105 protein-coding genes, 3 tRNA genes and 2 pseudogenes (1 of these 110 cut by a window edge) are annotated in these 115,343 nt (G+C 61.8%); 39 read left to right on the top strand and 71 right to left on the bottom strand.

Translation table 11 applies throughout. The features are described 5' to 3' along the window. Both sufB and HMPREF2635_RS07950 read right to left on the bottom strand, forming a co-directional pair. Positions 1-308, bottom strand: partial view of a Fe-S cluster assembly protein SufB gene (sufB, locus tag HMPREF2635_RS07955; protein WP_175972985.1) — the beginning only. Its footprint begins 1,099 nt before the window's first position; only the first 308 of its 1,407 coding nucleotides appear in the window; the start codon lies at positions 306-308; the stop codon falls past the left edge of the window. A gap of 61 nt (positions 309-369) precedes the next feature. Further along, positions 370-1,020, bottom strand: coding sequence for a helix-turn-helix transcriptional regulator (locus HMPREF2635_RS07950; protein ID WP_158395618.1), 651 nt, complete (start codon positions 1,018-1,020; stop codon positions 370-372). A 198-nt stretch (positions 1,021-1,218) separates the two neighbouring features. Between HMPREF2635_RS07950 and mptB the strand changes: the two genes are divergently transcribed. The 5 genes from mptB to HMPREF2635_RS07925 all read left to right on the top strand — a co-directional run bounded on the left by mptB (position 1,219) and on the right by HMPREF2635_RS07925 (position 6,890). Beyond that, positions 1,219-2,955 carry a polyprenol phosphomannose-dependent alpha 1,6 mannosyltransferase MptB gene (gene mptB, locus HMPREF2635_RS07945; RefSeq protein WP_049157439.1) on the top strand — a complete coding sequence of 579 codons (1,737 nt, stop codon included), beginning with the start codon at positions 1,219-1,221 and terminating at the stop codon, positions 2,953-2,955. 6 nt (positions 2,956-2,961) lie between these two features. Beyond that, positions 2,962-3,876, top strand: coding sequence for an ABC transporter ATP-binding protein (locus HMPREF2635_RS07940; protein WP_046649113.1), 915 nt, complete (start codon positions 2,962-2,964; stop codon positions 3,874-3,876). Between the two features lie 61 nt (positions 3,877-3,937). Beyond that, a complete protein-coding gene (locus HMPREF2635_RS07935) occupies positions 3,938-4,699 on the top strand; it encodes an ABC transporter permease (protein WP_070547338.1) in 762 nt (253 codons plus the stop codon). An 82-nt stretch (positions 4,700-4,781) separates the two neighbouring features. Continuing rightward, positions 4,782-5,795: a COX15/CtaA family protein gene (locus HMPREF2635_RS07930; RefSeq protein ID WP_070821538.1), complete on the top strand. Its 1,014-nt coding sequence runs from the start codon at positions 4,782-4,784 to the stop codon at positions 5,793-5,795. A 126-nt stretch (positions 5,796-5,921) separates the two neighbouring features. Next, positions 5,922-6,890 carry a quinone oxidoreductase family protein gene (locus tag HMPREF2635_RS07925; RefSeq protein ID WP_070821537.1) on the top strand — a complete coding sequence of 323 codons (969 nt, stop codon included), beginning with the start codon at positions 5,922-5,924 and terminating at the stop codon, positions 6,888-6,890. A gap of 4 nt (positions 6,891-6,894) precedes the next feature. On the opposite strand, the gene HMPREF2635_RS07920 is transcribed toward HMPREF2635_RS07925, so the two are convergent. After that, complete coding sequence (locus HMPREF2635_RS07920; protein ID WP_070681234.1) at positions 6,895-7,839, bottom strand: heme o synthase; 945 nt, start codon at positions 7,837-7,839, stop codon at positions 6,895-6,897. A gap of 315 nt (positions 7,840-8,154) precedes the next feature. Between HMPREF2635_RS07920 and tkt the strand changes: the two genes are divergently transcribed. The 5 genes from tkt to pgl all read left to right on the top strand — a co-directional run bounded on the left by tkt (position 8,155) and on the right by pgl (position 14,792). After that, positions 8,155-10,230 carry a transketolase gene (tkt, locus tag HMPREF2635_RS07915; protein WP_210401597.1) on the top strand — a complete coding sequence of 692 codons (2,076 nt, stop codon included), beginning with the start codon at positions 8,155-8,157 and terminating at the stop codon, positions 10,228-10,230. Positions 10,231-10,271: 41 nt separating this feature from the next. Further along, the gene (gene tal, locus HMPREF2635_RS07910) at positions 10,272-11,360 is read left to right on the top strand and encodes a transaldolase (protein ID WP_046649109.1); all 1,089 of its coding nucleotides are present in this window, start codon (positions 10,272-10,274) and stop codon (positions 11,358-11,360) included. Between the two features lie 209 nt (positions 11,361-11,569). Beyond that, entirely contained in the window at positions 11,570-13,021 is a 1,452-nt protein-coding gene (zwf, locus tag HMPREF2635_RS07905) for a glucose-6-phosphate dehydrogenase (RefSeq protein ID WP_369799708.1), read from the top strand. Between the two features lie 21 nt (positions 13,022-13,042). Beyond that, positions 13,043-13,975: a glucose-6-phosphate dehydrogenase assembly protein OpcA gene (locus tag HMPREF2635_RS07900; protein ID WP_070681225.1), complete on the top strand. Its 933-nt coding sequence runs from the start codon at positions 13,043-13,045 to the stop codon at positions 13,973-13,975. 55 nt (positions 13,976-14,030) lie between these two features. Further along, positions 14,031-14,792 carry a 6-phosphogluconolactonase gene (gene pgl, locus HMPREF2635_RS07895; RefSeq protein WP_070681222.1) on the top strand — a complete coding sequence of 254 codons (762 nt, stop codon included), beginning with the start codon at positions 14,031-14,033 and terminating at the stop codon, positions 14,790-14,792. A 113-nt stretch (positions 14,793-14,905) separates the two neighbouring features. Here pgl and secG read toward each other — a convergent pair whose 3' ends face one another. The 29 genes from secG to pyrR all read right to left on the bottom strand — a co-directional run bounded on the left by secG (position 14,906) and on the right by pyrR (position 47,253). Continuing rightward, positions 14,906-15,139, bottom strand: a complete 234-nt coding sequence (gene secG, locus HMPREF2635_RS07890) for a preprotein translocase subunit SecG (protein ID WP_046649106.1) — start codon at positions 15,137-15,139, stop codon at positions 14,906-14,908. 181 nt (positions 15,140-15,320) lie between these two features. Continuing rightward, complete coding sequence (gene tpiA / locus HMPREF2635_RS07885; protein WP_070547343.1) at positions 15,321-16,100, bottom strand: triose-phosphate isomerase; 780 nt, start codon at positions 16,098-16,100, stop codon at positions 15,321-15,323. A 44-nt stretch (positions 16,101-16,144) separates the two neighbouring features. Continuing rightward, positions 16,145-17,362: a phosphoglycerate kinase gene (gene pgk, locus HMPREF2635_RS07880; protein WP_070681220.1), complete on the bottom strand. Its 1,218-nt coding sequence runs from the start codon at positions 17,360-17,362 to the stop codon at positions 16,145-16,147. 207 nt (positions 17,363-17,569) lie between these two features. Continuing rightward, entirely contained in the window at positions 17,570-18,577 is a 1,008-nt protein-coding gene (gene gap / locus HMPREF2635_RS07875; RefSeq protein WP_070511751.1) for a type I glyceraldehyde-3-phosphate dehydrogenase, read from the bottom strand. 443 nt (positions 18,578-19,020) lie between these two features. Beyond that, the gene (gene whiA, locus HMPREF2635_RS07870) at positions 19,021-20,010 is read right to left on the bottom strand and encodes a DNA-binding protein WhiA (protein WP_046649102.1); all 990 of its coding nucleotides are present in this window, start codon (positions 20,008-20,010) and stop codon (positions 19,021-19,023) included. A gap of 101 nt (positions 20,011-20,111) precedes the next feature. Further along, a complete protein-coding gene (yvcK, locus tag HMPREF2635_RS07865; protein WP_070821535.1) occupies positions 20,112-21,110 on the bottom strand; it encodes a gluconeogenesis factor YvcK family protein in 999 nt (332 codons plus the stop codon). Positions 21,111-21,197: 87 nt separating this feature from the next. Beyond that, positions 21,198-22,079 (bottom strand): RNase adapter RapZ, encoded by an 882-nt coding sequence (rapZ, locus tag HMPREF2635_RS07860; protein ID WP_083321289.1) that lies wholly within the window; start codon positions 22,077-22,079, stop codon positions 21,198-21,200. Positions 22,080-22,141: 62 nt separating this feature from the next. Further along, positions 22,142-24,196: an excinuclease ABC subunit UvrC gene (gene uvrC / locus HMPREF2635_RS07855; RefSeq protein ID WP_070821533.1), complete on the bottom strand. Its 2,055-nt coding sequence runs from the start codon at positions 24,194-24,196 to the stop codon at positions 22,142-22,144. Continuing rightward, positions 24,196-24,822: a PH domain-containing protein gene (locus HMPREF2635_RS07850; RefSeq protein WP_046649098.1), complete on the bottom strand. Its 627-nt coding sequence runs from the start codon at positions 24,820-24,822 to the stop codon at positions 24,196-24,198. Before HMPREF2635_RS07850 ends, uvrC begins: the two co-directional genes overlap by 1 nt. Before the next feature lie 85 nt (positions 24,823-24,907). Further along, on the bottom strand, positions 24,908-25,390 hold the full coding sequence (gene ribH / locus HMPREF2635_RS07845) for a 6,7-dimethyl-8-ribityllumazine synthase (RefSeq protein ID WP_046649097.1): 483 nt from the start codon (positions 25,388-25,390) through the stop codon (positions 24,908-24,910). Positions 25,391-25,464: 74 nt separating this feature from the next. Continuing rightward, positions 25,465-26,727 carry a bifunctional 3,4-dihydroxy-2-butanone-4-phosphate synthase/GTP cyclohydrolase II gene (locus HMPREF2635_RS07840; protein ID WP_046649096.1) on the bottom strand — a complete coding sequence of 421 codons (1,263 nt, stop codon included), beginning with the start codon at positions 26,725-26,727 and terminating at the stop codon, positions 25,465-25,467. Between the two features lie 11 nt (positions 26,728-26,738). Continuing rightward, positions 26,739-27,377, bottom strand: a complete 639-nt coding sequence (locus HMPREF2635_RS07835; protein WP_070681212.1) for a riboflavin synthase — start codon at positions 27,375-27,377, stop codon at positions 26,739-26,741. A 25-nt stretch (positions 27,378-27,402) separates the two neighbouring features. Next, positions 27,403-28,428, bottom strand: coding sequence for a bifunctional diaminohydroxyphosphoribosylaminopyrimidine deaminase/5-amino-6-(5-phosphoribosylamino)uracil reductase RibD (ribD, locus tag HMPREF2635_RS07830; protein ID WP_083306514.1), 1,026 nt, complete (start codon positions 28,426-28,428; stop codon positions 27,403-27,405). Beyond that, complete coding sequence (rpe, locus tag HMPREF2635_RS07825; protein WP_070681209.1) at positions 28,425-29,102, bottom strand: ribulose-phosphate 3-epimerase; 678 nt, start codon at positions 29,100-29,102, stop codon at positions 28,425-28,427. Before rpe ends, ribD begins: the two co-directional genes overlap by 4 nt. Before the next feature lie 28 nt (positions 29,103-29,130). Next, positions 29,131-30,765 carry an RsmB/NOP family class I SAM-dependent RNA methyltransferase gene (locus HMPREF2635_RS07820; protein WP_070821532.1) on the bottom strand — a complete coding sequence of 545 codons (1,635 nt, stop codon included), beginning with the start codon at positions 30,763-30,765 and terminating at the stop codon, positions 29,131-29,133. Continuing rightward, on the bottom strand, positions 30,762-31,763 hold the full coding sequence (gene fmt, locus HMPREF2635_RS07815) for a methionyl-tRNA formyltransferase (RefSeq protein ID WP_049157471.1): 1,002 nt from the start codon (positions 31,761-31,763) through the stop codon (positions 30,762-30,764). Before fmt ends, HMPREF2635_RS07820 begins: the two co-directional genes overlap by 4 nt. Positions 31,764-31,816: 53 nt before the next feature. Further along, positions 31,817-32,326 carry a peptide deformylase gene (def, locus tag HMPREF2635_RS07810; protein ID WP_049157473.1) on the bottom strand — a complete coding sequence of 170 codons (510 nt, stop codon included), beginning with the start codon at positions 32,324-32,326 and terminating at the stop codon, positions 31,817-31,819. Between the two features lie 127 nt (positions 32,327-32,453). After that, entirely contained in the window at positions 32,454-34,496 is a 2,043-nt protein-coding gene (locus HMPREF2635_RS07805) for a primosomal protein N' (RefSeq protein ID WP_049157475.1), read from the bottom strand. Positions 34,497-34,507: 11 nt separating this feature from the next. Next, on the bottom strand, positions 34,508-35,731 hold the full coding sequence (gene metK / locus HMPREF2635_RS07800; protein WP_070516585.1) for a methionine adenosyltransferase: 1,224 nt from the start codon (positions 35,729-35,731) through the stop codon (positions 34,508-34,510). 115 nt (positions 35,732-35,846) lie between these two features. Next, complete coding sequence (gene coaBC, locus HMPREF2635_RS07795) at positions 35,847-37,115, bottom strand: bifunctional phosphopantothenoylcysteine decarboxylase/phosphopantothenate--cysteine ligase CoaBC (RefSeq protein WP_070516583.1); 1,269 nt, start codon at positions 37,113-37,115, stop codon at positions 35,847-35,849. Between the two features lie 151 nt (positions 37,116-37,266). Continuing rightward, complete coding sequence (gene rpoZ / locus HMPREF2635_RS07790) at positions 37,267-37,569, bottom strand: DNA-directed RNA polymerase subunit omega (protein WP_046649090.1); 303 nt, start codon at positions 37,567-37,569, stop codon at positions 37,267-37,269. A gap of 38 nt (positions 37,570-37,607) precedes the next feature. Continuing rightward, positions 37,608-38,177, bottom strand: a complete 570-nt coding sequence (gene gmk, locus HMPREF2635_RS07785; protein WP_046649089.1) for a guanylate kinase — start codon at positions 38,175-38,177, stop codon at positions 37,608-37,610. An 8-nt stretch (positions 38,178-38,185) separates the two neighbouring features. Further along, on the bottom strand, positions 38,186-38,506 hold the full coding sequence (mihF, locus tag HMPREF2635_RS07780) for an integration host factor, actinobacterial type (RefSeq protein ID WP_010186801.1): 321 nt from the start codon (positions 38,504-38,506) through the stop codon (positions 38,186-38,188). 270 nt (positions 38,507-38,776) lie between these two features. Beyond that, positions 38,777-39,625, bottom strand: coding sequence for an orotidine-5'-phosphate decarboxylase (gene pyrF, locus HMPREF2635_RS07775; protein WP_046649088.1), 849 nt, complete (start codon positions 39,623-39,625; stop codon positions 38,777-38,779). Further along, positions 39,609-42,950 (bottom strand): carbamoyl-phosphate synthase large subunit, encoded by a 3,342-nt coding sequence (gene carB / locus HMPREF2635_RS07770; RefSeq protein ID WP_070547355.1) that lies wholly within the window; start codon positions 42,948-42,950, stop codon positions 39,609-39,611. The genes pyrF and carB overlap by 17 nt, the downstream gene beginning before the upstream one ends. A gap of 30 nt (positions 42,951-42,980) precedes the next feature. Continuing rightward, the gene (gene carA, locus HMPREF2635_RS07765) at positions 42,981-44,144 is read right to left on the bottom strand and encodes a glutamine-hydrolyzing carbamoyl-phosphate synthase small subunit (RefSeq protein WP_070821531.1); all 1,164 of its coding nucleotides are present in this window, start codon (positions 44,142-44,144) and stop codon (positions 42,981-42,983) included. A gap of 115 nt (positions 44,145-44,259) precedes the next feature. Beyond that, a complete protein-coding gene (locus HMPREF2635_RS07760) occupies positions 44,260-45,648 on the bottom strand; it encodes a dihydroorotase (RefSeq protein WP_070821530.1) in 1,389 nt (462 codons plus the stop codon). A 42-nt stretch (positions 45,649-45,690) separates the two neighbouring features. Next, positions 45,691-46,662 carry an aspartate carbamoyltransferase catalytic subunit gene (locus HMPREF2635_RS07755; protein WP_070821529.1) on the bottom strand — a complete coding sequence of 324 codons (972 nt, stop codon included), beginning with the start codon at positions 46,660-46,662 and terminating at the stop codon, positions 45,691-45,693. Then, complete coding sequence (gene pyrR, locus HMPREF2635_RS07750; RefSeq protein WP_070821528.1) at positions 46,663-47,253, bottom strand: bifunctional pyr operon transcriptional regulator/uracil phosphoribosyltransferase PyrR; 591 nt, start codon at positions 47,251-47,253, stop codon at positions 46,663-46,665. A gap of 161 nt (positions 47,254-47,414) precedes the next feature. Between pyrR and HMPREF2635_RS07745 the strand changes: the two genes are divergently transcribed. The 5 genes from HMPREF2635_RS07745 to HMPREF2635_RS07725 are packed head-to-tail and all read left to right on the top strand — an operon-like array spanning position 47,415 to position 50,897. Continuing rightward, complete coding sequence (locus tag HMPREF2635_RS07745) at positions 47,415-48,812, top strand: TIGR01777 family oxidoreductase (protein WP_070821527.1); 1,398 nt, start codon at positions 47,415-47,417, stop codon at positions 48,810-48,812. A 28-nt stretch (positions 48,813-48,840) separates the two neighbouring features. Then, the gene (locus HMPREF2635_RS07740) at positions 48,841-49,356 is read left to right on the top strand and encodes a YbjN domain-containing protein (protein WP_046649083.1); all 516 of its coding nucleotides are present in this window, start codon (positions 48,841-48,843) and stop codon (positions 49,354-49,356) included. Continuing rightward, positions 49,349-49,870 carry a YbjN domain-containing protein gene (locus HMPREF2635_RS07735; protein ID WP_070516569.1) on the top strand — a complete coding sequence of 174 codons (522 nt, stop codon included), beginning with the start codon at positions 49,349-49,351 and terminating at the stop codon, positions 49,868-49,870. The genes HMPREF2635_RS07740 and HMPREF2635_RS07735 overlap by 8 nt, the downstream gene beginning before the upstream one ends. Continuing rightward, entirely contained in the window at positions 49,867-50,388 is a 522-nt protein-coding gene (locus HMPREF2635_RS07730; RefSeq protein WP_070821526.1) for a hypothetical protein, read from the top strand. Before HMPREF2635_RS07735 ends, HMPREF2635_RS07730 begins: the two co-directional genes overlap by 4 nt. Next, on the top strand, positions 50,385-50,897 hold the full coding sequence (locus tag HMPREF2635_RS07725) for a hypothetical protein (RefSeq protein WP_070516565.1): 513 nt from the start codon (positions 50,385-50,387) through the stop codon (positions 50,895-50,897). The genes HMPREF2635_RS07730 and HMPREF2635_RS07725 overlap by 4 nt, the downstream gene beginning before the upstream one ends. A gap of 3 nt (positions 50,898-50,900) precedes the next feature. Here the strand turns inward: HMPREF2635_RS07725 and HMPREF2635_RS07720 are convergent, their stop codons facing one another. Genes HMPREF2635_RS07720 through HMPREF2635_RS07685 form a run of 8 tightly spaced genes read right to left on the bottom strand, consistent with a single transcriptional unit; the run spans position 50,901 to position 58,895 of the window. Beyond that, positions 50,901-51,755, bottom strand: coding sequence for a PPK2 family polyphosphate kinase (locus HMPREF2635_RS07720; protein ID WP_070681178.1), 855 nt, complete (start codon positions 51,753-51,755; stop codon positions 50,901-50,903). A 25-nt stretch (positions 51,756-51,780) separates the two neighbouring features. Beyond that, positions 51,781-52,536: a sulfite exporter TauE/SafE family protein gene (locus HMPREF2635_RS07715; RefSeq protein WP_070681175.1), complete on the bottom strand. Its 756-nt coding sequence runs from the start codon at positions 52,534-52,536 to the stop codon at positions 51,781-51,783. A gap of 6 nt (positions 52,537-52,542) precedes the next feature. Beyond that, positions 52,543-53,019 (bottom strand): pantetheine-phosphate adenylyltransferase, encoded by a 477-nt coding sequence (coaD, locus tag HMPREF2635_RS07710; RefSeq protein WP_046649077.1) that lies wholly within the window; start codon positions 53,017-53,019, stop codon positions 52,543-52,545. A gap of 2 nt (positions 53,020-53,021) precedes the next feature. After that, on the bottom strand, positions 53,022-53,648 hold the full coding sequence (gene rsmD / locus HMPREF2635_RS07705) for a 16S rRNA (guanine(966)-N(2))-methyltransferase RsmD (RefSeq protein ID WP_046649076.1): 627 nt from the start codon (positions 53,646-53,648) through the stop codon (positions 53,022-53,024). A 42-nt stretch (positions 53,649-53,690) separates the two neighbouring features. Continuing rightward, a complete protein-coding gene (locus HMPREF2635_RS07700; protein ID WP_070821525.1) occupies positions 53,691-55,787 on the bottom strand; it encodes an ATP-dependent DNA helicase RecG in 2,097 nt (698 codons plus the stop codon). 3 nt (positions 55,788-55,790) lie between these two features. Continuing rightward, positions 55,791-57,230: a DAK2 domain-containing protein gene (locus HMPREF2635_RS07695; protein WP_070821524.1), complete on the bottom strand. Its 1,440-nt coding sequence runs from the start codon at positions 57,228-57,230 to the stop codon at positions 55,791-55,793. 10 nt (positions 57,231-57,240) lie between these two features. Continuing rightward, positions 57,241-57,849, bottom strand: a complete 609-nt coding sequence (locus HMPREF2635_RS07690) for a uracil-DNA glycosylase (RefSeq protein ID WP_210401596.1) — start codon at positions 57,847-57,849, stop codon at positions 57,241-57,243. A gap of 35 nt (positions 57,850-57,884) precedes the next feature. Beyond that, complete coding sequence (locus HMPREF2635_RS07685; protein WP_369816146.1) at positions 57,885-58,895, bottom strand: thiamine-phosphate kinase; 1,011 nt, start codon at positions 58,893-58,895, stop codon at positions 57,885-57,887. 47 nt (positions 58,896-58,942) lie between these two features. On the opposite strand from HMPREF2635_RS07685, the gene HMPREF2635_RS07680 reads away from it, so the two are divergent. Further along, a complete protein-coding gene (locus tag HMPREF2635_RS07680; protein ID WP_070821522.1) occupies positions 58,943-59,857 on the top strand; it encodes a DUF3515 domain-containing protein in 915 nt (304 codons plus the stop codon). A 66-nt stretch (positions 59,858-59,923) separates the two neighbouring features. Here the strand turns inward: HMPREF2635_RS07680 and HMPREF2635_RS07675 are convergent, their stop codons facing one another. Continuing rightward, positions 59,924-60,994, bottom strand: coding sequence for a D-alanine--D-alanine ligase family protein (locus HMPREF2635_RS07675; protein WP_046649071.1), 1,071 nt, complete (start codon positions 60,992-60,994; stop codon positions 59,924-59,926). Between the two features lie 21 nt (positions 60,995-61,015). Next, positions 61,016-62,014, bottom strand: a complete 999-nt coding sequence (locus tag HMPREF2635_RS07670) for an NAD(P)H-dependent glycerol-3-phosphate dehydrogenase (protein WP_070681350.1) — start codon at positions 62,012-62,014, stop codon at positions 61,016-61,018. A gap of 149 nt (positions 62,015-62,163) precedes the next feature. Here HMPREF2635_RS07670 and HMPREF2635_RS07665 point away from each other — a divergent pair, with 149 nt between their 5' ends. After that, positions 62,164-63,162: an NUDIX hydrolase gene (locus HMPREF2635_RS07665; protein WP_070821521.1), complete on the top strand. Its 999-nt coding sequence runs from the start codon at positions 62,164-62,166 to the stop codon at positions 63,160-63,162. A 49-nt stretch (positions 63,163-63,211) separates the two neighbouring features. On the opposite strand, the gene HMPREF2635_RS07660 is transcribed toward HMPREF2635_RS07665, so the two are convergent. The 3 genes from HMPREF2635_RS07660 to leuC form a co-directional block, all read right to left on the bottom strand. Continuing rightward, complete coding sequence (locus HMPREF2635_RS07660; protein ID WP_246824863.1) at positions 63,212-63,880, bottom strand: hypothetical protein; 669 nt, start codon at positions 63,878-63,880, stop codon at positions 63,212-63,214. Between the two features lie 290 nt (positions 63,881-64,170). Continuing rightward, positions 64,171-64,761: a 3-isopropylmalate dehydratase small subunit gene (gene leuD, locus HMPREF2635_RS07655; RefSeq protein WP_046649069.1), complete on the bottom strand. Its 591-nt coding sequence runs from the start codon at positions 64,759-64,761 to the stop codon at positions 64,171-64,173. 16 nt (positions 64,762-64,777) lie between these two features. Continuing rightward, on the bottom strand, positions 64,778-66,220 hold the full coding sequence (gene leuC, locus HMPREF2635_RS07650) for a 3-isopropylmalate dehydratase large subunit (RefSeq protein ID WP_049154909.1): 1,443 nt from the start codon (positions 66,218-66,220) through the stop codon (positions 64,778-64,780). 48 nt (positions 66,221-66,268) lie between these two features. Here leuC and HMPREF2635_RS07645 point away from each other — a divergent pair, with 48 nt between their 5' ends. Next, positions 66,269-66,982 (top strand): IclR family transcriptional regulator, encoded by a 714-nt coding sequence (locus HMPREF2635_RS07645; protein WP_046649067.1) that lies wholly within the window; start codon positions 66,269-66,271, stop codon positions 66,980-66,982. A gap of 40 nt (positions 66,983-67,022) precedes the next feature. Here the strand turns inward: HMPREF2635_RS07645 and HMPREF2635_RS07640 are convergent, their stop codons facing one another. Beyond that, positions 67,023-67,826 carry a chymotrypsin family serine protease gene (locus HMPREF2635_RS07640; RefSeq protein ID WP_070821520.1) on the bottom strand — a complete coding sequence of 268 codons (804 nt, stop codon included), beginning with the start codon at positions 67,824-67,826 and terminating at the stop codon, positions 67,023-67,025. 172 nt (positions 67,827-67,998) lie between these two features. Here HMPREF2635_RS07640 and HMPREF2635_RS13000 point away from each other — a divergent pair, with 172 nt between their 5' ends. Both HMPREF2635_RS13000 and HMPREF2635_RS07630 read left to right on the top strand, forming a co-directional pair. Further along, positions 67,999-68,289: a hypothetical protein gene (locus HMPREF2635_RS13000; protein WP_070681158.1), complete on the top strand. Its 291-nt coding sequence runs from the start codon at positions 67,999-68,001 to the stop codon at positions 68,287-68,289. A 132-nt stretch (positions 68,290-68,421) separates the two neighbouring features. Further along, on the top strand, positions 68,422-69,177 hold the full coding sequence (locus HMPREF2635_RS07630) for a hypothetical protein (protein WP_070516552.1): 756 nt from the start codon (positions 68,422-68,424) through the stop codon (positions 69,175-69,177). A gap of 58 nt (positions 69,178-69,235) precedes the next feature. Here HMPREF2635_RS07630 and HMPREF2635_RS07625 read toward each other — a convergent pair. After that, positions 69,236-69,308, bottom strand: a tRNA-Glu gene (locus tag HMPREF2635_RS07625). Between the two features lie 635 nt (positions 69,309-69,943). Between HMPREF2635_RS07625 and HMPREF2635_RS07620 the strand changes: the two genes are divergently transcribed. Together HMPREF2635_RS07620 and HMPREF2635_RS07615 are read left to right on the top strand one after the other, a co-directional pair. Next, positions 69,944-70,348, top strand: coding sequence for a hypothetical protein (locus tag HMPREF2635_RS07620; RefSeq protein WP_070821519.1), 405 nt, complete (start codon positions 69,944-69,946; stop codon positions 70,346-70,348). Then, complete coding sequence (locus HMPREF2635_RS07615) at positions 70,341-70,670, top strand: transcriptional regulator (RefSeq protein ID WP_070511675.1); 330 nt, start codon at positions 70,341-70,343, stop codon at positions 70,668-70,670. Before HMPREF2635_RS07620 ends, HMPREF2635_RS07615 begins: the two co-directional genes overlap by 8 nt. Here HMPREF2635_RS07615 and HMPREF2635_RS07610 read toward each other — a convergent pair. From HMPREF2635_RS07610 to gltX, 4 genes are all read right to left on the bottom strand, one after another. Continuing rightward, positions 70,665-71,228 (bottom strand): RBBP9/YdeN family alpha/beta hydrolase, encoded by a 564-nt coding sequence (locus HMPREF2635_RS07610; protein ID WP_070821518.1) that lies wholly within the window; start codon positions 71,226-71,228, stop codon positions 70,665-70,667. The two genes, HMPREF2635_RS07615 and HMPREF2635_RS07610, sit on opposite strands and share 6 nt — an antisense overlap. A 56-nt stretch (positions 71,229-71,284) precedes the next feature. Continuing rightward, positions 71,285-71,360 (bottom strand) — tRNA-Glu (locus HMPREF2635_RS07605). Positions 71,361-71,416: 56 nt separating this feature from the next. Then, a tRNA-Gln gene (locus HMPREF2635_RS07600) sits at positions 71,417-71,488 on the bottom strand. A gap of 174 nt (positions 71,489-71,662) precedes the next feature. Beyond that, positions 71,663-73,162 (bottom strand): glutamate--tRNA ligase, encoded by a 1,500-nt coding sequence (gltX, locus tag HMPREF2635_RS07595; protein WP_083306703.1) that lies wholly within the window; start codon positions 73,160-73,162, stop codon positions 71,663-71,665. A 163-nt stretch (positions 73,163-73,325) separates the two neighbouring features. On the opposite strand from gltX, the gene HMPREF2635_RS07590 reads away from it, so the two are divergent. From HMPREF2635_RS07590 to HMPREF2635_RS07555, 8 genes are read left to right on the top strand one after another with little or no spacing between them, the layout of a single operon-like run. Next, positions 73,326-75,680: a choice-of-anchor M domain-containing protein gene (locus HMPREF2635_RS07590; RefSeq protein ID WP_070511672.1), complete on the top strand. Its 2,355-nt coding sequence runs from the start codon at positions 73,326-73,328 to the stop codon at positions 75,678-75,680. 12 nt (positions 75,681-75,692) lie between these two features. Then, complete coding sequence (locus HMPREF2635_RS07585; protein ID WP_070517500.1) at positions 75,693-76,772, top strand: choice-of-anchor M domain-containing protein; 1,080 nt, start codon at positions 75,693-75,695, stop codon at positions 76,770-76,772. Then, positions 76,772-78,271 carry an anchored repeat ABC transporter, substrate-binding protein gene (locus tag HMPREF2635_RS07580; protein WP_070821517.1) on the top strand — a complete coding sequence of 500 codons (1,500 nt, stop codon included), beginning with the start codon at positions 76,772-76,774 and terminating at the stop codon, positions 78,269-78,271. Before HMPREF2635_RS07585 ends, HMPREF2635_RS07580 begins: the two co-directional genes overlap by 1 nt. Then, a complete protein-coding gene (locus HMPREF2635_RS07575) occupies positions 78,264-79,157 on the top strand; it encodes a choice-of-anchor M domain-containing protein (protein WP_046648115.1) in 894 nt (297 codons plus the stop codon). Before HMPREF2635_RS07580 ends, HMPREF2635_RS07575 begins: the two co-directional genes overlap by 8 nt. Then, the gene (locus HMPREF2635_RS07570) at positions 79,150-79,878 is read left to right on the top strand and encodes an anchored repeat-type ABC transporter ATP-binding subunit (RefSeq protein ID WP_046648114.1); all 729 of its coding nucleotides are present in this window, start codon (positions 79,150-79,152) and stop codon (positions 79,876-79,878) included. The genes HMPREF2635_RS07575 and HMPREF2635_RS07570 overlap by 8 nt, the downstream gene beginning before the upstream one ends. Beyond that, positions 79,875-80,771, top strand: a complete 897-nt coding sequence (locus tag HMPREF2635_RS07565; protein WP_049156511.1) for an anchored repeat-type ABC transporter permease subunit — start codon at positions 79,875-79,877, stop codon at positions 80,769-80,771. The genes HMPREF2635_RS07570 and HMPREF2635_RS07565 overlap by 4 nt, the downstream gene beginning before the upstream one ends. Beyond that, positions 80,768-82,099, top strand: a complete 1,332-nt coding sequence (locus HMPREF2635_RS07560) for a choice-of-anchor M domain-containing protein (protein WP_049156508.1) — start codon at positions 80,768-80,770, stop codon at positions 82,097-82,099. The genes HMPREF2635_RS07565 and HMPREF2635_RS07560 overlap by 4 nt, the downstream gene beginning before the upstream one ends. A 52-nt stretch (positions 82,100-82,151) precedes the next feature. Further along, entirely contained in the window at positions 82,152-83,255 is a 1,104-nt protein-coding gene (locus HMPREF2635_RS07555; RefSeq protein ID WP_049156504.1) for an isochorismate synthase, read from the top strand. A gap of 8 nt (positions 83,256-83,263) precedes the next feature. Here HMPREF2635_RS07555 and HMPREF2635_RS07550 read toward each other — a convergent pair whose 3' ends face one another. The 10 genes from HMPREF2635_RS07550 to HMPREF2635_RS07505 form a co-directional block, all read right to left on the bottom strand. Then, a complete protein-coding gene (locus HMPREF2635_RS07550) occupies positions 83,264-84,073 on the bottom strand; it encodes a fumarylacetoacetate hydrolase family protein (protein WP_010186887.1) in 810 nt (269 codons plus the stop codon). A gap of 80 nt (positions 84,074-84,153) precedes the next feature. Further along, a complete protein-coding gene (locus HMPREF2635_RS07545; protein WP_046648110.1) occupies positions 84,154-84,771 on the bottom strand; it encodes an exonuclease domain-containing protein in 618 nt (205 codons plus the stop codon). Next, entirely contained in the window at positions 84,772-86,640 is a 1,869-nt protein-coding gene (locus HMPREF2635_RS07540) for a DUF294 nucleotidyltransferase-like domain-containing protein (protein WP_070821516.1), read from the bottom strand. It lies immediately after the preceding gene. A 17-nt stretch (positions 86,641-86,657) separates the two neighbouring features. After that, a complete protein-coding gene (locus HMPREF2635_RS07535) occupies positions 86,658-87,677 on the bottom strand; it encodes a 3-isopropylmalate dehydrogenase (RefSeq protein ID WP_046648108.1) in 1,020 nt (339 codons plus the stop codon). Between the two features lie 136 nt (positions 87,678-87,813). Continuing rightward, on the bottom strand, positions 87,814-89,400 hold the full coding sequence (gene serA / locus HMPREF2635_RS07530; protein WP_070681140.1) for a phosphoglycerate dehydrogenase: 1,587 nt from the start codon (positions 89,398-89,400) through the stop codon (positions 87,814-87,816). A 44-nt stretch (positions 89,401-89,444) separates the two neighbouring features. Further along, the gene (locus HMPREF2635_RS07525; RefSeq protein WP_070821515.1) at positions 89,445-90,329 is read right to left on the bottom strand and encodes a hypothetical protein; all 885 of its coding nucleotides are present in this window, start codon (positions 90,327-90,329) and stop codon (positions 89,445-89,447) included. A 28-nt stretch (positions 90,330-90,357) separates the two neighbouring features. Further along, positions 90,358-92,151 carry a GmrSD restriction endonuclease domain-containing protein gene (locus tag HMPREF2635_RS07520; RefSeq protein ID WP_070511653.1) on the bottom strand — a complete coding sequence of 598 codons (1,794 nt, stop codon included), beginning with the start codon at positions 92,149-92,151 and terminating at the stop codon, positions 90,358-90,360. A 132-nt stretch (positions 92,152-92,283) separates the two neighbouring features. Further along, entirely contained in the window at positions 92,284-93,297 is a 1,014-nt protein-coding gene (ilvC, locus tag HMPREF2635_RS07515) for a ketol-acid reductoisomerase (RefSeq protein WP_049156493.1), read from the bottom strand. Between the two features lie 109 nt (positions 93,298-93,406). Further along, positions 93,407-93,922 carry an acetolactate synthase small subunit gene (gene ilvN, locus HMPREF2635_RS07510; protein ID WP_070821514.1) on the bottom strand — a complete coding sequence of 172 codons (516 nt, stop codon included), beginning with the start codon at positions 93,920-93,922 and terminating at the stop codon, positions 93,407-93,409. A gap of 5 nt (positions 93,923-93,927) precedes the next feature. After that, the gene (locus HMPREF2635_RS07505) at positions 93,928-95,748 is read right to left on the bottom strand and encodes an acetolactate synthase large subunit (RefSeq protein WP_070754709.1); all 1,821 of its coding nucleotides are present in this window, start codon (positions 95,746-95,748) and stop codon (positions 93,928-93,930) included. A gap of 314 nt (positions 95,749-96,062) precedes the next feature. On the opposite strand from HMPREF2635_RS07505, the gene HMPREF2635_RS07500 reads away from it, so the two are divergent. The 3 genes from HMPREF2635_RS07500 to HMPREF2635_RS07490 are packed head-to-tail and all read left to right on the top strand — an operon-like array spanning position 96,063 to position 99,732. Beyond that, on the top strand, positions 96,063-96,596 hold the full coding sequence (locus tag HMPREF2635_RS07500; protein WP_046648103.1) for a PH domain-containing protein: 534 nt from the start codon (positions 96,063-96,065) through the stop codon (positions 96,594-96,596). A gap of 2 nt (positions 96,597-96,598) precedes the next feature. Then, positions 96,599-98,452, top strand: coding sequence for a dihydroxy-acid dehydratase (gene ilvD / locus HMPREF2635_RS07495; protein ID WP_070754708.1), 1,854 nt, complete (start codon positions 96,599-96,601; stop codon positions 98,450-98,452). Between the two features lie 11 nt (positions 98,453-98,463). Next, positions 98,464-99,732 carry a glycosyltransferase 87 family protein gene (locus HMPREF2635_RS07490; RefSeq protein WP_049154359.1) on the top strand — a complete coding sequence of 423 codons (1,269 nt, stop codon included), beginning with the start codon at positions 98,464-98,466 and terminating at the stop codon, positions 99,730-99,732. Between the two features lie 175 nt (positions 99,733-99,907). On the opposite strand, the gene HMPREF2635_RS13685 is transcribed toward HMPREF2635_RS07490, so the two are convergent. Next, a complete protein-coding gene (locus HMPREF2635_RS13685) occupies positions 99,908-100,408 on the bottom strand; it encodes a hypothetical protein (RefSeq protein WP_070516394.1) in 501 nt (166 codons plus the stop codon). On the opposite strand from HMPREF2635_RS13685, the gene HMPREF2635_RS13825 reads away from it, so the two are divergent. The 3 genes and pseudogenes from HMPREF2635_RS13825 to HMPREF2635_RS13300 form a co-directional block, all read left to right on the top strand. Further along, on the top strand, positions 100,355-100,684 hold the full coding sequence (locus HMPREF2635_RS13825) for a transposase (protein ID WP_371326316.1): 330 nt from the start codon (positions 100,355-100,357) through the stop codon (positions 100,682-100,684). The two genes, HMPREF2635_RS13685 and HMPREF2635_RS13825, sit on opposite strands and share 54 nt — an antisense overlap. Positions 100,685-100,872: 188 nt before the next feature. After that, entirely contained in the window at positions 100,873-101,631 is a 759-nt protein-coding gene (locus HMPREF2635_RS13680) for a DUF6973 domain-containing protein (RefSeq protein ID WP_232745259.1), read from the top strand. Positions 101,632-102,225: 594 nt separating this feature from the next. Then, a pseudogene (locus HMPREF2635_RS13300) lies at positions 102,226-102,506 on the top strand (IS30 family transposase); the annotation flags it as partial. Between the two features lie 86 nt (positions 102,507-102,592). Here the strand turns inward: HMPREF2635_RS13300 and HMPREF2635_RS07475 are convergent. From HMPREF2635_RS07475 to HMPREF2635_RS07460, 3 genes are all read right to left on the bottom strand, one after another. Then, positions 102,593-102,907, bottom strand: a complete 315-nt coding sequence (locus HMPREF2635_RS07475; protein WP_049157204.1) for a transcriptional regulator — start codon at positions 102,905-102,907, stop codon at positions 102,593-102,595. A 567-nt stretch (positions 102,908-103,474) separates the two neighbouring features. Then, the gene (locus HMPREF2635_RS07465) at positions 103,475-104,461 is read right to left on the bottom strand and encodes a DoxX family protein (RefSeq protein WP_046648099.1); all 987 of its coding nucleotides are present in this window, start codon (positions 104,459-104,461) and stop codon (positions 103,475-103,477) included. Positions 104,462-104,489: 28 nt separating this feature from the next. Further along, on the bottom strand, positions 104,490-105,374 hold the full coding sequence (locus HMPREF2635_RS07460) for a LysR family transcriptional regulator ArgP (RefSeq protein ID WP_049157210.1): 885 nt from the start codon (positions 105,372-105,374) through the stop codon (positions 104,490-104,492). A 70-nt stretch (positions 105,375-105,444) separates the two neighbouring features. On the opposite strand from HMPREF2635_RS07460, the gene HMPREF2635_RS07455 reads away from it, so the two are divergent. Continuing rightward, entirely contained in the window at positions 105,445-106,134 is a 690-nt protein-coding gene (locus tag HMPREF2635_RS07455; RefSeq protein WP_049157212.1) for a LysE/ArgO family amino acid transporter, read from the top strand. Here HMPREF2635_RS07455 and HMPREF2635_RS07450 read toward each other — a convergent pair. From HMPREF2635_RS07450 to HMPREF2635_RS07425, 6 genes are all read right to left on the bottom strand, one after another. Next, complete coding sequence (locus HMPREF2635_RS07450; RefSeq protein WP_070821511.1) at positions 106,131-107,555, bottom strand: YkvI family membrane protein; 1,425 nt, start codon at positions 107,553-107,555, stop codon at positions 106,131-106,133. The genes HMPREF2635_RS07455 and HMPREF2635_RS07450 overlap by 4 nt on opposite strands. A gap of 185 nt (positions 107,556-107,740) precedes the next feature. Then, positions 107,741-108,796: an NAD(P)-dependent alcohol dehydrogenase gene (locus tag HMPREF2635_RS07445; protein ID WP_070821510.1), complete on the bottom strand. Its 1,056-nt coding sequence runs from the start codon at positions 108,794-108,796 to the stop codon at positions 107,741-107,743. Positions 108,797-108,850: 54 nt separating this feature from the next. Further along, entirely contained in the window at positions 108,851-110,356 is a 1,506-nt protein-coding gene (gatB, locus tag HMPREF2635_RS07440) for an Asp-tRNA(Asn)/Glu-tRNA(Gln) amidotransferase subunit GatB (protein WP_010186967.1), read from the bottom strand. 43 nt (positions 110,357-110,399) lie between these two features. Next, positions 110,400-111,998, bottom strand: a complete 1,599-nt coding sequence (locus HMPREF2635_RS07435) for an aspartate:alanine exchanger family transporter (RefSeq protein WP_049157216.1) — start codon at positions 111,996-111,998, stop codon at positions 110,400-110,402. Between the two features lie 39 nt (positions 111,999-112,037). Further along, the gene (locus HMPREF2635_RS07430) at positions 112,038-113,069 is read right to left on the bottom strand and encodes a 6-phosphofructokinase (RefSeq protein WP_070511628.1); all 1,032 of its coding nucleotides are present in this window, start codon (positions 113,067-113,069) and stop codon (positions 112,038-112,040) included. A 22-nt stretch (positions 113,070-113,091) separates the two neighbouring features. Further along, positions 113,092-114,468 carry an MFS transporter gene (locus HMPREF2635_RS07425; RefSeq protein WP_046648094.1) on the bottom strand — a complete coding sequence of 459 codons (1,377 nt, stop codon included), beginning with the start codon at positions 114,466-114,468 and terminating at the stop codon, positions 113,092-113,094. A gap of 48 nt (positions 114,469-114,516) precedes the next feature. Between HMPREF2635_RS07425 and HMPREF2635_RS07420 the strand changes: the two genes are divergently transcribed. Both HMPREF2635_RS07420 and HMPREF2635_RS12995 read left to right on the top strand, forming a co-directional pair. After that, complete coding sequence (locus HMPREF2635_RS07420; protein WP_049157219.1) at positions 114,517-114,840, top strand: hypothetical protein; 324 nt, start codon at positions 114,517-114,519, stop codon at positions 114,838-114,840. Between the two features lie 242 nt (positions 114,841-115,082). Next, positions 115,083-115,343, top strand: a pseudogene (locus HMPREF2635_RS12995) (HNH endonuclease); the annotation flags it as partial.

Below are 115,343 nucleotides of genomic sequence, written 5' to 3'. Positions count from 1 at the left end.
TCCTTAATGTCGTCCGGCAGGTCATCCCAGGTTTGGGCCTGCTTCTCGGTGGAGCGGACAAAGTACTTAATGTTGTCGAAGTCGATTCCGGACAGATCTGGGCCCCAGGTCGGAACTGGCTTCTTGTTGAAGACGCGCAGAGCCTTCAGACGGGACTCGAGCATCCACTCCGGCTCGTTCTTCTTCCGAGAAATATCGCGGACGACGTCCTCACTCAAACCGCGGTGTGCTGCCTGGCCGGCTTCGTCGGAATCGTGCCAGCCGTACTCATAGCCGCCGATAGAGGAGATGATCTCGTCATCGCTCATCTTGGTTTCAAGGCCTGGTGCCGGTTGTGCCTGTGTCAAAGCCCGCTCCTTTCTAGTTCGATTAGTTCTTCCCCGGCTCCGCCGCGGAAGGCGGGACTGGGGTTAAGGGGATATTCGTGGTGCAGATTCCATGACCATCCGCAATGGAGGCCAAGGGCTGCACATGTTTGCCTAATAGCGCGGAGAAGACTTCCTGTTCAGCTTCACACAACTCCGGATGCTCGGCCGCCACGTGGGCGACCGGGCAATGGTGCTGGCAAATCTGTACTCCGTTGCCCACCGACGTCACCGTGGCCGCGTAGCCATGCGCGTCGAGCACTTCGGCCAGCTGACGCGCCACCTCCGGAACGGATTCCTGATCTTCTACCAGGGGCTTCACGTCCTCCACGAGGCGCTCGAAGCGAGCCTTGGCGAAGCGACGAACCGCCTCCGGCCCGCCCGCTTCACGCAGTGCGGTGAGCGCTTCCGCCGCCAGCTGATCGTAGGCGTGCCCAAATTGGGCGCGGCCCTGATCCGTGAGGCGGAAATGCTTGGCGGGGCGACCACGGCCCACCGACTGCCCAGGGCGGGCTGATGGGCGGCGATGCACCACCTCGGTGAGTCCTTCCTCCACCAAAATGTCTAAGTGCCGACGGATGCCGGCTGCAGAGAGACCGAGACGTTCACCCAGATACGACGCCGTTACCGGGCCGTCTTTTAGGAGCAACAACATGACGTGTCGGCGGGTGTCGCCCTCAGTCGAGCGAGTCTCCCTAGGTAGCTCCTTCGTCACGGTGTACACCTCCTTGAATGAAACACTCTCTCTTTAGACAACACTAGTGTTCCTTAATTCATTCCCGATTTCCACTCTTTCATTCGTGTCGCGGGCAGCTCGTCCTCTCTCAGCACCGAGCGACTAAGGTAGACACTCATGAATATGGAGCGCGATTACACCCGATCGGGGCGATTGCACCGCGTCTTTTGGGGCGTGCGCGATGAACTCCCCCGCATGGGCCTGCCCGGATCCCGTTCCGCGCTCTTGCACCAAGATTTTCCAGATTCTTCCGACGGTGCAGAGGGCGCCGCGCTTGGCGACGTCCACCGCCACACCATCGCCCAGCTGCGCACGCTCTTTAGCCTCCGGTGGCTCGGCACCATTGGTGCGCTACTCATTGCGCTCGGCGGATTGGGCGCCGGTGCGCTTCCGGTGGTGGGCAACCCCTATGAGTCTCTGCCTTTTGGCTCGCTCATGACGCGGATGCTGCAGTCAGCCTCCGCCATCGTGTTCATCGGGGTCGGTTTCATGGTCACGGCGTGGATTTGCATGGCACCGCTGGTGGGCGCGCCCCTGCGCCTACAGAAGCCGGCCAAGGTTCGGCGCTTTAGCCACTCGCCCCGGGTGGTCACGCAGAGCCAGATGTGGCGCACCTGGCTAGGGTGGGTTCTCCCGCTTTTGGTGACCGCTCCCCTGTTCACGCAGGACATTTACTCCTACCTCGCTAACGGCTCCATCGTGCTCCAAGGCCTCGATCCCTATTCGGCGGGGCCGGTGGAGCTACTAGGCGCCGATAACGACCTGGCCCGCTCCGTCCCGTTCATCTGGGCGAACTCACCTTCCCCTTATGGCCCTGTGGCGCTAGGTGTAGCGGCGGTGGTCAGTTGGCTGACCAACGACTCCATTATCTGGGGTGTTGTCCTGCACCGGGTACTGTCCCTCGTCGGTATCATCGCCGCCGGTTGGGCCATCGCGCGGCTTGCTACGCGCTGCCGAGTATCCCCGGAGGCAGCGCTGTGGCTGGGCATCCTTAACCCTTTGACCATCCTCCACCTCGTCGGAGGCATCCACAATGAATCCTTCATGCTGGGGCTAGCTCTCGTCGGTGTGGAGCTGGGGTTGCGGGCGGTTAACGATTCCCACGAGGCCCGCTGGCGAGCATGGTCGCTGTTTATCGCATCTGGCGTCCTGATCTCGTGTGCCGGAATGGTCAAGGTGACTGGCTTTATCGGCCTCGGGTTCGTTGGCATGGCGGCGGCACGCAGGCTCGTCGACAAGCACGGCGTGTCCGGCGTGCGGGCAGTGCTGGGCGCCGGGGCCGCGCAGCTTCTCCTGCTTGCCACCTCCATCGCCGCAGTGACGGTACTCACGGGGATCGACATTGGTTGGGTCTTTGGCCAGGGCGGCGCGGCCACCATCCGGTCGTGGCTGTCTGCGACGACCTCCGTAGGCGTCGGCGCCGGCTTCCTTGGGATGCTGTTGGGATTGGGTGATCACACCGAGGCCATCCTCACCGTGACCCGGACTGTGGGCGTCATCATTGCCGCGGGCTTTATGATCCGCATGCTCTTTGCCACCTACCGCGGCGCCATCCACCCCGTGGGCGGCCTGGGGGTATCGACCTTCGTGCTCGTGGTGTTCTTCCCCGTCGTCCAACCCTGGTACATCCTGTGGGCGGTGCTGCCGCTGGCGGCTTGGGCCAACCGGCGCTTCTTCCGCATGGCTGTGATCATCTACTCCGGGTTCATGAGTTTCATCGTGCTTCCCCGCGGCCTCGGCCTTCCCCCAGGGACAGTCTTCGTCATTTACCTCGCCGCCTTGGTGACATTCCTCGTCCTCGCCGGCGTGGGGTGGGTTGCTTTGCGCAGGGCGGGCGTGCGTGTCCTAAACTAGCGATTCGTGACTACATCAGCTCTTGTCTTAGATAACGTCATGAAGACCTATGGCGACGTCAACGCAGTGAACGGGCTGAGTTTCCGCGCCAATTACGGCGAGATCCTGTGCTTGCTGGGCCCTAACGGTGCAGGTAAGACCACCACCATCGAGATGTGTGAGGGTTTCAAGAAGCCCACGTCGGGCCGCATCGAGGTGCTGGGGCTTAACCCCGCGCGCAATCCCGATGCCGTGCGCTCCCGCATCGGCATCATGCTGCAGGGCGGCGGCTCCTATTCCGGAATCAAAGTCAAGGAGATGCTTGAGCTTAGCGCCTCCTATAACGAGAATCCCTTGGACCCGGAGTGGCTGCTGGACACGCTCGGACTGCGCGGGGTGGCGAAGAGCAGCTACCGCCGCCTGTCCGGCGGGCAACAACAACGTCTCTCCCTAGCCCTAGCGATCATCGGGCGCCCAGAGTTGGTCTTTCTCGATGAACCCACCGCGGGCATGGATGCCCAGTCGCGCCTTGCCGTGTGGGACCTCATCCGCGCCCTCCGGGCCGATGGCGTAACCGTCATCCTCACCACGCACCTCATGGATGAAGCGGAAGCGCTCAGCGACCGCGTCGTCATCATTGACCACGGACAACTCGTGGCGAGCGGCACCGCAGCATCGCTGACGGACTCGGCCGATGTTCCGCAGGTGAATTTCGATACCGCAACACCGGTGGACCTCGAAGCACTGCGGGACGCCGGCATCGCGGCGGAAGCTCTCCGCCCCCTGCACTACCGTCTCACCTCGGAGGCCAGCCCCGCCGGCATCGCAGCGCTGGCTTCATGCTTGGCCGCGCAAAACGTCATCCTCCGCAACCTGCACACCTCACACCGGAATCTCGAGGAAGTCTTCCTCGATCTCACGGGCCGCGACATGCGCAGCTAGAACCGCCCTCGGCCATTTAGCACGATTCTTTTATCAAGTTGTTTGAACAAGGAGAAGCTCCATGAGCACCTTCGCACCCGGCACTTTTAGCCCGCACCCGCAGCGCGTGGGCGTAGCGGCTATGGCACGTGCCCAAGGGGCTATCGAATCCAAGCTCATGCTGCGCCACGGTGAGCAGCAGCTGCTGAGCATCATCATCCCTGTGGCCATCCTGATCGGCGCCGCGACGCTGCAAGACAGCACCGGCCACGGCGTGGAGGAAATCTTCCCCATGGTGCTGGCTGTTGCGGCGACCTCCTCCGGTTTCACGGGTCAAGCCATCTCCTTGGCTTTTGACCGTCGCTATGGTGCGCTGAAACGCACAGGTGCCTCGGGAGTGCCAGCCTGGGCCATTGTGGTGGGAAAGATTCTCGCCGTGCTGTCGATGGTGGTGCTCCAGGTCCTCGTGCTGGGGACGATCGCCGCCTTCCTGGGGCTGCGCATCACCGCTGGGGGCGCGGCCATCGGCGTGCTCACCCTCGCCTTGGGTGTGGCCACGTTTACGGCCTTAGGCCTACTGCTCGGCGGCACGCTGAGTTCGGAGGTGGTCTTGGCGGTGGCCAACCTCATTTGGTTTATCCTTCTCGGCACCGTCGGATGGGTCATGTTTTCCCAGGGGCTCGGTGATAACGGGGTGTTGACCCTCGTACCCACCGTGGCAATGGCCGCCGGACTCGATACCGCCCTGAACGGGTCCTTCCCGGGCTTTGAGCTCCTTGTACTCGTCGGTTGGTCAGCGGTGGCGTCGTTTGCCGCGGTGCGTTGGTTCCGCTTCGAAGGCTAAAAGTGATTCTTCTCCCTTGCGTGGTGTGACCCACCCGTCGATATTGGTTCCCGGATGGGGCCGGGCGGTAGGCTGAATAGCCGTGAGTACCGCCAATATTTCCTCTCCTCAACATTCCACCGCGCCCGCTGCGCCGACCACCGGTCCCTCGGTGAAGACGCAGCGCATCGTCGCGCTCATCCTCCTGCTCTGCCAGGGTGGCATTACAGTATCGGGTTCCATCGTGCGCGTAACCGGCTCCGGCCTTGGTTGCGTCACCTGGCCTAACTGCCACCCTGGTTCCTTGGTTCCCATCCAGGGCGCGGCTCCCATGCTCCACCAGGCCATTGAGTTCGGCAACCGCCTGCTGACTTTTGTTGTGGCGGCGGCGGCCATCGCCAGCATTGTGGTGGTCCACAAGGCGCAACGCCGCAAGGAGCTCAAGGTCTATGCCTGGGCGGGGCTCGCCGGCATCGTGGTGCAGGCACTCATTGGCGCCCTGTCGGTGAAACTAAATCTGTCCTGGTGGTCGGTGGCGATTCACTTCCTCCCGTCGATGGTCTTGGTGTGGATCGCGGCCATGCTCTTTTCCCGCATCAATGAACCCGATGACGGCACTCCCACTCGCCTCTTCCCCGCTGCGGTGCGCACCCTCGCGGTGGTGGCCACTGTGGCCCTGTCCATCGTTCTGCTGACGGGCACCTTTGTCACTGGCTCGGGTACCCACTCCGGTGATGCCGGCGTGGGCATGGAGGGCCGCCTCGGCGTGGACACCTATGGCATGGCCATCATTCACGCGGTCTGCATGTATGTCTACTTGGCGCTGACGCTCATCGTCGTCTTCCTCCTGCACCGCACCGGCGCTCCCAAGGTGGCGAAGAAGGCCGGCTGGGTGCTCATTGCGTGCATCGTCATCCAGTGGGCTATCGGTGTCACCCAGTTCTATCTCCACATCCCCCGCTGGACCGTCCCCTTCCACGTGGGCATGTCCTCAGTGGTCACGGCCTTCACCGCCTTGCTGTGGGCGCATGGCTTGCGCCGCGTCGGAAACGAGGATGGCACTACTGCCAGCACTGCCCAGCGCGGTGACGAGAACGTTCCCGCCGCCCAAGGCTAAGCAGAGTCAGCGGAGCCAGTAAAGCCACTACAACAGGTACTCGTAGCGCCGCCGTTCTCACCAGGAAGTGAGGATGGCGGTGCTTTTTGCTGCGCGGGTGCCTGTGCTTCGTTTAGCCTAGACACCATGCATGCTATTCAGGTGACCACGACCGGAGGGCCCGAGGTCCTCACCTACGCCGAGGTAGAATCCCCCACGCCGACGAAGGAGCAGTTGCTTGTCGACGTCTCCGTGGCCGGTGTCAACTACATCGACACCTACTACCGCGAAGGCATCTACAACGCCTCCGTGCCTTTCATCATCGGTCTCGAAGGAACCGGACGCGTTGTGCACGACCCCCAGGGAGAAATCGCCCCGGGCACGATGGTGGCCTGGGATCACGCTTTCGGCTCCTATGCGGAGCAGGTCTGCGTGCCGCGCGACCGCGTGGTGGCCGTCCCCGACGAGATTCCCTCCGCCGTCGCCGGTTCGATGCTCCTGCAGGGCATGACGGCGCACTACCTCACCCACGGTGTGTATCAGCTAGGGGAAGGAGCATCCTGTCTGATCACTGCCGGTGCAGGCGGCGTGGGCTTGATCCTCACCCAGATGGCGAAGTCCCTGGGCGCCACCGTCTATTCCGTGGTCTCCACGGATGAGAAGGAAGAGCTGGCCTATGGCGCGGGCGCAGACCACGTGTTCCGCTACAGCAGCGGCTTGGCCGAGCAGGTGCGTCGTCACAACGGTGGGCGCGGCGTGGACGTGGTTTACGACGGCGTCGGCAAAGCCACCTTCGGTGAATCCCTTGAGGTTGTGCGACCGCGCGGCACGGTAGCGCTCTTCGGTGCCGCGTCGGGCCCCGTCCCGCCAATGGACCCGCAGCTGCTGAACAAGCACGGCTCCGTCTTCCTCACCCGCCCCTCACTCGGCGCCTGGACCTCCCAGGAAGGCGAGTTCCAGATGCGCGCCCAGGCAGTGGTGCAGGCGGTCATCGATGGCGACCTCGACTTCCGCATCTCCGCAGAGTATCCGCTCGCCGAAGCTGCTCAGGCCCACCGCGACCTCCAAGAGCGCAAGACCACAGGCTCGATCGTCCTCCGGGTACGCGAAGACTAGCTCGCTAGAACAGCGCGGCCGACCATCCCAGCATGCGCCCGATGGGCTCCCAGCCCACGACTGCGTCGATGGACAGGCCGATAAAGAGCACCGACAGGTAGTTGTTGGAGTAAATAAACAGGCGCATGGGCTTGACCTTTGCGCCCTTCTTTACCCCTTGGTGCAGACGGATCGCCATCCAAAGGAAGACCGCGCCGGAAGACACCGCGGCCACCAAGTAGATCCACGAGGCCGCAGGGATGATAAGGAAGGTCACGATAACCGTGCCGATCGTGTACCACACGATTTGGCGGGTCACCTCTATTTCCCCGGCAACGACGGGCAGCATCGGCACCCCAGCCTTGCGGTAGTCCTCCTTGTACTTCATCGCCAGCGCCCACGTGTGGGGCGGGGTCCAGAAGAAGATAATGAGGAACAGCACCACGGCCTGCCACCAACGGTCCGGCTCCCCTGCCGGTGCATTATCACGAATGACGGCCCAACCCACCATGGCGGGCATACAGCCAGCGAGGCCACCCCAGACGATGTTCTGGGAGTTCCGCATCTTGAGGAACTTCGTGTAGACGATGACATAAAAGAAGTTGGTCAAGAGCACGAAGAACGCGGCCAGCCACGAGTTAGCGAGCACACCCAGCCAAAAGACGGATAGCGCCAACATGATCCACGCGAAGATCGCAGCATTGCGCCGCGAGATGGTCTTGCGCACTAGCGGCCGGGCACGGGTGCGCTGCATCTTCTGGTCGATCTCATAATCGACGACGTTGTTAAATGTGTGGGCAGCCGCGGCACCCATCCATCCACCGAAGATGGTGGAGACGATGAGCCAGAAGTTGGAGGACACAGCTTCGAATCCACGCTGCGCCTGGAGCATAGCCGGGATTGCCGCCACGAGGAGGAGCTCAATGATCCTCGGTTTCGTTAGCGCAAAATAGGCCTTGATGGTCTCCAAGGAACAATCCTCCGTATATCCGGCACGTGGGTGTATGGCTTATGGGTCTGACGTACTGGTCGGCTGCCCGCGCTAAAGAGTTCCCGAGAACTTTGTGGCGAATCCCCCAAGCGTTCTTCGGGGATAGTCGCCGCCCACTGGCTGACAGCGGGGCAACAGCGTCAACCATGCCAGACTACCGCCCGAAACCTGGTTTATATAATCCCCCGCCGAAGATCGAAAAACCTTTACACTGATTAACGGTATATCTGTTTCCAGAAGCGAAGTGAGGTTTTCGCCGTGTCGAACGAAAAGTTGTCCCCAGAACTGCAGGCTATGGTTGAGCGCCGTTATCCTTCGGACTGGAGTGACCTCGACACTCGCGCCGTGGATACCGTGCGCGTCCTAGCTGCCGACGCCGTCCAGAACTGCGGCTCCGGCCACCCCGGTACCGCCATGTCCCTGGCACCGCTGGCCTACACGCTCTACCAGCGCGTGCTAAACCACGATCCGGCCGATGTTCACTGGGCAGGGCGCGACCGCTTCGTACTCTCCGTTGGACACTCTTCCCTGACGCAGTACATCCAGCTCTTCCTCGGCGGCTTCGGTCTCGAGATGGAGGATCTCAAGTCGCTGCGCACCTGGGGCTCGAAGACTCCGGGCCACCCCGAGGTTCACCACACCGATGGCGTCGAGATCACCACCGGTCCCCTGGGCCAAGGCTTGGCGTCCGCGGTCGGCATGGCAATGGCCGCACGCAAAGAGCGCGGCCTGTTCGATGCCTCGGCCCCGGCCGGCGAATCCCCCTTCGATCACTTCGTTTACGTCATCGCCTCCGACGGTGACTTGCAAGAGGGTGTCACCGCTGAGGCTTCTTCCTTCGCGGGCACCCAGAAGCTGGGCAATCTCATCGTCTTCTGGGATGACAACCGCATCTCCATTGAGGACGACACCAACATTGCCTTCAACGAGGACGTGGCTAAGCGTTACGAGGCCTATGGCTGGCACGTGCAGACCGTGGAGTCCGGCGAAGATGTCGAAGCCATCGAAGCAGCTGCCGCCGCGGCACGCGCCGAAACCTCCCGCCCCTCCTTCATCCGAGTTAAGACCGTGATTGGTTACCCGGCACCGAACAAGATGAACACCGGTGGCGTCCACGGTGCAGCTCTTGGCGAGGATGAGGTAGCCGCCACCAAGGAGGTCCTCGGCTTCGATCCGGCGCAGTCCTTCCACATCGACGAGGAAGTCCTCGCACACACCCGCGAGCTGACCACTCGCGGTGCCGCGAAGCACGCAGAGTGGCAGGAAAAGTTTGACGCGTGGGCAGCTGCCAACCCGGAGGAGAAGAAGCTCTTCGACCGCCTCCAGGCTCGCGAGCTGCCGGCTGACTTCGCCGCAGAACTTCCGACATGGGAAGCGGGCGAATCCTTGGCCACGCGCAAGGCTTCCGAGGCCGCCATCCAGGCACTTGCAGCCTCCCTGCCGGAGATGTGGGGCGGCTCCGCCGATCTGGCAGGCTCCAACAACACGGTGATCAAGGGCGCGGATTCCTTCGGCCCAGAGTCCATCACCACCGATACTTGGACTGCCACCCCCTACGGCCGCAACCTGCACTTCGGCATCCGCGAGCACGCCATGTCCGCAGTCATGAACGGCATTGCACTGCACGGCAATACCCGCGTCTACGGTGGTACCTTCCTCATCTTCTCTGAGTACCAGTACCCGGCTGTCCGCCTCGGCGCGCTCATGTCCACCGATACCTACTACGTCTGGACGCACGATTCCATCGGGCTGGGCGAGGACGGCCCCACCCACCAGCCAGTGGAAACGCTCGCTGCCCTGCGCGCCATCCCCAACCTCTCCGTCATCCGCCCGGCAGATGCCAACGAGACCGCTCAGGCGTGGGCGGCGGCCCTTGAGTACAAGGCCGCTCCGAAGGGCCTCGCTCTGTCCCGCCAGAACCTGCCTGTACTCGAAGGAACCAAGGAGAAAGCTGCCGAAGGTGTGCGCCGCGGCGCCTACGTCCTCGTTGAGGCATCGAAGGAAACCCCGGACGTGATTCTTATCGCCACCGGCTCCGAGGTACAGCTCGCCGTGGAGGCCGCCAAGCAACTCGAGGCGGACGGTACCGCGACCCGCGTGGTGTCCGCGCCGTGCCTAGAGTGGTTCGACGAGCAGGACGTTTCCTACCGCGAGTCCGTCCTCCCCTCCTCCGTCCGCGCGCGCGTCTCCGTCGAGGCCGGTGTCTCCATGCCGTGGCACAAGTACACCGGTTCCTTCGGCCGCACCGTGTCCTTGGAGCACTTCGGCGCTTCCGCACCTGCCGCGGAACTCTTTGAGAAGTTCGGCTTCACTGCCGACGCCATTGTTGACGCCGCCCTCGAGTCCCTCAACGCTGCTCAGGCAGGCTAACCCCCTACTGCTGTCCACTACGAAAGGACCCTGCACACACCATGACACATATTGATGAGCTGGCCCGTCTCGGTACCTCGACGTGGCTCGATGATCTCTCCCGCGAGCGCTTGGATTCCGGCAACCTCCGCGAACTCCTCGACACCAAGTCCATCGTGGGTGTCACCACGAACCCGGCAATCTTTGCTGCCGCAATGTCCTCCGGCACCTCCTACGATGCCGACATCGCAGCGCTGAAGGAAAAGTCCGCTACCGCGGACGAGGCGGTGTACTCGCTCGCCATAGACGATGTCCGCAATGCCTGCGATCTCTTCACCGAGATCTATGAATCAAGTGATGGCCGGGACGGCCGAGTGTCCATCGAGGTTGATCCACGCATCTCTGCGGATGCGGAGGCAACCTTGGCACAGGCCCGCGAGCTGTGGTCCAAGGTCAACCGCCCCAACCTCATGATCAAGATCCCGGCAACCGACGGTTCCCTGCCCGCCATCTCCGATGCTCTGGCAGAAGGTATTTCCGTCAACGTCACCCTGATCTTCTCTGTCGAGCGCTACGCGCAGGTGATTGCCGCCTACAAGGAGGGAATTCAGCGCGCCGCCGAAGCAGGTAAGGATGTCTCCACTATTCACTCCGTGGCCTCCTTCTTTGTCTCCCGCTTGGACACCGAAGTCGACAAGCGCCTCGAGTTGAACGGCTCTGATGAAGCCCTCGCGCTGCGTGGAAAGGCCGGCGTGGCCAACGCCCAACGCGCCTATGCGCTTTTCCTGAAGGAGTTCAAGGACAACGGTAGCGACTTGCCTTCCGGTGCCCACCCGCAGCGGCCACTGTGGGCGTCGACGGGAGTCAAAAACCCTGACTACCCTGCCACCTTGTACGTTTCCGAGCTCGCTGGGCCGGAGACCGTCAACACGATGCCCGAGAAAACCATTGATGCGGTTCTTGCGCAGGGGAACCTGCACGGCGATACACTGACTGAAGCTTCTGACGACGCAGAGAAGGTATGGGCACAGCTGGAGGCTGTCGGCATCGACTTCGCCGATGTTTTCACCGTGCTCGAGCAGGAGGGCGTCGACAAGTTCGTCGATGCGTGGGAGGAACTGCTTGCCTCGATGACAGACCGCCTCTCCTAAAAGAGCATGAGGTTTTAAGTGCTCACCATCGGCGCGCGCCACCAACGGCCATCCAACTGTGGCCGGCGGGGCGCGTGTCGCTATGCTGAGCTGTTGGACTAATCTCACACAGACCGAAAGGACACTTAGTGAGCACTACCAGCGCGTGGGTCAACCCGTTGCGCGACGCGAAGGACAAGCGCCTACCACGTATCGCCGGGCCATCCGGCATGGTGATTTTCGGCGTCACGGGTGACTTGGCGCGCAAAAAGCTCCTCCCTGCCATCTACGACCTGGCCAACCGAGGGCTGCTGCCCGCCGGCTTCACGCTGGTTGGCTACGGCCGCCGCGACTGGGACAAGCAAGCCTTTTGCGACTACGTCCGCGAGGCTGCCGAAGCGGGTGCCCGAACCACCTTCAGTGAGCATGTGTGGGAGCACCTCGCCAAAGGAATCGAGTTTGTCCAAGGCAACTTCGACGACGCTGGCTTTGATAAGCTCTCCGCCCGGTTGTCTGAGCTCAACGCTTCCCGCGGCACCGGCGGAAACTGGGCCTATTATCTTTCGGTTCCGCCAGAGTTCTTCTCCGATATTTGCCACCAGCTAGAGCGCGTCGGTATGGCGGACAGCACGGAAAGCTCCTGGCGCCGCGTCATCATTGAAAAACCTTTCGGCCACGATCAGGCTTCCGCGCGCCAGCTCAATGAGATCGTCAATGCCGTCTTCCCGGAGTCTTCGGTGTTCCGCATCGATCATTACCTGGGCAAGGAAACGGTGCAAAACATCATGGCGCTGCGCTTTGCCAACCAGATCTTCGAGCCGATGTGGAACGCGCACTACATCGATCACGTGCAGATCACGATGGCCGAAGACATCGGATTGGGCGGACGTGCCGGCTATTACGACGGCATCGGCGCTGCGCGCGACGTCATCCAGAATCACCTCCTGCAGCTATTAGCCCTCGTCGCCATGGAGGAACCCTCCTCCTTCGACCCAGAGGCGCTCCAGGCGGAAAAGATCAAGGTGCTGCGCGCCACCAACGCGGTACACCCGCTCAACAAGACCACCGCCCGCGGCCAGTACTCCGCCGGCTGGCAAGGCTCAGAGTATGTCAAGGGCCTGCGGGAGGAGGAAGGATTCGATCCGGAGTCCACGACGGAGACCTATGCCGCGTGTACCCTCGAGGTCAATTCCCGTCGCTGGGCGGGCGTTCCTTTCTACCTACGTACCGGCAAGCGGCTGGGCCGCCGCGTAACCGAGATTGCACTGGTGTTTAAGACCGCCCCGCACCAGCCTTTTGATCAGGGCCAAGCCGATGCGCTGGGACAGAATGCCGTGGTGATCCGCGTCCAACCTGATGAAGGCGTCACTATGCGCTTTGGTTCCAAGGTTCCGGGCTCCACCATGGAGGTGCGTGACGTCAACATGGACTTCGCCTATGCCGAGGCCTTTACGGAAGAATCGCCGGAAGCCTATGAGCGCCTGATTCTCGACGCCCTCTTGGACGAGTCCTCCCTCTTCCCCACCAACGAGGAAGTGGAGCTGTCGTGGTCCATCCTCGACCCCATCATTGAGTACTGGTCCAGTATCGGACAGCCGGAGCAATACCGCGCTGGCACGTGGGGGCCGGAGTCCGCTAATAGAATGCTGCGCCGCCGGGGTCATTCCTGGCGCCGTCCGTAGGTCCTTAGGAGGAATGGCCTTATGATTATCCCCTTGCCCGATACGACGACGCGCAAGATCTCTAAGAAGCTTGTAGAGATGCAGGAGCACTACACGCTCACGACCGGCCGGGTCCTCACGCTCATCGTCATGACCGAAGAGGGCGATGACCTGGACAACCTACTCGCTTCGGTGCGCGATGCCTCCCACGAGCACCCTTCCCGTGTCATCGTCATCGCTACTGGAAATCTCGGCGAGGACACTCGGCTCGACGCCGAGTTGCGCGTCGGTGGCGAAGCGGGTGCCTCGGAGATCGTCGTCATGCACCTGCATGGCGCCCTCGCGGATCAGGCAGAAGCGGTGGTAACTCCCCTGCTTCTTCCAGATACGCCAATCGTGGCGTGGTGGCCTACGGCATGCCCGCCGTCCCCGTCCTCTGTTCCGATCGGTGCGCTGGCCCAGCGCCGTATTACCAACGTTGCCTTCGGCAGTGGCGTCGATCAGTATGACCTCCACGTGCTCTCCTCTGGCTATAAGCCCGGAGATTCCGACATGTCGTGGGGTGCCATCACCCTCTGGCGCGGTATCGTCGCTTCGGCCCTCGACAGGTTCCCGCACGAGCCGATCACCTCTGTGAAGATCTCCGGTGCCGAGCACCACGCCGCCGTCGACTTTGCTGCCGGCTGGCTTCTCGACGCCCTCTCCGTCCCCGTTACCCGTACCGTGTCGGACTGCGCGGAGGGTACCTTCCCGATTACCTCGGTGGTTTTCCAACGTCCCACTGCCGATGTTAGCGTCACTGTCGTTGACCCTGCGACAGTGGAGGTCAGTGTTCCGGGCTCCCCGGAATCACTCGTTAGCCTCGCGGTGCGTTCCGAAGCAGAAGTGCTCTCGGAAGAACTCCGCCATCTCGATGCGGATAAGACATACGCTCACGCTCTCCGCGCCTTAGCCCGCGTGGACTACAGTGTGTAGGCATAATCATTTCATCGTTTCCTAGTCTCATCATTCAGAAGGATCTTTCTGCACCATGGTCACGCTTCGCCGCGTTAGCGACATCGACGAGCTCATATCCTCCGCCGCACTCGCCTTTATTGAGACGGTTGCGGCGATTCAAGCCCCAGGCGGCGGCCTCCACAAGGATGGTGTCGCCCGCGTCGTGCTCACCGGTGGCGGAGCAGGAATAGGTATGTTGCGCGAGCTGGCGCGGCTTCACGACGCCGCACAACAGCAAGGCAGCGACTACCCAGCATTGGCGGTGGACTGGACGCGCATCCATGTTTTCTTTGGCGATGAGCGCAACGTGCCGGTGAGCGATCCGGACTCTAACGAGGGCCAAGCCCGTGAGGCTCTCTTGGCACACGTGGATATCCCGGAGCGCCACATTCACGGCTATGACCTGGGAGCCGTATCCATGGAGCACGCAGCACAAGCCTATGAGGGCGAGATCCGTGACTTTGCGCCGGAAGGCTTCGATATTCACCTGCTGGGCATGGGTCACGAAGGCCACATTAACTCCCTGTTCCCGCATTCAGAAGCAGTCTATGAAGACACCGACTATGCTTTCGCGGTCCACGACTCCCCCAAGCCGCCTTCTGAGCGCGTGACGTTGACTTACCCGGCCATCAACCGCTCCCAGCGCATTTGGTTCCTGGTTTCCGGTGAGGAGAAGGCCGAGGCTGTCTCCCACCTCGTGGCTGGCGCTGCGGCTGAGGACTGGCCGGCCGCAGGTGCTCAGGGCACTGAGGAAACGCTGCTGTTCTTAAGCGAGGATGCCGCGCAGCGTCTCTAGCAGCAGCTCCCCGGCGGCTTCTCTAGGGCCGCCGATGAAAACTACAACGCCGCGTCCTTCACCTTTGTTGGAGAAGGGACGCGGCGTTTGGCGTATGTGTGCGGCGGGACCTTTTAGCTATAAGCCTGCAGCAGGTTCAGAGCCACGATGCAGGCAAGCCAGATAACCACCATGACCACGGTGTAGCGGTCAAGGTTCTTCTCTACCACGGTGGAACCAGAGAGGTTGGACTGTACGCCGCCGCCGAAAAGGCTCGACAGGCCACCACCTTTACCTTTGTGCAGCAGCACGAAGATAGTCATCAAGATTGCGGCAATCACGAGGAGGATTTCCAGTGCCAAGATCATGAAGTAGTTCCTTGTTTACGCGTATGTACAGTGAGTATGACGCGCGTTAGTGAATCACCGTGGTGAGCCACCGTCACGCGTGGGAAAAGGGCGCGAAGACAGCGCGCGCAATAATCCTCGATGATACACCACGTGGCGGGCCAGAAACTATTCCGACCCGCCACGGCAGGATGCGGGGAGATTAGGCGCCCTGGGCGGCGTTAGCCGCCAGCTTGGCGAACTCCTCGCCCTTGAGGGAGGCGCCGCCGACGAGACCACCGTCAACGTCGGGCTTGCCCACGATCTCCGCGATAGAGTCCACCTTGACGGAGCCGCCGTAGAGGATGCGGATGCCTTCAGCAACCTCGTCGCCGCCGAGCTCGCGGACGAGCTGACGAATAGCTGCGCACACTTCCTGCGCATCCTCGGCAGAAGCAACCTTGCCGGTGCCGATAGCCCAGACAGGTTCATAAGCGATGACGGTCTTTGCCAGATCCTCAGCGGACAGGCCCTCCAGGGAGTTGCGGGTCTGGGTCACCACGTAATCGATGTGAGTGCCCTTCTCGCGGACATCCAGGGGCTCGCCGACGCACACGATGGGGCTGATGCCGTTGGCCAACGCTGCGGCAGCCTTTTCTGCGACGAGCTTATCGGTTTCGCCGTGGTACTCGCGGCGCTCGGAGTGGCCCACTACTGCCCAGGAGCAGCCCAGGGCGGAGAGCATCTTGCCGGATACCTCACCGGTGTAGGCGCCGGACTCGTGCTTGGAGATGTCCTGCGCGCCGTAGGTGAACTGCAGGTCGTCGCCGTCGACAAGCGTCTGGACCGTGCGGATGTCGGTGAACGGGACCATGAAAGCCACGTCGACCTTTTCGTAGTATTCCTTCGGCAAGGAGAAAGCGAACTTCTGCAGGGAGCCGATAGCTTCCTTGTGGTCGAGGTTCATCTTCCAGTTACCAGCGATAAGTGGGGTACGTGCCATGATTAGCCTTTCTCGAAGTCAGACTGTGTTGAGAGGGTGGTTGATTAGGATTCCAGGACCTTGACGCCCGGCAGTTCCTTGCCTTCCAGGAACTCCAGGGAAGCGCCACCACCGGTGGAGATGTGGGAGAAGCCGTCCTCGTCGAGGCCGAGCAGTCGGACGGAAGCTGCGGAGTCACCGCCGCCCACGACGGTGAAGGAACCATTCTTGGCCGTGGCATCGATGATGGACTGCGCCACACCTGCGGTACCCTTGGAGAAGGCTTCCATCTCGAACACACCCATCGGGCCGTTCCAGAAGACGGTCTTGGAGGAAGCGATGACCTCATCAAACTTCTTCACCGACTCCGGTCCGATATCGAGGGACATCCATCCCTCCGGGATACCGTCGAGGCCCACAACCTTACTTTCTGCATCGGCATTGAACTCGGTGGCAGCGACGAGGTCGACCGGCAGGACGATCTTATCGCCGAAGCGCTCCAGCAGCTCCTTGCAGTTGTCGATCTGGTCTTCCTGCAGCAGGGAGTTCTGGACGTTGTAGCCCTGTGCTGCCAGGAGGGTGTAGCACATGCCGCCGCCGATGATGACGTTGTCGGCCTTACCGGCGAGCGCCTCAATCACACCAAGCTTGTCGGATACCTTGGCGCCGCCAAGAACAACCACATACGGGTGCTCTGGCTTCTCTGCTACCGCCGCCAGGGTTTCCACTTCCTTCTGCACGAGCTTGCCGGCGTAAGCAGGCAGGCGCTTGGCCACGTCGTACACGGAAGCCTGCGCGCGGTGAACGACACCGAAACCATCGGAGACGAAGGCGCCGTTGTCTGCAGCCAGGGCGACGAGTTCGTCAGCGAAGGCGCCACGCTCTGCCTCGTCCTTCGAGGTCTCGCGTGGATCGAAGCGGACATTCTCCAGCAACAGGACATCGCCCTCGTTCAGACCGTTAGCGCGCTCGTGGGCGTCCTCGCCGCTGACATCCCCGGCGAGGGCGACATACTGATCCAGTGCCTCAGACAGAGCTTCTGCTACTGGGGCCAGCGAGTACTTCGGGTTGACCTCGCCCTTCGGGCGGCCCAAGTGCGCCGACAGGATGACCTTCGCACCGCCTTCAATCAAGGCCTTGATGGTGGGCAAGGAAGCGGTGATGCGGCCGGAGTCGGTGATGTTTCCTTCATCATCAAGTGGGACGTTGAAGTCAGAACGGACGAGGACGTGGCGGCCGGAGACGCCTTCTGCGAGCAGGTCGTCCAGAGTCTTGAAAGCCATGATGTTCTCCTTAAAAGTAGGTACTCAAGCTAAAGGTTAATGCTATTCAATGGGAAAGTGTGCTGGTTCCTTATAAACGACTATCGGCCCAGCGCACGCCACGAGATTATGGAGGGTGAGGCGTGGCGCATGGGCCGGTGTCTAGCCTGTGGAGCTGTCACAGGCGATCACAGCTTGGTTCACTGTGGTCATTCTAAAGAGTCAACTTTAGAGCTTGGAGGCAACCAGGGAGGTGGTGCGCACGAGCTGGCTGGTGTAGCCCCACTCGTTGTCGTACCAGCCAAGGACCTTGACGAAGTTGCCGTTGGAAACCTTGGTCATGCCCGCATCGAAGATGCAGCCGTGGGAGTCGGTGATGATGTCGGTGGAGACAATCGGATCCTCGGTGTAGCCCAGGGTCTCGCCGAACTCGCCGGTGGCGGCTTCCTTGATAGCAGCGTTGATTTCCTCAGCGGTGACGTCGCGGGATGCCTGGAAGGTCAGGTCCGTGGCGGAACCGGTGATGGTCGGAACGCGCATTGCGTAGCCGTCGAGCTTGCCCTCCAGCTCCGGGAGAACCAGGGAGACGGCCTTTGCTGCACCAGTGGAGGTCGGAACCATGTTGACGGCTGCGGCGCGGGCGCGGCGCAGGTCGCGGTGCGGGGCATCCTGGATGCGCTGGTCACCGGTGTAGGCGTGGATGGTGGTCATCAGGCCCTTCTCGATACCGAACTTCTCGTGCAGGACCTTGGCCATCGGGGCCAGGCAGTTGGTGGTGCAGGATGCGGCGGAGATGACGTTGTGCTTCTCAGCGTCGTACTCATCGGAGTTAACGCCGTAGACGAAGGTTGCGTCGACGTTCTTGCCCGGAGCAGAGATGATGACCTTCTTGGCGCCGGCCTCAATGTGAGCCTTGGCGGCCTCACCATCGGTGAAGAAACCGGTGGACTCGATGACGATGTCGACGTTGTGCTCGCCCCAGTTCAGGTTCTTCGGATCGCGCTCTGCGGAGACTGCAATCTTGTGACCGTTGACGGTGATGGACTCGTCGTCGTGCTCGATCTCACCGTCGAAGCGGCCCAGCACCGAGTCGTACTTGAGCAGGTTGGCCAGGGTTGCGTTGTCGGTCAGGTCGTTGACTGCGACGACCTCGAGGTCATTGTTGCCCTGTGCGACTGCACGGAAGAAGTTGCGGCCGATGCGGCCAAATCCGTTGATACCTACGCGAATGGTCACTGTAATGTCTCCTCAAATAATCGAGTGAAGTTCTATCGTGGGGGCTTCCGAGACTTTGTCTTTATAGGCAGTGCGGTGGACCGTCCTTGCGGCACCGTTGCCCTGCCACTTCCGTGACGTGCTCGGTGGTTTTCCCAACACGGCCGATAGTACCCACGGTTTGTGCATCCCGCAGTGCTCCTGCCCGTCCCCAACACGAGTGGTCGCACGAGGCCAAAAAGAGGCGTATAGTGGTTGGGCCGTCGCAGAGAATTTGAGACAACCCTCGAGCTATACACCTGCAGATATGCCCGTTTGTGTGGGATTATGTTGGGGACTTTCACTGCGGGGTGGGATATCTCACTAAAGCAAAAAAGAGCGGATTAATCCAAAAAGAAATGCGGCAACAGCCGCACGGAAATCGGGCGTGATACCCGGTCTAATGCCCGAACGGGCACGAGTAACTAGGACTCTTCGAAAAGATCCTCAGTGACGGCCTTCGTCGTATCTGGGACCCCAAGCTCCTTGGCACGCTTGTCCGCCATAGACAAAAGGCGCCGAATACGCCCGGCCACCGCATCCTTAGTCATTGGCGGATCAGCCAGGCGGCCGAGCTCTTCCAAAGAGGCCTCACGATGCTGCACGCGCAAGCGGCCGGCATCCGCGAGATGCTCCGGAACGTCATCGCCCAAGATGACCATCGCGCGTTCGACGCGTGCTGCAGCCGTCACGGCCGCGCGGGCAGAGCGGCGCAAGTTGGCATCATCGAAATTATCGAGACGGCGAGACGTATCGTGGGCTTCTCTCTGGATCCGCTTTTTTTCCCATGTCAGGCGCGTCTCTTGGGCGCCCATACGGGTCAGCAGCGCGCCAATGGCATCGCCGTCGCGCACGACGACGCGGTCCGCGCCGCGCGTTTCCTTTGTCTTCGCCGCCACGCCCAAACGGCGCGCGCAGCCGACAAGAGCGAGTGCAGCCTCCTGGCATGGGCAGGTCACCTCAAGCGCTGAGGAGCGGCCCGGTTCGGTCAAGGAACCTTGCGCCAAGAAGGCGCCGCGCCAGGCTGCTTCATTATCGGCTACAGAACCGGAGATGACTTGTGGGGGCAAACCCACCACGGGGTGGCCGGAGCGGGTTACCAAACCAAGGCGTCTGGTCAGTTCCTTGGCACCGGTGGTGATGCGCACTTGCACGCGACTCTTCTTGGACGAAGCCGCAGGCCCAGCGACGTGGGTGCTGGCGGAAATCGAATAGAGCTCATCGAGTGCGGTGACGAGGCGGTTCGCTACGCTCTGCGACTCCAGTTCCACCTCGTACATCACGCGGTCCCCGGTGATGTGGAGTTCGCCAGCGAACCTGAGGATCGCGGCAACCTCCGCCGCGCGGGCGGACTGGCGCGGCACGGACACCGCCGTAAGTTCCTCCTTGACCTGATCGGTCAATGACGCAGACACCTCGTGCCTCCCCTTTCAACTCGTGGACGTAGCGCACCGCGCAGATTGGCGTGGGCGAGACGCGGCGGTGAACGATGAATGCCCCATAGTCTATCGCGCGCTTAACCGCGATGAGCGTCTGGGGCTCCCGCTGTGCCATCGCGATCGGCGGCATACTCGGCGTAAAGCTCGGTGAGCACCTGCGCCAGCTTGTCTGGGCAGTGCTTATTAATCGACCTTCCGTCCTCGTCGTATTGGCACACGTCTCGGAAGACTGCCGTAGCGCCCAGAACACTGGCGGCGCGCTGGACAAAGACTCGCTCCGACTCGTTCGGAAGCCCGGATGCGTCGACGATAACGCGGTCTACCCGCAGGCTCGGGGCGTGCTGCGCTAGGACATGCAGGTGGCGCTCGGCAGAAAAACCTTGGGTCTCACCCGGCTCAGCAGAAAGATTGAGCACCACCACGCGGAGAGCATCCGACGAGGTAATCGCGTCGACGATATCCGGCACCAGGACGTGTGGGAGAACGGAACTAAACCAGGAACCAGGACCTAGGGTGATCAGGTCCGCGTCGTGCAGCGCGCTAATGGTTTCCGGGTTGGCCCGAGGCTTCTCCGGAATGATGCGCACCCGGCGCACCTGCCCCACGGTCGATGCAACAGCCACCTGGCCGCGGACCGAGCGAATGATACGGGGGTCGTCGTCAAGCCCAGAAACATCCGCCTCAATCTCCAGAGGTAAGTTCACGGCTGGCAGTACCCGGCCGGCCGACTCCGTTAAGCGGGCAACGGCATCGAGAGCCGCCTGGAAATCCCCCAACACCTCAGTGAGTCCAGCGATGAGGAGGTTGCCCACGGCGTGGCCGGCCATCGCTCCGGTGCTCTGGAAGCGATGCTGAAGCGTCTCAGCCCACAGCTGGCCATCCTCCGTATCACTGGATAAAGCGGCGAGCGCCATGCGCAAATCACCCGGCGGAATAATGTCCATCTCGCGGCGCAACCGGCCGGATGAACCGCCGTCATCGGCCACGGTGACGATGGCGGAGATTTCCTCCGCGCCCGTGCGGCGAGCAGCGAGCAAGGTTTGATAAAGACCATGGCCGCCGCCCAGGCTAGCCATGTGGAGTGGGAGAGTCGTCACGTAAGTACTAGCTTTCAGTCATGTAATAAAAGGAATGAATACGAATCTTCTCGATACGTATCGCGCCTAGTCGCGGGCGATGTCTCGGTGCAGGGTGCTCACATCCAAGTCTCCGCGCTCGCTAAGGCGGCGGGCAATCTCTTCCGTGACGGCCACGGAACGGTGGTGCCCACCCGTGCAACCAATGCCTACAGTGATGAAATTCTTCCCCTCGTGGCGATACCCCGTGAGCATCGAGTCCAACATCTCGATGAAGCGCTCGATAAAAGGCTCAGCGGCGTCCTGAGACAGAACATAATCCGACACCGGCTCATCGGTGCCCCGGTAGCCCCGCAGTTCCGGTACCCAATAAGGATTGGGAAGAAAACGGACGTCGACGACAAGGTCAGCGTCCCGCGGAGAACCATGCTTGAAGCCAAAGGACTGGAGCGTGACGTGCTGGCGCTCCCCACGCATGTCACCGAAGGCAGCCTCGATGGCACGGCGTAGGTCATGAACGGACAGGTTCGTCGTGTCGATGATAATGTCCGCACGCTCACGAATGGATTGCACGGAGGCGCGCTCGCGTTGGATGCCGGCCTTCAGTGTTTCACCGTCCTGCAGCGGGTGCGTGCGACGCACCGAATCGAAGCGGCGAATCAGCACGTCATCGCGCGCATCGAGGAAAAGCAGGGTCGGCTTCATATCCAGCTGCTCTAGTTCATCCAGGGTTTCTGCCAAAGAACCAGGGAACATGCGGGAGCGTACGTCGGTGACCGCGGCGATCTTCGCAACTGGAGAATCCGGACGCGCACACAGTTTCAAGAGGTCAACGATGGCCTTCGGCGGGATGTTGTGGGCCACGTAGTAGCCCTTATCCTCCAACACTTTTGCCGCCGACGTCAGGCCGCCGCCCGACATGCCGGTAATCAAAATGGGCGGAGAATCAAACAACGTCATGGCCTCTATTCTTACCACTTATGTTGGTGCCACGGTAGGAATCCTGCCTAGGAATGCGGTGGGAATCCCTCCTAAGAGTTATGAAGGTGATCAAAGACGGTCTGGGCCAACTTGGGGCCAAATCCCTTCACCTCAGCAATGTCCTCTACGGTTGCTTCCTTGAGCTTCTTCACCGAGCCGAAGTGCTTCACTAGGTCTGTGCGACGCTGCGGCCCCAAGCCCGGAACCGCATCGAGGACGGAGGAGCGCATCCGCTTTGAACGCTGCTGGCGGTGATAAGAAATAGCTACGCGGTGGGCCTCATCGCGCAGGTGCTGCAGTAGAAACAGCGCCTGCGAATTGCGCGGTAGAATCACCGGTTCGTCATCACCAGGCACCCACACCTCCTCTAGGCGCTTGGCCAGACCGATGAGTGTCACATCGACGATGCCGAGCTCATCAAACACAGCTTGCGCGGCTGCCACCTGCGGCGCGCCGCCATCAACGATGAAGAGCTGAGGCGGATAAGAGCTGCGTTTGGTCTGGCTCGCCGCCTCTTCGCGCACCAACTCCTCAGCGAAGGTGGTGTTCTCTAGCTCTTCGTCAGGCACCGCCCGCTTATCGTCATGGTGATGCTTAAACCGGCGGCGGGTGACTTCGGCGATGGAACCGACATCGTCCGAGCGGCCATCGCCCGCCGCTTCCTTGATGCGATAACGCCGGTAGTCGGACTTACGGGGCAGCCCATCCTCGAAAACCACCAGGGAGGCCACAACATCGGTGCCCTGAATGTGGGAGATATCCGTGCACTCGATGCGCAACGGCGCGGAATCCATGCCCAGTGCTTCCTGCAGCTCCTGGAGTGCGGCGGAGCGCGCAGTGAGGTCGCCAACACGCTTGAGTTTGTGCTGTTTCAGTTGCTCCTTGGCATTGCGCTCGACGGTCTCCATCAACGCGCGCTTATCCCCTCGCTGCGGAACGCGCAGATCGATCTGGGCGCCGCGCAGCTCCTCTAAAACGATCTTGACCTCATCGGCTTCATCGGGCAGTTCCTGGACCAAAATCTCCCGCGGAATAGCGTTTCCACGATGCTCCTCGGCATGGGATTCCTGGTCCACTCCCCTACGCTCCAACTTCGCGTCTTCTTCAGCCTCCAGGCGCTGGCGTTCCGCTGCGTCGGAATAGAACTGAATGAGGAAGTTTTGGATCAAAGCCGGAAGACCGGGATCTGGCTCGCCTTCGCGCACCGCGTCAGTCGTTGCCTGATCTCCGGAACGCTCCACAACCCAGCCGCGCTGCCCGCGGATGCGTCCCGAACGCACATGGAAGATCTGGACTGCAGCTTCCAGTTCATCCGAGTTAAACGCAATGAGGTCCGCATCCGTGCCATCAGGCAACACCACTGCCTGCTGCTCCATCAACTTGTCGATGGCACCCAAGTCATCGCGCAGGCGGGCCGCCAATTCAAACTCCAGGTTCTCCGCGGCCTCCTCCATGCGCTGCGTGACCCGCTTGCGAACGGGTGCGGTGTTACCGTTCATGAAGCTGATGAGTTGGTTAACCGTATCGCGATGTTCTTCCGGGCTAACGCGGCCGATGCAGGGGGCATCGCACTTGCCGATATACCCCAGCAAACAGGGCCGCCCCAAGCGCTCGTGGCGGTTGAACACACCCTTGGCGCAGGTACGCATGGGAAAGATGCGAGTGAGAAGATCCAGGGATTCACGCACCGCCCAGGCATGGGAATAGGGACCGAAATAGCGCACGCCTTTGCGGCGTGGGCCCCGGTAGAAAAACGCACGCGGAATGGTCTCTCCAACGGATACCGCGAGCATGGGATAAGTCTTATCATCGCGGTACATCACGTTAAAGCGCGGATCGAAGCGCTTAATCCACGTGTACTCCAGCTGCAGCGCTTCCACCTCGCTGGCCACCACGGTCCATTCCACCGAGGCCGCCGTCAGCACCATCTGGCGAGTGCGCGGGTGTAGTTGAGTGATGTCCTGGAAGTAATTGGATAACCGCGCCCGCAGGTTCTTTGCCTTGCCCACATAGACGACCCGGCGGTTCTCATCACGGAACTTATAAACGCCCGGATCTGTAGGGATGCTTCCGGGCGCGGGACGGTACTGAGAGGGATCAGCCACTAGTCATCCTGCGGCATGTAACGGGCTTCTAGGTCGCGGAAAGAGCGGACATTGGTGATCACGTCGTCCTTATCGCCCGACTGCAGGGCCCAGACCGGCACGTATTCAAAGTCCGGAAGCTCGATGCGCGCCATGCGGGAGCCTTCGGGGAAGGACAAGCCGTAGATGACCTGCCACGGGTAGAAACGGGTTCCCACGATATTGCGGACCTCCACCCCGTCGGAGTTCGCGCGCAGCCGCGGGCGAGTCAGCGCCAGCCAAGACAAAATGGAAATCACCACGCCGACGCCGGGAAAAGCGAACTTATCAATCGTCGTCACCGTCGCGCCGGTAAAGGACAGACCCACCGTAAAGCCCATGAAAAGGTGCGCGGCCATAACGAGAATGATCCAGATGATGGCCACCTTGCGCAGGTAGGGAGAGGTAACTTCATACTCCCAGGGCTTGGACGACGTCTGGGCGAAAGGATCCGCGCTGGTATAGGCCAGCATTTGCTCATCGCTCATGCCGCGTCCTGGTCCCCCGGCCGCCATCGACGCAGCCGGCTGCGAAGAGGCGGAGGACTGGTTGGCATGGGCCGACTGTGCCCGCTCTTCGTGCCCGGAAGGCACCTGTGAGTCCGTCATCGAGTTTTCCATCTCCTCATCACTCCGCTGAGGCAGGCCACTCCCCCTGCCGGATACGCCAGGCGGCGTGGTTGCACTTGGCAGCCTACTTTTGGTTTGACTCATTCAGTGTACGCAACGTGTGCACGGTTTCTAAAGCTGCGTGCATGGCCTCGGCACCTTTATCCTCTTCAGAGTCCGCAAAGCCGGCGCGATCGACGGCTTGCTCATAGTCGTTGACCGTCAGCACTCCATTGGCCACCGGGGTCGATTCATCGAGCGCGATGCGCGTCAGGCCCTGCGTCACGGAATCGCAGACGTAATCAAAGTGCGGGGTTCCACCACGAACAACGCAGCCCAACGCAACCACGGCATCATGGGTGCGCGCGGCGGCTTGGGCCACGACGGGCAGTTCAAGGGCCCCGACCACGCGCAGGGGCGTGACCGCGGCGCCGGCGGCTTCGGCAGTCTCGAGCGCTCGACGATGCAGCTGATCACAGATCTCTGCGTTCCACGTTGCGGTAACGACGGCGACGCGGATACCTTCCCCGGAGACATTGTTCGGGGTGGGCAGGCCTTCCTTGCTCATAGTGTGCTCCTTGTGCTCAAAGCTTGATACTCAATGCGTGATGGTTAGGGGCGCTGAAGCGCTTCATCCCAACTCTAGGAGTGTTTCTGATCCCATTCGGCTACCTGGGGCAGATCATGCCCCATTCGGTCACGCTTGGTGCGCAGATAGCTGATGTTCTCCGCTGTGGCGGGGGTAGCCAGCGCTGTGCGCGCGGTGGCATCAATGCCGAAGCCTTGCAGCCCCTCGCCCTTGTGCGGGTTATTGGTCAAGAGGTTCACGGACTTCACGCCGACGTCGCGCAGGATTTGTCCGGCCACGGAGTATTCGCGTGCATCCTCCGGCAGGCCCTGCTCCACGTTGGCATCAACGGTGTCGAGGCCTTCGTCCTGCAGACGGTAAGCCTTGAGCTTGTTGACCAGGCCAATTCCGCGCCCTTCCTGTCCACGCAGGTAGATGACGATGCCGCGTCCCGCTTCTTGCACCGCACGGAGGGATTCCTGCAGCTGCGGTCCGCAGTCACAGCGCTGAGAGGAAAAGACGTCACCTGTAAGGCACTCAGAGTGAACGCGAACGGGTACATCCTCGGCACCGGAATAGCTCTCCACGTCACCAACGAAAAGGGCGATATGCTCGCGCTTGTCGACGTCATTCGAATAACCTACCGCGCGAAACTCGCCGTACTCGGTGGGCAGGCGAGTTTCGACTTGGCGGTGAACCTGCTGTTCGTTGTGGCGACGCCACTCGATGAGCTGCTCAATGGAGATCATCGTCAGCCCGTGGGCGTCGGCAAAGCGGCGCAGCTCCGGGGAGCGCGCCATGTCCGTGGGATCCTCTTCAGAGACGATCTCACAGAGCACGCCAGCTGGGCGAAGGCCTGCCAAGCGAGCCAGATCGATGGCGGCTTCCGTGTGCCCGTCACGTTCGAGCACGCCATTCGGGCGCGCGGCGAGCGGGACCACGTGTCCGGGGCGGGTAAATTCCGAGGGCTTAGAGGAGGGATCGGCCAACCTGCGGATAGTTTCGCAACGTGAGGTGGCAGAGATACCAGTGGAACCATTAGCCAGGTCCACCGTGACGGTGTAGGCGGTCTGCCGTACGTCCTGGTTCACCGCGAACATCGGGGGTAAGTTCAAACGCTCGCAGTCTTCTGGGAGCAGCGGTGCGCAAATGTAGCCGGAGCTGTAGCGCACCATAAAAGCCACGAGCTCCGGGGTAGCGAGCTCAGCGGCAAAAATGAGGTCACCTTCGTTCTCGCGGTCCTCATTGTCCACGACGACGACCGCCTTGCCGGCCGCGATGTCCGCGATGGCTTGGTCGACGCTATCTAAACTAAAAGCTGAATCTGCAGCGCTCATAAGGACTTACTCTATCCCTCCGTGCCACTGGCGGAGGCGTTGGGGTGAACCATTTTCTCCACATACTTTGCAACCACGTCTACCTCGAGGTTGACGCGAGCGCCTGGCGCCATCGAACCAAACACGGTATCGCGCAGCGTGGTGGGAATGAGTGAGACATCGAAATAGCTCTCCGCGTCGGGCTCTCCCTGCCCGTCTGACAAGGCCGATACCGTCAGGGAGGTTCCCTGCACCGCGATGGAACCCTTCTCCACCACGTAGCGCTCCAGCTCGGCCGGCAGGCTAAAGCGCAGCACCTCCCAGTGCTCCGACGGCGTGCGGCTCAGCAAGGTCCCGGTGCCATCGACGTGCCCTTGCACAATGTGGCCACCCAAGCGCGTCGTCGGGAGCACCGCACGCTCGAGGTTGACCGGCGCGCCCACTTCGAGTTCGCCGAGGGAACTGCGGTTCAAAGACTCCTTCATGACATCTGCGGTGAAGGTTCCTTCTCCCAACTCAGCAACGGTCAGGCACACGCCGTTGACCGCGATGGAATCTCCCAGTTGGGCGTCCCCCAGCACGATGGTTGCGGCGATGCCGAGGCGCACGGCATCACCCTGCGGCTCCACGCTATCGACGTGGCCAATTTCTTCAACGAGTCCAGTAAACATAGCCAGCACTCCCCTTCCCTATCTTTTAACCTTTGAGCTTTCTATATTCCACGAGCAGGTCCTCGCCTAGCTCGGTAACCGCCACGCGCTGCCACCTCTCAGCCTGGGCCAGATTCTGGGACAGTGCACGGGTGAGAACTCCTCTGCCCTCGCCGAGAATGACGTTGCCCAGGTAGGCCTGAATACGCTCGATGTAGCCCAACTCCATGAAGCTGGTGGCTAGCCCTGCGCCGCCTTCGACAAGGATGTCTCGCGCGCCGCTGGCGTACAGCTGATCTAGTGCCTCCTGCGGCGTGGAATAGTGCTCGAAGCCTAGCTCGACCAGGTTACTAGCCCCGCCCCGGCTCACATCGCGGGAACCGATGACAACGCGCCGCGGTTGCCGCTCACGCAATGAACCATCGGGGTAGCGCGCGGTCAGCGATGGATTATCCGCTAACGCCGTGGCCGTTCCGATAAGGATGGCATCGCGCTGAGCTCTATCACGATGCACGTGCTCGCGGGCCCGCTCTCCGGTAATCCACTGGCTACTGCCATCCGCGGCAGCGGTGAAACCATCCAGGCTCTGTGCAAATTTGAGCGTGACGTGCGGGCGGCCGAGACTCACCGCGCTCAACCACGGTTCGAGCGCATCGTCCACGCCCTCCGCCGGCGCGAGCTGTCCCACCGTGACTCCGGCGCGGCGCAGTGTTGCTGATCCGCCCCCGGCTTGTGGGGTGGGGTCCGGGTGGAGGTAGTACACGGCGGCCACGGAGGCATCGATAAGCGCCTGCGCGCACGGGCCCGTACGACCCGTGTGATTGCAGGGCTCCAAGGTCACCACGGCGGTTCCACCGCGGGCCTTGTCCCCCGCATCGCGCAGCGCCATGACTTCAGCATGCGGCCCGCCCGGGGGCTGGGTGGCGCCGACGCCGGCGACCTGGCCGGCAGCATCGAGAATCACCGCGCCGACCGGCGGGTTCGGACTCGTCGTACCGCGAACCCGCTCGCCGGCCTCCATGGCGACGCGCAATGCTTGCGATAGGACAGCAGAATCGTGGCGTGGAATCACAGCGTGGCCAGTCGGCGCAGCTCCTCGACGGCCGCCGCCTTATCTGCTTGCTTGTAAATGGCCGAACCCGCGACAAAGGCATCACAGCCCGCCTCGGCGGCGGAGCGGATCGTCTCGGCAGAAATACCGCCATCAATTTCGATGAGGACATCGAGGCCACGCGCGTCAATGGCCGCGCGCAAGGTGCGCACCTTATCCAGCTGATCCGGCATGAAGCTCTGACCACCAAAGCCGGGTTCGACAGACATGACGAGAACCTCGTCGAAGTGCTCCAGCGCATCCAGCCAGGGCTCAATCGGGGTGCCCGGCTTGATCGAGAAGCCCGCGCGCACCCCTAGGTCCCGAATCCTGCGGGCCAAGGCGATGGCCGCGTCCTTGTCGGCCACGGCCTCGACGTGGAAGATGATGCAATCAGCGCCCGCCTTGGCGTAGGTTTCCACCCATTTCTCCGGCTCCTCGATCATGAGGTGAACGTCGAGGGTCTGCGAGGTAATCCCGTCCACCGTCGCGGTAATATCCGGGCCGAAGGACAAGTTCGGCACGAAGTGTCCATCCATGATGTCAACGTGGATCCAATCCGCGTTGGCCACTGCTTTGACCTCTTCGCCCAAGCGGGTGAAGTCGGCGGCCAGAATGGATGGGGAGATAATGGGAGCAGACGAGTGTGCAGACATGACACTCAGCCTAGTCCCTCACGCCCCGCTAGTCCGCTACTCGGCGGAGGACGGCGAAAAACATTGCATCTGTGCCGTGACGGTGCGGCCACATCTGGGCAGAGAGCTCGCTGCCGAGATCCCCCATGTCCGGAAGCACGTCGCGCGCATCCAGCTCCTCGACGCGGATCTCTGCCCCAACGCCATGGCGCTCCACGGCAGCGTCCACGATGCCCCGGGTCTCGCGCAGGTCGGGCGAACAGGTGGAGTACACCACGACGCCACCTGGGCGCACGAGGTCCAACGCGGACTCGAGGAGCTCGGTCTGCAGTGTGTTGAGTTCCGCAATATCGGACTCGGCTTTGCGCCAGCGGGCTTCGGGGCGGCGACGGAGTGCACCGAGGCCGGAACAGGGGGCGTCGACAAGCACCCGGTCAAAGCCTGCGTCGAGCCCCGGCGCACGACCGTCCGCACGGTGCACGCGCACGGGTAGGTCACCCACTGTTTTTTCCACCAAGGTAGCGCGGTGCGGGGAGACTTCTACGGCATCGACCTTCGCCCCCTCGACGCGAGCGATGGCACCCATCAGGGCGGCCTTGCCACCGGGGCCGGCGCACAGGTCTAACCAACGCCCGGTGTCCTCGCCAATAAGTTCAGCTTCCGTCACCGCGCGTGCGATGAGCTGGGAGCCTTCGTCTTGCACCGCCGCGAGTTTCTGGCGGACAGGCTCGAGGGAGCCCGGGTCACCCTGCTCAAGGTAGACCGCATAAGGGGAATAGCGTCCTTCCTCGCAGCCGGTAATGAGCGCGAGTTCTTCGGCGGATATCTCGCCCGGTCGCGCTACCAGGTGCACGAGGGGCCGCTCAGAGTCCGCCTCGAGTGCGCGCTCCAGCTCCGCTGTTTGCTCGGCGCTGAGCGCATTATCGTCAGCGGTGTCGAGGAGCCCCAACGCGCGGCCGAAGGAGCGGGCGATCCACTCAGGATGAGCGTGGCGGAAAGCCAACGCCGCGACCTCTCCGCTCGGAGCTAGCTTGTCCAGCCACTCTTGCGCAGGTGTGCGGGTGATAGTCCGCATGATGCCGTTGGCAAAGCCCTTGGCTTTCTCGTGGCCGGCCGCCTCCACGAGGCGAACGGTGGTATCGACCGCCGCGTGCGCCTCCACCCGGGTGTAGAGCACCTGGTAGGTTCCCAGTCGCAGGGCCATGAGCACCTCGGGCGCAATGGCGTCGAGCCCGCGCGACGAGCATTCAGCGATGACCGCATCGAGAACGCCCTCGGTGCGCAGCGTGCCATAGGTCAGTTCCGTGGCAAAGGCGGCGTCGCGGCCGCTGAGCTTGTTCGCGCTCACGGCCTTCGGCAGTGTGAGGTTGGCAAAAGCGTCATCCGCCGCAACCCGCTGCAGTACCTCGAATGCGACCGCGCGCGGCACGTCCACCCCGCTGCGCCGTGCCGCGGAAATCAGCGACGGGTTCTGGCGATCGTGGTGAGCAGTCTGGCGCTGTCCGCCTCGGCGGTCACGCTGCGCACCGGTGTTCTTATAACCTCCGCGTCCCTTGTGGTCGTGTCCACCGCGGGAGCTTCCACGCTGTTGGCTGCCCCGTTGCTGCTTTCCCTTCTCTGCGCCTGCCCCCGCGCGCTGCGCCGGGTCACCAGACTTGCTGCGGGACCTAAACCCTCCGGTCATGAGAACTTCACCTCGTCTGTGTCTGTGGAATCCGTGCCGCAAGAGCCTTGGCTAGCAAGACCTCGGCCCCAATCGGCGGCGTTCATCATCTTCTTGCCGGGCGGTTGAATCTTGCCCAAACGTACTGGGGAGCTACCGGTGCCGACCATGACGGCATTCTTGGCCACGTGCACTTCTCCTGGCTGGAGTGCGCGCACTGCGGCAGGCTCTGGCAGCGCCTCGAGTTCGGCGGGTACCACGCTGCTTACAGGCCCTACCTTCAGGCGGGATTCCCCCATTAAGGTCCAGGCTCCCGGCCCCGGGGTATGGGCGCGGATGTGGCGATCAATGACGTCAGCAGGCCGGGTCCAGTCAATGCGGGCGTCGTCGGTCGCAATCTTGTGCGCATAGGTGGCCTCACCTTCCTGCGGCTGCGGCGTAATGCTGCCGTCCTCCAGGCCATTCATAGTCTGGACTAGGAGGTCACCACCCGCGTATGCTAGTCGCGTGAGCAGGTCATCAGCGGTATCGGTGGGCAGGATTGCTTCCTCGATGGTGGCCAGGATGTCCCCGGTATCCAGGCCCTGATCGATGCGGAAGGTCGTGGCGCCAGTGCGCTCGTCGCCGGCCGCAATGGCTGCCTGGACCGGTGCTGCGCCGCGCCACGCTGGAAGCAGGGAGAAGTGCAGGTTGACCCAGCCGTGCGTTGGAAGGCCCAGCAGATCCTCGGTGATCAAGTTTCCGTAGGCCACCACCGGAATAGCCTCCGGAGCAATCTCCGCCAACCGCGCGCGCAGGGCGTCGCCGTCCTCGGTGCCTGGCTTGAGTGTGGTTGGCGTAAGAACCTCGATTCCGTGTTCCTGGGCCAGCGCCTTCACGGGACTGGGGTGCAGGGTGCGCCCGCGGCCGCGGCGGGCATCAGGACGGGTGATGACGGCGGCTATGTCGTGGTGTGAGGCAATGAGTTTCTCCAAAGCCACGACGGCGGGCTCGGGGGTTCCGGCGAAAACGATGCGCACAGTGGGTGCATGCCTTTCTCTCGTGAGGTTGATTGTTGATTAAAGTCTGACGCCTATGCGTTGAACCACTCCGACTGGCGGATGATCTTCATGGATTCCTTTCGCAACTCATCGCTCAGGCGCTTGAGAAACAAAATTCCGTCGAGGTGATCCGTTTCGTGTTGGATGCAGCGTGCCATCAGTCCGGACGCGAGCATAGACACTGGGCGGCCTAGGGGATCGAAGCCTGTAAGGCGTACGGTATTGAACCTTTCGGTGGGCTGGGAAATACCGGGGATGGACAGGCAGCCCTCTGGTCCCAGCTGAGTCTCTTCTCCCACTGCTTCCCACTCGGGGTTGATGATGGCACCGCGCAGGCCGTGCTGATAGTGAGAGCAGTCAAAAACGAAGATGCGCTTGGTCACGCCGATCTGGTTAGCCGCTAGGCCTACTCCCCCGGCGTCTTCCATGGTCTCCAACATGTCCTGAGCTAGACGCTCGAGCGATGGCCCGAATTCGGTGATCTCCTCGGCCCGGGTGCTCAGGACGGGATCGCCATAGAGGCGAACCTCGCGCACGGTCATAGTATGAACTCCTCGTGGTTTGCAGTCTTTCACGGTAAGCAGGGATTGCCATCCGTAGTGCTCCTGCACCGAGAATAGTTCACAGTAAGCAGTGCGTGCCCTCCAGGGGTGGGGTCGGCTGCTCTGTCTATCCGATGTTGATCGGGTCCACGGCGATGCGCAGAGGCAACACGTCCTTGCGCGCGCTGCGCAGCGAATTGGCCGTTCGCAGCGCCTGCCCAAGCTCCGAGCGCGGCCCCAATGGCGTGCGGATCAGCAGGCGCTGGGGCTCGCCGCCGCGTTCGTGGTCATACTCGCCCGGCAAGCTCACCCCGGGCGGCAGCGGGACCGGGCCAAGAAGCTCCGCGTGCTCCGGTAGTTCTGCCAGCTCCAGGAAAGCGTCGAGCGAGGCATCGGCACCGTCGACGGCCGCCATGTGCACCGCGGGCGGGAAGCGTACCTCGCGGCGTGCCTGCAACTCGGCCGCCGCGGCTCCCACCATGTCCCACCGGCTAAAGAAGCCCACGAGCGGGAGCTGCTCATCTGCTGCCACGATCACCGCTCCGCCCTGCGCAGCCGGGGCCACGAGGGTGGCTGCGGCAGCCCATGTGGTCAAGGTATCCTCCGTAGCTCGGAGATCCTGACGGCCCAGCAACGCCCCGGTTTCCACCAGGAGCGCAGCACCATAGTGCCCTCCCTCGGCAACGCGTGGCTCCGCGCCAGGCGTGGCAATCACCAGCGCGGGGCCGGCAGGGACCTCGTCGACGACTGTGGAGCCACCTGATTGGATAACGCGCGTGTTGGGAAAGGCGCGCCCCATCTCCTCGGCGGTGCGCTCGGAGCCCAGCACAATGGCCCGCAGCCGTGGGGAACCACACTCGGAACAGCGGTAATGGGCGTCGACACGCCCGCACCAGCGACACGTGGGAAGCGCGGCGGAATCCTGCGCCCCATCCGCCGCGCCACGGACAGAGGGCAAACCTAGTGGCCCGTTGCAGTGTCGACACCGTGCCGGGGATGAACACTGCCCACAAGCCAGAATTGGGGCGTAGCCCTTGCGCGGGACTTGGACAAGGACGGGTTCACCGCGGTCGAGCGCCGCCCGAGTGGCTTGAAAAGCTGGGCCGCTGACCGACGTCGTCCCGCCCTGCATGTGCCGCGCCAGATTGATACCGAACGCACCCACCGCAACAATATCGGGGCGCGCCGCTTCCAGGGCTTCCGGAGTTGGGAGAAGATCGTGTGCCCATCCCGACTCAACGAGCAGCTGCGCTTCGGCCGTGCGCGCGTGGCCAGCAAGGATAAGGCTGCATTCTTCCTGCGCGGAGCGCGTGCTCAATACCTCTCGCGTGTGGACGTAGGGCTTGAGGTTATCCACCAGGCTATCGTCACCGTCATTGAGGACAACGGCCAGCTTCAGGTTCTTTACTGGGGCGAAGGCCGCGGAGCGCGTGCCGATAACGATGCGTGCCTGCCCCGTCAGTGCGGACAGATAGCGGCGGTAGCGAGCCTGCGGGCCAGTACTGTGCGCGAGCACCGTGATCTGCTTGGCGGAGAGGTGGCGACGAAACGCCGCTTCCAACAGGTCAAGGTCACGCTGATCCGGCACAACCATGAGCACCCCGCCGCCTTGCAGCGCCACGCTAGCGCCCAAGGCCGCAAGCGCGCCAGCCCAATCTGACCCCGGTGCGATCTGCCACGCTGCCCGCGCAATGTTCCCCGTCAGCACCGAATCCACGAAAGACTCGCCATGCTGGTAGCTCGACCACGCAGAGAGATCCGGGTGCTCTGCCGTGCCGAGCTCTTCCCAGGGAGTGGTGATATCCGCTTCTTCGGCCTTGGCATGGCGCGCCGGGATGGCGGTGCGGATGATATCGGAGCGCACGCCGCCGTAGCGGGCTGCAAGGGATTCGATGAGCGCCGCCATGGTCGGTGTGTACACCGCATAGGGGGAAATGACGCGTTCGATATAGCGGAGCGAACCGGAAAAATCAGAGTCGCTGCTGCGCGAGAGCAAGATGGCGTCAACCAACCTGCCGTTGAAGCGAATACGCACCCGGACGCCCGGTTGCGCGGCGTCGGAATCCGCCTCCTCAATGAGGTAATCGAAGCCGCGGTCGAGGTGCGCTACCCCTAGCAAGGGCAACACCCGCGCGACCGGTTGCTGGGCGGCGGGTGTCTTCTTGGGCATAGCGCCCGATTCTACAGGCCGGCGGCACGGCGCAGGTCGACGGCCCGCGAGGTGTCCTCCCACGGAAGGTCAACATCGGTGCGACCGAAGTGACCGTAGGCCGCGGTTTGGCGATAGATCGGGCGCTGGAGGTCGAGCTCGCGAATGATGGCGGCCGGGCGCAGATCGAAGACCTTGTCCACTGCGGCCTGGATGTCGGCGTCGCTCAGCCCGCCGTGCGCAGTACCGAAGGTCTCGACGTAGAGGCCAACTGGCTTGGCGCGGCCGATGGCATACGCCACCTGTACCTCGGCGCGGTCGGCAAGCTCGGCGGCCACAATGTTCTTGGCCACCCAGCGCATGGCGTAGGCAGCGGAGCGGTCCACCTTGCTCGGATCCTTACCGGAGAAGGCACCGCCGCCGTGGCGGGCCATGCCACCATAGGTATCCACGATGATCTTGCGGCCGGTCAACCCGGCATCACCCATGGGTCCGCCGAGGATGAAGGAGCCAGAAGGATTGATGAGCAGCTCGGTGTCCTCGGTGTAGTACTTGCCCAAGTCGGCGTCGTTGACGACCCATTCGACGACGTGCGTGCGCAGCTGCTCGGCCAACCACTCCTGGGTGACGTCCGGATCGTGCTGGGTAGAGATGACGATCGTCTCCAGCCGCGTGGGTACATCATTCTCGTCGTAGGCGTAGGTGACCTGGGTCTTGCCATCGGGGCGTAGGGAAGGCACGATGCCCTCCTTGCGCACCTGGGTGAGACGGCGCGATAGATGGTGCGCCGTGGAAATCGGCAAAGGCATAAACTCCGGGGTCTCATTGGTGGCATAGCCAAACATGAGGCCCTGGTCACCCGCACCGTACTGGTCATCGTCTTCGAAGGTGCCGGAACGAACCTCGGTGGAGGCATCCACGCCAGCCCCGATCTCCTGGGACTGCTCACCGATGGCGACGTTGACGCCACAGGTATGGCCGTCGAAACCAACATCGGAGGAGGTAAAGCCAATCTCCACGAGGGTCTTGCGAACGATCTGGGGGATCTCTACATAACCAGTGGTGCGCACCTCGCCGACGACGTGCACCTGCCCCGTCGTCACGAGGGTTTCTACGGCGACGTGGGCGTTGGGGTCTTCTTCGAGGAGGGCGTCAAGAATGGCGTCCGAGATCGCGTCACAAATTTTATCCGGGTGGCCTTCAGTTACGGATTCGCTGGTAAAGAGGCGTACCGCCTGTGCAGCTTTGTCAGTCACAAGTTTTCCTTAAGCTAGTTCTGCGCGTCGTGGGTGGGACAGCGCCTTGCCCACGCCTCAGCTGATAACACCGCCCCATCGTAGACCAAGCGGTCTACAGCTGCAAGAACGACCACTACTTTTTCAGGATTTCATTCACAGCTTCAAGTATCTGCGCGGCCACGACCTGTTTCGAGCCAGGCTCAACCACCACTGGCTCGGCATCACGCCGCAGGATCCACCCAGCGCTCGTGGGCTGGCCAAAGACCTTTCCCTCCCCGACCTCATTGGCCATGAGTACATCGCAGCCCTTCTTTGCGAACTTCCGCTGGGCGTACTCCAGGACAGTCGTCGTCTCATCACCGGTTTCTGCGGCGAAGCCGACGATGATGGCATCGGGGTTGAGGGAGCCACTGTCGCGACGCTCGACGAGGCCCTTGAGGATATCCGGATTTTCCACCAGTTCCAGATGCGCCAAATCAGCGTCCGCGGTACCCTTCTTCATCTTTGAATCAGCCACGGAGGCTGGGCGATAGTCCGCAACGGCCGCGGCCATGATGACGATGTCCGCGTCGGCGGACTCTGTATTCATTGCCTCCTGCATATCGCGGGTTGAGGTCACCCGCACGACCGTGGCACCGGAGGGAACCGGAAGCGCCTCCGTATTACCGGCAACGATGGTGACATCGGCACCCCGCTGTGCGGCAATCTCAGCCAACGCAAAGCCTTGTCGTCCGGACGAGCGGTTGCCAAGGTAGCGCACTGGGTCAAGGTTCTCTTGCGTGCCGCCAGCGGAGATCACGACCTTCCGGCCCTGCCAATCATGGTCCACGCGGTGGCCGGCAATGATGGTGCGAGCAAATTCCGCAATCTGCTCCGGATCCGGCAACCGGCCTGCGCCCGTATCGGTACCGGTCAAGCGGCCGTGGGCGGGCTCCATGACAGTAACTCCGCGACGGCGCAGCGTAGCCACGTTGTCTTGGGTTGCCGGGTTAAGCCACATCTCCGTGTGCATCGCTGGGGCGATAATCACCGGACACGTCGCAACAAGGACGGATGCGCTGAGAAGATCGTCGGCGCGACCACCAGCCAAACGCGCGATCAGGTCCGCGGTTGCCGGGGCAATAACGATGGCATCCGCTTGCTGGCCTAGGGAGACGTGCTGGACTTCATCCACCGCATCAAAGACCGTGGTCGACACCGGATGCCCCGACAAGGCCTCAAAGGTCGCTGCCCCAACGAAGTTCAGCGCAGCCTCGGTAGGAATCACGCGAACATCATCGCCATGCTCAGTGAAATCGCGGATAAGATGGCACGCCTTGTAGGCGGCAATTCCTCCCGCCACTCCGATGAGGATGCGCCGCCGTTGAGCCGACCCCGCCCCTGCGGACTCTGGATGATTCACGGCGCTACTTTCTTGAGCTTCTTGGAAATGCTGTACGTCCTTCACTCGGACGATGTTACCCAAGACGCACTGAACCCACCCAGTATCTTGGCAGACACGTGGGTGGGTTCAGTTCAGAATGTGCTGTAGGCAGCTACCGGCACGGAAAAGCTTAGTTGCCTTCCTCGTGGTCCAGCAGGCCGGCTTCGATTTCGCGCAAAGCGATGGACAGCGGCTTCTCCCCCGGTTCCGGGGTCACCAGCGGTCCGACAAACTCGAAGACGCCTTCATCCTGTTCTTGGTAGTAGCTGTTGATCTGGCGTGCGCGCTTAGCGGCAAAGATCACCAGAGCGTACTTGGACGAGACCTTGCCCAGCAGCTCATCGATCGGCGGATCGGTAATGCCCGTCGGCGGATCGAATACTGGTTCCGGCTTAACGGCCTCAGAATTAGCAGGTGTGGTCACGTTGGTCACATGCACCTTTACTGTTGGTAGATGGTCAAAATCGTGGTCTATCCACGCAGGATAGCACTAATAGCGGCAACGGCCTCATCGAGATCTTCATTGACAACGATGTGGTCGAACTCCTTTTGCGCGGCAAGCTCCGACTCAGCGGTCTGCAACCGGCGGTCAATGACATCCTGCGGCTCGGTCCCACGCCCTGTCAGGCGCTCGACCAAAACTTCCCAGGAGGGTGGGGCGAGAAACACGGTTTCCGCCTCCGGCATCGCCGCCTTCACGTTGCGGGCGCCTGCAAGATCAACCTCTACCAACACCGGGCGTCCAGCCGTCATCGCTTCTTGGACCGGCTGAGCGGGCGTCCCGGAACGCTGCAAACCGCCGTGGATCTCTGCCCATTCGAGCATGTCACCGGCGTCGATATGCTCTTGAAAGGTCTCTGGTGAGACGAAGAAGTAGTCCACCCCATCAGTCTCTCCGGGACGGGGTTGGCGCGTCGTCATGGAGACGCTGAAGTAGAGGTTGTCGACATCGTCGCGCAGGCGCGAAACCACCGTGGATTTGCCCACAGCGGACGGCCCGGCCAGAACGACCAGGCGCCCGCGTGCAGTTTCGTCAGCCATTGCGCTAATTACTCGCCGTAGCCGAAACGCTCGAGCAGGGCGCGGCGCTGACGGTCACCCAGGCCACGCAGACGGCGGGTCTGAGCAATCTCCAGGTCCTCCATGATTTCCTTAGCCTTGACCTTGCCAACCTTCGGCAGGGCCTCGAGGAGAGCGGAGACCTTGGTCTTGCCGATGATCTCATCGGTCTCGGCCTTCTCCAGAACTTCCTGCAGGTTGGTCTCGCCACGCTTCAGCGCAGCCTTGAGCTCAGCGCGAGCCTTGCGGGCCTCGGCGGCCTTTGCGAGAGCTTCTTTGCGCTGCTCATCTGTCAACTTGGGAAGGGCCACGGGTTTCCTCCGATTTCATTAGTTCGAACATTGTCTTCTGATGGCTAGCACCAGAATCTCGGCTCACGGTGGGAAGGTTTCCCCAGCGCGGGATAGCTTTTGCTACCTCCACGAACCGACTTCTGGCAATCCTAGCACTGGTCTGTACGCGATGACGCAACGCGGCCCCCTTCTTTTAAAGGTTCCCGCACGTCAACGCACATGCCTTAAACAAAATACCAGGTAAACGGCGCGCCCGTTAATCCAGCACGCCGCCACCTGGTCTGAGTATTAATCCCGGAACTCCGCCGCGGTATCCACTACGGCTTTCCGCAGGTCAGAGACACTCGGCCCCTGCGAAAGAATGGCCCGGGAAACGTTGGCAAAGCCGAGCTCGGGCGCCGCTGCGGTGAGTTCCCTTACATCGGCGGGCGTAGCGCCCTGGGCGCCCACACCCGGCAGCAGCACCGGACCGTTTAATTGGTCTAGTGCAGGCGGAGCCTCCAACGTCGCGCCCACGACAACACCAAGGGCACCCACGGTGGTGTCTGGCCCAGCCGCAGAGGCGTTGCGCTGTGCAAGCTCATCGACGACGCGCTGCGCAACGCTGCGGCCGTCGACACTCAACGACTGCAACGCCACGGCCTCCGGATTGGAGGTCGCCGCAAGAACAAAGACACCTCGTCCAGTTTCCTCCGCTAGGTCGAAGACTGGACTCAAAGCACCCACACCGAGGTAGGGCGAGACCGTCACAGCATCGGAACGCAGCGGCGAGTCCTCCCCCAACCAGGCTTGTGCGTAGCCCGCCATGGTGGAACCGATGTCTCCGCGCTTCGCGTCCGCTAGGCTCAGACAGCCCTGCTCGCGGAGCCCCGCGAGGGCCTCCTCAAGAACTGCGAAGCCGCGCGAACCGAAACGCTCAAAGAAAGCCACCTGTGGCTTCACCACCGCGGCGGTCTCGCCGAAGGCCTCTACACAGCGCAGCGTAAACGTGCGCAGACCATCCACATCAACCGACAGGCCCCAGGCTTCGAGCAGATGCGGGTGCGGGTCGATGCCTACGCACAGGCGCCCGCGCTCCGCACCAGCTGCTACGAGGCGCTCACCAAAAGACGGCAACTTCCTAGTTGGCTGGGTCATGCTCAAGCTCCTGCAGCGCGCGCACCTTGAGATCCCCGCGACGCAGAGCCTCAATACCCTGCACGGCGGCGGTCACGCCCTGGACGGTCGTCACCAACGGAATGCCCACGGATACCGCAGCAGCGCGGATGTCATAGCCGTCGTGGCGGGCACCGGCGGAGCCTGCCGGGGTGTTAAGGATGAGATCAACCTTTCCAGCAAGAATCTGGTCCACGATGGACTCCTCGCCCTCCGTGGCCTCCGATACCTTCCGGGCGACCTCGCACTCGACACCGTTGCGGCGCAGCATTTGCGCGGTCCCAGCGGTAGCCACGATGGTGTAACCCATGTAGGCCAGGCGCTGAATCGGGAAGATGAGCGTGCGCTTATCGCGGTTGGCTACGGAGACAAACACGGTTCCCTCAGTGGGCAGCTCGCCGAAGGCGGCCATCTCACCCTTGGCGTAGGCGGCGCCGAAGTTATCGGCCAAGCCCATCACCTCACCGGTGGACTTCATCTCTGGGGACAGCAAAGTATCCAGCAGCTGGCCATCGGGGCGACGGAAGCGGTTAAACGGCAGCACGGCTTCTTTGACCGCAATCGGGTGCTCCAGCGGCAGGGAACCACCGTCGTAGGTAGACGGGATGATGCCCTCCTCGCGCAGCTCGGCGATGGATGCCCCCAGCATGACACGCGCGGCGGCCTTGGCCAGCGGGACGCCGGTGGCCTTGGAGACGAAAGGCACGGTGCGGGAGGCACGCGGGTTGGCTTCGATGACGTAGAGGGTGTCATCCTTCAAGGCGTACTGAACGTTCATCAAGCCCTTGACGCCGATGCCATGCGCTAGGCGACGCGTCGACTCCCGCACCTTCTCAATATCCTCCGGGCCCAGCGTCATCGGCGGCAGGGCGCAGGAAGAGTCACCGGAGTGAATACCGGCCTCCTCGATGTGCTCCATCACGCCGCCGAGGTAGACCTCCTCGCCGTCGCACAGCGCGTCGACGTCAATCTCGATGGCGTTATCCAGGAAGCGGTCGACGAGGACCGGGTGGTCCGAGGTGATCTCGGTAGCGCGCTCGATGTAGTTGCGCAGCGAATCTTCGTCGTAGACGATCTCCATGCCGCGGCCACCCAGCACGTAGGACGGGCGGACCAATACCGGGTAGCCGATATTCGAGGCGACCTGGCGGGCCTCCTCGAAGGAGGTAGCGGTGCCGAAGGCCGGTGCGGGCAGCTCGGCTTCGGCGAGCACCTTGCCGAATTCACCGCGGTCCTCGGCCAAGTCGATGGCAGCGGCCGAGGTTCCCACGACCGGAACTCCGGCAGCGGTCAGGCGCTCAGCCAGGCCCAGCGGGGTTTGGCCACCCAGCTGGACGATGACGCCGGCAACCTCACCGCACGCGGCCTCCGCGTGGTAGACCTCCATGACGTCCTCGAAAGTCAGCGGCTCGAAGTAGAGGCGGTCTGCCGTGTCATAGTCAGTCGACACCGTCTCCGGGTTGCAGTTGACCATGACCGTCTCGTAGCCCTCGCGGGAAAGCTCCAGGGCGGCATGCACGCAGGAGTAGTCAAACTCGATACCCTGACCGATGCGGTTCGGGCCAGAGCCCAGGATGATGACCTTGCCCTTAGTCTTCTCCTCGCTTGCGCGGACCTCGGACTCAGCGTTCGGATCCAGCTCATAAGTGCTGTAGTGGTACGGGGTCTGCGCCTCGAACTCACCAGCGCAAGTATCGACGGTCTTGTACACCGGGCGAATACCCAAGGACCAGCGCAGGGAGCGCACGCCATCCTCGCCAGCGAACTCTGGGCGAAGAGCCGCGATCTGGGCATCGGACAGGCCGAAGACCTTGGCGCGGCGCAGCAAATCAGCGTCCAGAACCGGCGCACTCACGAGCTCCTCGCGGAACTGGACCAGCGCCTCCAACTCAGCGAGGAACCACGGGTCCAAGTGGGAGTGCTCGTGCAGCTGCTCGATGGTCGCACCGAGGCGCAGGGCCAGCTCGACGTCGTACATGCGGCCCTCTGTCGGGCGCTCCAGGTCCTTGAGAACGGCCTCGAGATCCGTAGCGCGCTCCCCGGCAAAGTACTCATCTGGCTGGGTCCAGAAACCTGCGGGCTTGGATTCCAGGGAACGCATGACCTTATTCAGGCCGGAAATGTAGTTGCGGCCGATACCCATGGCCTCGCCCACAGACTTCATGGTGGTGGTCAGGGTGTCATCGGCGCCCGGGAACTTCTCAAAAGCAAAGCGTGGAGCCTTGACGATGACATAGTCCAGAGTCGGCTCGAAAGCAGCCGGGGTAACACCGGTGATGTCATTGCGCACCTCATCGAGGGTGTAGCCAATGGCCAGCTTGGCGGCCAGCTTGGCAATCGGGAAACCGGTGGCCTTGGAGGCCAGCGCCGAGGAGCGGGATACGCGCGGGTTCATCTCAATGGTGATGATGCGGCCATCATCCGGGTTCACTGCGAACTGGATGTTGCACCCGCCGGTGTCGACGCCCACCTCGCGAATGATGGCGATACCCTGGTCGCGCATCTTCTGGTACTCGCGATCCGTCAGAGTCAGGGCCGGCGCCACGGTGACGGAGTCACCGGTGTGGACGCCGAGGGCATCGACGTTCTCGATGGACGCGATGACCACCACGTTATCGTCGCCGTCACGCATGAGCTCGAGCTCGAACTCCTTCCAGCCCAGGATGGACTCCTCGATGAGGACGTTCGCCTCTGGGGATGCAGCCAAGCCGCCGCCGGCAATGCGCTCAAGGTCCTCCTCGTTGAAGGCCAGGCCCGAACCGAGGCCGCCCATGGTAAACGACGGGCGAACGACAACCGGCAGGCCGAGCTCGGCGACAGTCTCGTGGACCTCCTCCATCGTGTGGCAGACGCGGGAGCGCGCGGATTCGCCGCCGATGGAGGCGACAATATCCTTGAACTTCTGGCGGTCCTCGCCGCGCTCAATCGCATCGATATCGGCACCGATGAGCTCGATATCGTACTTCTTCAGGATACCCAGGCGGTCCAGCTGCACCGCGGCGTTCAGAGCGGTCTGGCCGCCCAGGGTTGCCAGCACGGCGTCGATGGGGTTGCCCTCTTCCTTTTCCTTCTGGAAGATCTTCTCAATGAACTCGGGCTCGATGGGCTCCACATAGGTGTGGTCGGCGAACTCCGGGTCCGTCATGATCGTTGCCGGGTTGGAGTTGACCAGCGTAACGCGCAGGCCTTCCTCCTTGAGCACGCGGCAGGCCTGGGTACCGGAGTAGTCGAACTCGCAGGCCTGGCCAATAACAATCGGACCGGAGCCGATAACCAGGACGTGATTGATGTCGTTGCGCTTTGGCATGTGTTTCTTCTTCCTTTTCCTGGTTGCGTTCTACTTGTTCGGGGACTTTTCAGTCATGAGCTCGATGAACTGATCAAAGAGCGGGTTAGCATCGTGCGGGCCAGCCGCGGACTCAGGGTGGTACTGCACGGAGTACGCCATGCCATCCTTGAGCGCAACACCTTCAATGGTGTTGTCGTTGAGGCAGGTGTGAGACACCACTGCCGGGCCGAAGTCGGTCTCGAATTCCTCACCGGCCGGGTCTTCCTTGCCCGAGGGGCTGGCCAGGGCGAAGCCGTGGTTCTGAGAGGTGATGTCGATCTTTCCGGTCAGTTGGTTGCGCACCGGCACGTTGATGCCGCGGTGACCGAACTTCAGCTTGTAGGTATCCATGCCCAGCGCACGGCCGAGGATCTGGTTGCCGAAGCAGATGCCGAAGAACGGGTACTTGGCGGCGAGGATGTCGCGGACGATGCCAACCATGGTGTCCGCAGTAGCCGGGTCGCCCGGACCGTTGGAGACAAACACACCGTCCGGCTTGTACTGCTTGATCTCCTCGAACGGGGTGTTGGCGGGAACCACGATGGTTTCGATGCCGCGCTCGGCAAAGTTCTTCGGTGTGGCGGTCTTGACTCCCATGTCGTAGGCCACGACGGTGAAGCGCTTCTCCCCTACGGCCGGGAAGGAATAAACCTCATCAGTCGAGACCTCTGCCGACAGGTCGAGTCCGGCCATGGAGGGCTGGTTCTTCACCTCAGCGATGAGCACCTCGACGTCCCGCTCAGCATCGGCACCGGAGAAGATACCTGCCTTGATGGAGCCATGGTTGCGCAGGTGGCGCACCAGGGTGCGGGTATCGATGCCGCTGATACCAATGATGCCCTGCTTTTCCATCTCCTCCGGCAGTGAGCGCTCGGCGCGCCAGTTGGAGACGCGGCGAGCAAGGTCGCGGATGACCAGACCGGCGACCCAAATCTTGTCGCCGTGGGACTCGTTGTCCTCATCATTCCAACCTGTATTACCAATCTGCGGCGCGGAGGCTACGACGATCTGGCGGTGGTACGACGGATCCGTCATGGTCTCCTGGTAGCCCGTCATGGCGGTGGTGAAGACAGCCTCGCCCAGGGTCGTACCCGTGGCGCCAAAGCCAAAGCCACGGAAGGTGCGGCCATCAGCGAGGACCAGGATGGCGGGGGTGGTGGTAGTGGAAGTCACTGTGTGTTGAACCTTTCAGTGAATTTTCTCGGTGAAGGGTGATTGTGTTGGGGACGTGCGTTGGTGTGCGTTGGCTACTTAAGTGTTGAGCAACTCTGATTGTCGATTATCCCGATTACTCGGCCGCCTCGCTGGCGCTTTCAGCCGCTAGGTCGTAGGTCACCGCGCCCCGCAGGATGGTGTAGGCCACGCGTGCACCGAATTCCTCCCCCTCATAGGGGTTGTTCTCCGACTTCGAGGCCAGGCGCGTGGAATCGGATACCCACTGGTGTTCCGGATCAACGATGGTAAGGTTTGCGGGCTCTCCCACGGCAATCGGGCGGCCATGGCCGGGCAGACGGGTGATCTCGGCCGGGCGTTCCGACATGACGCGGGCAACGAAGCGCCAGTCGGCCAGACCGGTGGCAACGAAAAGCTTGGCGATAACCGCCAGGGAGGACTCCAAGCCCAGCATGCCTGGCTTGGCGTGTTCGAACTCGACGCACTTGTCTTCGCTGCCGTGCGGGGCGTGGTCGGTCGCCACGACGTCGATAAGCCCGTCGAGCAAGGCCTGGCGCAGGGCCAGGGTGTCGGATTCCTCGCGCAACGGTGGGTTGACGCGGTAGACGCCGTCGTAGGTCACCAGCTTGTCATCGGTCAGCAGCAGGTGGTGCGGGGTCACCTCGGCGGTCAGTGGAATGCCCTGTTCCTTGGCCCATTTGAGCAGCTCCACGGTGCCTTTCGTCGAAGCGTGGCAGATGTGCATGCGGTTGCCATAGTCACGCGCGAGTAGTGCGTCGCGGGCGACGATGGACTCCTCGGCCACGCGGGGCCAGCCGCGCAGGCCCAGGCGGGCCGCAACCTCGCCCTCGTGGGCGCTAGCGCCGTCAGTCATGCGGTGGTCCTCTGCGTGCTGGGCCAGCAGGACGTCAAGGCCCTTAGCGTACTCCAAGGCACGGCGCATGAGCTGCGGGTCTTGGACGCACTTGCCGTCATCAGAGAACATGCGCACCTTGGCATCCGAGCGGGCCATCATGCCAAACTCGGTCAGGGTCTTGCCCTCGAGGCCCTTCGTGATGGAGCCGACCGGGTGAACATCGCACAGGCCGCGTGCCTGGCCCTTGGCCCAGACGGACTCGGCGATGATCGGCTGGTCCGTCACCGGTGAGGTGTTGGCCATGGTGAACACGGCGGTAAAGCCACCCTTGGCGGCAGCCCGCGAACCGGTTTCGATGGTCTCGGTGTCCTCGCGGCCGGGCTCACGCAGGTGAACGTGCATGTCCACCAGCCCCGGCAGCAGCACGTTGCCGCCACCGTCGATAGTGCGGTCCACCTCAACTGCCGGGGTCACGGCCCCGGCGTCCCTGGCGTCCCCGGCATCGGCGGCAGTGCCGATGGCCTCGATGACGCCATCCTTGATCAGGATGCTGGTGGGTTCGCCCTCGCCATAGGGGCGAACGTTGGTGATGAGCAGAGTGCCGGCCGCGGGAGCAGAGAGCACGCCGGTGTCTGGATAATTAGTCATGGATTCTTCAGCTCTCCTCGTTGCTAAGTGGGACATCTCGATTTAGATACCGGCGTTCTCGCCGTTCGTCAGCAGCGTAAACAAGGCCGCCATGCGCACGTGGACACCGTTGTTGACCTGCTGGAGCACTGCGGTGTTGTCAAAGTCGGCCACGGCATAGTTGATCTCCATGCCACGAACCATGGGGCCCGGGTGCATGATGATGGCATCCTTCTTCATGGCCGCGGCGCGGTCCTTGGACAGCCCGTAGAGAGTGGCATATTCGCGGTGAGATGGGAAGAAACCGCCGTTCATGCGCTCTGCTTGCACGCGGAGCATCATGACGACGTCTGCCTTGTCCACCTCGGCGTCGAAATCGTGGGAGACTCGCACGGGCCAGGTCTCCACCCCGAAGGGCAGCAGCGTCGGCGGGGCGACGAGCGTGACTTCAGCGCCCAGCGTGGAGAGCAGGTCCACGTTGGAGCGCACCACGCGAGAATGCAGGCAGTCACCGACGATAGCCACGTTTAGACCTTCAAAACCGGTGCCGGCTGCCGAGCGATCCGCGCCCAGGTGCAGGCGCTGGCGCATCGTGACGGCGTCGAGAAGCGCCTGCGTGGGGTGCTGGTGGGAGCCATCGCCGGCGTTAATCACGCTCGGGCCCTGGCCGCCGGGCGCTACCCAGCTAGCTAGCTGCTGTGCCGCACCGGAGGAAGGATGGCGCATGATGATGGCGTCCGCCCCGATGGACGCCAAGGTCAACCCGGTGTCCTTGAGGGACTCGCCCTTCTTGACCGAAGACGTCGAAGCGGAGAGGTTAATGACATCCGCCGACATCCACTTGCCCGCCGTCTCGAAAGAGGAACGAGTGCGGGTGGAATTCTCGTAGAACAAGGTGAAAACGGTGCGCCCGCGCAGCGTGGGCAACTTCTTGACCTCGCGGCCTTCCAGGGCTTCCCGGAAGCGGTCGGCCTCATCCATCAGACCGAGAATCTCCTCGGCGCTGTGGTCGGCGATGTTAATGAGGTGCTTCATTTATGCCTCCTTGCCGGGCTGTGCAGCGAAGCGGGTGAGAACGACGGCATCGCGCCCATCAATGTCGGCGTTGTAGACGGTGACATCCTCATCCCGCGCGGTGGGGATGTTTTTGCCCACGTAGTCGGCGCGGATGGGTACCTGGCGGTGCCCGCGGTCCACGAGGACGGCGAGCTGGATGATGTCGGGGCGGCCGATGTCCGCGAGGGCATCGAGGGCGGCGCGGATGGTGCGGCCGGAGTAAAGGACGTCGTCGACAAGAATGACGGTGGCGCCATCGATCCCGCCGTCAGGCACCGTCGTGGGCTGCAAGGCACGGTGCGGGCGGGCATATAAATCGTCTCGGTACAAAGTGATGTCGAGGGAGCCCCAGGGAATCTCCACCCCGGAGAATTCCTCAATCTTTTCGGCAAGGCGCTGCGCCAAAGGCACGCCACCAGAGGGAATGCCTAAGAGCAGGACTCGAGAAGAATCACTCGAATCTAGCGCCGTCTTTTCAATGATCTGGTGCGCGATGCGTGCGACAGTACGCGCGACGTCTGAGGAGCTCAGCAGCTCGTTGGACTCCGCGTGGGTGCCGGATTCACTCATCGTGACCTCCTTCCCCGCCTCACGGTGCGGTCTTTAAAGGATGTCGGACAATGGTTCAGTGGACTTGTCTATGCTTGAAAGCCAGCACTAACCATAGCACTCTTCACGCGTGCTTGGTACGCCCTCGCACCCCCGAATCTCCTGAGGCAGGTCTATAGACAGTGAGTTTCACTACCCAGCACGTTGTCCCCGCCCCGCGCGAAGACGTATGGCAGTGGCATACCCGCCAGGGGGCGTTTGCTCGCCTCACCCCACCTTTCGGTTTTATGACCCCGCTTCAGCAAGCCGAGTCCTTGGCCGATGGAACCTCAATATTGGGCTTTCCCGGCGGCCTGAAATGGGTTGCCCGCCACGACCTCAGCCGCTACCAACCGCGGCGCTCTTTCGCGGATGTCTGTATCAACGCCCCCTTCCGTTCCCTAGCGAATTGGCGCCACGAGCACTTCTTTGAGGATCATCCGGAGGGCACGCTCATCACGGACAAGGTGGAGACCCGCATCCCCGCCGGAGCCCTGGAATCGATCTTCGCTTACCGCCAGCAGCAACTCATCGAAGACTTTCGCTTTGCCCACAGGCTCGGCGCGCTCAACGCCGAGCCCCGCACGGTAGCGATAACCGGAACGCACGGGACGGTGGGCGCGGCTGTGGCTGCGCAATTGGGCACCCTGGGCCACACCGTCATCCCTTTGGTGCGCTCCAGCCCCGGGCCTGGCGAGCGCCTCTGGCGCCCCCAGCTGCCAGCGAAGGACCTGCTGGAGGGCGTTGACGTTCTCATCCACTTAGCCGGCGAACCTATCTTCGGGCGCTTCAATTCCGCACACAAAGAGGCCATTCGGGATTCCCGCGTTGAACCTACCCGCCTACTGGCCCAGGTGGCTGCTGAGACCCCGTCCCTGACCGCCCTGGTGTGTGCCTCCGCCATTGGTATTTACGGCGCGGACAGGGGTGAAACGGAACTGACCGAGGAATCGGAGCGCGGCGAGGGTTTTCTCGCCGACGTCGTCGCCGACTGGGAGGCGGCGTGTGAGCCGGCGCGGGAGGCTGGAAAGCGCGTGGTTAACCTGCGCACCGGCATTGTGCAATCAGCCAATGCGGGGATCCTGCCGTTGCTACGCGGGCTGTTTTCCACTGGTCTTGGCGGCGCCTTCGGCAAAGGCACCATGTGGAATAGCTGGATTGCGCAAGATGATCTTTCTGACATGTTCATCCGCGCCGCGCTCGACCCGGCCTGGCACGGCGTCATCAACGCGGTCTCCCCCACTCCGGTGCTCAACCGCGATTATGTTGATGCCCTTGGTTCCTTGCTCCACCGCCCCACCATCATTCCGATTCCCAGCGTCGGTCCGGCGCTGCTGCTAGGCAAGGAAGGTGCGCGTGAGCTTGCACTGGCTAACCAAAAGGTTCTGCCCACGCGCGCGGAAGCGCTCGGCCATACTTTCCGATATCCCGAGATCGCTCCAGCGCTTGCCCACGAGCTGGGCGGGGAAAAACTCTTCGAGGACCCCACCTGCGCACCCCAGGAAGACGGCTCCGGTAGTGTCGGGGCCGGAAAAGATTAAGAAGAATGTAGCGAAGTGAGTAGAAGAATTGACTGACACCACTAATCACGACGAAGCGCAGCAGCGCCAGCTGCAGCCCGATACTCCGATTGAGGAGGTCACACTCGAGCGCATTGCGGAGATCTTTAAGTCAGAAGGCTTGGAATACCGCATCGAAGAGCAAAAGACGCAGGACGGCCAGACGGTCAACCTTTTGCGCACCGGCTTCTCGAACGCCGCCATTGCCTTCCAGCTGGTTGGCTCCTCCCTCATCGTTGATTCCGTGTGGCGCGGTTCTGTGCCCGCCTCCGAGGGCCCGGCGCTCCTCATGCACATCAACGCCTGGAACCAGGATCACTTCACGCCGACGTTCCGCTTCTTTGAGGCTCCGGACAACGCCTTGGCAGTCTCCGGTGCGCGCGATCTCGACCTGACCCACGGCGCTTCCCGCAACCAGTTAGGCGCGTTCGTCATGTCCACCCTGGATGCCGTGTTGCAGTCCTTCGAGTGGATTGAACAGCAGTACCCGCAGCTCGTCACCTGGAAGGAGCACAACCATGACTAATCCTGCGACTACCCCCGCCGAGGATCCGCACGCACTGCCGGAGGTCACCCTCGACCGCATCATTGAGGCAATGAAGACCTTCGACATCGAACTCGAGCCGGTCACCGGCCGCGACGACGCCGCCACCGCCAACCTCAACGGCCTGCCGTGCATGTTCGCTGTGCTGGAAAGCGTTGCCATCGTGCGCTGCGATGTGCCAACGGACGTCAACTACGCCAAGGCCGACGCCGGCCTTTTCCTCGCGGCTAACCAGATCAATTCCGTGGCTATGGGGGCCCGCGCCGTCATTGCTGACTTCGACGGCATGCTGCTCGTGCGCACCGAGGCCGATATTCCGTGCGCGGCCGGCATGACCGACGAACAACTCGCGGCCGCGCTGCGCGCCTCCGTGGATGGTGTCATCAACGCCCAGAACGCCATGGTCGCCGCCGCCGAGGAAATGGCCAAGCTCGGTTCCGAATCTGCTGCACAGGCGGGCGAGGGAGCTGAGGGCGCGCAGGGTGAGCAGCAGTGACCGATCTCCACGTGGTTGAGCCGGTCACCATTGACCGGCTGGCGCAGTTGTGCGAGCTTATCGATGCCGACTACGCGCTCATCGAAGCTGCCCCCGAGGAAGGCGACGCTCCTGGTGCCGGCGACGACAACGCCCCCGCGCGCCGCGTCCTGCAGACCGGTGTGCCGCATATCGCGGTGCACTGTGACCTCGACGCGGAAGGCGACGTATTGAGCGCCTTCGCCTCCTGGGAAGGCACGCTTCCCGCGCACCTCGAACACGACGTTGCTGCTGCCGTGGCGGAGCTGAACTGGGCCAGCGTGGCGCCCACCTTGAACTTCCTCGTCGAAGAGGACGCGAAGGGCAACGCGGAGATCCACCTAGGCGCCAACCGCGCCATGGCCGTGGGCGAAGGTTTGTCCTTGGCCCAGCTGGGGCATTTCCTGCTGAGCTCGCTCGCCAGCTTCGCGGAGGTTTTCGACGTCGTGGCGCAGCGTTTTCCCCAGGCGGTCACCTGGAACGAGGAGGAGCAAGCATGAACCACAACGCTAGCGAAGGCACCGATCCTTTCGACATCCTGTCTGGGTCTCCGCTGCCCGCCGTCAGCCGGGACAGCGTGCTGAGCGTGCTCAACGGTACGGAACTAGATATGGCGGCCACCGCGCACCCGGAGGACCCCACTGCGGCGGTTGCCCGCCTCAATGACCTTGATTGGGTTATCACCGTCGACGATGGCCTCGTGCGCATGGAATGCGTGCTGCCGACGCAGCTCGACGCGGACATGCTCCCGATCTTCCACGTCTTGTGCAACGAGTTCAATTCCAGTGCCTTCGATGGGCGCGCGATCGTTGGCCTCGTTGAGGATGAGGTGGAGCTGCGTGGTGATGCCTGCTTCGTCACCACGGCGGGTCTGAACGAGGACCAGCTCTTCCACGCCCTCAACCTGGGAATTATCAATGCCCAGGAAGCGCTGTTGTCCGTCCTCGATAGTTTCAACGCCGCCGCCCGTGAGCTCGCCAGCGACGTCGATGAGGCACAGAGCGACTAGTTCTTAGTCGGCGTCCTCGATGCGCTGGCGCTCCACCTCCGGGTCGAAGTCGGGCGCCGGCCATTCGAGGTCAATATGGCGTAGGAGATCCACGATGAGGAACTTCAGCGCCATGCGGGCGTATTTCTTGTTATCGGTAGGAATGACATACCAGGGCGCATAGTTTTCATCCGTGCGCTGGATGGCGTCCTGGTAGGCCGCCATGTACTTATCCCAATAGGCGCGCTCCTCCACGTCGGCGGGATCGTATTTCCAGAACTTGTCTTCCCGCTCCGTGCGCTCCAGCAGATTCTCCTTCTGGGCTTCCTTGGACAGGTGTAGGAAGATCTTGATGACCTTGACACCCTTCGCTGTCAGGTCGAGCTCATAATCCCGGATAGCCTCGATGCGGCGGTCCACTTCTTCTTCGTCGACCCACTCGTGCACGCGCTGAATGAGGACGTCTTCGTAGTGGGAGCGGTCAAAGGCCACAATCTGTCCCGGCTGCGGGTCGTGCTTGCGGATGCGCCACAAGAAGTCATGTTCCAGCTCTTCCTCGGTGGGCTTTCCGAAACCAACCGTGGTGGTTCCCTGCGGGTCGAAGGTGCTGAGCACGTGGCGAATAGCACCGCCCTTGCCCGAGGTATCCATTCCCTGCAACACAATGAGCACCGCTGGGGCGTCCTCACCATAGCTGCGACCGTTGGCAAAGAGCCGCTCCTGCAGTTCATAGAGCTCGTCATCGTACTTGGTGAAACGGGCATCGAGCTCGTCCTTGTCACCGTCGAAGCCGGGGGTTGCGGAGGCATCGACCGAGTCGATCTGAAAATTCTTGCCTGCGCGCAGGGAGAGCGCGTCTTCAATCTTGAACTTCGCCATGGGTCCACCTTACCCAGGCAGTGTTTTAAGCGCCCAGCGTGGAAAGACCGCGCAGCAGAGCACTCAGCGCTCCCAGGCTAGCCAGCGCCAGCGACAGCGTGTGGGCTTTCTCCCGCGAGACGTGCCCGGCGATCTTCTTGCCTACAAGGATGCCGACGCACATGCCGATTATTCCGCAAGGCCACACCAGCCAGTGCAGGCCCTCGAAACCGCCGGAGCCCAGGAAGTACTTCGTCAGAACAGAGGACAATCCGCCGATGACAAAGCAGGGTTGCAGGGTCGCGGCGAGGATTGACTTAGGCCACCGCGCAGCCTGGGCGTACACGGTGATGACGGGGCCGGCAACGCCGGCCAGGGTATTGGTAAAACCGCCCAAGATACCCGCGGAGATCGCGGGCCCCGTCCCCCGCATCTCGGGGACGAACTTGCGGCCAAACACCACTACGCCCAGCGCGATCAACAAGGCGGCGCCCACGAGCACCAACAACGCCGAGGTATCGATGCGCGCGATCAGCAGCGCCGCCGGGATTGAGCCGAGGACCATGAAGGGGCCGATGCGCAGCCACTTATTCCAAGCCACATTCTCGCGCATCGAATAGGTCGTGAGGATGGCGTTAATGCAGGCCAAAACGTTGATGACCATGATGCCTTCCACGGGGCCGAGGAAGAGCGTCAAGATGGGCCCGCCAATGAGGCCCAACCCCATGCCGGAGACTCGCTGCAGGCAGGAGCCGACTATGACGGTAACGAGGACGACGAAAGGTATTGCCAGTACAGACATGTCTCCTTAGCCTCGGTAGCGTTCCATTACGGCGGCCGCAACGTGCTCTGGGAACATACCCGTGACATCGCCGCCGTACTGTGCCACCTGCTTGCACAGGGAGGAGGAGATATAGCCGTACTTTTCATCAGTGAGCAAGAAGACAGTATCGATCCCGGAAAGGCGCCGGTTCATCTGTGCCATCGGCAGCTCATACTCGTAGTCCAAGGAGGAGCGCAGGCCTTTGACAATGGTGTCTATGCCATGGGCACTGGTGTAATCCACGAGCAGGCCGCCCCACCAGTCCACCTGGATCTCTGGCGCGACGGTACGGCGGATGAGATCCACGCGCTCCTCCACGCTAAACAGTCCGGACGGCTTATCGGGGTTTCCCGTCACCAGCACGGTGACCTTGTCAAACAATTCGCTGGCGCGGTTGAACACGTCAACATGGCCCAGCGTGATGGGGTCGAAAGATCCCGGGCAGACGGCGTGGGTGGGCATGGCTAATCCTCCTTGATTTCGGTCATGGCGGTATCTTCGCTACCCGCGTTGTCGCTGTAGTCACTGTCCTCAGCGCGGTGATAAATCGCCATATCAAAACGCGCAATGCCAAAGGTCCGCTTCTTGAGCTTCTGGCCGGTGGGCTCAAAGCCTTCCGGCCACTGCGTCTGCGGGGAATCCACATGGCGTTCGATGACGACGATTGCGGCATCATCCAACACCGGTTCGATCGCGGCCAACAGCCCATCCACATCATCGAACTCATAGGGAGGATCCGCGAGCACCATATCGAAATACCCGCGCGGGGCGGTCGCTAGATAGGACGAGGCCTTCATCTCGCGTACCTCGACGCGCGGGTGCTTCACCACCCCAATGTTGTGGCGGATGATCTTCACCGCCGCAGGATTGTTTTCCACCAAGACCACTTCCTCAGCGCCGCGGCTGGCTGCCTCCAGACCTAAGGCACCGGACCCAGCAAAAAGGTCCAGCACCCGGGAGTCGATGAAACCCCAACGCACGTTCAACGATGAGAAAAGGCCCTCGCGGGCACGGTCAGAGGTAGGTCTAGTCCCGGCTTCCGGCACCTTGATGGTGCGCCCCCGGGCCTCCCCAGCGATGATTCTGGTCATGGCCTCTACCCTATCTCCCCTCAGCTGCGCGCGGTGACTGGCCTAGTTCTTCTCCAAAAACTCCTGCTCATCCGCACTCAAATTGTGTGTCAACTCCACCGCTAACGTGGGGTTGCGCTCTACCAATGCGGCAGCATCGGCATGCGTGCGCTCAACGATGTCCCGATCATTGATAAGGTCCAGCAACTTCAGCGTGCGCTTCGTACCGGATTGCAGTGTTCCTAAGATATCGCCTTCGTGGCGTTGCTGTAGGTCGAGCTCAGCTAGGTCAAAACCAGATGGCGTATCCGCGATAGCTTTGATACGCCGGAAAGACTTGCTATCAGGCTCAGCCGTCGTGTGCAGCAGGCACACCGATTCATTGCCGCCGCGTCCCACGCGCCCACGCAACTGGTGCAACTGCGAGACGCCAAAATTCTCCGATTCGCGGATAAGCATGACGGTGGCGTTGGGCACGTCGACGCCGACCTCGATGACGGTGGTCGCCACGAGGACGTCGATTTCCCCGCGCGCGAACCGCTCCATGACCTCATCCTTATCGGGCATTTTGCCGTGGAGCATCTCCACCCGCAGACCCCGCAGCGGCAGGTTTCGCAGCTGTACGGACATCGATTCCACCCCGCCCTCGCCTTCAATCCGCGGGCAGACGATATAGGCCTGGTGACCCCTTTCTACCTCTTCGCGGATTCTCTCGATGGCGCGGCGTACCCATTCCGGTTTCCATTCGGGCACCACCGCGGACAAGATAGGCTTTCGCCCGCCAGGCAGCTCCTTGAGTGTGGACACGGCCAAATCTCCGAAGACGGTCATGGCAATCGTGCGCGGGATTGGTGTCGCCGTCATGACCAGCAGGTGCGGGCTGGTTCCCTCCCGGGTTTTGGTGCGCAGGCTATCGCGCTGCTCGACGCCGAAACGGTGCTGCTCATCCACGATGACGAGGCCCAAGTCGAAGAACTCCACCGTGTCTTGGATGATGGCATGCGTTCCGATGACGATATCGGCCTCGCCGGAAACGATCTCCAACAGCGCTTGCCGCTTCTCCGCCGTCTTCATCGAGCCGGTCAGCACGGTGACGGTGACCCCTTCGGGAACACTGGCGCTAATCGACGCCCCATGCTGTGCCGCCAGCACTTCCGTCGGCGCGAGAAGCGCAGCCTGCTTGCCGGCATCGACCGCCTGCAGCATGGCGCACGTGGCCACCAGGGTCTTGCCCGAACCCACCTCGCCCTGCAGCAGACGCATCATGGGCGCGGTGCCACACAGGTCCGCGTCGATCTCCGCGATGACCCGGCGCTGGCCCGCAGTCAGCTCGAAGGGCAACTCGCTGAGCAGCTCATCGCGGTAGCCTTCCAGAATTGCCGGCATCGGGGTTGCCGTGCGTGCCTTGACATCGCGCTGACGCAGGGCCATGACCAGCCCAATCGACAGCGCCTCATTGTATTTCAGGCGTTGGATGGCGCGTTCGGGCCCGTGCTCACCCGGTTCGTGGATCTCGCGGACGGCTTGGTCCAGCGTCACCATCATGCGGTAATCCAGCGGCTCCGGGATCGAAGGCGTATTTTCCAGCACCTTATGGATAGCGCCCATGACGTACCACGATGTCACCTTCCCACTGGCCGGGTAGACGGGGATCCACTCGCGCTGCAGGAAGGTTTCCAATGAACCGAATTGGGAAAGCTTCTTCAGCGAGCCCGTCCCCTGCCCGGACGTGCTATCCAGCAAGGATTCCTGATAACGGCCGGGATCGAGGATGAGGAAGTCTGGGTGCTGCAGGCTGGGGTATCCCCGAAAGTACTTCAGCTTGCCAGACAGCATGACGCGCATGCCGCGCCCCAGCACGCGCTGCACGTAGTGCGCGTTAAAGAAAGAGGCCTGGACTCCACTATCCATGTAGAGGATAAAGACCATGGCTTTTGAGGTGTGCTTGACGCGGACATCCTCAATAACACCAGTGATGGTGACGTGATCACCGTCCTCGGCACCGCCGAGGCCGACGTCCTTGTTGTGGCGGATGTAGTCGCGTGGGTAGTGGCTGAGCAGCTCGCCGCACGTGGTGTACCCGAAGGCACGCTTGAATGCCGAGGCATCCTTCTTTGCCAGAATCTCCGTCAGCGCACGGTCATCCTGCCACCCCAGCATGGCTTACTCCACCCCGATCTCGGTACGCAGCCCAGCTACTCGCAGCACCACCACGTCGACGTCAAGGAGCTGCGCCAGCTCTTCCTCATCGATCTCGAGTCCGGTGAGCACGGTGATCTGCTCCCCGCCGTAAGCCAATTGGCTGCGGCACGACGCCACAATCCCGTCGAGGGATTCTGTATCCGGATGCACCACCCGCATTGAGCGTGCGGCATCCGCCATGGCGGCCACTGCCTCGGCGGTGTGGGCGGAACCCGGTGAGTAGACCGACAGCGCGGCGAGCCCGGACACGAGGGAATCAGTCGGGATAAGCGTGGCTGTACCGGGCGCTCCGCAGTAACCGTTGGGTAAGAAGAGATCACCCGCCTTCGCGGCGCGAGGGCCGTCGCCGGGCTTGACGGTATCCGCCCCGGCCTTTTCAAAAAGCTCCCGCGCGGCCCCTTCGGGGACTGCGGCGAAGATGCGCCGCCCGGCACGGTCGGCAGACTGCATTTCGCCGGCCTCTGTATCGCCGACGGAGGGAAGCACCTCGAGGCGAAGGTTACTGACGTTTCCGAGGCCATAGGCTTGCTCTATGACCGCACCGGCTTGAACGCTATGGATATGCACGCTCGCCGAATCCTCCGTGGCTCGCGCGATGACGAGGCTATTGCCCAGCGGGTTAAGTGTCTCCTCGATCTGGGCGAGGTCTCCCTCGAAGAAGAAGATGACTTCAATCTCCGCGCCCGCCCCAGTCTGTGGCGCGGCACATTTCTCTCCGTGAGACGGTACCGATTCGCTCGGCGTGGGCTCTGCCCCTTCAGGTTCCATAGCCACAGGTTGGGGCGCGGTCTCTTCACCGGTGAGCTGGGCCAGCAAGCATTCCAACAAGATGACGAAGCCGGCTCCGCCGGCGTCTACGACACCGGCCTCGCGCAGCGCCGGCAGTTGGGAAGGGGTCTCCGCTAGGGCTTGCTGGGCGGCGTTGACCGCCGCGACCAAGATTCCGTGCAGCTGCGCGCCGGACTGCTCGGCGGCCTTGCTGGCAGCGGCGGCCGAGGTACGCAGCACGGTGATGATGGTGCCTTCCACTGGAGAGACCAGAGCACGGTCCACCAGCGTGACGGCCAGCGAGAGGGCATCCGCCAAGACCGAACCATCCACCCGCGAATCCGTCGTGGCGTCAGCCACCCCGCGCAATACCTGGGACAGCACCATCCCGGAATTGCCGCGAGCTCCGCGTACCGAACCGATGGCCAGGGCTTCAGCCACGTCCATCTCGCCTTTATCGGCCTCCGCCAGAGCAGATTCCATGGTGTGCGCCATGTTGGAACCCGTGTCAGAATCGGGCACTGGGAAGACGTTGAGGGCGTTAATCTCGGCGCGGCGGCACTGTAGCTCCTTAACGGTTCGCGCGGCCCACTCGTGCAGGCCACGGGCATCCAACTCGGCGGGATAAGACATGGTGGCTAGTCTACAAGCGCCAGTCCACTGCCGAGACTCCACGGGCCCCTAAGGCCGCATTTGCCCGCGAAAAAGGACGCGATCCAAAGAATCCACGCCGCGCTGACAGCGGCGAAGGATGCGGGGAGGTAATGCACTCTGTACCGGGCAGGAAGGCCTGGCAGGCTTGGGCATCGCGGCCCCATAGAATGGCCACGATATCGCGCCCCGCCAGTGCTCTGATGGCGGCCTCCGTAATCGCTTCCCACCCAAGCCTGCGGTGCGAGCCGGCCTGGCCCGGGGCCACGGTAAGCACTCGGTTAAGCAGCAGCACGCCCTGGTCAAACCACGCCCGCAGGTCCCCATCCGCGCGGCCGGTGATCCCGAGGTCGTCGTGAAGCTCGGCGTAAATATTCTGCAACGAGCGGGGAGCCGGCACCCCGGGGCGCGTAGAAAAGGACAAGCCCATGGCATGGCCCGGGGTGGGATAGGGATCTTGGCCCACGATGAGGACACGTACGTCGTCGAGCGGCATCGACAAGGCAGCGAAGACGTCCTCGGCCGGGGGCAGGAAGTCTTGGCCGATCTGCTGCTCAAGGCGCGGCAGATTCTCCTCCAGCGCCTGCCGGATGTGGGGCATCCACGAATAGTGAATGCGAGAGGTATCGATGTGGCTCACGCAAATCCCTCCCAGCCCTCGCGATAGCGAGGCTCCTCTCCGCTGATGGTGACACCGGTACCGCGCATCACCCGGCCTACTTCCCGGAACCCAGAGGGAGCGGCCTTGTACGTGGTGGCCAACAGCGTGTGATCCTCCCCTCCCGTTAGGACCCATTCCCACGGATCGATATCAAGCACCGCGCCGGCAGCAGCTAGGAGCGGATCCGGGGCAATGGCTGCGCGGTCGAGGTCGATGCGCACCCCGGAGCGTTGTGCCAGATGCCCCACATCACGCACTAAGCCATCCGAATTGTCTGTCATCGCGGTCGAACCCGTTGCCCGAGCGATAACCCCACGCCCAGGGCTCAGGGTGGGTGCACAGTGGGCGTCGATCAGCGGCCACAGCTCCTCTAGTTCCGGGGGCAGCGCGCGGCCAAAGCGCTGAAGCAGAGCAAGGCCCGCTCCGGAGTACCCAATCTTGCCGTGCGCCACCAGCTTTTGGCCCGCGCGTGCTCCATCCAGGGTCAGCGGCGCCCCACTTCCTCCCAAGGAACCCATCGCCGTGACATTGATGACCAAGCTGTCGCTGCGGGTAAGGTCGCCGCCGACCAGCTCTGCGTTATAGACCGCGCAGCGCTCAGCGATGCCCTGCGCAATCCCCCGCACAAAATCCACCGGGGTTTCCCCTGGCGCGGCAATAGCCAGCAGTGCTGCAGTGGGCCGGGCACCCATCGCCTCGATATCGGCGAAATTGCGCACGATGGCCTTCTGCCCAATTTCTGCGGCAGTCGACCAATCCCGGCGGAAATGCCTGCCTTCCACCATCATGTCTGTCGCTGCCACCGTGCGGGAATTGGGCGCTGCCGGGTACAGCACCGCGGCATCGTCACCATTGAGCGCGCTCGGGGCGGCGGTGACAATCTCATGGATGACTTGCCGCTCACCGGCTTGGTCGAGGGTATGCGATAAACCCACCGTCACGGACTCCTTTGTGTTGCGCGGGCCACGCACTGTACGCGTGCGCACCGTCCACGTTCGTTCTTCCTGGACTATCAGCGATAGGATAAGCCCCTATGGATACCCAATTTAACCGCACCGCAATCTACGTCTCACTCGGGATCGCCATCGCGATGGTCTTCGCGGTGATTTTTGGGGCAAAATACGTCTTCACCACCGCTGCCCAGCAACCGGTGGCGCTGCCTCCCACCCCATCTGAGGCGGCGGATTCCCCCGAGTGCGCCGCCGTGGTCGATGCGCTGCCGGACAAACTACTGGGGTACCCACGCGTCGATCTTGTCGAGCCAGCTCCCGCGGGTGTTGCGGCGTGGGCGAAGAGCTCGGAGGACAAGATAACGCTGCGCTGCGGTGTTGACTTGCCGCAGCAATTTACTGAGTATTCCCAGACCGTCGAGGCCGACGGCGAATCCTGGCTGCAGGTCGTCGACGCCACTCCCGGCTCGAATCTCACGACGTGGTACAGCACCAAGCGTGTTCCCGCCGTCGCGGTCACCACCACCTCCGACAACGCGCGCGACGACGCCCCGGAGGGTCTCGGTGATGCTCTCGGCCACTTGGAACAGAAACAGCAACAGCCCAATGCCGCTCCGCTGTCGCAGCTGAAGGCGGGCCCGGATTCCATGTGCAGCCGGCTGGAAAAGGCCCTGCCGGAGACCCTCGCGGAGGGCTACTCGCGCCGCGAGGATGCCGGTGACAAGAACACCTGGGTCTACAGCGCGCCGGGCCAGGAAGAGATCGTCGTGCGCTGTGGTGTGGCTGCACCGGAGAACTACCGTGCAGGTGTCCAGCTGCAGCAGGTCAATGACGTGCCCTGGTTCGAGGACACCACCCTGGCGGAGGGCACCACGGCCGGCACGTGGTTTGCGCTCGGCCGGGCGGAGGATCTCGCGCTGTCTGCTCCGCAGGAGGCAGCCAATTCCGCGCTGGTGCGGCTGAGCGACGCCCTCGTGGCCGCCACCCCTTCCCAGTAGCAACCGCGGCCTGCTCCTCTACCGCCTGCCCTTCGCACTCAGCTGAGGGACTAGGCGGGCTAAGGACTAGGAACGCGCGAGCGCGGTTTGGATGAGGGTATCCAGCAGCTCGGCATAGCCCACCCCCACGGCGGCGAATACCTGGGGGTACATCGAGATGGGTGTGAAGCCGGGGAAGGTGTTCACCTCGTTGATGCAGTAGGAATCCTCGCTGACGAAGAAATCCACGCGGGACAGGCCGGCAGCGCCCAGAGCACGGAAAGCCTCAATAGCGCGCTGGCGGAGCTCAGCGGTTAGTTCATCGCTCAACGGCGCAGGGATTTCCGCCGAAACGCCCTCGTCGATGTACTTGGCATCGAAGTCATAAAAGCCTTCTTCGGACTCCGTAGTGCCCAAAAGTTTGGCGGGAACGGAAGCCTGGAGGCTACCGTCTGGGTGCTCGAGGACGCCCACTTCCACCTCTGCACCGCGAATTTCCGGCTCGACAAGGACCTTCTCGTCGGACTCGTAGGCTAGGGCCAGCGCGTCCGCGAAATCCTCCCACGCCGAAACCTTGGACACACCGATGGAGGAACCACCGCGCGCCGGTTTCACAAAGACAGGAAGGCCGAGGCGCTCCTTTTGGGCGTCGCTCAGCGTGGCTTCCCCAGTGAGCACCTCTTGGGGCGCCACAGGCAGACCTTCCGCAACCAGCAGCTTCTTGGTGAACTCCTTGTCCATGCCCACGGCCGAGGCCAGCACGCCCGCGCCCACGTAAGGGATGCCGGAGAGCTCGAAAAGCCCCTGGACCGTCCCATCTTCACCGTAGGGGCCATGGAGAACCGGCACAATGACATCCACTTCGGTGTAGTGCTCATGGCGAGTGACGTTGTGGATGCGTCCGCGCGTGGCGGGGTTGAGGGAAAGCGCCAGCTCATCGTGCAGCTCTACCTCGGGCAGGCGCCCATCGACAATGCCGAGGCCCTCCCGACTGCCCTGAGTCCAGGTGCCCTCTCGCGTGATGCCGATCGGCACAACCTCATACTTGTCCGGGTCAAGGTGCTCCATGATTGCGCCGGCGGAGATGCACGACACTGAATGCTCGGAGCTGCGCCCGCCGTACACTACGGCCACGCGCACAGGATTCGCTTCAGTCATACCGAGCAACTTTACTCGGCTTTACTCAGCTTTCTTGGTGCGACCCATCAGAGCCACGATCATGTCGTCGACAGTCACGCCGCGGTGGCACACACCGAAGACCGCTTGGGTAATAGGCATCTCTACGCCCGCGCGCTGCGCCAGCCTAAAGATGGAATCGGAAGAAATAACGCCTTCCGCTACCTGGCCATTGGTGGCGGCTGTGGCTTCCTCCAGGGTGCCGCCCTGGCCGAGGCGGTAGCCAAAGGTGCGGTTGCGGGACAACGTCGAGCTACAGGTTGCCACGAGGTCACCCATACCAGCCAGACCAGAGAAGGTGAACGGATCCGCTCCCAGCTTCACGCCGAGACGGGTAATCTCCGCGAGACCTCGAGTAATGATGCTGGCCATGGTGTTGTTTCCCAGCCCCTTACCCGCAGCCATGCCGCAGGCAAGTGCAATCACGTTCTTGCAAGCACCGCCAATTTCCGCGCCGATGACATCGGTGTTGGTATAGGGCCGGAAATAGGGTGCTGCGGCGGCATGCTGGACAGCCTTGGCACGGTCGGCGTCGCGGCACGCAATAACCGTAGCTGCCGGCTGCTCCTGGGCCACCTCCTTGGCCAAGTTGGGCCCGGAGAGCACCGCAATGCGGTCGGGGGAAACACCGGCGGCATCGGCAATCACCTCGCTCATCAGGCTGAGCGTCGACTTCTCCACGCCCTTGGAAATCGATACTAAAGTTGCATCCTCCGGCAGCAACGGCGCCCATTTTTCCAGGTTGGACCGCAAGGTCTGCGAGGGGACGCCGAAAATGACGATGTCCGCACCCTCCAGCGCATCAGCTGGATCGGTGGTAGCGCGGATGGAGGCGGGCAGCGGAAGATCTGGGAGATAATCCGGGTTCTCGTGGCGTGCATTGATGGCCTGGGCTAGCTCTTCACGGCGCGCCCACAAGCGGACGTCATTGCCGGCATCGGCAAAAACCTTTGCCAGCGTAGTTCCCCACGAGCCCGCACCCAATACTGCTACGTTCACTATGTGCCACCTCACTGTAGATTCCCGGTATATCGGCTTTCCCCATTAAAGCACGCTCGGCATTAAAGCACGCTCGGCGCGTAAGGCCGCATCGCGGCAGTGAGTGGAGGAAAATGGAAAAGGTTAGAAGCTACTGGCGCAAAAGGAGCAGCATGCCCAAGGCAAAGAACATGCACGAGACGGACAAAGACATCAAATCCGAGGTCTTTATTTCTGGCCGACACCAAGAAGTGCCCGTCGATCCGGCCGATGAGTTTAAGCGCACGACCCTGGCCGCCGGTGCGGTTCTCTGGCGCGGTGACCCGCACGATCCGGAAGTCGCCCTCATTCATCGCCCGCACTATGACGATTGGTCACTGCCCAAGGGCAAGGTGGATCCGGGCGAATCCCTTCCTGTTACCGCCGCGCGCGAGATCCTCGAGGAAACCGGTTATACCGTGCGCTTGGGCAAACTCATCGGCAAGGTAGCTTACCCAGTACAAGGCCGCACCAAGGTGGTCTACTACTGGCTGGCGCGGGTGCTCGATGGCGAATACACCCCGAATCAGGAAACCGACGAGCTGCGCTGGATGAAGATCGATGATGCCTGCGTACTGCTCTCTTATGACGTTGATGCACAGGTCTTGGCCAAGGCAAAGAAGCGCCTGCGCCTCGCACCAACGACCCGCGTTCTCTACGTGCGCCATGCCCGCGCGCACCAGCGCCGCACCTGGGAGGGTGATGATGACCTGCGCCCGCTGGATAAGAAGGGGCGCCGCCAGGCGGAGATGCTCGTTCCGATGCTCACGCCTTTCCATCCGACCGCCATTTATAGCGCCCCGCCGCAGCGCTGCCAGCACACCGCTGCCCCGCTGGCCGATGAACTCGGCATGGACATCGCCGTTAACAAGGCTTTCGGCGATGATGTTTTCGTCGAATCTCCTGATACCGCCCGCGCCGCCTTTCAGCGCGTGGTCGACGGCGGCGGCGTTCCGGTTATCGTCAGCCAAGGGCTGACAATCCCCGGCATCATCGAGTCCTATGCACCGAAGTTCATTCAAGAACCAATCGAAGAACTCAAGTTCAAGAAAGCTTCGGTGTGGGTTCTATCCTTCAACGACGGTGAACTTACCGGAGCGGACTATCTGGCGAGCCCGCTTCCCGTGCGCTGAGCAGGGCATCGCCCACGTCCCTCAGGAGTTTCTACGCCGCCCTGCTGCCTTATTCAAACCGTGCTGCAGGGCGGCGCTGCATAGCGCGGGTGAACAGGACCATCCCCAAAGCCCAGATCGGGTAGGCGGCAAGGAAGCCGACGATGGGGATAAATACGACAAAGCTCGTGATGAGGGAACAGACCAGAATAAAGAGCAGCGACTGCCCTAGATTCTCCATGATTAGGTCGAGGGCCTCTCGGAAGCAGTCCATGAGAGGCTTATCGGGGTTATCCGCCTTGATCACGGGCGCTGGCCACAGGAGCGCATAGAGAATCAGTCCGGGGAAGCCACCCGCAATAGATCCGAGCGTTACCAAAATAAAGAAGCAAGCATAGACACCGGCGCAACCACTCAGCTGCGCAAACCTAAAGTAGTCGCGGAAGGTGACCTTCTCCCCATCAGCGATCTTCCGGGAACCATTGAAGAGGTTCGCCATCATCCAGCAGAGATAAGCGTAGGCGGCTAGCGCCATGACCACCATAAGAGGTATCCCCACGGTAGGAACCAGGGGTTCAATGTCCCTGCCGCTTTCTTCCATCGCTGCGGAGATTCCGCCTAAAACGGTTCCCGGCACAAGAAGAAGAGCAAAAGAGATAATGAGATGCACCAGCATGGCCAGCATCCCTGGCACAGGCTGCTTCAGGTAGCCCTTGAAGGTTTGGCCCACAATATCCATGGCGTCGATGGGCTGCGCGGGGCCCCGCCTGGTGGATTGCCAGGCGCGGCGCCGGGCTGGTGGTACCCAAAGCTTCCCGGCTGCTGGTAGCCGTAGCCGTTGGGTTGCTGGTAGCCGTAACTCCCAGACTGGTGATAGTCATAATCGCCATACCCACCTGCACCGCCGAACTGATTGCCACTGTCCCCGCTAAAGCTTTGATAAGGATTGCTCATGCCGAGGATGTTAACGCCGATATGTGTCCGGCGCCACAGGAGGCGGGGAACACTCCCACACCCCCATTGCTCACGCTAAGACGCCACGACGCGGGGCTTGAATGCCGGGCGTGCGGATTCGAAAGCCTCGATATCGTCCTCATTGCGCAGGGTCAGCCCAATGTCGTCGAGTCCCTCCATGAGGCGCCAACGGGTGTAGTCATCGATCTCAAAGGTATAGCTGTTGCCGCCGACGGTAACCGTGCGCGCTTCCAAATCCACGGTGGTTTCGGTTTCACCGGACTCCAACTGCTTCCAGATGAGCTCGATGTCTTCTTGCTCCATGAGCCCCGTCAGCAGCCCGGCCTTACCAGAGTTGCCGCGGAAAATATCGGCGAAGCGGGAGGAAAACACCGCCTTGAATCCATACTCAGCAAGCGCCCACACCGCGTGCTCACGAGAAGAACCGGTACCAAAGTCCGGACCCGCGAAAAGCACAGAGCCTTCCTTGAACGGTTCCTGGTTGAGAATGAAGTTCTCGTCGCTGCGCCAGTTAGAAAACAGGCCTTCGGCAAAGCCAGTGCGCTTGACGGACTTCAGATAGCGCGCAGGAATGATCTGGTCGGTATCCACATTGGAAACTCGCAGCGGAACGCCGACGCCAGTATGAGTTACGAACTTCTCCATTGTCTTTTCCCTTTCCTTAGGCGCCGGCTACGGCGGCATCGTCGATATCAGCTGGTGCGGCCAGGTGGCCCAGGACTGCTGTCGCCGCGGCAACGGCCGGGGACACCAAGTGGGTACGGCCACCGGGGCCTTGGCGGCCCTCAAAGTTGCGGTTGCTTGTCGACGCCGACCTCTCCCCCGGCTTCAGCTGGTCCGGGTTCATACCCAGGCACATCGAGCAACCCGCGGTACGCCATTCAGCGCCGAAATCGGTGAAGATCTTGTCCAAGCCTTCCTCCTCAGCCTGCGCCTTGACCACGGCCGATGACGGGACCACCATCATGCGGGTATCAGCCGCGATACTGCGCCCCTTGACCACCTCGGCGGCGGCGCGCAGGTCCTCGATGCGAGCGTTCGTGCACGATCCCAGGAAGACAGTGTCGATCTGGATATCGCGCAACGGCGTGCCCGGCGTGAGGTCCATGTACGCCAGGGCCTTCTCGACTGCGGCCTTCTCGCCATCGTCCCCGCACTCCTCCGGGTCGGGCACCGCAGCGCTCAACGGCAGACCCTGGCCCGGGTTGGTGCCCCAGGTGACAAACGGGGTGAGGGCGGAGCCATCGATCTCGACGACGGTATCGAAATCGGCCCCCTCGTCGGTCGGCAGCGTCTTCCAGTATTCGACCGCTGCGTCCCAGTCTTCGCCCTGCGGGGCGAACTCGCGGCCCTTGACGTACTCAAAGGTTGTTTCATCCGGAGCAACCATGCCAGCGCGGGCACCAGCCTCGATGGACATGTTGCAGATCGTCATGCGCGCTTCCATCGACATCTTGCGAATGGCTTCGCCGCGGTACTCGATAATGTGGCCCTGGCCGCCGCCAGTGCCAATCTTGGCGATGATAGCCAAGATCAAGTCCTTGGCGGAAACACCTTCCGCCAGCTCACCGCTAACCTCGATAGCCATCGTCTTGAAAGGCTTGAGCGAAAGCGTCTGAGTGGCCATGACGTGCTCAACCTCGGAGGTACCGATGCCCATGGCAATGGAGCCGAAGGCGCCGTGCGTCGAGGTGTGCGAGTCACCACACACAATGGTCATGCCGGGCTGGGTGATACCCAACTGCGGACCAACGGTGTGGACAATGCCCTGCTGGGCATCACCCATCGAATGCAGGCGTACGCCGAACTCCTCGCAGTTCTTGCGAAGGGTAGACACCTGTGTACGGGAAACTTCGTCCTTAATCTCCAGGAGATTTCCGGTCTTTATACCCACGGTGGGAACGTTGTGATCCTCCGTGGCTAAGTGCAACTCAGGGTGCCGCATCGTCCGTCCAGCCAGGCGCAGACCGTCGAAGGCCTGCGGGCTGGTAACTTCATGCAAGAGCTGGAAGTCAATGTAGAGGAGATCAGGCTCGCCGTTCTCCCCCTTGCGCACGACATGGTCGCGCCATACCTTCTCTGCGAGTGTCAATTTCTCAGTCATGTTTCTCTCCACTTGAAATCTCAATTAATGGGACGTAGATTTCATTATATGGGAGAGTATAGCGCAGTATCAGGAATAAAGGTATTGGATCGCGCAGTTGCCATCATGATGGCCGCGACCAACCGCCCCTCCACGCTTAACGAGCTTTGTGAGACCACCGGCCTGCCCCGAGCAACCGCACACCGTCTCGCCACAGCACTCGAGGCACACCGGATCCTCACCCGCACACCCGACGGAAAGTGGGGTGCGGGCCCCGCCCTTCCCGGCAACCGCGATCGCATCATTGAAACCGCCGGGCCCATCATGGAAGAGCTCCTTGAGGCCACCGGTGAGTCCGTACAGCTCTATGAGCTATCTGGAACAACCCGCACGTGCATTGCTACACGCGAGCCGGAGATTGGCCTGCACAACGTCGTACCCGTCGGCCGCCAACTACCCCTTACTTCCGGCTCAGCCGCCCGCATCTTCGCAGCTTTTGCGGATGTACACGTTCCCGATGCCCTTTTTAGCGAGCACGACATCGAGCTCGCGCGCACCAACGGCTACTCCGAATCCATCGAGGAGCGCGAATCGAATCTCGCTTCCGTTTCCGCCCCCGTCTTCGACGCCGCCGGCAACTTTATCGCCGTGCTCTCCGTCTCCGGCTCCGCCGAACGATTCCGCCCCTCCCCAGCGGAGAAGTTCGCTGACGTGCTTGTCGACGCCTCCTCCCGCCTCACCGCCGCGCTATCCCACGACGCTCCGGGGAAAGCGGGACGCTAAAGCTCGCCTACGAATTCCCATCCGCCTAGATACCAGCCGTTTAAATACTTAGCCCGAAGTACATGGCTAGGCCACGCAACCCTTCCGGACCCGTGCTGCTCGTCGAAGACAGCGCCTCTCCCCTCTCCTGCACCATGCGCACTGGGTTTCCCGGCTCCCGGTTGGGGCGACGCGGCACCCAGCCTTGGTGCGGCAAGTGCGCCAGCTCGTCTGCTCGCGGCATGCGAGCATAGTTAGAGAAGGTTATGGTTTGCCCATCGCGGCTAGCCTGAGTGATCCCCTGGTAGATGCCCACCACACCCGGCTGCCCCGGCACGGAGACTGCTCCACCGCTGTCCCCTGGCGCCAACGCCACGTCCACAACGTAGTTCATTCCTGGGAAGAGCCCCGGGCCACGCACCGCGGTGCCACACTGGCGCTCGGTAGCCTGCCCGTCGAAGCACACCGTTGATCCCTCACCAGGCACGGGTGCCATTCCATCTCCGGTGAGCGGGTTTCCCGCAGAGTAGGTCCCACCGGCAAACTGGATATAAGCCAGGTCATGCCCCGCCGCACCCGAGGGCTTGAACCAGCGCAGTGTACCTACGTGCTGACCTGCGTCGTTATACATCTGCTCGCCATTGAGACCGCAGTGCGCCGAGGTCCATGCCCGAGTGGCCTCAACATAGCCGATGCTGCACAGAGAACCATCGGAGGCGACAATCTTTTGGCCTTGGGTAACCGGCACGCCCTCGCCAGCCATTGCGGGGGCAGCAAACCCAATGGCCAGCGAGCACGCGCCCACGACAGAAGCCAGGCCAGACAGAAGGCGCGAAGAACGGTGCTGAAGAGACTTTTTCATCATTTCCCTACTCTAGCGCTTTTCACATATGAATCACCTTTCACTTCGTGCACAGCCATCAGGGTGGGGCACCCCCACCCACCCCCACTATTGAAAACATAGTGAAAATTCGCTTTACTGTAACTATCAACTACTGAAAATGGAGTGAAAATCCCCGATTCTTTGAGGAGGAATCATGACCCACACCATCCACGACGAGCACACGCACACCCACGGCGAGGGCTGCGGCCACGTTGCCTTCCCGCACGACGATCACACTGACTACCTGCACGACGGTCACATCCACCGTGAGCACGAGGGCCACTGGGACGAGTGCGAGACGTCCGAGCACCACATTCACGAGGACCACGATCACGAGCACGGCGAGGGCTGCGGTCACGTCGCCATCCCGCACGGCGATCACGTGGACTACTTGCACGATGGCCACCGCCACGCAGCCCACGACGGTCACTGGGACTGCCACTAAGGCTCCTCGTGCTAGCACAGACTCGCTAGCACAGACTTTTGCTGCCCGCCTACTCGGTGTTCTGCACTGAGGGTTGGGCAGCTTTCCCCGTTTTCCCACACCATATGGCTAGGCGGGCGTTAGTGTGGGGTCATGACTTCCCCGCAGACCCCTTCCTCCGCACGCCGATTCCTCACGGCATTGACCGCCGTAGCCGCCGCGGGTCTACTCGCGGCTGGTTGCTCCTCCACCACCACCGAGACCGCCGCCCCAGACACGGCCCCGGCCACCTCTGAGGCAACAGAGCCATCATTCAAAAACACCTATCCGGCTTTCCAGCCGCTTAAAGACGACTCCCACGCCGAGGTGCCTGCAGGCCCCGAGCCCACCGTTCCCGGTGGCTCCGCTCCAGAAGGACAAGCAGGCGCACAGCAGCAAGGCGCACAGCAGCAAGCTGCACAACGGCAGGCACCACAAACGACGCCTCCCCACCTTCAGGGAGTAGAGCCCGGACAGTACGTCATGCCACCTGGAAGCCGGAAAACAATTGAATCCGCGCGCATTGGTTCGATCAACCACATCCACGAGCAGCTGCCAGAGAAGCAGATCAATGGCGCAAAGGTCGATGTCTTCGGCACCCCTGCCACGGTATGCCAGACAGGTGATGGCTACAACATCACCTACATCCTCGCAGGGCCGAATACCAGCTGTGATTTTGCCCGCTCGACTGCCGGCCACCTCATGGGGCTCACCATAAGCTCTTTGGAAGATCTACGCGGATACGTCCCACCACAAATCTCGGTCACCAGTCCGGTTACCCACCAGTCCTACGACCTCGCATGCAGGACCGACGACCGCGAGATCATCCGCTGCACCGGCGGTAACAACGCGGAAATCATGATCGTGTAGCACCCACGCTAAAGAAGCAAAGCGCTAAGCCACGTGCATGGCTTAGCGCTTTTCGTTGTACCCCGTACGGGATTTGAACCCGTGTTACCGGCGTGAGAGGCCGGCGTCCTAGGCCGCTAGACGAACGGGGCTCGCTTAGCTGTCCGTTGCGGACTTGCTAAACACTATAGGATCCCCAAAAGGTTGCACAAATCGGCACGTAGAAGCACCTTTTACACAGATAAAATCCCGAACCTCGTTGCCGCTTTCGGCTGCGATGGAAACATTGGCTCTCAAGGCCTGGGCGCGGATCGAATCAGTGGTTATTCCGCTGGCGTGCCGTGGGCTGCTGGGGCCGGAGCACTTGTTAGTCATCGCTAGAGGTTCGGGAGGACACGTGCGCTAACAGCATGTGGTGCAAGGCTCCTACTTCGCTCGAGTGTTGGCTTTAAGAAGTTGTGGATTATGGCGATGCCGCCTAGTACTATCTGCTAGAGTCGCGTCGGCGATAGTGATGATTTTCAGCTTCCGCCATCCGCTCTCCTTTCTGTCGGGAATGCGTTGTACCTGCAGTGTATGACCAGAAAAGGCATACCGGTAGGACTTAGACCAATTGAGCACTGGTTCACCCCCTGGTACTCCTGCGGCCGTCCCGGCTACCTCGCCGAAGATGCAAGCCGGTATGGGGTAGAACCAGACCACTCAGATCGTGCGCGCACCCCACCCCTTTACTTGCCGCTATTGCAACCGTTAGACTTGCACTAGATGCAAACAAGGGAGTCAGGTTATGAACGACGAACTCAAAGTTATTGACGAAGTTCAACAGCGCACCGCCTGGAGGCAGAGCTGGTGGGCGGTAGCACTTGTAGCGCTCGGTATCGGCATCAGTCTTGCGCTAACCAAGCTGTCCTGGTCGTACACACTCGCACTCCTCATACCGACGTTCATTCTCGGCTTCCTCCTCAAGGACAAAATCGCGAACCCCTTCGTGCGGCTCGACCCCAACACGGGACCGAGGAACGATCGCGCCACGTGGTCACGCGTACTGCTCCCCGGTGCAATGATTTTCTCCACCACGCCGACGCCTGATACATGGCCATGGATGATCACCAGCGGGGTCATTGTTTCGGCAGCAACGGCTTGGATGCTCTACGAGAACCGCAACGCGGCCATAAAGGGCGCTAATGCCTAGTAAAGCACCCAACCAATCCCCTGAGCTGGACCCAGTTATCCACCCGATTAACCGCCTCAGAATCTGCGCTGCGCTCTACTCCGCCGGCGCCACCGCAGGCCGGCAAATGAGGTACAGCAAGCTCGCCGAGTTCACCGAGCTCCCCGCCGATACGCTGTCCAAACAGCTAAAGTACCTCGAGGATCACGGCCACATTAGCCGCACCCGAGAGTACGGTTCTACCCGCGCGAAGGATGCCGTGTGGGTCGCGCTCACCGAGGCGGGCACACGGGCTTACGTGGCGCACGTGGAGGCGCTCAAAGCTATGACTGAGGGACTATAGACTGTGCAGCCACTGCGTGATGCGATCCCCCAGCTGTGAAAACTCGGTATAGCCGTCAGCTTCAAGGAAATGTCCCGCGTCGTGGATGGTGATGGACATGGCCGAGAGGGCGTCGGCAAGCTGCTGAGTAAGGGCGGGGTCTACTAGGACATCGTTGGTGGACACGAAGACCTCTGTGTGAGCGATGTGGGGCTTGACAGCAGGCACGTCGATGCGAGCCTGGCCAATGAACTCGTCAAGCTCTGGGATGACGCGAAGTTTCTCCACAAACCCAGAAACAATGAAGAGCCCAGGAAGCTCCCACTCGCCCTCCAAGGCCGTGAGATAGTGCAGCAGCGCGGTGCCGCCTAGGCTATGCGTGATGATGCAGGTATTAGCGTTTGGACGCTCAATATCGTTGCGTATCGCCTCTACCCACTCATCGAGCATTGGAGCGTTCGGTTCCGGCAGCGCGATTATGCGAACGGTGTGGCCATCGGCGGTCAACAGGCGCTCTAGCCACGGGAACCAGTGACTGTCAGGGCTGGCTTGGTATCCATGAACAATGTAGAAGTGCATGGTCGCCAATGATACGAAAAAAGAGTGGCAAGCTCATTGTGCTTGCCACTCTGTGGTGGTACCCCGTACGGGATTTGAACCCGTGTTACCGGCGTGAGAGGCCGGCGTCCTAGGCCGCTAGACGAACGGGGCTTAGAACTGTGACGACTTACCGCAAAGTGTCGCTGCACCTTGCGCAGTTATCACTGCTGGCCTACCAGGACTCGAACCTAGAATGACGGTACCAGAAACCGTTGTGTTGCCAATTACACCATAGGCCATTATCGCTTCGAACTAGCTCAGGGCTTTAACCCCTCGCTGCTCGCTGCAACGGTTTATAACTATATCCAGCACTACCGATACACACAAATCGCCAGGCCAGAAAGCATTTTCGGGGCGTTAGGAGTGACACCTAACGCCCCGAAATTACAGCTCTGTGAGACTGCCCAGGAGGACTACTCAGCGCTCCACGGCGTGAGCGCCTGAGCAGCCTTAAGGCGAGCCAGCGTGGACTCCTTGCCCAGCAGCTCCATGGACTCAAACAGCGGCGGGGAGACCTGCTGGCCCGAGATAGCTACACGCAGGGCACCGTAGGCCTTGCGGGGCTTGAGGCCGAGGTCGTCGATAAGCGCGGCGGAGAGAACCTTCTCAATCTCCGCCGCCTTCCACTCCCCGAGCTCCTCCAGCTTGGCAATGGAAACCTCCAGCGGCTGCACCGCATCTTCCTTGAGGTTCTTCCGGGCTGCCTTCTCATCCAGCTCCAGTTCGGCATCCGGCGTGGTCAGGAAGGACATGAGGCCATAAGCGTCAGACAGCGTCTTGATGCGGGTCTGCACCAGATCTGCAGCGAAAGCGAACTTCTCCTCCGGATAGTCGGCCGGGAAGTCGGTGTACTCAGTCAGATAGTCGCGCAGGCGCTGAGCAAAGTCTGCTGGCTCCAGCAAGCGAATGTGATCCGCATTGATGGCCTCGAGCTTCTTCTGGTCGAAGCGAGCAGGGTTACCCAACACGTCGTGAACGTCGAAGTTGGCGATGAGCTCGTCGACGGAGAAGATGTCCTGGTCCGCAGACAGGGACCAGCCCAACAGCGACAGGTAGTTGAGCATGCCTTCCGGGATGATGCCGTTGTCGCGGTGATTGAACAGGTTAGACTGCGGGTCACGCTTGGACAGCTTCTTGTTGCCCTCACCCATCACGAAGGGCAGGTGACCAAACTCAGGCGTCTTCTTGGCAATGCCGAGCTCCACAAGCGCCTCGTAGAGGGCGAGCTGGCGCGGCGTGGAAGACAGGAGGTCCTCTCCGCGCAGGACGTGGGTAACTCCCATAAGGGCATCGTCGACCGGGTTAACCAGGGTGTAGAGCGGCGCACCGTTCGAGCGTGCCACGACGTAGTCCGGCTGGGTCTCCGACTTGAAGGTCATCTCGCCGCGCACCAGGTCGGTCCAGGACCAATCCTTGTCCGGCATGCGCAGGCGCCACACCGGCTTGCGACCTTCCGCCTCGAAGGCGTCAATCTGTTCCTGAGTGAGGTCGCGGTCGAAGTTGTCGTAGCCTAGCTGCGGGTCGCGGCCGGCTGCCTTGTGGCGCTCCTGCACCTCTTCGTTGGTGGAGTAAGCCGGATAGACGTAGCCGCCATCCTTGAGCTTCTGCAGGACGTCAGCATAGATATCCATGCGCTGCGACTGGCGGTAGGGCTCGTCAGGGCCGCCGACGTTGACGCCTTCATCCCAGCCCAGGCCAAGCCAGTTCAGGGAGTCGATGATGGCCTGGTAGGACTCCTCGGAGTCACGGGCAGCATCGGTGTCCTCGATGCGAAAGATGAGAGTGCCACCGGTATGACGGGCATAAGCCCAGTTGAACAAGGCCGTGCGGACCATGCCCACGTGGGGTGTGCCGGTTGGTGAAGGACAGAAACGGACGCGGACGTCGGATGTCGGTTTAGTCATGTTCCCCATCGTAGTTCAGCGCCGCATCGCCGCACCGCCCGCCCCACTTGGGGGTAGTTGAACCCCGTTTCCACTAAGGCTGAGCAGCACCTTTCCCCCACACTAAACGGTATTGGTTTCCATTACCTATAGTGAAAAATCTCGATTAAGAACTGAAGAAAGGTCTCCCATCGTGATTCGTACCCGCTACGCGGCTCTGCTTACGTGCGCCGCACTCCTCGCCTCTCCCGCCACCGCCGTTGCCGGTCCCGACGACGGCAAGCACGTGGCCACCCAAACGCACATCGACTCCCCCAAGGCATTTTGGGAGGGTAATTCTCTGACCCTCAAAAGCCATTCTGCAGAAAGCGACCACGACTTGGCCGACACCGTCACCTGGGTGGGCAAAGGCTGGGACCAGAACGGAACCAACCAATACCAGTTCACGGTCCCTGAGGACCCTGCACTTTCCTTCCTCGGAAAGGCTGGCACGACCTACTACATGGCACCCGCCCGCGTACAGGGCAGCCTGGACCCAGTGTGGATGGGCTTCGGTGCGGACACCGAGCTGCCTGTTGATGACTTCCGCGACAGCATCGCTTCTCTCGACCTCCTCAGCGTTGATGGCCCCGGCGAGGTAGAGATGTTTGGCTACTACCCCGGCCCCGGCGGCCTGCAGCGCTTCTTCGGAACCACCGAGGGTGCCCCGCATTCTGCCTGGCTGACGAGCGGCACGCACACCCACAACTACACCGTCTTCACCAAGCCTGGGCGCTACCAGCTGACCTACCGCACCACCGCGCGCGACAAGGACGGCAAGCTCATCGCTTCCGCACCGACCACCACCTCCATCCAGGTGGGCGGTCAACGTCCGGCTGCCGATCCAACACCGTCACTCAAGGAGCGGTTCGACAAGGCCACCGCGGGAGATGCCAGCGCACAGGACTACCGGTTGACCATCGCTCCGAAGAAGTCCGGAGACAAGGACGGGGATGAGCGCCTCTCCTCCATCGACTTCACCGGCGGCAGCAACGGCACGCTCACGCTGCTGATCGATGGCTACTTCCTCACCGATCTGCCCGTGAAAGACGGTCAAGCACACTTCGATGAGTTCCTAGGCCCAGAGTCCTCAACGATCCAGGCTGTCTACACCCCAGAGGACGGCAGCCCGCGCTGGATCACCGAGGAGCTCGCCTACTCCGAGAACGCTGAGCTTTCCACCACCTCGAAGAAGTCTGCGGAGTCCTGGACAGAAACCACCAACCTCCGCCAGCTCTCCTCCGATCAAGAGGTCTCGGTATCTAACCCGGAGCTGTCCGCGCGGGCCGTTCCGGAGGGCGAGGACGCAACGCGCATCATCGTGGAGGCCGCCGATAAAAAGCTCGAAGGCTACGTCCATGGTGGCTTCTTCAGCAAGGGCAGCGAGCTTCCCGACGTCGAATTCGACGGGGTCATCACCCACGGCCGCGCGGAGTTTGTGGCCGGCGCAGACGCAAGCTTCAACGGCACTACCGTGCGCCTGGATATCCTTCCGCACCCGAGCATCAAGCAAGATTCCGGCAGCATCACGCTCACCGAAAACTTCTCCTTTGGGCAGAAGTACGAGGGCCGCGGCGCACTCGGCACAACCTCCAAGGCTCCCTCCACCAGCCCCGACAACAACACCAAGCCGGAGTCAGGAAAGTACACCGGTACGTGCGTTGACAAGGCGGTGCTCGACCATGGCCACGTCGATATCGCTGTCACTCGTGACGGCGATAAGTTCCGCACCCGCCTCAAGGATGAGACGGCCATCGTAGACAAGAAGACTGTCGAGCGCCCGCTTGATGACGTTGTCCTCGCCATCCACAACAATGCCCTGCGCCCCCGCCCGGAGGCGCTCAAGGGCAAAGACTTCGACTACCTGGGCGAGGATAAGTTCTTCCTGCTCCCCCAAACCCAAGAGCAGAGCATCATCTGGCCGGGTTATAACACCCAGGCGCTTGACTACCAGGACTACAAAGACGGCACGGTCACCCTCAACATCAAGCCCGTTGAGATGCCCGACGGCGCACAGGTGGGCCTATTCACCACCGAAGGGTTGGGCAAGGGCTTTACTCCCTTGATCAACTCCGCCGAAGGTGACTACTCCATTGAGACCACCTTCGCCTCCCACACCCACACCAACTGGGCGTTTACGAAGCCGGGCATGTACAAGCTCGAGGTCAGCTACTCGGCTACCACTACAGACGGCAAGGAGATTACCTCTGAACCGCAGACGCTCACCGTGGCCGCCGGCGACGCCGCGATCAAGGACTGCGTGAGCGCGAAGGACGGTAACGAGGGCGGAAACAAGGGCGAGGGCAACGACAAGCCCGGCAGTACCAAGCCGAACGACAACAAATCCAGCGGCGAGAAGGGCATGAAGTCTTCTATGCCCAAGCTCGAGGGTTTGTGGGGCCTCGTGCTTCCCGTTGTCTTGGCCATCGTGTTCCAAGGTTTCCTCAACTTCTACAACAACCACCGCGGCCAGATTGAGTCTCGCCTCAACGGCTTGCTTCATCGCTAGAAAGGACACCGCGTGCACCGCACCACAGAACTGCACAGAGTCACTGCTGCCCTCTGCGCCATCGCCGTGGCGCTGGCAGTCGTCTTCACGGGCCACCCGGCCCCGGCCCGCGCCGATGGCGAGGTTTTCGACACCGGGCACGTTGATGCCTTCTATGTCTCCGCACCCGGCGGAGAGCTCACTTTGTCAATGAAGGAAGACATCACAGGTAGCGGTGTCGTACGCCCAGGCAACGATGTCACCCTCAAAGTGGCCGAGGAAGCCTGGAGCGAGGCCACCGAGGGCATCGATGGGATTGGCGCACCGACGTATTACCTCCCCCAGACCCAGGACAGTTCGCTGCTCTGGCCGGGATGGGATACCCAGTCTGCACAATCGGCTGGCTACACCGACATCAACTTCGAGTTCGTCGAGGTCACCGGCCCCGGTGATATCTTCGTGTTCGAAACGGCAGGCTTCGGCGATATCCAGCCTGTCACCGACGCCGGCGCGCTGGACCTGGTGTCCGGGGACGTCATCAACCAGGCCTACCCGGCACACCGACACGTCAACTGGGCTTTTAGCGAACCCGGTATCTACACCATGACGGTGCAGGCAGAATCCAATGGGGACACGAGTAACCAGGTCACCTATACCTGGGACGTCGGTGATGCAGAAGCCACGCCCCGGGAAGAAGAAACGGATACGGACCACGGTGCTGAGAGCTCTGCTGAGCTCGACGACGTCACCCTGGGAGAGGCCTCTTCCGACGAACCTGCTTCTTCTAACTCGGGCTCACGCTCTGGGGGCGGAAGCTCCGGAGGCGCTACCCGCGGTGCGGCGTCGGCTGCGGGAACCAAGGCCGCAGAACAACAGGCACAGGACAAGAATCGAAAAGACCGCTCAGAGCGCAAGGAAAGGAAGGAGCGCAAGCCTGCCCGCGTAGCCGACAAAACCACGCCAGCCGCGGAGAACGTGGACACGGTCGCTGCCGCCGGCTATTACGACAGCGGGCAAAACCTACTGCCGTGGGGCATCGGAATCTTGGGCCTTGGCATGCTCGTGCTTGGCTTGGCGCTAGCACGTCTCGCACTCATTAAGGGCCGCGACTAATGCCGCACGGAGTACGCACCCGGACGCACCCCATCGCGCTACTCTCGGCGGTGCTTATTGGCGCGTCCACGCTCAGTGGTTGCGCGAGCACCGCCAATGGGGACGATGCGAAGCTCAAGGTGGTGGCGACGACGCCGATTCTGGGGGACGTCGCCAAGCACGTGGCCGGGGACGATGCCGCGGTGACCACGTTGATTCCCGCGGGCAAGGACCCACACACCTTTGAGCCGAGCTTGCGCTCGGTGCGGGATGTCGCCAACGCGGATGTGATGCTGGCCAATGGGTTTCTCCTCGAGCCGCAGAACCTGCTGAAGACGCTGCGGGAATCATCGGATGTTCCGGTCACCGAGGTAGCGGACCAAGCGTCCACGCGCGGGGCCCGTCTCGTGCCGCTGGTGGAAAACGTTGCCCTCGATGCCGTCTGGCTGGGGTTGCGTGTGCGCAATGCCCAGCCGGGTACAACGAGCGTAACCATGAGCCTGCTCGATGCCGAGGGGCCAGGCGATGTTGCGGCTTACGTCGTATCCACGTTTGGTACGCCCGAAGCACTCTTTAACACGGCTGATGGTCTGGACGAACGCGACGATTCCACGACGCTGCCGGCCAACGCCCACACGCACGTCTCGTGGGCCTTCACCAAGCCGGGCATATACCGTCTCACTTTTGGCGCAACGGATAGCTCCCCGCAGGAATTCACGGTGGCCGTGGGCGTACAGCCACCTGATGGAATGACCTCCCTGGATTCGGGACACGTAGATATCACCGCGGACTTGTCCACGGGCGAGCTCGATTTGGAGGATCAAGGCGAAGGTTTCGACCCGCGCACCACGGCGTTGAGCATTCCCAACTCCACCCTGCAGCAGATTCCGCCGGATCCTGCGTACCGCTTCCTAGGGCGCCCAGGTGACGAGACCTACCTGCTGCCGCAGGCGGTCCTGGGCAAGCACATCCACGGTGAGGTTGACCCGCACCTGTGGCACAACGCGGCCAACGGCATCAGCTATGCCGAGGTCATCGCCGAGCAGCTGGCCGTGGCGGATCCGTCCCACGGCGCGGACTATCGGGAGCGCGCTCAGGACTACATCGAGCAGTTGCACGACGCGGACGCGGAGGTGCGGCGGCTCATCGAAGACATCCCGGAGCGCAACCGGCACTTGGTCACACCTCATCACGGCTATGCCTACCTGGAACAAGGTTATGGCCTTGATATTGCGGGATTCGTCACTCCCAACCCGGCCATCGAGCCTTCACCGCGGGACGTCATCGCCCTGCGCCGCACGTTGGAGAATCTCCGCCTGCCCGCGGTCTTCGTCGAACCTACTCAACAGGCCAGCGCCGATGTCATCCGTGAGGCTGCCGAATCCCTTGGGATCGCGGTCTGCCCCATCTACGGCGACACTCTCGATGACACCGTCCCCACGTATCTCGACCTGTTGCGATTCAACGCACACTCACTCAACCGCTGCTTAGGCAGCACCACGAAGGAAACTCATGTCTAATCGCACCATCCACACACTAGGCACGTCCCTGGCGGCAACACTGACCGCTGCGGCGTTGGCTTTCGCACCGGTGACCGCGTGGGCCGGTGATCTGGCCCAGGTCGTGAGCGCCGATGAAGAGGTCGCCACACCTGGAACAGAGGCCACCATCGACCACGGTCACGTGGACCTCGGGCTGTTGCTTGTCGACGGGCAAGCCCAGTTCCTCGCCCGCGACGATTCAGCAGCCACGCCGGTGTGGCGTGATCCTGCTGACGTAGTCTTCGACGTCGGCGACAATGCCCAACTCACCCTTCCGGAGGACAAAGCCTTTTCCTTTGTCGGCGCCGAGCCCGGATCGCAGGTGTGGGTCGTTCCCCAAACAGAACAAGCCGACGTGCCGTGGCTGGGCTGGAATACCCAGGCGCCCTCGCTAACGGACAACGTTGACCGCGGCCTCACCATGGAGTTCTTGGGCCACCAAGGGCCGGGCGAGTTCTCGCTGTTCCTGCAAAACGGTGGCTTCGAAGAACCGCAGCTGCTGTGGTCCACCGCGACCGGGGCCACGGACGGTTTCTGGGTGGACCTGGGCACGCACACGCACGCTAACTGGGTATTTAGCGAACCCGGCATCCACCAGGTTCGGGTGCGCATGAGCGGGCAAGGCGCGGGCGAGAGCGCCGGGAGCGATGTCGCTGCCGAGGCCACGTTGACCTTTGCTGTCGGTGCAGGCACCGACGTCGCGCAGGCGCACGCCGCGCAGTGGGATCCGAGCGCCGTGTCCTCGGATGCCTCGGCGGGCGCCGCGGTGCCGGTGTGGGTCTGGGCACTCGCCGGTGCGGGCCTACTCGTCCTCGTCGGGGCTGTGTTTGCGGTGCTACGCGCGAAAGGCGGGCGCCGTGGCTAATCCCTTCATCTCAATCAACGACCTGGCAGTATCGCTTTCTGGCCGCCAGGTCATCGACGGCGCATGCTTCGACGTCAACCCCGGCGAGTTTATTGGGCTTCTCGGGCCGAACGGAGCCGGTAAGACCACGCTGATGCGCGCCGTCCTGGGGCTGGTCCCCTTCACCGGCACCATCGACGTCACCACCTCGTTGGGATACGTCCCGCAGCGTCACGACGTGGAGTGGGACTTCCCCATCAGCGTGGCCAAGGCGGTGCTCAGCGGGCGCACGGGAATGGTGGGCTGGTTCCGGCGGCCGGGCCGGGCTGACAAGGAGGCTGCCCGCCGCGCCATCGAGTTGACCAATTTGGAAGAGTTCGCCCAGCGACCTATCGCGCAGCTGTCCGGCGGCCAACGCCAGCGCGTCCTCATCGCCCGCGCTCTGGCCTGCGAGCCCGAGGTGCTGCTTCTCGACGAACCCTTCACCGGACTCGACGCTCCCAACACCGAGGAGCTACTGACTCTTTTCCAGAAACTCACCGACCAGGGAAGCAGCGTGGTCATGTCCACCCACAACCTCTCCGAAGCCGCGCACTCGTGTTCGCGCCTGGTGCTCTTTAACCGGGGAATCGTCGCGGATGGGCCCGCTGAGGACCTCCGCCTGACTCCGCAGCCGTGGAGCGAGACCTTCGGGGTATCGGCCTCCTCACCGCTGCTCTCTGCGATTGGGGTGGCGGCATGATCGACATTTCGCTTGTTGAGTTTTTCCAGGACCTGGCCAACCCGCACCTGGACTTTTTGGCCCGCGCGGTCGGCATCTCCATCCTCGCTGCAATTGTGTGCGGGGTGGTGGGGTGCTACGTCGTGCTGCGCGGCATGGCCTTTATCGGCGATGCTGTCTCCCACGCGGTGTTCCCGGGTCTGGCTATCGCTTTCGTGCTCCAGGGCTCAGTGCTGCTCGGCGGCGCCGTGGCGGGCTGCACCGTCGCCGTGCTCATCGCGTGCTTCTCCCAGCGGCGCACGGTCCGCGAGGACTCCGTCATCGGTATTTTCTTCGCCGCATCCTTTGCGCTTGGCATGGTCATTATCTCCCGGGTGGAGGGCTATACGGCCTCGCTCACGAGCTTCCTCTTCGGATCGCTGACGGGTGTCTCCCGTGCAGATCTCTACACCGCGTTCACCGTCACGGTGCTCATCGTTGGGGCCGTGGTCTTGCTCGGCCCCCAGCTCACCGCCACGTGCCTGGACAAAGAAACTGCCCGCGCGATGGGACTGCCCGTCTTTGCTCTGGACATCGTGCTCTACCTCTGCGTGACCGGCGCGGTGGTCATCTCTGTGGGCACCATCGGCAACGTCCTCGTGCTCGCCCTACTCATTACCCCAGCGGCCACGGCGCGGCTGCTCTGTGACTCGCTGGGGTCGATGATGATCGCCTCCGCGGCCATCGGTTCGCTCGGCAGCTTCTTCGGCATCTATCTGGCGTGGGCCATCGATCTTCCCGCTGGGGCGACCATCGTACTGCTGCTTACTGCTTGCTTCCTCGCGGCGTGGGCGCTGTCCCCTCTTCTGCATTCTCGTCGTGCCACGGCGTCCTCCCCGCACCCATCTGAATCAAAGGAGTCCCTGTCCGCATGAATATCCGTCCCCTAACCTTGACTGCTGCCGCCGCTATCGCCCTGAGCTCGCCGACGATGATTGCTTCTGCAGCGCCCGCTGTTGCCGCGGAGCGCGCAGGCGAGTCCTCCTGCGATGCCAGCTCCCTGCATGCCTTTAGCCGCGGACACCAAGACCTCGCGCTGGTGGGAGATTCTGGTAACATCTCCTTCATCGCCCGCGACGATGAGTCCGGCAAGGACTACGATTCCGGCGAGTTCTACGTGGAGGTCGGCAGCAATGCCGCCTTCGATGAGTCAGCCGGAAGCGATATCCCGTCGAGTGGTTGGCAGATCCCCCAAACCCAAGACCCGGCAATCCCCTGGCTTGGTTTCAACACCAGCTACCTCGACCCGGCAACGGCCGAGGGCGCTACCCTGTCGCTAACGCTGCACAGCGCACCGGAAGGCGGACGTATGGTGGGATTCCAAAACTCCCTGGGCGCAGCGCCCACCGTCCTCTTTGATTCGGAAGACCCAGACATCACCTGGAACTACCCCGACCACTTCCACAGCCACACCGGGATCATTTTCACCGAGCCAGGCGCCTATGCCGCAACCTTCACGTTTACGCTCAACGGTGGCTCGGAGCATTCCATCGACGTTCCTTTCCTCGTAGGTGAAGCGGAGCCCGACGAGGTGTGTCAACTGGATTGGGGTGCCAGTGCCGGCGCTGGGCAGGGCTCTGGTTCTGGCAGCGCGAAGAACCGCCCGCAGCAGTTGGCCAAGGAGATCAACGACACCTCTAAGTCCATCGCTCAGTTAGACAAGACGATGGATAAAACCTTCAAGGAGGCCGAGGCCGTCCTCAACGGCGCGCAGCCCTCCACGTCCAGAGACGCCAAAGACTCGAAGCAGTCTGAGCGCTCCGCGCGAAGCACCGAAAAGAAGCCGGCTGCAGATGCTTCTGAAAGAAGCCAACGTCCTGAGACGCAGGGCCAGCGCGCCCCACAGAACGGATCATCCCACACTGTGGAACAACAGAGAGATTCCACACATCGGAACACCTCGAACGGGCGCTCTGCTACTCGCGCGAAAGAGTCCGGGAGTACCGCGGCGCCCAAGAAGGAACGAAGCACCAAGCATACCGCCGCGGCGCAGCGCCCCGCCCCAAGCACGGAGGAACAGCAGGCTGGAAGCGCAAACATCCAGGCTATGAGCTATGGCGCACCGATGGCCGGCTTCTGGGCGGGCTTCCTTGCGGGCATGGGTTCCCTTGCGCTTCTCCTCGGTATCGGGCTGTTCATCGCGGTGCAGTTCTTCCGCCCGCGCAACCGCGACTGGTCCCCTAGGGGCGGTCACCCCGCATAAGGAGTGGATCTGGTTTCGGTAAGAAGGAAAGAAGGAACTAGAGTTATTCCTTATGTGTGAAAACAGACCCTCCACCGCCCCCGACTTCCTCCTGTCCCGCGCGACGGGGTCTGTGCGTACCCAAGGTTCGGCTGCGACCTTCAGCGATGTCGATGCCGCCGTAGCCGAGCTGCGTGCCGGCACGGTCCCGATGATCGTCGGAGCGCTTCCCTTCCACAAGGGAGATCCGGCCGCCTTGACAGTCCCGCGCAGCATTATCCGCGAGGACGGCCCGCTCGAGCCACATGCCTATTACCGCAGCGGCACGCTCAACGCGCGGGTTACCGGTTTCGATCCGGAACCGGAGGAACACCTTCGCCGCATTGAAGCAGCCATCGCCACGATCGAGGCGTCGAAGTTGGACAAGGTAGTCCTCGCCCGCGCCGTTGACATTGAGTTCCACGCCCCTGTCGATCCGCTCCTCGTCGCCGCACGGCTGATCGACCTATCCTCCCATCGCGATGGTTTCATCGCCGACCTCACCCCGGCGGGGCGACCCGGAGCGATGCTCGTGGGCTCTTCCCCGGAGGTGCTCATCAAGAAGCAGGGTTCAACAGTCACGGCCTTCCCCTTGGCCGGATCCGCGCCCCGGCAGTCGGATAAAGCACGCGACATCATGGCAGGTCAGGACCTGCACAATTCCGAGAAGGATTTGCGCGAGCACGCTTTCGTGGTAGATCACATCCGCCGTATTCTGCAGCCTTTGTGCGAGACCCTCGATGCTCCCACGTCCCCGCAGCTCACCTCCACCAATGAGATGTGGCATCTGGGCACCCCGATTGCGGGAACCCTCAAGGATTCTGACATCACTGCGCTCGAGTTGGCCGAGTTGGTCTACCCCACCCCTGCTATTTGTGGCACCCCCACGGAGGCCGCACAAGCGCTGATCGAAACCGCTGAAACCGATCGCGGCTTCTACGCCGGCGCGGTGGGCTGGTGCGATGATTCCGGCGACGGCGAATACATGGTAGCCATCCGGTGCGCCGAGGTGGCCGGCGATGGCCTCTCCGCCCGCGCGTGGGCAGGCGGAGGAATCGTCGTGGACTCCGACCCGACGGCCGAACTTCAGGAAACCACGGCTAAGCTGCGCACCATCTTGCGCGCGCTCAACCTTTAGAGCAGCATCTAAGCGCGCTCAATCGGGTTGGCCAGGCTGCCCACGCCGGGGATCTCAATTTCGATGGTATCGCCCGGCACCATCGGTGCCGTGCCAGCCGGGGAACCCGTAGTGATGACATCGCCCGGCAGAAGCGTGTAGGACTGCGAGATCTCAGCGATGATGTGGCCCATCTTCACAATCATCTGATCCGTATTGGAATCCTGCTTCTGCTCACGCTTGCCATCGTGCGTGAGGTAGGCGTTAATCTTCTGGTCATCGAGATTGATGCAGTCCAGGTCCGTCTCAATCCACGGGCCCAGCGGGCAGAAGGTGTCGATGCCCTTCGCGCGCGCCCACTGGCCATCCTGGAACTGCAGGTCACGCGAAGAAACATCGTTACAAATGGTGTAGCCGACGACGTGGTCGCGCCACTTCTCTGGGTCGATATTCTTCGAGACCTTGGAGATCACGACGGCGAGCTCACCCTCGAACTCCACGTTGGTGGCGAACTCCGGAATCTTGATGGGCGCACCCGGGCCAATGACCGCGGTGGAAGGCTTGATGAAGATCGTCGGCGGCAGGTGCTCGGCAGACTCCTTGAAGACCTCCGCCACGTGGTCGGCGTAGTTGCGGCCGAGCGCTACGACCTTGGTCGGCAGGGTCGGCGCCAACAAGCGCACCTCACTCAGCGGCCACTCGCGGCCAGTGGGCTCCGGCGGCGTAAACGGTGTGCCGGAAATTTCCTTGGCCACCAGCTGATCCAGCGGGGCGTCGGCGGGACCATCGATGATGGCAAAACAGATACCTTCGGTGTGAGCAATTCGTCCTAAACGCATAACGGCCATACTACTCGCAAGGATTTTTAACACACGATCAGGGGTCTGCAGTAAAGGTTGCAAAGGAAGCGTTGTCTATCTCAGCGCTGGACGACGTCCCCCAGGGTCACCGCTCGCGTGCTCCCCCGCTGCGCTAGGTATAGCTCTGCGCAAGCCAGGGCGTCGCTGAGCGCATTGTGGCTGCCATAGCGCGGCAGACCATAGCGCTCACGGACTCGGGGAAGGCGTAGGTCCTCGCCGCGCGGGTAGGTGCCCATGCGCTCCATGTGGCGCCGCTCCAACGCAAAGGTATCCACCACGCTCAGCCGCGGGCGCTCTCCGAACACCGCGCGCGATGCCGCCTCAATGAATCCCACCTCCAGCGCTGAGAAGTGTGCGAGCAACGCGCGTCCCTGCACCGCCTGGCGCAACTGCTCCATGGCGCTCTCCAGCTCCTCTCCGGCGTCGATGACGTTTTGGGTCAGCAGGTGGACATGCGAGTCGTCGGCCACCTGCGCACCGCGCACCACGATATAGCCAGCACCGGATAAGTCGATGGTTCTGCCATTAACCGGAACCCAGCCAATAGAGACGATCTTCCCCGTGCGGGGGTTAAGGCTGGTCGTCTCCATGTCCACGGCCAACAAGCCCACGTCATCAAGGGGTGTGGTGCGCGGGGGCGCGCCCCAGTCCGCCCGGCGGCTCCAGCGATTCCACATCTAGATATTCCTCACCGGGTATTTGGTCGCGAGGGCATTCTGCATCGACTTGATCGCCCGGAAGGCATCGCGCAGGTGCTCGCGTTCCATGCGCCCCAGGCTCTTGGGGCCGATGTTGTAATTGGGCTGCTGTCCCTCGCGCAGCTGGTGGGCTTGGTGTTGGAAGGAGAGGGAGCGTAGGTAATCAAAGGCGTCGAGAAGCTCCTGCGCCCCCTGGTGGCTCACCGCGTTACCGGCGGCTTCTCTGAGACGCTGGCGGGTATCCACCACCGTCGAGCCGGAAGCCAAGGCGAAGAGCCGGGCCATCTGCACGATTCCGGCGGTCCCGCCCTTCTTAATGTCGAGGGTGTTAGCGTAGTCGCCATCGCGTTCCACCACCAGCCCTCTGAAGAAGGTCAGCGGCGGCTCGCGGCGCGCTGCCAAGCTGGCCAGGTGCGCGTGCAAGCGAGTTGCGCCCTTACCCATTTCTACGGCAGCAGTGTGAACTTCCCGGCCCAGCTCCTCGCTGCCATAGAGGACACGGAAATCGAAGAAGATCTGTGCGTTGAGCAGAGCCTCCGGTTGGGGCTCCCGGATCCACCTACGGAAGGTATCGATCCAGTGGGTCCGGGTCATCCGCCATTCTTCGTTCATCGCCATCATGTTGCCGGGGCAGAGAACTTGGCCGGCGTCGGCAAGCCCCTGGCAGACGAAGGAGCTCATCCGCGCGAAGTAGTCGCCGTGCACCGCGGCATCGTAGTCATCAGCGAGAACCAGAGCATTGTCCTGATCCGAGGCAAGCGCCATTTCCCGGCGGCCCTGCGAACCGACGGCCACGAAGGCATACTCGACCGGCGGGGGTCCAAGTTCCTCCTCGGCTAGCGTGCACAGGCGGCGAGCCACGGCATCAGCGGCGAGCGTGACCAGGCTGGAGGCTTCCGCCGGGGTGGAGCCGCGCTCCACGTAACGCCCGGCCAGGCGCGTGGCTTCCTGAAAAGCGCCACGAAGCTCAGCGGCACTGCTGCGCCGTGAGAGATCCGCGGTGAGGTAAAGCGGGTCGTTATGGAGCAGGCGCGTAACGTCCGACTGCGTGACGATGCCCTGCAATGCGCCCTCGGTGACCACCGGCAGGTGGTGGATGCCTCGTTCGGCCATGTGCAGCAGCGCCTCCATGGCGGGGGCATCGGCAGATACCGTCAGCGGGTTGGGCGTCATGATCTCCCCCACCGCCTGGCCAGGATCGCGGTGAACGGCGAGCACGCGGGAACGCAGATCGCGGTCCGTCACGATGCCCTTAAGGCGGGTGCCGTTCTGGTTCCCGGGCTCCACGACGAGGAGCGAGGACACACTCCGGTCAGTCATCATGCCAGCGGCTTCCGCGATCGTGGTGGTGGGCGGAGCGGTGAGCACGTCGGTGCGGATAAGGTCCTGCAGCGGCGTGCGGAGAACATCCGTCGGTGCGGAATCGGACAGCTCGCGGGCTGCTGCTCGGATCTGGCGCGACTTGGCCGAAAAGAACCGTGCGATGTCTGGGTTGCGTTGGGCGCACTCGCTAAAAGCGTGCTGCGGCAGGGTGAAGACCAGACTGTCTTCGACCGCGACCATCTCATAGACGGAAACCGGCTCACCCTGCAGCGTGGAATAGCCAAAGGTCAGCCCGGGTTCGCGCCGATCGAGAAGGACGCCATCCTCTCCCAGAACATCTATTGCCCCGGTGCGGATGATGTGTAGGAACGCGTTCTCCTCCCCGAGCCGGACGGGGACATCCCCGCGGCGCAGGTAGATCATGCTCAGCTGTGCAGACAGCGCGGTGAGCTCTTCCTCCGGCAGGCGGGAGAAAGGCTCGTGCTGGGCGAGGAAACTAGTGACCTCGTCTATTTCGACGCTCATGCGCCAACCATACAGTGCTAGGCGCGCAGCGCGGAGGCGATTCGGTCACCAATTTCGGTAGTCTTCGGCTGCGCATCCCCGCGGGAGGAGACGTCGGCAGCAACGGCCTCCTCGATGCGCACAGCGTTGTCCTCGTCGCCGAGGTGGCGCAGTAGCATCGCGGCCGAGAGGATCGCCGCGGTCGGGTCCGCAATCCCTTTGCCCGCAATGTCCGGGGCAGAACCGTGGACAGGCTCGAACATGGAGGGATTCGCACCGGAGGCGTCAATGTTTCCGGAGGCGGCTAAGCCGATGCCACCGGTAACAGCACCGGCCAGGTCAGTCAGGATGTCACCAAAGAGGTTGTCGGTCACGATGACGTCGTAGCGCGCGGGATCGGTGACCATGTAGATGGTTGCGGCATCGATGTGGTTGTAGTCCACGGTGACCTCCGGAAACTCCTGTGCCACCTCGTTCACGGTGCGCTGCCACAGCCCGCCGGCATTGACCAAAACGTTGGTCTTGTGCACCAGCGTGACGTGCTTGCGGCGGGACATCGCACGCTGGAAGGCATCGCGCACCACGCGCTCAACGCCGTAGCGGGTGTTCTGGGAAACCTCCGAGGCCACCTCGTGCTCAGTGCCTTCGCGCAGCGTGCCGCCGTTTCCGCAGTACAGACCTTCGGTGCCCTCACGGACAACGACGAAGTCGATATCGCCCGGGTTTGCCAGAGGCGAGGTAGACGTCGGGTACAACTTGGAGGGGCGCAGGTTAACGTGGTGGTCGAGCGCAAAACGCATCTTCAGCAGCAGGCCGCGCTCCAAGACGCCGGGCGGAACCTCACCCGGGGCGCCAATCGCACCGAGCAGGATGGCGTCGTGCTCGCGCAGGGAGGCCAGGTCGGCGTCGGTAAGCAGCTCTCCGTTGCGCAGGTAGCGTCGAGCACCCAGGTCATAGTCGGTCACCTCGATGTCCTCGCGCACCGCGCGCAGAACCTTGAGCGCTTCCGCGGTTACCTCGGGGCCAATGCCGTCGCCGCCAATCACTGCAAGTTTCATTTTGTGGGATTCCTTTCTCACATATTGGATACTTGAGAGAGTACCACCCTCGTGCCCTCCATGAAGCCGAAACCCCCTGAAGAACCATGGCTGGCTCTGCAGGGGGGCGGTGGACTCCACTCAGGTGCGGTGTGGATTAAACATCCAAATCGAGCTGGTGGCAGGTAGCCCCCAGCGCCGAGTTGATCTCCTCGACGAGCTCCTCTGGCACCTCGCGCTCGACGCGCAGAATGAGCACAGCGTCGGAGGCGTCCTTACCCTGGGTCAAGGCGGCGGCGACAATGTTGATGCCGGCAGAGCCCAGCTTGGTACCCACGGTACCCAGCGCGCCCGGGGCATCCTTGTAGGAGAAGAAGAGGTTGCGGCCGGTAGCGCGCATATCGACGCCGCGGCCGTTGATGCGGATAATCTTCTCCACCCCGTCAATGCCGGTCAAGGCACCGGTCAGCTGCGATACCTTGCCGTTGGGGCCAATCACCCTGACGCGCACCGAAGAACGGTGGCCCTTCGACTCCACGTTGGTCTTCACGTCCACGGTCACTCCGCGGCTTTCGGCGATCTTCATTGCGTTAACGAAGGTGACAGCCTCCGAGACCACGCCGGAAAACAGTCCGCGAACAGCAGACAGACCAAGAGCCGAGACATCCTCGTTAGCCAGCTCACCGCAGGCCTCGACTTCCACGGCAACCGGCGCTGCATCCAGCAGGTTGCCGGCTACCAGGCCCAGCTTGCGGGTCAGGTCCAACCAGCCGGCGACCTCCTCGCCGACCCGTCCGCCTTCAACGTTGACGGCATCCGCGACGAACTCGCCGGCCAGCGCCTTCAGCACGGAGGCGGCGACGTCGGTACCGGCGCGGTCCTGCGCTTCGACCGTGGATGCACCCAAGTGCGGGGACACGGTAACTTGCGGAAGCTCAAACAGCGGGGAGTCCGTGCAGGGCTCGGAAGCATAGACATCGAAGCCTGCACCGCGGTGGTGGCCGGACTTGATGGAGGCAGCCAGGGCTGCTTCATCGACGAGGCCGCCGCGGGCGGCGTTAATGATGATCTGGCCCTTCTTGGCCTGCGCCAAAAGCTCGGCATCGAACATGCCGGCGGTCTCCGGGGTCTTGGGCAGGTGGATCGTCACAAAGTCAGAGCGGGACATGAGCTCCTCAAGGCTCACCAGCTCCACGCCCAGCGCCGCCGCACGGGCCGGGTTGGCATAAGGATCGTGCGCGATGATGGTGGTCTCAAAGGCCGCCAGGCGCTGGGCAAAGAGCTGGCCGATGTGGCCGAAGCCCACGATGCCGATGGTCTTGCCATAGATCTCGACGCCTTTGAAGGACGAGCGCTTCCACTCGCCTTGGCGAAGAGACTGATCCGCCGCCGGCACCTGGCGCGCGGTGGCCAGGAGCAAGGCGATGGCCTGCTCGCAGGCGGAGTGGATGTTGGAGGTCGGTGCGTTGACAACCATGACTCCACGCTCGGTGGCGGCTGGGATGTCAACGTTGTCCAAGCCAACGCCGGCACGGCCGACGATCTTCAGGTTCTCTGCGGCGGCCAAAACCTCCGCATCCACGGTCGTGGCGGAGCGGACGAGGAGCGCATCGGCCTCAGGCACTGCGGCGAGAAGTTCCTCGCGGTTTGGGCCATCAACCCAGCGAACCTCAACGGTGTCCCCGAGGGCATCAACTGTGGATTCGGCAAGCTTATCGGCGATAAGTACGACCGGCTTCGACATAACTTCCTTTACTAGTCAGAATTGGAGATGCCGAGAAGTGTAGTTTATTCTTTCCAGCCCTGAGTGATTTTATGCGTGAATTCTGTCACTGAACCGAATTCCGGTCCGAGGGCCACGATAGGCCCCTCCGATAGCCCTGCGGTTATCGCCGCGCCGGCCTTCGTCGCCGACGGATCTGGCTCGGTCATGACGAAGACCGTGCCACCGTAGGCGGTGGCGTTGACCACGTTGGCTAGGGGGCTTTCCGCGGTCGCCACAATCACCGGCGCCATTTGTGCGTCGCGGCGCGCCTGGGCCGGAATGGCCGGCATCTTTTCCTTCGTTATGTGCTGCGGCAGGGGCTCCCAGGCGGCCTTGAGCTCCGTTTTCGTAGAGGAATCCAAGCGTGCAATGTTGTCAACCATGCGCTCACGGCTCATGACCACCTTCGACGTGAAGCGAAAAGCGGTGTACTCCCCCAGCGCCTTGGTGTTTCCTGGGTCATGGATAACTTCAAGTTGCCCGTTCTGGCTGGCCCACGGAACGTTACCGATAACGAGGAGCTGGTCTACGTCGAGATCAGTGAGCAGCTGTGAAATCTGCGGGCGAATCGACGCATCGTACGTCACCATGGGCACGCGCTGCGACACGCTCAACGTCGCCGCGCGCAGGGCCGCGGCATCCGTCTCTTCGGCGAGGATCAGCGTATTGCTCTCCTTGAAGAACAAGCGCGCAGAGTCTATGCCCCAGCGGTCCCCCACCACGGTGACCTCGTTGGCGAATTGGGGGTCGATAAGCCGCAAGCGGTTCTCCTCGCTCGCGCGGGCCAGGTCGATGTCCGCTTCGGGGAGGGCGGTGATGTCCTGCGTGAGGATCGGCTCGCCCCGCCCCAGCGAGGAACAGCCCGCAGCGCCCAGGGCCGTCACGACTAGTAGCAGCGCTACAGGCACGACCTGTAGCGCACGTGGAGAAGGAACCTTAACGCGCAAAGGCCTGCGGGCCCTCCTCGCCGCCGGAAAGGTTCGCCTCATCCACGTCGCGCACCACCTGCTTGTTGAGTGCATATTCGACGATGCCGACAAAGCGCTCGCGGCGATCGGCGAAGAACTGGTGCGCGGTCTTCGCAGTCAGCAGCTCCGGATCTAAGTCGTGGGAGGCCAACACACTATCGAACTCGGCATCCTCCATGATCGACTTTGACTGCACGCGCGGCAGGTAGCGCTCGGGCGAATGCCCGTCCAGAACCACCTCGGTGCGCTTGCCCATCGGTGTGCGGTTGAGCACGGAGTTCGCCAGCACGCCGCTGATACCGTGGCGCTCGCACCAGCGAAGCGGGAAGACCGGGAAGAATCCCGGCTGCAGCTCCTCGAAGCTATGGCGGTTGAAGGCGCGCCCCGTCCGCCAATCCTTGGCGCCGCGGGCCATGAGCAGAGCGTAGAGGCCGTGCCATACGCCGTCGTTCTCCCCCACGGACAGCAAGCGGGACTCGCGGAAGGAAGCATCGCGCACCGTCTTCGGAACGCTCTCGGTATCGCCGGCAACCCAGCTGGTCACCTCGTCGACATCACGGGCAGCGCGCAGCTTGACGGCCGAGGAGCCGTAAAGCTCACCGAAGACACCGCTCCAGAACCACTGGTTGAGGCGGTCCCAGGCGTCTTGGGTAGATAGCACGCCCTTCTTCTCAGCCAGACGTGCCAGGATGACCGCCAGCGGGATAATCTGCTCGGAATAGGGAACCTGCTCCAGGGACAGGATGCAACGCTCAGCCAAGAACTCGGCGACCTCACGGAAGGTAATCACGAGGGTCTCCGCGGCCTTGCGGTATTCAGCGAGCGTCAGTTGCAGGATGTCTTCGCGCTGACCACCAGCGTTGCCCTTCTCCCCCGACACCAGCAAAGACACGGCCGAGAGGAACTCGTTGCGGCCAATGCCGTCGAGCGCCGGGAAGGAACGCAGCTGCTTCTCGACGGCCGCCCAATCCTCCGCCAGGTGGAAGTCCGGGTCTTCGGAGGCAAAGACAGCCGTGAGCAGATCGAAGACATCCATCTGCAGACCAGCCGAATTTACCTGCGCAAAGATCGAGCCGATACCGGCGCTTGCCGTCTCCCGGGAGAGGCGGATCATCGGCACGGTGTAGCCGGACAGCGGGCGCAGGATGCGGTTGTTGAAGGCTGCAACCACATCACGGGTGGCACCATCGTTGGCGGCTGCGAGCTCGAAGAGCATGCTGGTGCCTTCCTCGCTCAACAGGGCTGAGACCGGGATGCAGCACTCTTCGATTGCGGCTTCGCGGTTGTTCAAGGAACCTTCGATATCCGGCGCGAAGTGGGAGCGCAGCTCGCCATGCTGGTTGACGGCGAAGACGGCCTCGTCCGGCATGATGTCCTCCGAGGTCGCTATGCGCAGGTCCACGTAGTACTTGCGGGAGACCTTCTTGGAACGAAAATCAGTGGTATCGACGAAGCCCTCGCCGCGGAAGCAGTGATACAAGGTGGTAAGGCGCTGCTGCCCATCAAGCAAGAGCAGGCCCGGGTTCACCCCGGTATCCGGAGCCCCAGCCAATGGGCGGGGGCGAAAGCGCATGGTTTCGTTGCGGGTATCCAAGGCCATAAATGCGCCGAGCGGGTAGCCGCGCAAGACGGTGACGATCAGCGATCTAATGCGGTCCTCATCCCAGGAATAAGAGCGCTGGAAGTCAGGCAGCTGAATATCACCGCGATCGATGCGAGCGAAAAGGTCATTAAGGTCATAACTTGGCGTAGAGAAACCCATGGCCTCGAGCCTACCGCCAAATGTGGGAACGTGCCCGTTTGTGCGCGAACATCACATTGCGGGCACCAAGCCCCGGGTAATGAAAAATCCCGCCAGCCGGTGGCCAGCGGGATTACTCAGATCCAGTGCGATTTATGCAGTTGCATCCAGCGGGTTCTTGACCCAGCTCATAAGATCGCGCAGCTTCTCACCAGTCTTCTCGATCTCGTGATCGTTGTAGCTGGCGCGCAGCTCCTCGAGCTCCTTGTTGCCGCCCTCAACGTTGGCGATCAGGCGCTTGGTGAAGGTTCCGTCCTGAATGTCGGACAGGATGTCCTTCATGCGCTGCTTGGTGTCAGCGTCGATGACGCGCGGACCGGAAATGTAGCCGCCGAACTCTGCGGTATCGGAGACCGAGTAGTTCATGTTCTTGATGCCGCCCTCGAACATGAGGTCAACGATGAGCTTCAGCTCGTGCAGGCACTCGAAGTAGGCCATCTCCGGCTCGTAACCGGCTTCCACCAGCACCTCGAAACCGACCTTCACGAGCTCCTCGGTACCACCGCACAGAACGGCCTGCTCACCGAAGAGGTCGGTGACGGTCTCGGCTTCGAAGGTGGTCGGGATAACGCCGGCGCGGGCACCGCCGATGGCCGCGGCATAAGACAGGGTCAGCTCGCGGCCCTCGCCCTTCGGATCCTGCTGGGTCGCGATCAGGCAGGGCACGCCCTTGCCGTCGACGAACTGGCGGCGGACCAGGTGGCCCGGGCCCTTCGGCGCAACCATACCGATGGTGATGTTCTCCGCCGGCTTGATCAGTTCGAAGTGAATGTTGAGGCCGTGGCCGAAGAACAGAGCATTGCCGTCCTCCAGGTTTGGCTCAATGTCCTCGGCGAAGATGGTCGCCTGGGACGTATCCGGGGCTAGCAGCATGATGACGTCAGCCCACTTGGACGCCTCAGCGTTGCTCAGGACCTTAAAGCCAGCCTCTTCCGCCTTCTCGCGGGACTTGGAACCCTCGCGCAGGCCGATCGCCACCTCAACGCCAGAGTCACGCAGGTTCATTGCGTGGGCGTGGCCCTGGGAGCCATAGCCAATGATGGCGACCTTGCGGCCCTGGATGATGGACAGGTCGGCATCGGAATCGTACAGAGTCTCAATAGCCATGTTGTTGTTCCTTCTCTCTGTGGTTCGTTGTCACTACTCAGTGAATAGTGACGTGGTCTACTGAATTTGTATCACATTTTGGGACAAGATGCCCACAATGTGAGATTATTTATTTGCTCGGTGCCATCGCCTTCGGGCCACGCCCCAGCGCGACGTTTCCGGACTGCACCAGCTCACGGATACCGAAGGGCTCGAGGACGTCGAGAAGCGCCTGCAGCTTGCCCGGCGTACCGGTGGCCTCCACCACCACGGACTCCGGCGATACGTCCACGATGCGGGCGCGGAAGATGTTCACCGAGTCGACCACCTGGGGGCGGTTCGAGTTATCCGCGGCCACCTTGACCAGCATGATGGCGCGGGCAATGGTGTTTTCTTCCTCCAGCTCCACCACCTTGAGCACCGGAACAATCTTGTTGAGCTGCTTCGTCACCTGCTCGATGACAACCTCGGAGGCGTCCACAACGATGGTCAGGCGGTTGATCCCCTCGGTTTCGGTCCGCGCGGAGACCAGCGAGATGAGGTTGTAGCCGCGGCGGGTAAACATACCGGTCACGCGGGAGATGATGCCCTCAATGTCCTGGACCCGCACGGACAGGATGTGTCGGGTGATGTCGTCTTTAGCCATTGTTCTTAGGCCTCCTCGAGGGATTCGTGAATGTCGGCCGGATCCTCGGCCGCGGACTCGTTTTCATCAAACAGCGGGCGCAGGCCCAGGGCGTACTGAATTTCCTCATTGGAGGCGCCGCCACCAATCATCGGCCACACCTGGGCATCCTGGCCCACGATGAAATCAATGACCACCGGGCGGTCATTGATTGAGCGCGCGCGCTCAATCGCGGGGCCAATCTCTTCTGCCGTGGTGACGCGAATGGACTCGCACCCCAGGGCCTCGCTGAGCTTGACGAAGTCCGGGACGTACTCATCGTGCTCACGCAGCTTGGTATGGGAGTACTTGTTCTCATAGAAGAGCGTCTGCCACTGGCGCACCATGCCCAGGTTTCCGTTATTAATGACAGCCACCTTGATGGGGAATCCCTCCACCGCGGCGGTGGTGAGCTCTTGGTTGGTCATCTGGAAGCAGCCATCGCCGTCAATCGCCCAAACCTCACGCTCCGGGCATGCGGCCTTAGCGCCCAGCGCTGCGGGTACGGCGTAGCCCATCGTGCCGGCACCGCCGGAGTTGATCCAGCTGCGCGGGTGCTCGAAGTCGAGGAACTGTGCCGACCACATCTGGTGCTGGCCGACGCCCGCGCAGTAGATAGCCTCCGGCCCCACGATGGAGCTGAGCTGCTGGATGACCTCCTGCGGATTGAGCAGCCCGTCCGACGTCGGCTCGAAACCGCGCGGGTAGCGGCGCTGCAAATCTCCCAGGTACTCCATCCAGTCACCGAGGTTCGGGGCGTCCAACTCCGCGTCATTGGCATAAGCCTTGGTCAGGCGCAGAAGCACCTCGCGGGCATCACCCACGATGGGAACAGCTACCTCACGGATCTTGCCGATCTCGGCCGGGTCGATGTCGGCGTGGATGACCTCGGCGTGCGGAGCAAAGGTATCGGTATCACCGGTCACGCGGTCATCGAAGCGCGCGCCCACGGCGATGATAAGATCCGCGCGCTGCAGCGCCGCCACCGCCGGCACCGTGCCGTGCATGCCGGGCATGCCCATGTGCTGCGGGTGGTTATCCGGGAAGGCGCCGAGCGCCATGAGGGTGGTCACCACCGGGATGCCGGTCAGCTCAGCAAACTCGCGCAGCTCGCGGGAAGCCTCCGCCTTAATGACGCCGCCGCCAACATAGAGCACTGGGCGTTCCGCGCGAGCAATGCGCCGAACAGCCTGCGTGATCTGGCGCGGGTGCGGGGTCGTGGTGGGCTTATACCCCGGCAGGTCCGGCATGACTGGGCCGGAGTACTCCATCAGGGCGTTCTGGACATCCTTCGGGATATCCACGAGGACCGGGCCCGGCCGTCCGGTGGACGCCAGGTGGAACGCGGCAGCAATAGCTCCCGGGATGTCCTCTGCCTTGGTGACGATGAAGTTGTGCTTCGTAATCGGCATGGTCACACCGCGGATATCGGCCTCCTGGAAGGCGTCGGTGCCCAGCAAGGAGCTGCCCACCTGACCGGTGATGGCCACGACCGGCACGGAGTCCAGGTTGGCGTCCGCCAGCGGGGTCACCAGGTTGGTAGCACCCGGACCGGAGGTGGCAATCATGACGCCTACCTTTCCGGATGCCTGGGCATAACCTTCGGCGGCGTGGCCGGCCCCCTGCTCGTGGCGGGTGAGCACGTGGCGCAGCTTCGTGGATTCAAAGAGGGCGTCGTACAGCGGAAGCACGGCGCCGCCCGGAATGCCGAAGACAAGCTCGGTGCCCAAATCTTCGAGGGTACGGACAATGGCGTGTGCGCCCGTGATGCGCTCGGGCGCCCGCTGTGGCGGAGTGGAAGCTGTCACGGTTGTTGTGCTCCTTCAGTGGGGATGGATATCGGAGAGATCATCCAACTAATAACGCCCCCGCTGTCCTTCCTGGGTGTGAAGGTAACGGGGGCGCTTGCTGGTCGACGTCACTAGTGGACTCGCTACGGCTCGCGCCGCCCGGGTACTACTACGAGGTGAAGTCGAATAATGATCATGGGCTAAACTGTACACTGATAGAAACGCCACCGCAGGCATTTACCCCCATTTTTGGGATCTTTTTCTCATTTTGCGAGATTGCACAGGTGGGGCGGTTCGCCACCGCGCCACGCTGTCAATTACGATGACCCACTATGACGTCCTCACACCCGCAGAACGCATCTTCTCGCGCCGAACACCCCACGGCCGAAACGTTCAAGCCCACCCGCGAACACCTCCTCGGCATCGGCATCCTCGCCGCCATCGCTTTTCTCAGCATTGGCTGGGCCCCGAAATACCTCTTCTGGATCCTCATCTTCCCGGTGTTGGCCATCTGGTGGGTCCTGCGGGCCCACACCACCGTGGACGCGAAAGGCATCCACATCACTTATGGCTTCCGCGGCCCCAAGGACATCGCGTGGAAGGACTTTAAAGGCATCGGATTCCAGCGCTCGAAGGCCTACGCTCGCACCACCAGCGGCGATAACCTCAACCTGCCGGGCGTGACTTTTAACTCTCTCCCCCGCCTTGCCGCCGCTTCCAACGGCCGCATCCCCGACGCCCTGACCGCTGGCCGCGAAGCCGCCGATGACAAGGTCGTCATCGTCCACCGCGATGGCCAACAAATCCTCCTTACCAAGGAGGAATACGCCGAGTACCTCAAGAAACACCCCGAACTGAAGGATTAACCATGTACCCTCTCCGCTCCAAAGTCACCACCGTTGGCCGCCAGGCATCTGGTGCCCGCGCACTGTGGCGCGCTACCGGCTCCAAGGAGAGCGACTTTGGCAAACCAATTGTCGCCATTGCCAATTCCTTTACCCAGTTCGTCCCCGGCCACGTCCACCTCAAGAACGTCGGCGACATCGTGGCCGACGCCGTGCGCGAGGCCGGCGGCGTGCCGAAGGAGTTCAACACCATTGCTGTTGACGATGGCATCGCCATGGGCCACAGCGGCATGCTCTACTCTCTGCCGTCGCGGGAGATCATCTCCGATTCCATCGAGTACATGGTCAATGCCCACACTGCCGACGCCCTGGTGTGCATCTCGAACTGCGACAAGATCACTCCGGGCATGTTGAATGCCGCGCTGCGCCTCAACATTCCCACCATCTTCGTCTCCGGTGGCCCGATGGAAGCCGGCAAGGCCGTTGTCGTTGACGGCGTGGCACACGCACCGACGGATCTGATTACGGCCATTACAGCGTCGGCCAGCGATGCCGTCTCCGATGAGGGCTTGACCCGCGTGGAGGAATCCGCCTGCCCCACCTGTGGTTCCTGCTCCGGCATGTTCACCGCCAACTCCATGAACTGCCTCACCGAGGCACTCGGCTTGGCCCTTCCGGGCAATGGCACCACGCTGGCTACCCACAGCGCCCGCCGTGATCTCTTTGAACAAGCCGGCCGCGCCATCGTGGACTTGTGCCGACGCTACTACGGCGAAGAAGACGACGCCGTTCTCCCGCGCTCGATTGCCACCAAGGAAGCCTTCAGCAATGCCATGGCTCTGGACATGGCTATGGGTGGTTCCACCAACACCATCCTCCACACGCTGGCCGCCGCGCAGGAGGGCGAGGTGGACTTCACCCTCGAGGACATCAATGAGATCTCCTACCGCGTACCTTGCCTGTCCAAGGTGGCCCCCAACGGCACTTACCACATCGAGGACGTGCACCGCGCCGGGGGCGTCCCCGCTATCTTGGGCGAGTTGCGCCGCGCGGGCCACTTGAACCTCAAGGTCCACACCGCGCTCTACGACAACGCCGAGGAATGGCTTGATGATTGGGATATCCGCGGCGGCAAGGCCACGGAGGCCGCTCTCGAACTTTTCCACGCCGCACCCGGCGGTGTACGCACCACCGAGCCATTCAGCCAATCCAACCGATGGGATGAGCTCGACACCGACGCTGCCAATGGCTGCATCCACGACGCCGAGCATGCCTTCTCCTCCGACGGTGGCCTGGTCGTCCTGCGCGGCAACCTCGCTCCCAACGGGGCCATCGTCAAGGCTGCTGGCGTGGAGGAAGAACTCTGGACCTTTACTGGTCCCGCCCGCGTGGTGGAGTCCCAGGAAGAGGCTGTTTCCATCATTCTCAAGAAGGAAGTCCAGCCCGGCGATGTCATCGTCATTCGCTACGAGGGACCAGCCGGCGGTCCCGGCATGCAGGAGATGCTGCACCCAACCTCCTTCCTCAAGGGTTCCGGTTTGGGCAAGGCCTGCGCCTTGATTACGGATGGCCGCTTCTCTGGCGGCACCTCCGGCCTCTCCATCGGTCATATCTCCCCTGAGGCAGCCCACGGCGGCCTCATTGGACTGGTCGAAAACGGTGACCCCATCACGATCAACATTCGCGAGCGCCAGCTCTCCCTCGACGTGGACGAAGAGGTCTTGGAACGCCGACGCGCCACCGAGGAGCAGCGCGAGAAGCCCTGGACGCCGAAGGACCGCAACCGCCCGGTCACCAAGGCTCTGCGCGCCTACGCCAACATGGCCACGTCCGCTGACCGTGGTGCGGTGCGCGTGGTGGATGGCTACGTCAATTAGAGTATGGGGCGATGAATTTCGCCACTAACGCCGCAAGGCGCACACTCCTGACCGCCGCCGGGCTCATCATTGGCCTGGTGGGCGTCATCCGCCACGTCCTCCACACGGACTTCCCGGTGGACATGATCATTTACCGAGAGGGCGTGCGCGCCTTCATGGAGGGCCGCTCGGTCTACTCGGAGCCCATGTACGCCGGGGATTTGGCGCTCCCCTTTATCTACCCGCCCTTCGGGGCGCTGGTCATGGTGCCGCTGACTGCCTTTGATTGGATGAGTGACGCCCTCGCGGGCGATATCATGATCGTCCTCTCGGACGCCCTCGTCTTTGCCTGCCTCTACGCGATCTTCCGCGCGCTCAAGGTGCCGCACCTGTGGCCCACCGTGGCGATCGCGTGGGCCGCGGCCATGTTCTTTGAACCCATCCGCCTCAACAACGGTTTTGCACAGATCAACATCGTCATCATGGCGCTGGTCATCTTCGATCTGGTCCCGCGCAAGCGCAAGCTTCCGCAAGGCTGGCTGATAGGACTCGCGGCGGCCATCAAGATCACCCCCTTGGCCATGCTGCTCTACTTCCTGCTGCGCCGCGAATGGAAGCCGATCCTCACGGCCTTCGCCTCCGCCGTTGTGGCCACCTTGCTGGCCGCGGCCTACCGCTGGGAAGCCTTCGTCGAGTTCTTCACCTCGAAGCTTCTCGATATGGGCTCGGGCGCGGATTTCGGCGTAGCTACGAACTATCAGTCCAACTCCTCGCTCAAGGGCGTCATCCAGCGTCTCTTCACATCCCAGGAGGCGATGGACAACCACGGCATGCTCATCAATGCGCTGTGGCTTCTCGCGGCGCTCGCGATCATCGGCCTTGGCTCAGCCCTCATCCTGGCGCAAATGCGGCGAAGCCTGCTTGTCGATGCCCACCTCACCACCGCCACCATCATGCTGCTCATCTCGCCTGTTTCGTGGTCGCACCACTGGGTGTGGCTGTCGCTCATCGTGCCGGTTCTGGTCTACCGCGCCTGGTCCTGGCGCAATTCCACCTGGGTCGCCGGCAGCCTGCTGGCTGTACTCGCCGCTTGGGTGGGCATGCTGCTGACCGTTCCGCCGAAGTGGTGGTTTGGTGACAGCATCGATGTCCACGCGATGCCGCTGTACCAGAAGTTCTTGGTCGATGACTTCGTGTGGCTGGCACTACTCAGCTGGATTCTCTACGCCATCTGCCTCAAGGCTCGAGGCACTCAATCCGACAAGCCACATACTGAGCTCGCTGCGGCCCAAACCAACTAAGCCCCGAAACGCAAAACTGCCTGTTCTGCCAAAGTTGTTCGCCGCGCCTGCGGCGGGCTCAGGTGGTGAATGCATCTATACAGCTAGGAGGTTGTGTAGATGTTAGGCGATAGAAAGCTACGTGAGCGGTATGTGCAGGCGTATCTGCATGATGCGCGTCCGATGTCGGTGATCCTCAAGGAGTTGGGGGGGCTCGAAGGCTACGGCGAAGGTGTGGCGCCAGGCTGAGGGCCTTAGCCGTGGCAAGCGCCGTCGGAGCCTGAATGAGGATAAGTACAAAGATCAATACCAAAAGATCATTGCTATTGTAGAAAGCGGTCGGTCTGCGCATAGTGCACTGAAAGAGACAGGTTTCCCACAGACCGCTTACCGATACCTTGCGCAAGACGGTATCGAACTCGCCAATACCAGTCGCGGTGGAGCCATACAACACGAGCGGGATCGCATTGCCCAAGCTTTGAAACTTGTGGATGCTGGCAAAAGCTATAAACAGGCCGGCCAGGTTGTTGATCGCTGCACTGCCACGGTGAAAACGTGGCACCATAATCGCATGTATGGGCGTTGGGTACTCAATGATCATCCCACTGAATCCGAATCGAAGGTAGGACGCGGAAAGCGTCTTATCCGCCATGACCGAATAGCGATAGCCTATCTGCTTGATCAGGGTCTTACTCACCGTGAGATTGCAGCCCACCTTGGCCGGAATCAGTCGACGATTAGCAGGGAAATCGCCCGGGGGATGACTGAGCATGGCTACGATGCCCTCGTGGCGCAAAAGCGGGCTGTAGACCGTTTAGCCAGGCCTAAACCCCGTAAACTCGATACCAACCCGCAGTTGCGGGCCTTTGTCATCGAGGAGTTGAACACGAAGTGGTCACCTTCCCCTTGGCTGCTGAGCCCTGCCCCCCCTAGGAACAAAACTCGGGGCACTTCAATCTACGAGCGTTACTAGTAGTACTTCGTTACTTCTGTGTGGAGCTGTGATCGATAAATTGGCAGGGGATATACACCTAATTAGGGGTGATTTTACAACTGTTAGTTTCCTAATAGGAATTATCTGTTACTCTGGGTAAGGAGCACCTAATATGCGTGTTTCCCTCGTCACGGATAATCGTTTTCACGAAATTTACAGGAGTTCTTATGCGCAATCGCGCCACAAGATTCATCATGGCTTTATCTACAGCAGCAGTTCTCGCATTTGGTTTAATCATTCCACCAAGTGCTGCTGCCCAAAACCTGGGGAATCTTACCCCCTTGCCCGCATCAACAATTGACTTAGACGCTGAAATTCGCGTAGACACCAGTGATGTCACAGATGAGGACATCATGAATGTTCAAGACGAGATCAAGGTGATGAACGAGTCCGCCGACCCGTACGGTTACTTCGCATCCCTGTCAGCTAATGAACAACGCGCAATCATTGCTGCAGTTGAACGTGCCAGGGTCACTGACATCAATCCTCAGGTAGCGCCTTTTGCGACCACCCAGTCGGACCCCTACCGGATATATATCCAGGGCCTTGAAATGCTGTCCTGCATCGCGCTGGTCGATGTAGTATCATGCGGCATCGCCAATCAGGCAGCCACAACCGCGAGTACGGAAGCGCAGAACCGGTTTCCTGGCGCCACATCACTCCGCAATGGAAAGGGCGATGCTTTTCGGCACTGCTCGTGGAATGCCCTGATGACGATGAGAATCGGTGCAGATGCAGCTGAACGCATTGCTACTAACCACGAAACTGTCGCTCAAGGGCCAGCGGATCAGACCCGCATGGACCTGTATAACAATGCCCAAGGTCGATTTCTTGGATCTGCTTTCGCAAGTAGTGGCGACGAAGCTGCTGCTCTGAACCAGTGCGCCCTCTGGGCAAGGATTGGACTGCTATCTACACTTTCCTAGGATAGGCACGAGAAGGAGGTTATGTTAATGAGACGCATGATGGCACGGATAGGGTTCACTAGTATTGTCTCCCTATCACTCTCCTCTTGTAGTTTTAATGACCCATTGGCTTCTCATCTCGCGTCCCTAGAACGATCGGGACATGCAATCCCCGTTACTGAGTCCATCACACTGGAGGAACTCTACGGACCAGAGTGGACTGAGTTTTCGCTCGTGTGCCCATACACTCCGTATCAAACAGTCAAAGAAACACTTGTGGTTGATGATCCCCCTGTTCCAGAACACGGCTTCACCGAAGAGGCAAACTTCCTCTTTCTTAGAGGAAAGGGCGACAGCGAACAATGGGTGAGGTTCTCTCGACAGGCTCTCGATCTGTGTTCTCCATCAAGTCCGCCTTCTTTAATCATGGAGTCAACGACAGTTGCTCTCAGTTTTTCTCTGGATAATCCGGGTAGTGCTTGGACTCTAACCGGCTTGAACAAGTAGTCGTATGGGCTCGCTGCTTGATGTGCATGATTCCGCCACGACTGTCGATAAGTTAATCGAGATGTTTACCGGAAAAATACGCAACAACACCAAAACACTGACCTGGGAACACTGACCTGGGACCAAGGTGTGGAACTAGCCCAAGTAGACAGGCTGAGCATCGAACGTGGGCTCGCAGTCTACTTCTGCGATCCACACTCACCCTGGCAGCGTCCTACCAACGAAAACACCAACGGGCTAGTCCGAGACTTCCTACCCAAAGGAAGCGACTTTAGTACCCTGACGCTTCAAAAGGCGTTCAACACATTCAAGACCTACTCAACGGGCGCCCCAGAGAAGTCCTCAACTGGTACACACCAGAAGAGAGAATCCAAGAACTATTCAAGTGATGCATCCACCACTTGAAACCGCCTGCGGCGGGCGGGAAAACTTTGGCAACAAGGGCACCTCAGCGAGGCCGTACTATGCACCCAACTCAACCCTCAGCTAATTCCTTGAGTGCTGCCAAGTGGCCGTCGAAGGCAATCTTGCCTTGCTCAGTCAATGCGACCCACACCGAGTCCTTCGCACGGCTGGTGCCGTACTCGCGGAAGCGAGTCACGTAGCCGGCTTTTTCCAGAGCTCCGAGCTGCTTAGACAGGGAGGCATCGGAAAGCTCCGTGCGAGCGCGCAACATGGCGAACTTCATCTCTCGGTTTACCTCCCCGCCCTGCGTGGCTCCGAAGGCATTAAGTGTGGCGCAAATCTTAAAGCGATTGAGCGGGTGGATTACCGGGTCAAGTTCACTCATCGCGGCCTCCGATCCAGCGCACCAGTATGTAGTGTCCACAAGACCGCCAAGGCGCACAGCACACCTGCGATGCACGAGGCAATAACGTGTCCTTCAACGAAAGGGTTGAAGAGCGCCGGCAGAATCATAAATCCCAATCCTGCGTAGAAGCGCCAGGTCACATTCCTAGAGGCGTACGGATCAACCTTCTGGCGCATTGAATCCCTCACCCCCGTGCGGTAAAAGACGGCAAGACTCACCAAGAGCGCGAGTAGAAGAAGCAGTCCACCAACAGGAACGAGAGGATGGACGTCATCCTTGATCCACATGTAGGCAAACCACGCGCCGTACGCCGCCGCTGCGAGCAGACTTAGCCAAACGGGTGGCCGTTTGGCCGCGGCCAGCCGTTGTTGTTCCTCAAATGCGAGTGCGTCCCGAACATCCTGATTGGACAAAACTAAAGCTCCCCTCCTGCGGCACCAAAGTCATTGTTTTCCATTACGGAAAGCAACTTACTTTACGCAACGGAAAATAACAAGAGTTTGTATATAGCTGCAGGCTGGGAGCGTAGAAACGTGCTAACAGCGCCTAGTTCAGCGGGTTAACGCCCGCGCCAAACCACCAGATGGCAACGAGCGCGGCCACGCCAATGACGACGAAAATCCAGGACGTTGCCAATGGGCGGCGAGTCCACGAGCGGTTAAAGTCCAGGGAGATGAAGCCCGGACCGGTGAACTGCAGGGCCACCGCGATAACGAAGAGCACCAGGCCCAGCCAGACGCTCTCATTCCAGGCAAAGACATCCAACCCAGCACCCGAGGCGTTGAGGCCGTGGATAGCAGAGAAGCCAGTGACGATAAGACCGAACATGGCCGCCAGCGGCGTCACCAGTCCCAGCAGCAGGAAGGCACCGGCGATAAGCTGGACGGTCGGCACGCCGATGGCAAGTGCCGCTGCCATGGTGTACTCGCCGAACTCGTTCTCCAGACCCGACAGGCCCTCGTTGCCGCCGAGCTTGAAGAAGGTCGAGGCACCCGCCACGAGCAGGTAAACGCTGAGCGCCAAGCGCACGAAGAGCAGACCGAAGTCGATGGTGCCGCGGCGTGCTGGCTCCGGCTTCTCCTCCACGGCTGCAGGCTCGGAGTCCACGGCGGGATCGGCAACGGCAACCGTGCTTGGTACTTCCTCGTAGGTCTCAGTTGCTGCGGACTCGGTTGCGGTTGCCGATACCGGCATAGCGGTTGTCTGCGTATCAGGCTCGGCCATGGCCTCCGCGCGCGGGAAGGCAGTGGTCTCGGTTTCAGCTGCAGCGCTGTCGAAAGACAAGGACTCGCGGGTGGCGCTCTCAAAGGTTTCGGTTTTGGCTTCAGGCTCTGCCTCAACAGCAGGCTCCTCAGCCTTCTTCGGCTTAATCACCTGCGGCTCGGCGCGGCCGGGGCGTTGGAAGAGGCTACTCTTCTTCGGCTTATCGGCAGCTTCTGCCTCAGGCGTGCTGTCCTTCACGGAGTCTTTCCCCGTGTAGGTCGGGATATCGTCATCAAAGTCGGTGGCTTTATCAGGAGTTTTATCGCTCATGCCTCCAACTTAAGGCAGCACAGCGCCCTTATGGTGCATCTTTATCGGCGCGGCGCGTAGCTAAAACCGCACGGCCTGCGTCTAAGACATCTGCCGTGAGGTCCGCGAGCACTTCCGACTCCAGCCGCCAGCGTTGCCAATAGAGGTCAATGTCGAGCGGGAAGTCGTCGAGAAGCACCAGCTCTCCCGTCTCCAGCAGGGGCTGGGCCTGCAGCCTCGCCACCAGACCCCAGCCCAGGCCGTAGCGCACGGCCTCTACGTAGGACTCCGAAGAGGGAATCTGGGATACCCGCGCGCGCAGGACATGGGAGTCGATGAAGCGCTCACGCATGGCGTCGTCCAAGGTGGCGTCGTTCGGCCCGAAGCCCACGATGGGCAGGGTCTCCCAATCCTCGAAGCCCTCCGCCAGAGCGGGCGCGGCGACGGCAAAGTAGCGCATGGTGCCGAGGTACGTGGATTCACAGCCGGAGACCGGGGTTTGCTCGCGCGTGACCGCGCCCAGCACATCACCCCGGCGCAACATCGCGAGAGTGCGGGCCTCATCCTCGATGCGAATGCGCAGCGCAGCCTCACCGCGCTCGGCGGTGCGCTGGATTACAGGTCTGAACCACGTGGCCAGGGAATCCGAGTTGATGGCAACAGTCAACGGCACGCGGGAGAGGCGCTCGGTGAGCCGCGCATCCGCCTCGGCTTGGACCAGAGCCATGCGCCGCGCGGCTTGGGCGACGATCTCCCCTGCCTCGGTCACGGTGACGGGAGTGCCGCGGCGCAGCAGGATTCGACCAGTCGATACTTCCAACGCCTTGATGCGTTGACTGACGGCCGAAGGAGTGATTCCCAACACAGCCGCAGCGCCCTCGAAGGAGCCTTCATCGATGATGGCCAGCAGAGTTTCAGTATGGAGCGGGTTCATGAAGCTATTTTAAACCAGCTGTAGAAGATTTAACTGGACTTCATATGGCGTTATACGCAGACTAGAAGCCATGTCAGTTTTGCTCGCAGGATTTGCGCTGGGTTTGTCCCTCATCATCGCCATCGGACCGCAGAATGCTTACATCATCAAGATGGGTATTAAACGCGATCATGTCGGGCCCATCCTGTTGGCATGCTTGCTTTCCGACGTCATCCTGATTACCGGCGGCACCGCCGGCGTCGGCGTCCTCGTCGAACGCTTCCCCACCGCGCTCATCGTGGTCAAGTACTTGGGCGCGGCTTACCTCATCTACTTTGGGTTCACGTGCTTCCGCGATGCGTTTAAGAAGCAACAGGAATCACTGGTCATTGAGGAAACCGCACCAGTGGCGCAGGTCGTTGAAGAGAACTCGGGCAGCTCGGGAGCACCGGGAAACTCCGTGCTCACTAAAATTCGCCCCCGCGTGCGCTCGAATTCCTGGGTCAAGCCGGTCCTCGGCGCGTTGGCGCTCACATGGCTCAATCCCTTGGCCTACGTCGACGCGCTGGTCATGCTGGGCTCCATTGCCAACCAGTACGGCGACCAGCGCTGGGTCTTCGCCGGCGGTGCGATTCTGGCCAGCGCCGTATGGTTCCCCTCCCTCGGCTTTGGTGCCTACAAGCTCTCCCACGTGCTGGCCAAGCCGACGACGTGGCGCGTAGTCAACATCGTCATCGGCTGCGTCATGCTTGCGCTGACGGCGAAGCTCCTGCTTCTCTAGTTCTTCTTTGATTCTTCAGGGATCTCTTCGTCTTCGGCGGGGTCTCCCACCGCGCCGGTTTCCTCGACCCAGGCCTTGATTTCTTCGTCGGTGCGATCTTGCTCCACAGCCTCGCGTTCGGTGTAGTAGGAGTGGTCGTTGCGGTTTTCCTCCCACTTTTCCTTGTCGAAGTCGAGCTCTTCATCCGAGTCCAGCTCCTCCACCACATCGGAGACGAGATCCTCGAAGAGGGCTTCATCGTCCATGTTGGAGTCGGCGATCTGCTGGCCGATTTCATCGTCGTAACGCGCCGCGTCGTACTCTGTGTCGGGGTGCAGCTTGAGGTGCAGCAGGGCGCGGATACGCTCACGGCGCAGGCCCTCGTCCTTAATCTTGCCCAGGGAACGCAGCCACCCAATCACCAGGATGGCCACGAGCACAATGCCCATGTAGCCCAAGACCGGGTAGACGTACTGCATCAGTGCCTTGAAGCCGGCGAAGGAGACGGCGAAGCCAGCAAGGCAGCCGGCGATGAAGATGATGCGGTACTTCGATTCCTTACCAGAAGACAAACGCTTGCCCAGCGCGTAGAACATACCGATGGCCGTGTTGAAGATCATCAGGTAAATGATGATGGCCATGATGACGCCAAGCGTCGGGTGGACGTTATCCACCAAGGTCAGCATCGGGATATCGGAATCGCCGACGTTCTCCGCGTTCATCAGCAGCGAGAAACCGGCGATGGCCATGAGCACCGCGTAGACCGCGCCACCCACGATGCCGCCGACGCCTGCCTCGCGCGGGCTGATGTTATCGCCGCCGATCACCAGGGACATCGATACCGCCAGGATGAGGGCCAGGCCGTTGTAGTTCAGCGCGGAGATGAGCCAGTGCGGGATTGGGGATTCAATCGCCTCGGAGGCGGCAATCGCCGCATCGACGTTGTCCGGCATGTGCAGCAGCGTGTAGGTGCCGGCGAAGAGTACCGCAATGATGATGGTCGGCGTCAGGAGACCGATGACCTGGGAGACCTTATCGACGTCGAACATGCCCGTGATAAGAACCAGGACGAGCATGAGCAGGGAACCCACCCAGGCCGGCCAGCCGAACTGCTGCTGCATGTTAGATCCGGCGCCAGCCAGCATGACAAAGCCCACCGCAAAGAGCGTGAGGATCACCGCGACATCCAGAATGCGCGAAATGATCGGGTGGGTAATGTTCCGGAACACTTGGTTGTGTTCGCTGGCGTGGAAGTAGCTTCCCAGCTGAAGGAACACCGTGCCAGCGAGGGTCATGACCAAGCCGGCTACCAGGATTCCCCACATGCCCGGAATACCAAAGGACGTAAAGTACTGGACAACTTCCTGTCCCGTGGCAAAGCCCGCACCCACGAGCAAGCCAATGAAGGACAAAGCGATGCCCACGACGTTTTTATAAGACACGTTTTCCTATCTGTTTTCTAGTTTCTTCTTTTTATGCTTAGTGGCTAGTGCATAAAAACGCGCCATACTTTGGCACAAGCATGGCGTTACATAGGTTCTACCTTACGCCAACCTGATAGGAAAACATGTGTGCGGCTGTGGAGAGATTGCTCCTACAACCGCTCAAGCATGAGCCGGCTCACCTCTTAGTGCTCGGCAAACGTCGCGGTATCGATGACGAAACGGAATTTCACATCACCCGCGACGACGCGCTCATAGGCCGCGTCTACCTCGTCGACGCCCACCTTTTCGATCACCGCGCCCAGGCCATGCTCGGCGCAGAAGTCCAGCATCTCCTGGGTTTCCGCGATGCCACCAATATTGTTGCCGGTCAGCACCTTGCCGCCGCCGACCAGACGGCTGAGGCGCAGCGGCAGTGCTTCCGGCGGTAGGCCGACCACCGACATAATGCCGCGCGGCTTGAGGAGGCGCAGGTAATCTTCGAGGTCATACTCGGCGGAGATGGTGGACAGGATGAGGTCAAATTCGCCGCGGTGGTTCCTGAAGAAGTCTTCCTCTTCGGTGGTGGCCAGGGTACGGCTCGCCCCCAGCTTCTTGGCCTCCTCTGCCTTGCGCGAGGTGCGCGAGATGACCGTGACATCCGCGCCCTTGGCGGCAGCAATCTGCACGCCCATGTGCCCCAGGCCGCCCAAGCCCACGACGGCTACCTTCTGGCCTTCCTTGACGTCCCAGCGGGCCAGCGGAGAGTACGTAGTGATGCCAGCGCAGAGAAGGGGTGCTGCCACGTCAGAATCAAGGGAATCCGGGATGCGCAGCACGAAGTCTTGATTCACCACGATCTTTTCAGCGTAGCCACCTTGGGTAATCGTGCCATCGACATCCGTGGAGTTATAGGTTCCCACACCGCCCTTGAGGCAGTTCTGCTCCATCCCTGCCTCGCACTGCTCGCACTCACCGCAGGAATTCACCAGGCAGCCCACGCCGACGCGGTCCCCCACCTTGAACTTAGTGACCTCCTCCCCCACGGCGGAGACCACGCCGGCGATCTCGTGGCCAACGGTCAGCGGAAAGTGCGCCTCGCCCCACTCGTTGCGGATGGTGTGGATATCCGAGTGGCAGATGCCTGCTGCTTTGATGTCGATGACAACGTCATCGGCGCGCGGCTCGCGGCGCTGGATGGTCACGACTTCGAAGGGCTCGTTCGGACCGGTCTTCTGCAGTGCTTTAGTAGAAATAGTCATGGCGACCACGGTACCCGCAGCCGCCTGACCTCGCCTAATGGAAATCTATACCGACTAGGAGAGCTTCTTCGCAATCAGCTTGTTGACCTGTCCTGGGTCAGCCTTACCCTGGGTGGCCTTCATGACCGCACCCACGATGGCACCGGTGACCTTCTTGTTGCCGGCCTTGTACTTCTCCACGATGTCCGGGTTAGCGGCCAGGGCATCATCGACGGCCTTCTCGATCGCGCCATCATCGCGCACGACCTCGAGCCCGCGCTTGGCGACGACCTCGTCGACGTCACCCTCACCGGCCAGCACGCCGTCGACCGCCTGGCGAGCCAGCTTGGTGGTCAGCTTGCCTTCCTTGACCAGCTCAACAACGCGAGCGACCTGCGCCGGGGTAATGCCGAGAGTGCTCAGTTCAACGCCAGCCTCATTGGCCTTACCGGTCAGGTAGGACACCCACCAGGAGCGGGCCTCGTCAGGAGTGGTGCCGGCTTCCACTGTTTCGATAATGAGATCGAGAGCGCCGGCGTTGACCAGGTCACGCATCTCCTCGTCCTTGAGGCCCCACTCCTCCTGGATGCGGGCGCGGCGAATCCACGGCATCTCCGGCAGGGTCTGACGGATTTCCTCGACCCACTCGCGGGAGACAATCACCGGCGGCAGGTCCGGGTCGTTGAAGTAACGGTAGTCCTCGGCGGTTTCCTTCGGACGGCCCTTGGAAGTCGAACCATCCGTTTCCTGGTAATGGCGGGTTTCCTGGACGATCTCGCCACCGTCGACAAGCACCTGCGCCTGGCGCTGCATCTCAAAGCGCACCGCCTGCTCCACCGAGCGCAGGGAGTTGATGTTCTTGGTTTCGGTACGGGTGCCGAACTCCTCCTGGCCCACCGGGCGCAGCGAAACGTTGGAATCCACGCGCATCGAGCCTTGATCCATGCGGGCATCGGACACGCCCAGTGCCGCGACGAGCTCACGCAGAGCAGAAACATAGGCGCGGGCGACCTCGGGGGCGCGCTCGCCAGCACCAATGATCGGCTTGGTCACAATCTCGATTAGCGGGATGCCGGCACGGTTGCAGTCCACCAGCGAGGTCGTTGCGCCGTGAATGCGGCCATCGGCACCACCCAGGTGGGTCAGCTTGCCGGTGTCCTCCTCCATGTGAGCGCGCTCAATCTCAACGCGCCACTCAGTGCCGTCGTCGAGGACGACGTCGAGGTAGCCGTCGTAGGCAATCGGCTCATCGTACTGGGAGATCTGGTAGTTCTTCGGCTGGTCCGGGTAGAAGTAGTTCTTGCGGGCGAAACGCGAAGATTCCGCAATCTTGCAGTTCAGCGCCAGGCCGATCTTGATGGCGCCTTCCACGCCCTTGGAGTTGACCACCGGCAAAGCGCCTGGCAAACCGAGGGACACCGGGTCCACGTTGGAGTTGGGGGCTGCGTTGAAGTTCGTGGGCGAGGTGGAGAACATCTTGGTCTCCGTGTTGAGCTCCACGTGAACTTCCATGCCCATAACGGGTTCGAACTTTTCAAGGACCTCGTCATAGTCCATCAGGTCATACATCGCAGCAGTCATGCGTGCCATCTTAGTATGTCAGCGCGACACCGTGCGCAACCGCCTAACCCAACAAGGTGATGCCGTGCGTAATAAGAATCTTGGCTATCATCGCCGCCGGATACACCATGGCATAGCCCAAGGCGACGCGCTGGTCAGTGTTCGTCCGATTGTTCACGAAAGCGAGCACGGCCGGCTGGGTTTGCGCGCCCGCCATAGCACCCGCGGTCTTCGTGGCACCGACGCGCAGGAAGCGGCGCATGACGAGTGCGAATCCGGTCGCCACCAGCGTCGTGATGATCATGCCGAGCAGGAGAATCTTCCACCAGGCTCCACCCGTAAAGGCACCGGCGATTTCCCCGCCCGCATTCGTTCCGGCCTGGGCCAAGAAGAGCAGCAGTCCGAGTTCGGAGAGGATTGTGTTGGCCGAGTGCGGCAGTGCGGTGACGGTATTGCCGATGCGCCCGATACGCGCCATGATCAACGCCACGATGAGGACGCCAGCGGCAGCGCCGAGGCTAAAGGAAGAGCCGCCTGGAAGCGGGATTTCGAGGTGGCCCACGAAAACGCCGAGGGCCATGCCGAGGCCCAAAGACACCGGGTTGATATCTGTCAGGCCTTGCGAGGAATCACCAAGAAAAGTGGAAATCTCCCGCAGGGACTTCTTGGAACCGACGACGCGCACGCGGTCGCCGAGCTCCACGATGTGTTCGGGGATAGCGACCTGGTCATTATCGGCGCGACGAACTCGCGAGATGCGCGCACCCCAGCGATCCGCCAGCTGGTTATTGAGCTCCGCGATGGTCAGGCCCGCCAAGCTGTGCTCGGAAATAGTGATGCGGCGAAAGTCCAACTCGTGGCGGTCATCATTGAGGATCTGCGGGGACTCGCGCCCGGCTCGCTCGATGATGTTGTCCAGGTCCTCCGGGGCACCAACGAGCGTGACCACGTCACCGGGGTGCAGCACATCGAAGAATTTCGGCAAGACGATAAGGTTGCTGCCCACGCGGCGCAGGCGTGTTACCTGCACTTCCCCATTGCCAATATCGGCGATCTCCGCGACTGAGATCTCGCGTTGAATCTGCATGTGCTGGCGCGTGACGGGTGACAGGGTGTCGTCGTCATTGCCGGCGTCGCGAAGCACGAGCACCGTCGCACCGAGCATGCCGATGACACCGAATAGGTAAGCCACCGCGTAGCCCACTGTAGCCGAGCCCGGATCGCCCGTGGCTTCCGACGCCGCCGCCAACGCCGGGGTATTCGTCACCGCACCGGCGAAAGTACCAGCGATGGTGGCATTCGACAGCCCAAAGACATAAGTGCCCAACCCCCACGCGGCAAGCGCCGCGACGATGAAGACTCCGATCATCGACAGCACTGGGCCCGTCGCCGTCTTCAGTGACTTGAAGAAGGACACACCGGAGTTATTGCCAATGCCGAAGGCAAAGAGCACTAAGCCGAACATGCCCAAAATAGGAGGAACGGAGGCCTCCACCCCGGCAGCTGATGCGGCTGCCGAGAATGCGATGCCGAGAAAAAGCACGGCCGCCGCGCCCAAGCTGATGCCCCGCGTCTTGATGCCGCCGAGTGCCATGCCGACACCTATGAGCAGAAACACCAAGAGGACCGGCTGCTCAGCCAGATAAGCTAATACGCTTGTCATCGCTACCTTTAGAAACTATGGATGAGCTAACGGTGGTGTTTAGCCAAACAGGGCCTGTGCGTTGGCATAACGCTTGGCCGGAACCACCTTCAGCTTGCCCACTGCGTCCTCGAGAGGCACGAGTTCAATGTTCTCGCCATGGAGAGCCACACACATGCCGGACTGGCCGTTGTGCGCAGCACGGGCGGCATGGGTGCCGTAGCGAGTGGCCAGCACACGGTCATAGGCCGTCGGCGTACCGCCGCGCTGGATGTGGCCGAGGACGGTGGTGCGCACGTCGTAGCCGGTGCGCTTCTTGATCTCATCACCGATGACCTGGCCAATTCCGTTGAAGGTCTGGTGGCCGAACTGGTCCACACCGCCCTCTTCGAAGTCCATGGTGCCTTCCTTCGGCAGCGCGCCCTCAGCGACGCAGACGATGCCGTACTTCTCACCCATCTGGAAGCGGCGCTCCATGGCCTTGGTGATATCGGCGATATCGAACGGGACCTCAGGTATCACCGTGTAGTGCGCACCGCCGGCCATGCCTGCATGCAGCGCGATCCAGCCAACGTGACGGCCCATAACCTCGACGATGAGGATGCGGTCGTGGGATTCAGCGGTGGTGTGGAGGCGGTCGATCGCGTCAGTCGCCACGGATACTGCGGTGTCGAAACCGAAGGTGTAGTCGGTAGCGTTGACGTCATTATCGATGGTCTTTGGCACGCCCACGACCGGGATACCGTTATCGGAGAGCCACTTGGCACCCTTGAGCGTTCCCTCACCGCCGATGGCGATGAGCGCATCGACCTCAGCATCAGCCATGTTGGCCTTGATGGTGTCCAACCCAGCCTTGAATTTATCTGGGTGAAGGCGGCCGGTGCCAAGGATGGTTCCGCCGCGCAGGAGGATGCGGTCTATCTCTGCGTCGTCATAAAGGTCACGGCGGCGGTCTTCCATCAGACCAACCCAGCCGTCCTCGTAGCCGACGACCGTATCGCCGAACTCGTTGGATGCGGTACGAACGACCGCGCGGATAACAGCATTCAGACCGGGGCAATCACCACCGGATGTCAGTACAGCAAGACGCATGACATCCAATCTACTCGCTTCCCTATAGCCTCGCAGTTTCCGCTACCGCATGCAGGGTGTCGCGGAAGAAGAGGGAAGCCACACACCCCACCGCCAGCATCGCAACGATGACCACGAGGGAATTCGCGGCCCCCGCTACCTGCATGACTGCGGACACAGCGGCCACACCGATGACCGACCCCACCTGCCTGGACGTGTTGTAGACGCCGGATGCCGCGCCCATGAGATCTGCGTCAATATCGCGCATCGTCGTCGCGGCGTTGGAGCCCCAGATGAAGGACTGTCCCGCTCCCAGCGCCGCGCAGGGCAAGCACAACCACCAGGCCGACACTTCGGCCTGCATGAGGAACCACAGTGCGAGGAAGGTCGCAATCAGGATGCCGAAGCCCGCGACCGCCAGACGTCGTGGGTGCAGCTTATCCGCCAGAATGCCCGCCAAGGGCGACACGCACAGAGAGACCAGCGCCATGGGTGTGACGATGATTCCGGCATCGCGCGCCGACATGTCCTGCTCGACCTGCAGCCACATCATGATTGGAATCATCATCGACGCCGCCATAAAGCCCATGGACACGATGGCCACTGAACCTGCGGAGTAGTTGCGGTCCTTAAACAGCACGAGCGGGACGAGCGCCGCCTTCCCCCGCGATGATTGCAAGCGCACGAAGAGGTAGATGCCCACCACACCAGCAAGGAGCAGGACCCAAATCCACCACGGCCAACCAGTCTCTGGGCCCTGTTGCACTGCGAAGACGAAGCACGTTAACGCGATAAACGACGCCCCCACCGACACGAAGTCAATCTTCCCCATCGCCGTTGGCAAGGAAGGCACCCACAGGCCGGATAAGACAATCGCGGCGACAACAAAAGGAATATGGATCCAGAAAACAGCCTGCCACCCAAATGCAGCGACGACGAAGCCTCCCAAGAGCGGTCCGGCAAGTGTGGCCAAAGACCCAACCACTCCCCAGACGCCGAGCGCACGGCCGCGCCGCTCCCGCGCGAAAATACGGTTGATGACGGCCATAGTCTGCGGCATTTGAATCGACGCGCCGAAACCTTGCAAGGCTCTTGCTGCAATAAGAAACTCCACCGAGGGCGCTAACGCGCACAACAGCGCGCCGATGCCAAAGAGCCCGACGCCCAGCTGGAACATTTTCTTCTGGCCGTAGATATCGCCGAGGCGGCCGGTAAACAACAGCGGCACGACCACGGCGAGCAAATAGATGGCGGAAACCCACAGCACCTGGTTGACATCGGCGTGGAACTCACGGCGGACGTCGGGAAGCGCGACGGCAATCATCGATTGGTCGAGCAAGGACATGAAAAAGCCCAGTGATAGCGCGGCCATGGCGAGCCACCCTTGCTTCTCCGACGGCGGCGTTCCTGCGAGTTTCATGCAGCGAAGTCTAGCCACCGCACGCTCACGCGGCCTAAACTGAGGCGCATGGGAATGATTGATATCAAGAAACCGCAGGACGTATCGACGGCAGCGACCGTCACGCTGGGACTTATCGGCGGCTGGCTCACCGCCCGGGAGACTGGCATTCGCCCGCTTGGCGGCGTGGTGCTTGCCGCCGCTGGCGTGTGGGCGGGCCGCAGCTGGTGGGCTAAGACGAACCCGGCCACTACCGCTGGCCTGGCAGCTCTGTACACCGGCGCTTTTGGCCTCTCCCACCCGCTGGCTAAGAAAATGGGCTCCTGGCCCGCAGTCCTCACCGTCACTGCCGCGAGCGCTGGCGCTGCCTACGCGCTTTCCGACGCCAAGTAGATCCCCCTCCCACGCCCCTTCACGCTGTCCTTGACGGCTGGAGGGGCGTTTTACGTCCTCGCGCGGGCAAAGGCTCCAACATTTTTGCGTCGAACGTGCTGGCTAACGTGGGGTGGCTACCCCCGTTTATAGTAATGACTTGACATGAATTCACCGTAGGCTATGGCCATACTGGGTGCGTGACACTAGAATCATGGTTAGAACATTTCTTCTAACACATGTTTATCTCGGGGGAGATACCCATGACCACTGCCACACGCCCACCAACCTTCTTCTTCTCGACTACTAACCCGAATAACCCACACGCCATAGCCCGCGCCACAGCACGACGAGCTGCCTATGACACCTGGGTCGGGGCTATGCCCAGCCTGCAGGCTGATATCAACACCACCGCACTATCCCTAGTCGCTGCCTGGTCACTGCCCGAAGGCCACATCAAATCCGGCCTGCGCGCTATCCACCGCCTGGATAGCCTGCCGAAAGTCAAAGCCATACAAGACACC

The organism is Corynebacterium sp. HMSC035E02, assembly GCF_001836065.1.
Classification (GTDB): Bacteria; Actinomycetota; Actinomycetes; order Mycobacteriales; family Mycobacteriaceae; genus Corynebacterium; species Corynebacterium hiratae.
Note: the sequence above shows the minus strand (reverse complement) of the source record. Positions and strands in the feature narration are given on the sequence as shown.

Bases quoted from the DNA above. Each gene is read 5' to 3' on its own strand.
- HMPREF2635_RS07950 (WP_158395618.1), bottom strand. From the start codon at position 1,020: ATGTTGTTGCTCCTAAAAGACGGCCCGGTAACGGCGTCGTATCTGGGT.
- mptB (WP_049157439.1), top strand. From the start codon at position 1,219: ATGAATATGGAGCGCGATTACACCCGATCGGGGCGATTGCACCGCGTC.
- HMPREF2635_RS07935 (WP_070547338.1), top strand. From the start codon at position 3,938: ATGAGCACCTTCGCACCCGGCACTTTTAGCCCGCACCCGCAGCGCGTG.
- HMPREF2635_RS07925 (WP_070821537.1), top strand. From the start codon at position 5,922: ATGCATGCTATTCAGGTGACCACGACCGGAGGGCCCGAGGTCCTCACC.
- tkt (WP_210401597.1), top strand. From the start codon at position 8,155: ATGGTTGAGCGCCGTTATCCTTCGGACTGGAGTGACCTCGACACTCGC.
- tal (WP_046649109.1), top strand. From the start codon at position 10,272: ATGACACATATTGATGAGCTGGCCCGTCTCGGTACCTCGACGTGGCTC.
- zwf (WP_369799708.1), top strand. From the start codon at position 11,570: ATGGTGATTTTCGGCGTCACGGGTGACTTGGCGCGCAAAAAGCTCCTC.
- HMPREF2635_RS07900 (WP_070681225.1), top strand. From the start codon at position 13,043: ATGATTATCCCCTTGCCCGATACGACGACGCGCAAGATCTCTAAGAAG.
- pgl (WP_070681222.1), top strand. From the start codon at position 14,031: ATGGTCACGCTTCGCCGCGTTAGCGACATCGACGAGCTCATATCCTCC.
- secG (WP_046649106.1), bottom strand. From the start codon at position 15,139: ATGATCTTGGCACTGGAAATCCTCCTCGTGATTGCCGCAATCTTGATG.
- tpiA (WP_070547343.1), bottom strand. From the start codon at position 16,100: ATGGCACGTACCCCACTTATCGCTGGTAACTGGAAGATGAACCTCGAC.
- pgk (WP_070681220.1), bottom strand. From the start codon at position 17,362: ATGGCTTTCAAGACTCTGGACGACCTGCTCGCAGAAGGCGTCTCCGGC.
- yvcK (WP_070821535.1), bottom strand. From the start codon at position 21,110: ATGGCTAGCCTGGGCGGCGGCCATGGTCTTTATCAAACCTTGCTCGCT.
- HMPREF2635_RS07850 (WP_046649098.1), bottom strand. From the start codon at position 24,822: ATGACGGACTCACAGGTGCCTTCCGGGCACGAAGAGCGGGCACAGTCG.
- ribH (WP_046649097.1), bottom strand. From the start codon at position 25,390: ATGAGCAAGGAAGGCCTGCCCACCCCGAACAATGTCTCCGGGGAAGGT.
- HMPREF2635_RS07840 (WP_046649096.1), bottom strand. From the start codon at position 26,727: ATGAGCGCTGCAGATTCAGCTTTTAGTTTAGATAGCGTCGACCAAGCC.
- HMPREF2635_RS07835 (WP_070681212.1), bottom strand. From the start codon at position 27,377: ATGTTTACTGGACTCGTTGAAGAAATTGGCCACGTCGATAGCGTGGAG.
- rpe (WP_070681209.1), bottom strand. From the start codon at position 29,102: ATGTCTGCACACTCGTCTGCTCCCATTATCTCCCCATCCATTCTGGCC.
- HMPREF2635_RS07820 (WP_070821532.1), bottom strand. From the start codon at position 30,765: ATGACCGGAGGGTTTAGGTCCCGCAGCAAGTCTGGTGACCCGGCGCAG.
- def (WP_049157473.1), bottom strand. From the start codon at position 32,326: ATGACCGTGCGCGAGGTTCGCCTCTATGGCGATCCCGTCCTGAGCACC.
- HMPREF2635_RS07805 (WP_049157475.1), bottom strand. From the start codon at position 34,496: ATGCCCAAGAAGACACCCGCCGCCCAGCAACCGGTCGCGCGGGTGTTG.
- gmk (WP_046649089.1), bottom strand. From the start codon at position 38,177: ATGGCTGACGAAACTGCACGCGGGCGCCTGGTCGTTCTGGCCGGGCCG.
- pyrF (WP_046649088.1), bottom strand. From the start codon at position 39,625: ATGACCCAGCCAACTAGGAAGTTGCCGTCTTTTGGTGAGCGCCTCGTA.
- carB (WP_070547355.1), bottom strand. From the start codon at position 42,950: ATGCCAAAGCGCAACGACATCAATCACGTCCTGGTTATCGGCTCCGGT.
- HMPREF2635_RS07760 (WP_070821530.1), bottom strand. From the start codon at position 45,648: ATGACTAATTATCCAGACACCGGCGTGCTCTCTGCTCCCGCGGCCGGC.
- HMPREF2635_RS07755 (WP_070821529.1), bottom strand. From the start codon at position 46,662: ATGAAGCACCTCATTAACATCGCCGACCACAGCGCCGAGGAGATTCTC.
- pyrR (WP_070821528.1), bottom strand. From the start codon at position 47,253: ATGAGTGAATCCGGCACCCACGCGGAGTCCAACGAGCTGCTGAGCTCC.
- HMPREF2635_RS07735 (WP_070516569.1), top strand. From the start codon at position 49,349: ATGACTAATCCTGCGACTACCCCCGCCGAGGATCCGCACGCACTGCCG.
- HMPREF2635_RS07725 (WP_070516565.1), top strand. From the start codon at position 50,385: ATGAACCACAACGCTAGCGAAGGCACCGATCCTTTCGACATCCTGTCT.
- HMPREF2635_RS07720 (WP_070681178.1), bottom strand. From the start codon at position 51,755: ATGGCGAAGTTCAAGATTGAAGACGCGCTCTCCCTGCGCGCAGGCAAG.
- HMPREF2635_RS07715 (WP_070681175.1), bottom strand. From the start codon at position 52,536: ATGTCTGTACTGGCAATACCTTTCGTCGTCCTCGTTACCGTCATAGTC.
- coaD (WP_046649077.1), bottom strand. From the start codon at position 53,019: ATGCCCACCCACGCCGTCTGCCCGGGATCTTTCGACCCCATCACGCTG.
- rsmD (WP_046649076.1), bottom strand. From the start codon at position 53,648: ATGACCAGAATCATCGCTGGGGAGGCCCGGGGGCGCACCATCAAGGTG.
- HMPREF2635_RS07700 (WP_070821525.1), bottom strand. From the start codon at position 55,787: ATGCTGGGGTGGCAGGATGACCGTGCGCTGACGGAGATTCTGGCAAAG.
- HMPREF2635_RS07695 (WP_070821524.1), bottom strand. From the start codon at position 57,230: ATGTCTTATCCCGCCGAGTTGGATGCCCGTGGCCTGCACGAGTGGGCC.
- HMPREF2635_RS07690 (WP_210401596.1), bottom strand. From the start codon at position 57,849: ATGCCCCACATCCGGCAGGCGCTGGAGGAGAATCTGCCGCGCCTTGAG.
- HMPREF2635_RS07680 (WP_070821522.1), top strand. From the start codon at position 58,943: ATGGATACCCAATTTAACCGCACCGCAATCTACGTCTCACTCGGGATC.
- HMPREF2635_RS07675 (WP_046649071.1), bottom strand. From the start codon at position 60,994: ATGACTGAAGCGAATCCTGTGCGCGTGGCCGTAGTGTACGGCGGGCGC.
- HMPREF2635_RS07665 (WP_070821521.1), top strand. From the start codon at position 62,164: ATGCCCAAGGCAAAGAACATGCACGAGACGGACAAAGACATCAAATCC.
- HMPREF2635_RS07660 (WP_246824863.1), bottom strand. From the start codon at position 63,880: ATGGATATTGTGGGCCAAACCTTCAAGGGCTACCTGAAGCAGCCTGTG.
- leuD (WP_046649069.1), bottom strand. From the start codon at position 64,761: ATGGAGAAGTTCGTAACTCATACTGGCGTCGGCGTTCCGCTGCGAGTT.
- leuC (WP_049154909.1), bottom strand. From the start codon at position 66,220: ATGACTGAGAAATTGACACTCGCAGAGAAGGTATGGCGCGACCATGTC.
- HMPREF2635_RS07645 (WP_046649067.1), top strand. From the start codon at position 66,269: ATGGGAGAGTATAGCGCAGTATCAGGAATAAAGGTATTGGATCGCGCA.
- HMPREF2635_RS07640 (WP_070821520.1), bottom strand. From the start codon at position 67,826: ATGATGAAAAAGTCTCTTCAGCACCGTTCTTCGCGCCTTCTGTCTGGC.
- HMPREF2635_RS13000 (WP_070681158.1), top strand. From the start codon at position 67,999: ATGACCCACACCATCCACGACGAGCACACGCACACCCACGGCGAGGGC.
- HMPREF2635_RS07630 (WP_070516552.1), top strand. From the start codon at position 68,422: ATGACTTCCCCGCAGACCCCTTCCTCCGCACGCCGATTCCTCACGGCA.
- HMPREF2635_RS07620 (WP_070821519.1), top strand. From the start codon at position 69,944: ATGAACGACGAACTCAAAGTTATTGACGAAGTTCAACAGCGCACCGCC.
- HMPREF2635_RS07615 (WP_070511675.1), top strand. From the start codon at position 70,341: ATGCCTAGTAAAGCACCCAACCAATCCCCTGAGCTGGACCCAGTTATC.
- HMPREF2635_RS07610 (WP_070821518.1), bottom strand. From the start codon at position 71,228: ATGCACTTCTACATTGTTCATGGATACCAAGCCAGCCCTGACAGTCAC.
- gltX (WP_083306703.1), bottom strand. From the start codon at position 73,162: ATGGGGAACATGACTAAACCGACATCCGACGTCCGCGTCCGTTTCTGT.
- HMPREF2635_RS07580 (WP_070821517.1), top strand. From the start codon at position 76,772: ATGCCGCACGGAGTACGCACCCGGACGCACCCCATCGCGCTACTCTCG.
- HMPREF2635_RS07575 (WP_046648115.1), top strand. From the start codon at position 78,264: ATGTCTAATCGCACCATCCACACACTAGGCACGTCCCTGGCGGCAACA.
- HMPREF2635_RS07565 (WP_049156511.1), top strand. From the start codon at position 79,875: ATGATCGACATTTCGCTTGTTGAGTTTTTCCAGGACCTGGCCAACCCG.
- HMPREF2635_RS07560 (WP_049156508.1), top strand. From the start codon at position 80,768: ATGAATATCCGTCCCCTAACCTTGACTGCTGCCGCCGCTATCGCCCTG.
- HMPREF2635_RS07555 (WP_049156504.1), top strand. From the start codon at position 82,152: ATGTGTGAAAACAGACCCTCCACCGCCCCCGACTTCCTCCTGTCCCGC.
- HMPREF2635_RS07550 (WP_010186887.1), bottom strand. From the start codon at position 84,073: ATGCGTTTAGGACGAATTGCTCACACCGAAGGTATCTGTTTTGCCATC.
- HMPREF2635_RS07545 (WP_046648110.1), bottom strand. From the start codon at position 84,771: ATGTGGAATCGCTGGAGCCGCCGGGCGGACTGGGGCGCGCCCCCGCGC.
- HMPREF2635_RS07540 (WP_070821516.1), bottom strand. From the start codon at position 86,640: ATGAGCGTCGAAATAGACGAGGTCACTAGTTTCCTCGCCCAGCACGAG.
- HMPREF2635_RS07535 (WP_046648108.1), bottom strand. From the start codon at position 87,677: ATGAAACTTGCAGTGATTGGCGGCGACGGCATTGGCCCCGAGGTAACC.
- serA (WP_070681140.1), bottom strand. From the start codon at position 89,400: ATGTCGAAGCCGGTCGTACTTATCGCCGATAAGCTTGCCGAATCCACA.
- HMPREF2635_RS07520 (WP_070511653.1), bottom strand. From the start codon at position 92,151: ATGGGTTTCTCTACGCCAAGTTATGACCTTAATGACCTTTTCGCTCGC.
- ilvC (WP_049156493.1), bottom strand. From the start codon at position 93,297: ATGGCTATTGAGACTCTGTACGATTCCGATGCCGACCTGTCCATCATC.
- ilvN (WP_070821514.1), bottom strand. From the start codon at position 93,922: ATGGCTAAAGACGACATCACCCGACACATCCTGTCCGTGCGGGTCCAG.
- HMPREF2635_RS07500 (WP_046648103.1), top strand. From the start codon at position 96,063: ATGACGTCCTCACACCCGCAGAACGCATCTTCTCGCGCCGAACACCCC.
- ilvD (WP_070754708.1), top strand. From the start codon at position 96,599: ATGTACCCTCTCCGCTCCAAAGTCACCACCGTTGGCCGCCAGGCATCT.
- HMPREF2635_RS07490 (WP_049154359.1), top strand. From the start codon at position 98,464: ATGAATTTCGCCACTAACGCCGCAAGGCGCACACTCCTGACCGCCGCC.
- HMPREF2635_RS13680 (WP_232745259.1), top strand. From the start codon at position 100,873: ATGCGCAATCGCGCCACAAGATTCATCATGGCTTTATCTACAGCAGCA.
- HMPREF2635_RS07475 (WP_049157204.1), bottom strand. From the start codon at position 102,907: ATGAGTGAACTTGACCCGGTAATCCACCCGCTCAATCGCTTTAAGATT.
- HMPREF2635_RS07465 (WP_046648099.1), bottom strand. From the start codon at position 104,461: ATGAGCGATAAAACTCCTGATAAAGCCACCGACTTTGATGACGATATC.
- HMPREF2635_RS07460 (WP_049157210.1), bottom strand. From the start codon at position 105,374: ATGAACCCGCTCCATACTGAAACTCTGCTGGCCATCATCGATGAAGGC.
- HMPREF2635_RS07455 (WP_049157212.1), top strand. From the start codon at position 105,445: ATGTCAGTTTTGCTCGCAGGATTTGCGCTGGGTTTGTCCCTCATCATC.
- HMPREF2635_RS07445 (WP_070821510.1), bottom strand. From the start codon at position 108,796: ATGACTATTTCTACTAAAGCACTGCAGAAGACCGGTCCGAACGAGCCC.
- gatB (WP_010186967.1), bottom strand. From the start codon at position 110,356: ATGACTGCTGCGATGTATGACCTGATGGACTATGACGAGGTCCTTGAA.
- HMPREF2635_RS07435 (WP_049157216.1), bottom strand. From the start codon at position 111,998: ATGACAAGCGTATTAGCTTATCTGGCTGAGCAGCCGGTCCTCTTGGTG.
- HMPREF2635_RS07430 (WP_070511628.1), bottom strand. From the start codon at position 113,069: ATGCGTCTTGCTGTACTGACATCCGGTGGTGATTGCCCCGGTCTGAAT.
- HMPREF2635_RS07425 (WP_046648094.1), bottom strand. From the start codon at position 114,468: ATGAAACTCGCAGGAACGCCGCCGTCGGAGAAGCAAGGGTGGCTCGCC.
- HMPREF2635_RS07420 (WP_049157219.1), top strand. From the start codon at position 114,517: ATGGGAATGATTGATATCAAGAAACCGCAGGACGTATCGACGGCAGCG.